The organism is Neobacillus phoenicis (assembly GCF_047302305.1).
GTDB lineage: Bacteria > Bacillota > Bacilli > Bacillales > Cytobacillaceae > Neobacillus.
Genome location: NZ_CP154847.1, coordinates 4,438,892 through 4,554,234 on the forward strand (window position 1 = coordinate 4,438,892; position 115,343 = coordinate 4,554,234).

At 37.2% G+C, this 115,343-nt stretch carries 118 protein-coding genes, 1 tRNA gene, 2 pseudogenes, 2 riboswitches and 1 other annotated feature (1 of these 124 cut by a window edge); of the genes and pseudogenes, 37 read left to right on the forward strand and 84 right to left on the reverse strand.

The window, feature by feature from the left end:
• A protein-coding gene (locus tag AA0X95_RS22730; RefSeq protein WP_413301887.1) for a S8 family serine peptidase crosses the window boundary here: on the reverse strand, nt 1-1,937 show its 5' portion. Its footprint begins 2,206 nt before the window's first position; the window shows 1,937 of its 4,143 coding nt (coding positions 1-1,937); it begins with the start codon at nt 1,935-1,937; its stop codon lies off the left edge, out of view.
• 417 nt (nt 1,938-2,354) lie between these two features.
• On the opposite strand from AA0X95_RS22730, the gene AA0X95_RS22735 reads away from it, so the two are divergent.
• From AA0X95_RS22735 to AA0X95_RS22750, 4 genes are all read left to right on the forward strand, one after another.
• A complete protein-coding gene (locus AA0X95_RS22735) occupies nt 2,355-3,575 on the forward strand; it encodes a helix-turn-helix domain-containing protein (protein ID WP_413301890.1) in 1,221 nt (406 codons plus the stop codon).
• Nucleotides 3,576-3,829: 254 nt separating this feature from the next.
• Nucleotides 3,830-5,314, forward strand: a complete 1,485-nt coding sequence (locus tag AA0X95_RS22740) for a spore germination protein (protein WP_413301892.1) — start codon at nt 3,830-3,832, stop codon at nt 5,312-5,314.
• Nucleotides 5,315-5,334: 20 nt separating this feature from the next.
• Entirely contained in the window at nt 5,335-6,420 is a 1,086-nt protein-coding gene (locus AA0X95_RS22745) for a GerAB/ArcD/ProY family transporter (protein ID WP_413301895.1), read from the forward strand.
• Nucleotides 6,413-7,495, forward strand: a complete 1,083-nt coding sequence (locus AA0X95_RS22750) for a Ger(x)C family spore germination protein (protein WP_413301898.1) — start codon at nt 6,413-6,415, stop codon at nt 7,493-7,495. The genes AA0X95_RS22745 and AA0X95_RS22750 overlap by 8 nt, the downstream gene beginning before the upstream one ends.
• A 74-nt stretch (nt 7,496-7,569) precedes the next feature.
• On the opposite strand, the gene AA0X95_RS22755 is transcribed toward AA0X95_RS22750, so the two are convergent.
• The 6 genes and pseudogenes from AA0X95_RS22755 to AA0X95_RS22780 form a co-directional block, all read right to left on the reverse strand.
• Nucleotides 7,570-8,688 (reverse strand): Ger(x)C family spore germination protein, encoded by a 1,119-nt coding sequence (locus tag AA0X95_RS22755; protein ID WP_413301901.1) that lies wholly within the window; start codon nt 8,686-8,688, stop codon nt 7,570-7,572.
• A complete protein-coding gene (locus AA0X95_RS22760; RefSeq protein WP_413301904.1) occupies nt 8,685-9,794 on the reverse strand; it encodes a GerAB/ArcD/ProY family transporter in 1,110 nt (369 codons plus the stop codon). The genes AA0X95_RS22755 and AA0X95_RS22760 overlap by 4 nt, the downstream gene beginning before the upstream one ends.
• Nucleotides 9,784-11,262, reverse strand: a complete 1,479-nt coding sequence (locus AA0X95_RS22765) for a spore germination protein (RefSeq protein ID WP_413301906.1) — start codon at nt 11,260-11,262, stop codon at nt 9,784-9,786. The genes AA0X95_RS22760 and AA0X95_RS22765 overlap by 11 nt, the downstream gene beginning before the upstream one ends.
• Nucleotides 11,263-11,378: 116 nt before the next feature.
• Nucleotides 11,379-11,754: pseudogene (locus AA0X95_RS22770) on the reverse strand (nucleoside recognition domain-containing protein); the annotation flags it as partial.
• A 287-nt stretch (nt 11,755-12,041) separates the two neighbouring features.
• On the reverse strand, nt 12,042-12,698 hold the full coding sequence (locus AA0X95_RS22775) for a potassium channel family protein (protein WP_413301909.1): 657 nt from the start codon (nt 12,696-12,698) through the stop codon (nt 12,042-12,044).
• A 221-nt stretch (nt 12,699-12,919) separates the two neighbouring features.
• Entirely contained in the window at nt 12,920-13,339 is a 420-nt protein-coding gene (locus AA0X95_RS22780; RefSeq protein ID WP_413301912.1) for a hypothetical protein, read from the reverse strand.
• 314 nt (nt 13,340-13,653) lie between these two features.
• A riboswitch (cyclic di-AMP (ydaO/yuaA leader) is annotated at nt 13,654-13,796 on the reverse strand.
• Nucleotides 13,797-14,023: 227 nt separating this feature from the next.
• Here AA0X95_RS22780 and AA0X95_RS22785 point away from each other — a divergent pair.
• Genes AA0X95_RS22785 through AA0X95_RS22795 form a run of 3 tightly spaced genes read left to right on the forward strand, consistent with a single transcriptional unit; the run spans nt 14,024 to nt 15,270 of the window.
• A complete protein-coding gene (locus AA0X95_RS22785) occupies nt 14,024-14,635 on the forward strand; it encodes a cation:proton antiporter (RefSeq protein ID WP_413301915.1) in 612 nt (203 codons plus the stop codon).
• An 8-nt stretch (nt 14,636-14,643) separates the two neighbouring features.
• A complete protein-coding gene (locus AA0X95_RS22790; protein WP_413301917.1) occupies nt 14,644-14,898 on the forward strand; it encodes a hypothetical protein in 255 nt (84 codons plus the stop codon).
• Nucleotides 14,899-14,910: 12 nt separating this feature from the next.
• On the forward strand, nt 14,911-15,270 hold the full coding sequence (locus AA0X95_RS22795; protein ID WP_413301920.1) for a cation:proton antiporter: 360 nt from the start codon (nt 14,911-14,913) through the stop codon (nt 15,268-15,270).
• A gap of 89 nt (nt 15,271-15,359) precedes the next feature.
• A riboswitch (cyclic di-AMP (ydaO/yuaA leader) is annotated at nt 15,360-15,509 on the forward strand.
• Between the two features lie 784 nt (nt 15,510-16,293).
• Here AA0X95_RS22795 and AA0X95_RS22800 read toward each other — a convergent pair.
• The 8 genes from AA0X95_RS22800 to AA0X95_RS22835 form a co-directional block, all read right to left on the reverse strand.
• Nucleotides 16,294-16,989, reverse strand: coding sequence for a response regulator (locus AA0X95_RS22800; RefSeq protein WP_413301923.1), 696 nt, complete (start codon nt 16,987-16,989; stop codon nt 16,294-16,296).
• On the reverse strand, nt 16,986-19,691 hold the full coding sequence (locus AA0X95_RS22805) for an ATP-binding protein (protein ID WP_413301926.1): 2,706 nt from the start codon (nt 19,689-19,691) through the stop codon (nt 16,986-16,988). Before AA0X95_RS22805 ends, AA0X95_RS22800 begins: the two co-directional genes overlap by 4 nt.
• A 286-nt stretch (nt 19,692-19,977) precedes the next feature.
• Entirely contained in the window at nt 19,978-22,314 is a 2,337-nt protein-coding gene (locus tag AA0X95_RS22810) for a universal stress protein (protein WP_413301929.1), read from the reverse strand.
• A gap of 265 nt (nt 22,315-22,579) precedes the next feature.
• Nucleotides 22,580-23,152, reverse strand: a complete 573-nt coding sequence (gene kdpC, locus AA0X95_RS22815; protein WP_413301932.1) for a potassium-transporting ATPase subunit KdpC — start codon at nt 23,150-23,152, stop codon at nt 22,580-22,582.
• Nucleotides 23,153-23,188: 36 nt separating this feature from the next.
• Nucleotides 23,189-25,219: a potassium-transporting ATPase subunit KdpB gene (kdpB, locus tag AA0X95_RS22820; RefSeq protein WP_413301935.1), complete on the reverse strand. Its 2,031-nt coding sequence runs from the start codon at nt 25,217-25,219 to the stop codon at nt 23,189-23,191.
• A 30-nt stretch (nt 25,220-25,249) separates the two neighbouring features.
• On the reverse strand, nt 25,250-26,917 hold the full coding sequence (gene kdpA, locus AA0X95_RS22825; protein ID WP_413301937.1) for a potassium-transporting ATPase subunit KdpA: 1,668 nt from the start codon (nt 26,915-26,917) through the stop codon (nt 25,250-25,252).
• A gap of 43 nt (nt 26,918-26,960) precedes the next feature.
• Complete coding sequence (gene kdpF, locus AA0X95_RS22830; RefSeq protein WP_413310179.1) at nt 26,961-27,041, reverse strand: K(+)-transporting ATPase subunit F; 81 nt, start codon at nt 27,039-27,041, stop codon at nt 26,961-26,963.
• 147 nt (nt 27,042-27,188) lie between these two features.
• Nucleotides 27,189-27,599, reverse strand: a complete 411-nt coding sequence (locus AA0X95_RS22835; protein WP_413301940.1) for a hypothetical protein — start codon at nt 27,597-27,599, stop codon at nt 27,189-27,191.
• 332 nt (nt 27,600-27,931) lie between these two features.
• Here AA0X95_RS22835 and AA0X95_RS22840 point away from each other — a divergent pair.
• Nucleotides 27,932-28,283 (forward strand): annotated as a pseudogene (locus AA0X95_RS22840) (DUF2294 domain-containing protein).
• A 192-nt stretch (nt 28,284-28,475) separates the two neighbouring features.
• Here the strand turns inward: AA0X95_RS22840 and AA0X95_RS22845 are convergent.
• From AA0X95_RS22845 to AA0X95_RS22860, 4 genes are all read right to left on the reverse strand, one after another.
• Entirely contained in the window at nt 28,476-28,643 is a 168-nt protein-coding gene (locus AA0X95_RS22845) for an MgtC/SapB family protein (protein WP_413301943.1), read from the reverse strand.
• A gap of 380 nt (nt 28,644-29,023) precedes the next feature.
• Entirely contained in the window at nt 29,024-30,259 is a 1,236-nt protein-coding gene (locus AA0X95_RS22850; RefSeq protein WP_413301946.1) for an aspartate kinase, read from the reverse strand.
• A 774-nt stretch (nt 30,260-31,033) separates the two neighbouring features.
• Entirely contained in the window at nt 31,034-31,177 is a 144-nt protein-coding gene (locus AA0X95_RS22855; protein ID WP_413301948.1) for a hypothetical protein, read from the reverse strand.
• A gap of 474 nt (nt 31,178-31,651) precedes the next feature.
• Nucleotides 31,652-31,990 (reverse strand): hypothetical protein, encoded by a 339-nt coding sequence (locus AA0X95_RS22860; protein WP_413301951.1) that lies wholly within the window; start codon nt 31,988-31,990, stop codon nt 31,652-31,654.
• A gap of 84 nt (nt 31,991-32,074) precedes the next feature.
• On the opposite strand from AA0X95_RS22860, the gene xerC reads away from it, so the two are divergent.
• Nucleotides 32,075-33,055, forward strand: coding sequence for a tyrosine recombinase XerC (xerC, locus tag AA0X95_RS22865; RefSeq protein WP_413301954.1), 981 nt, complete (start codon nt 32,075-32,077; stop codon nt 33,053-33,055).
• Between the two features lie 28 nt (nt 33,056-33,083).
• Nucleotides 33,084-33,245 carry a hypothetical protein gene (locus tag AA0X95_RS22870; protein WP_413310182.1) on the forward strand — a complete coding sequence of 54 codons (162 nt, stop codon included), beginning with the start codon at nt 33,084-33,086 and terminating at the stop codon, nt 33,243-33,245.
• 147 nt (nt 33,246-33,392) lie between these two features.
• Here AA0X95_RS22870 and AA0X95_RS22875 read toward each other — a convergent pair.
• Nucleotides 33,393-33,465 (reverse strand) — tRNA-Val (locus AA0X95_RS22875).
• 162 nt (nt 33,466-33,627) lie between these two features.
• Here AA0X95_RS22875 and AA0X95_RS22880 point away from each other — a divergent pair.
• From AA0X95_RS22880 to AA0X95_RS22900, 5 genes are all read left to right on the forward strand, one after another.
• Nucleotides 33,628-33,852, forward strand: a complete 225-nt coding sequence (locus tag AA0X95_RS22880; protein ID WP_413301957.1) for a hypothetical protein — start codon at nt 33,628-33,630, stop codon at nt 33,850-33,852.
• A 117-nt stretch (nt 33,853-33,969) separates the two neighbouring features.
• Nucleotides 33,970-34,692 carry an alpha/beta hydrolase gene (locus AA0X95_RS22885; RefSeq protein WP_413301960.1) on the forward strand — a complete coding sequence of 241 codons (723 nt, stop codon included), beginning with the start codon at nt 33,970-33,972 and terminating at the stop codon, nt 34,690-34,692.
• Nucleotides 34,693-34,823: 131 nt separating this feature from the next.
• A complete protein-coding gene (locus tag AA0X95_RS22890) occupies nt 34,824-35,345 on the forward strand; it encodes a YjcG family protein (protein WP_413301962.1) in 522 nt (173 codons plus the stop codon).
• On the forward strand, nt 35,342-35,764 hold the full coding sequence (locus AA0X95_RS22895; RefSeq protein WP_413301964.1) for a GNAT family N-acetyltransferase: 423 nt from the start codon (nt 35,342-35,344) through the stop codon (nt 35,762-35,764). Before AA0X95_RS22890 ends, AA0X95_RS22895 begins: the two co-directional genes overlap by 4 nt.
• A gap of 132 nt (nt 35,765-35,896) precedes the next feature.
• Nucleotides 35,897-38,194, forward strand: a complete 2,298-nt coding sequence (locus AA0X95_RS22900; protein ID WP_413310184.1) for a competence protein CoiA family protein — start codon at nt 35,897-35,899, stop codon at nt 38,192-38,194.
• 33 nt (nt 38,195-38,227) lie between these two features.
• Here AA0X95_RS22900 and AA0X95_RS22905 read toward each other — a convergent pair whose 3' ends face one another.
• From AA0X95_RS22905 to AA0X95_RS22940, 8 genes are all read right to left on the reverse strand, one after another.
• Nucleotides 38,228-38,482 carry a stage VI sporulation protein F gene (locus AA0X95_RS22905; protein WP_309865771.1) on the reverse strand — a complete coding sequence of 85 codons (255 nt, stop codon included), beginning with the start codon at nt 38,480-38,482 and terminating at the stop codon, nt 38,228-38,230.
• Between the two features lie 152 nt (nt 38,483-38,634).
• Nucleotides 38,635-38,769, reverse strand: coding sequence for a YjcZ family sporulation protein (locus tag AA0X95_RS22910; RefSeq protein WP_413301968.1), 135 nt, complete (start codon nt 38,767-38,769; stop codon nt 38,635-38,637).
• A gap of 105 nt (nt 38,770-38,874) precedes the next feature.
• Nucleotides 38,875-39,231: a stage V sporulation protein AE gene (spoVAE, locus tag AA0X95_RS22915; protein ID WP_308080507.1), complete on the reverse strand. Its 357-nt coding sequence runs from the start codon at nt 39,229-39,231 to the stop codon at nt 38,875-38,877.
• Between the two features lie 6 nt (nt 39,232-39,237).
• Entirely contained in the window at nt 39,238-40,263 is a 1,026-nt protein-coding gene (spoVAD, locus tag AA0X95_RS22920; protein WP_413301972.1) for a stage V sporulation protein AD, read from the reverse strand.
• Nucleotides 40,264-40,743 carry a stage V sporulation protein AC gene (gene spoVAC, locus AA0X95_RS22925; RefSeq protein ID WP_307289415.1) on the reverse strand — a complete coding sequence of 160 codons (480 nt, stop codon included), beginning with the start codon at nt 40,741-40,743 and terminating at the stop codon, nt 40,264-40,266.
• 15 nt (nt 40,744-40,758) lie between these two features.
• Nucleotides 40,759-41,226: a sporulation protein gene (locus AA0X95_RS22930; RefSeq protein WP_413301975.1), complete on the reverse strand. Its 468-nt coding sequence runs from the start codon at nt 41,224-41,226 to the stop codon at nt 40,759-40,761.
• A gap of 139 nt (nt 41,227-41,365) precedes the next feature.
• A complete protein-coding gene (locus AA0X95_RS22935) occupies nt 41,366-41,494 on the reverse strand; it encodes a hypothetical protein (RefSeq protein ID WP_413301978.1) in 129 nt (42 codons plus the stop codon).
• A 79-nt stretch (nt 41,495-41,573) separates the two neighbouring features.
• Nucleotides 41,574-41,930, reverse strand: coding sequence for a DUF1360 domain-containing protein (locus AA0X95_RS22940; RefSeq protein ID WP_413301980.1), 357 nt, complete (start codon nt 41,928-41,930; stop codon nt 41,574-41,576).
• Nucleotides 41,931-42,079: 149 nt separating this feature from the next.
• Here AA0X95_RS22940 and AA0X95_RS22945 point away from each other — a divergent pair, with 149 nt between their 5' ends.
• Complete coding sequence (locus tag AA0X95_RS22945) at nt 42,080-42,589, forward strand: CotY/CotZ family spore coat protein (RefSeq protein WP_413301983.1); 510 nt, start codon at nt 42,080-42,082, stop codon at nt 42,587-42,589.
• Between the two features lie 45 nt (nt 42,590-42,634).
• Here AA0X95_RS22945 and AA0X95_RS22950 read toward each other — a convergent pair whose 3' ends face one another.
• From AA0X95_RS22950 to AA0X95_RS22960, 3 genes are all read right to left on the reverse strand, one after another.
• Nucleotides 42,635-43,132, reverse strand: coding sequence for a CotO family spore coat protein (locus tag AA0X95_RS22950; RefSeq protein ID WP_413301986.1), 498 nt, complete (start codon nt 43,130-43,132; stop codon nt 42,635-42,637).
• Between the two features lie 119 nt (nt 43,133-43,251).
• Nucleotides 43,252-44,022 (reverse strand): enoyl-ACP reductase FabI, encoded by a 771-nt coding sequence (gene fabI / locus AA0X95_RS22955; protein WP_413301988.1) that lies wholly within the window; start codon nt 44,020-44,022, stop codon nt 43,252-43,254.
• A gap of 97 nt (nt 44,023-44,119) precedes the next feature.
• Complete coding sequence (locus AA0X95_RS22960) at nt 44,120-45,979, reverse strand: cation:proton antiporter (RefSeq protein ID WP_413301991.1); 1,860 nt, start codon at nt 45,977-45,979, stop codon at nt 44,120-44,122.
• Nucleotides 45,980-46,071: 92 nt separating this feature from the next.
• Between AA0X95_RS22960 and prpE the strand changes: the two genes are divergently transcribed.
• On the forward strand, nt 46,072-46,812 hold the full coding sequence (gene prpE, locus AA0X95_RS22965; protein WP_413310187.1) for a bis(5'-nucleosyl)-tetraphosphatase PrpE: 741 nt from the start codon (nt 46,072-46,074) through the stop codon (nt 46,810-46,812).
• Between the two features lie 20 nt (nt 46,813-46,832).
• Here the strand turns inward: prpE and AA0X95_RS22970 are convergent, their stop codons facing one another.
• Genes AA0X95_RS22970 through AA0X95_RS22985 form a run of 4 tightly spaced genes read right to left on the reverse strand, consistent with a single transcriptional unit; the run spans nt 46,833 to nt 49,609 of the window.
• Complete coding sequence (locus tag AA0X95_RS22970; protein WP_413301994.1) at nt 46,833-47,738, reverse strand: RluA family pseudouridine synthase; 906 nt, start codon at nt 47,736-47,738, stop codon at nt 46,833-46,835.
• Nucleotides 47,739-47,750: 12 nt separating this feature from the next.
• On the reverse strand, nt 47,751-48,545 hold the full coding sequence (locus AA0X95_RS22975) for an NAD kinase (RefSeq protein WP_413301997.1): 795 nt from the start codon (nt 48,543-48,545) through the stop codon (nt 47,751-47,753).
• Nucleotides 48,546-48,592: 47 nt separating this feature from the next.
• Complete coding sequence (locus AA0X95_RS22980) at nt 48,593-49,231, reverse strand: GTP pyrophosphokinase family protein (RefSeq protein WP_413301999.1); 639 nt, start codon at nt 49,229-49,231, stop codon at nt 48,593-48,595.
• 18 nt (nt 49,232-49,249) lie between these two features.
• On the reverse strand, nt 49,250-49,609 hold the full coding sequence (locus tag AA0X95_RS22985) for a hypothetical protein (RefSeq protein WP_413302001.1): 360 nt from the start codon (nt 49,607-49,609) through the stop codon (nt 49,250-49,252).
• Between the two features lie 118 nt (nt 49,610-49,727).
• Between AA0X95_RS22985 and AA0X95_RS22990 the strand changes: the two genes are divergently transcribed.
• From AA0X95_RS22990 to AA0X95_RS23005, 4 genes are all read left to right on the forward strand, one after another.
• Nucleotides 49,728-50,312 carry a CYTH domain-containing protein gene (locus tag AA0X95_RS22990; RefSeq protein WP_413302004.1) on the forward strand — a complete coding sequence of 195 codons (585 nt, stop codon included), beginning with the start codon at nt 49,728-49,730 and terminating at the stop codon, nt 50,310-50,312.
• A gap of 98 nt (nt 50,313-50,410) precedes the next feature.
• Nucleotides 50,411-50,821 (forward strand): globin, encoded by a 411-nt coding sequence (locus AA0X95_RS22995; RefSeq protein ID WP_308080523.1) that lies wholly within the window; start codon nt 50,411-50,413, stop codon nt 50,819-50,821.
• Complete coding sequence (locus tag AA0X95_RS23000; RefSeq protein WP_413302007.1) at nt 50,793-51,683, forward strand: ClpXP adapter SpxH family protein; 891 nt, start codon at nt 50,793-50,795, stop codon at nt 51,681-51,683. Before AA0X95_RS22995 ends, AA0X95_RS23000 begins: the two co-directional genes overlap by 29 nt.
• Nucleotides 51,684-52,036: 353 nt before the next feature.
• Nucleotides 52,037-52,210 (forward strand): hypothetical protein, encoded by a 174-nt coding sequence (locus AA0X95_RS23005; protein ID WP_413302010.1) that lies wholly within the window; start codon nt 52,037-52,039, stop codon nt 52,208-52,210.
• A 37-nt stretch (nt 52,211-52,247) separates the two neighbouring features.
• Here AA0X95_RS23005 and pepF read toward each other — a convergent pair whose 3' ends face one another.
• The 5 genes from pepF to spxA all read right to left on the reverse strand — a co-directional run bounded on the left by pepF (nt 52,248) and on the right by spxA (nt 58,733).
• Nucleotides 52,248-54,065: an oligoendopeptidase F gene (gene pepF, locus AA0X95_RS23010; RefSeq protein ID WP_413302013.1), complete on the reverse strand. Its 1,818-nt coding sequence runs from the start codon at nt 54,063-54,065 to the stop codon at nt 52,248-52,250.
• A 128-nt stretch (nt 54,066-54,193) separates the two neighbouring features.
• Nucleotides 54,194-55,399 (reverse strand): competence protein CoiA, encoded by a 1,206-nt coding sequence (locus AA0X95_RS23015; RefSeq protein WP_413302016.1) that lies wholly within the window; start codon nt 55,397-55,399, stop codon nt 54,194-54,196.
• 240 nt (nt 55,400-55,639) lie between these two features.
• Nucleotides 55,640-57,151 (reverse strand): cardiolipin synthase, encoded by a 1,512-nt coding sequence (cls, locus tag AA0X95_RS23020; protein WP_413310190.1) that lies wholly within the window; start codon nt 57,149-57,151, stop codon nt 55,640-55,642.
• Nucleotides 57,152-57,387: 236 nt separating this feature from the next.
• Nucleotides 57,388-58,059 carry an adaptor protein MecA gene (mecA, locus tag AA0X95_RS23025; protein ID WP_413310192.1) on the reverse strand — a complete coding sequence of 224 codons (672 nt, stop codon included), beginning with the start codon at nt 58,057-58,059 and terminating at the stop codon, nt 57,388-57,390.
• A gap of 278 nt (nt 58,060-58,337) precedes the next feature.
• Complete coding sequence (gene spxA / locus AA0X95_RS23030; RefSeq protein WP_309865821.1) at nt 58,338-58,733, reverse strand: transcriptional regulator SpxA; 396 nt, start codon at nt 58,731-58,733, stop codon at nt 58,338-58,340.
• A gap of 578 nt (nt 58,734-59,311) precedes the next feature.
• Here spxA and AA0X95_RS23035 point away from each other — a divergent pair.
• A complete protein-coding gene (locus AA0X95_RS23035) occupies nt 59,312-59,497 on the forward strand; it encodes a hypothetical protein (protein WP_335527067.1) in 186 nt (61 codons plus the stop codon).
• 42 nt (nt 59,498-59,539) lie between these two features.
• Here AA0X95_RS23035 and AA0X95_RS23040 read toward each other — a convergent pair whose 3' ends face one another.
• From AA0X95_RS23040 to AA0X95_RS23060, 5 genes are all read right to left on the reverse strand, one after another.
• Nucleotides 59,540-60,478 carry an ABC transporter ATP-binding protein gene (locus AA0X95_RS23040; protein WP_413302020.1) on the reverse strand — a complete coding sequence of 313 codons (939 nt, stop codon included), beginning with the start codon at nt 60,476-60,478 and terminating at the stop codon, nt 59,540-59,542.
• Nucleotides 60,479-61,573 carry an ABC transporter ATP-binding protein gene (locus tag AA0X95_RS23045; protein WP_413302023.1) on the reverse strand — a complete coding sequence of 365 codons (1,095 nt, stop codon included), beginning with the start codon at nt 61,571-61,573 and terminating at the stop codon, nt 60,479-60,481.
• Between the two features lie 16 nt (nt 61,574-61,589).
• The gene (gene opp3C, locus AA0X95_RS23050) at nt 61,590-62,618 is read right to left on the reverse strand and encodes an oligopeptide ABC transporter permease (protein WP_413302025.1); all 1,029 of its coding nucleotides are present in this window, start codon (nt 62,616-62,618) and stop codon (nt 61,590-61,592) included.
• Nucleotides 62,615-63,547 (reverse strand): oligopeptide ABC transporter permease, encoded by a 933-nt coding sequence (opp3b, locus tag AA0X95_RS23055; RefSeq protein WP_413302028.1) that lies wholly within the window; start codon nt 63,545-63,547, stop codon nt 62,615-62,617. The genes opp3C and opp3b overlap by 4 nt, the downstream gene beginning before the upstream one ends.
• Before the next feature lie 112 nt (nt 63,548-63,659).
• Nucleotides 63,660-65,345 carry a peptide ABC transporter substrate-binding protein gene (locus tag AA0X95_RS23060; protein ID WP_413302031.1) on the reverse strand — a complete coding sequence of 562 codons (1,686 nt, stop codon included), beginning with the start codon at nt 65,343-65,345 and terminating at the stop codon, nt 63,660-63,662.
• 221 nt (nt 65,346-65,566) lie between these two features.
• Here AA0X95_RS23060 and AA0X95_RS23065 point away from each other — a divergent pair, with 221 nt between their 5' ends.
• Together AA0X95_RS23065 and trpS are read left to right on the forward strand one after the other, a co-directional pair.
• Nucleotides 65,567-65,926: a DUF3899 domain-containing protein gene (locus AA0X95_RS23065; RefSeq protein WP_413302033.1), complete on the forward strand. Its 360-nt coding sequence runs from the start codon at nt 65,567-65,569 to the stop codon at nt 65,924-65,926.
• A gap of 51 nt (nt 65,927-65,977) precedes the next feature.
• Nucleotides 65,978-66,229, forward strand: a binding site (T-box leader).
• Nucleotides 66,230-66,276: 47 nt separating this feature from the next.
• Nucleotides 66,277-67,269 carry a tryptophan--tRNA ligase gene (gene trpS, locus AA0X95_RS23070; RefSeq protein ID WP_413310195.1) on the forward strand — a complete coding sequence of 331 codons (993 nt, stop codon included), beginning with the start codon at nt 66,277-66,279 and terminating at the stop codon, nt 67,267-67,269.
• A gap of 60 nt (nt 67,270-67,329) precedes the next feature.
• Here the strand turns inward: trpS and AA0X95_RS23075 are convergent, their stop codons facing one another.
• The 9 genes from AA0X95_RS23075 to AA0X95_RS23115 form a co-directional block, all read right to left on the reverse strand.
• On the reverse strand, nt 67,330-68,076 hold the full coding sequence (locus AA0X95_RS23075; RefSeq protein ID WP_413302036.1) for a YjbA family protein: 747 nt from the start codon (nt 68,074-68,076) through the stop codon (nt 67,330-67,332).
• 523 nt (nt 68,077-68,599) lie between these two features.
• Nucleotides 68,600-69,511 carry an oligopeptide ABC transporter permease gene (gene opp4C / locus AA0X95_RS23080; RefSeq protein ID WP_413302039.1) on the reverse strand — a complete coding sequence of 304 codons (912 nt, stop codon included), beginning with the start codon at nt 69,509-69,511 and terminating at the stop codon, nt 68,600-68,602.
• Between the two features lie 11 nt (nt 69,512-69,522).
• Nucleotides 69,523-70,488, reverse strand: coding sequence for an oligopeptide ABC transporter permease (gene opp4B, locus AA0X95_RS23085; protein WP_413302041.1), 966 nt, complete (start codon nt 70,486-70,488; stop codon nt 69,523-69,525).
• Between the two features lie 175 nt (nt 70,489-70,663).
• The gene (gene opp4A / locus AA0X95_RS23090) at nt 70,664-72,376 is read right to left on the reverse strand and encodes an oligopeptide ABC transporter substrate-binding protein (RefSeq protein ID WP_413302043.1); all 1,713 of its coding nucleotides are present in this window, start codon (nt 72,374-72,376) and stop codon (nt 70,664-70,666) included.
• A gap of 37 nt (nt 72,377-72,413) precedes the next feature.
• Nucleotides 72,414-73,418, reverse strand: a complete 1,005-nt coding sequence (locus AA0X95_RS23095; RefSeq protein WP_413302046.1) for an ABC transporter ATP-binding protein — start codon at nt 73,416-73,418, stop codon at nt 72,414-72,416.
• Nucleotides 73,415-74,440 carry an ABC transporter ATP-binding protein gene (locus AA0X95_RS23100; RefSeq protein WP_413302048.1) on the reverse strand — a complete coding sequence of 342 codons (1,026 nt, stop codon included), beginning with the start codon at nt 74,438-74,440 and terminating at the stop codon, nt 73,415-73,417. The genes AA0X95_RS23095 and AA0X95_RS23100 overlap by 4 nt, the downstream gene beginning before the upstream one ends.
• Before the next feature lie 166 nt (nt 74,441-74,606).
• On the reverse strand, nt 74,607-75,380 hold the full coding sequence (locus tag AA0X95_RS23105) for a DUF2268 domain-containing protein (protein WP_413302049.1): 774 nt from the start codon (nt 75,378-75,380) through the stop codon (nt 74,607-74,609).
• 135 nt (nt 75,381-75,515) lie between these two features.
• Complete coding sequence (gene fabF / locus AA0X95_RS23110) at nt 75,516-76,754, reverse strand: beta-ketoacyl-ACP synthase II (RefSeq protein WP_413302051.1); 1,239 nt, start codon at nt 76,752-76,754, stop codon at nt 75,516-75,518.
• A 108-nt stretch (nt 76,755-76,862) separates the two neighbouring features.
• Nucleotides 76,863-77,795 (reverse strand): beta-ketoacyl-ACP synthase III, encoded by a 933-nt coding sequence (locus tag AA0X95_RS23115; RefSeq protein WP_413302054.1) that lies wholly within the window; start codon nt 77,793-77,795, stop codon nt 76,863-76,865.
• 197 nt (nt 77,796-77,992) lie between these two features.
• Here AA0X95_RS23115 and AA0X95_RS23120 point away from each other — a divergent pair, with 197 nt between their 5' ends.
• On the forward strand, nt 77,993-78,235 hold the full coding sequence (locus AA0X95_RS23120) for a hypothetical protein (protein WP_413302057.1): 243 nt from the start codon (nt 77,993-77,995) through the stop codon (nt 78,233-78,235).
• A gap of 31 nt (nt 78,236-78,266) precedes the next feature.
• Here AA0X95_RS23120 and AA0X95_RS23125 read toward each other — a convergent pair whose 3' ends face one another.
• The 4 genes from AA0X95_RS23125 to AA0X95_RS23140 all read right to left on the reverse strand — a co-directional run bounded on the left by AA0X95_RS23125 (nt 78,267) and on the right by AA0X95_RS23140 (nt 81,221).
• Complete coding sequence (locus tag AA0X95_RS23125; protein ID WP_413302060.1) at nt 78,267-78,467, reverse strand: ComZ family protein; 201 nt, start codon at nt 78,465-78,467, stop codon at nt 78,267-78,269.
• Between the two features lie 21 nt (nt 78,468-78,488).
• On the reverse strand, nt 78,489-79,436 hold the full coding sequence (locus AA0X95_RS23130) for a BMP family ABC transporter substrate-binding protein (protein ID WP_413302063.1): 948 nt from the start codon (nt 79,434-79,436) through the stop codon (nt 78,489-78,491).
• 146 nt (nt 79,437-79,582) lie between these two features.
• A complete protein-coding gene (locus AA0X95_RS23135; protein ID WP_413302066.1) occupies nt 79,583-80,419 on the reverse strand; it encodes a hypothetical protein in 837 nt (278 codons plus the stop codon).
• Nucleotides 80,420-80,498: 79 nt separating this feature from the next.
• Nucleotides 80,499-81,221, reverse strand: coding sequence for a hydrolase (locus tag AA0X95_RS23140; protein ID WP_413302068.1), 723 nt, complete (start codon nt 81,219-81,221; stop codon nt 80,499-80,501).
• A gap of 171 nt (nt 81,222-81,392) precedes the next feature.
• On the opposite strand from AA0X95_RS23140, the gene AA0X95_RS23145 reads away from it, so the two are divergent.
• Nucleotides 81,393-81,575, forward strand: coding sequence for a YjzD family protein (locus AA0X95_RS23145; protein WP_413302070.1), 183 nt, complete (start codon nt 81,393-81,395; stop codon nt 81,573-81,575).
• Between the two features lie 83 nt (nt 81,576-81,658).
• Here the strand turns inward: AA0X95_RS23145 and clpB are convergent, their stop codons facing one another.
• Nucleotides 81,659-84,259 (reverse strand): ATP-dependent chaperone ClpB, encoded by a 2,601-nt coding sequence (clpB, locus tag AA0X95_RS23150; RefSeq protein ID WP_413302073.1) that lies wholly within the window; start codon nt 84,257-84,259, stop codon nt 81,659-81,661.
• Between the two features lie 120 nt (nt 84,260-84,379).
• Complete coding sequence (locus AA0X95_RS23155; RefSeq protein ID WP_413302076.1) at nt 84,380-84,559, reverse strand: YjzC family protein; 180 nt, start codon at nt 84,557-84,559, stop codon at nt 84,380-84,382.
• A 271-nt stretch (nt 84,560-84,830) separates the two neighbouring features.
• Here AA0X95_RS23155 and AA0X95_RS23160 point away from each other — a divergent pair, with 271 nt between their 5' ends.
• The gene (locus AA0X95_RS23160) at nt 84,831-85,523 is read left to right on the forward strand and encodes a Crp/Fnr family transcriptional regulator (protein WP_413302079.1); all 693 of its coding nucleotides are present in this window, start codon (nt 84,831-84,833) and stop codon (nt 85,521-85,523) included.
• A gap of 33 nt (nt 85,524-85,556) precedes the next feature.
• On the opposite strand, the gene mobB is transcribed toward AA0X95_RS23160, so the two are convergent.
• On the reverse strand, nt 85,557-86,099 hold the full coding sequence (gene mobB, locus AA0X95_RS23165) for a molybdopterin-guanine dinucleotide biosynthesis protein B (protein WP_413302081.1): 543 nt from the start codon (nt 86,097-86,099) through the stop codon (nt 85,557-85,559).
• Nucleotides 86,087-87,352, reverse strand: coding sequence for a gephyrin-like molybdotransferase Glp (gene glp / locus AA0X95_RS23170; RefSeq protein ID WP_413302083.1), 1,266 nt, complete (start codon nt 87,350-87,352; stop codon nt 86,087-86,089). The genes mobB and glp overlap by 13 nt, the downstream gene beginning before the upstream one ends.
• Nucleotides 87,353-87,591: 239 nt before the next feature.
• On the opposite strand from glp, the gene ric reads away from it, so the two are divergent.
• Nucleotides 87,592-88,287: an iron-sulfur cluster repair di-iron protein gene (gene ric / locus AA0X95_RS23175; protein WP_413302085.1), complete on the forward strand. Its 696-nt coding sequence runs from the start codon at nt 87,592-87,594 to the stop codon at nt 88,285-88,287.
• A gap of 110 nt (nt 88,288-88,397) precedes the next feature.
• Here the strand turns inward: ric and moaA are convergent, their stop codons facing one another.
• Nucleotides 88,398-89,414, reverse strand: coding sequence for a GTP 3',8-cyclase MoaA (gene moaA / locus AA0X95_RS23180; protein ID WP_413302087.1), 1,017 nt, complete (start codon nt 89,412-89,414; stop codon nt 88,398-88,400).
• A 311-nt stretch (nt 89,415-89,725) separates the two neighbouring features.
• Between moaA and AA0X95_RS23185 the strand changes: the two genes are divergently transcribed.
• The gene (locus tag AA0X95_RS23185) at nt 89,726-90,424 is read left to right on the forward strand and encodes a Crp/Fnr family transcriptional regulator (protein ID WP_413302090.1); all 699 of its coding nucleotides are present in this window, start codon (nt 89,726-89,728) and stop codon (nt 90,422-90,424) included.
• A 55-nt stretch (nt 90,425-90,479) separates the two neighbouring features.
• On the opposite strand, the gene AA0X95_RS23190 is transcribed toward AA0X95_RS23185, so the two are convergent.
• Together AA0X95_RS23190 and AA0X95_RS23195 are read right to left on the reverse strand one after the other, a co-directional pair.
• Nucleotides 90,480-91,607, reverse strand: a complete 1,128-nt coding sequence (locus tag AA0X95_RS23190; RefSeq protein ID WP_413302093.1) for a TIGR04053 family radical SAM/SPASM domain-containing protein — start codon at nt 91,605-91,607, stop codon at nt 90,480-90,482.
• Between the two features lie 205 nt (nt 91,608-91,812).
• Entirely contained in the window at nt 91,813-92,121 is a 309-nt protein-coding gene (locus AA0X95_RS23195; RefSeq protein WP_413302096.1) for a metal-sulfur cluster assembly factor, read from the reverse strand.
• Nucleotides 92,122-92,366: 245 nt separating this feature from the next.
• Here AA0X95_RS23195 and AA0X95_RS23200 point away from each other — a divergent pair, with 245 nt between their 5' ends.
• The 3 genes from AA0X95_RS23200 to AA0X95_RS23210 all read left to right on the forward strand — a co-directional run bounded on the left by AA0X95_RS23200 (nt 92,367) and on the right by AA0X95_RS23210 (nt 93,631).
• Nucleotides 92,367-93,182 carry a Cof-type HAD-IIB family hydrolase gene (locus AA0X95_RS23200; RefSeq protein ID WP_413302098.1) on the forward strand — a complete coding sequence of 272 codons (816 nt, stop codon included), beginning with the start codon at nt 92,367-92,369 and terminating at the stop codon, nt 93,180-93,182.
• A gap of 109 nt (nt 93,183-93,291) precedes the next feature.
• Nucleotides 93,292-93,444 (forward strand): hypothetical protein, encoded by a 153-nt coding sequence (locus tag AA0X95_RS23205; RefSeq protein WP_307289495.1) that lies wholly within the window; start codon nt 93,292-93,294, stop codon nt 93,442-93,444.
• Between the two features lies 1 nt (nt 93,445).
• Nucleotides 93,446-93,631 carry a DUF3813 domain-containing protein gene (locus tag AA0X95_RS23210; protein WP_309865881.1) on the forward strand — a complete coding sequence of 62 codons (186 nt, stop codon included), beginning with the start codon at nt 93,446-93,448 and terminating at the stop codon, nt 93,629-93,631.
• 24 nt (nt 93,632-93,655) lie between these two features.
• Here AA0X95_RS23210 and AA0X95_RS23215 read toward each other — a convergent pair whose 3' ends face one another.
• Both AA0X95_RS23215 and AA0X95_RS23220 read right to left on the reverse strand, forming a co-directional pair.
• On the reverse strand, nt 93,656-94,444 hold the full coding sequence (locus AA0X95_RS23215; protein ID WP_413302102.1) for a BsuPI-related putative proteinase inhibitor: 789 nt from the start codon (nt 94,442-94,444) through the stop codon (nt 93,656-93,658).
• Nucleotides 94,445-94,462: 18 nt separating this feature from the next.
• Complete coding sequence (locus AA0X95_RS23220) at nt 94,463-95,305, reverse strand: YitT family protein (RefSeq protein WP_413302105.1); 843 nt, start codon at nt 95,303-95,305, stop codon at nt 94,463-94,465.
• Between the two features lie 116 nt (nt 95,306-95,421).
• Here AA0X95_RS23220 and AA0X95_RS23225 point away from each other — a divergent pair, with 116 nt between their 5' ends.
• A complete protein-coding gene (locus AA0X95_RS23225; protein ID WP_413302107.1) occupies nt 95,422-96,279 on the forward strand; it encodes a DegV family protein in 858 nt (285 codons plus the stop codon).
• Between the two features lie 43 nt (nt 96,280-96,322).
• Here the strand turns inward: AA0X95_RS23225 and AA0X95_RS23230 are convergent, their stop codons facing one another.
• Together AA0X95_RS23230 and AA0X95_RS23235 are read right to left on the reverse strand one after the other, a co-directional pair.
• Complete coding sequence (locus AA0X95_RS23230) at nt 96,323-96,454, reverse strand: DUF3941 domain-containing protein (protein WP_081810752.1); 132 nt, start codon at nt 96,452-96,454, stop codon at nt 96,323-96,325.
• Between the two features lie 73 nt (nt 96,455-96,527).
• The gene (locus AA0X95_RS23235) at nt 96,528-97,391 is read right to left on the reverse strand and encodes a S1 RNA-binding domain-containing protein (protein ID WP_413302110.1); all 864 of its coding nucleotides are present in this window, start codon (nt 97,389-97,391) and stop codon (nt 96,528-96,530) included.
• Nucleotides 97,392-97,560: 169 nt separating this feature from the next.
• Between AA0X95_RS23235 and AA0X95_RS23240 the strand changes: the two genes are divergently transcribed.
• Both AA0X95_RS23240 and AA0X95_RS23245 read left to right on the forward strand, forming a co-directional pair.
• Nucleotides 97,561-98,052: a YajQ family cyclic di-GMP-binding protein gene (locus AA0X95_RS23240; protein WP_309865891.1), complete on the forward strand. Its 492-nt coding sequence runs from the start codon at nt 97,561-97,563 to the stop codon at nt 98,050-98,052.
• Between the two features lie 147 nt (nt 98,053-98,199).
• On the forward strand, nt 98,200-99,072 hold the full coding sequence (locus tag AA0X95_RS23245; RefSeq protein ID WP_413302113.1) for an SDR family oxidoreductase: 873 nt from the start codon (nt 98,200-98,202) through the stop codon (nt 99,070-99,072).
• Between the two features lie 35 nt (nt 99,073-99,107).
• Here AA0X95_RS23245 and AA0X95_RS23250 read toward each other — a convergent pair whose 3' ends face one another.
• Both AA0X95_RS23250 and asnB read right to left on the reverse strand, forming a co-directional pair.
• Nucleotides 99,108-100,505 carry an alpha-amylase family glycosyl hydrolase gene (locus tag AA0X95_RS23250; protein WP_413302116.1) on the reverse strand — a complete coding sequence of 466 codons (1,398 nt, stop codon included), beginning with the start codon at nt 100,503-100,505 and terminating at the stop codon, nt 99,108-99,110.
• A gap of 92 nt (nt 100,506-100,597) precedes the next feature.
• Nucleotides 100,598-102,445, reverse strand: coding sequence for an asparagine synthase (glutamine-hydrolyzing) (asnB, locus tag AA0X95_RS23255; protein WP_413302119.1), 1,848 nt, complete (start codon nt 102,443-102,445; stop codon nt 100,598-100,600).
• 268 nt (nt 102,446-102,713) lie between these two features.
• Between asnB and AA0X95_RS23260 the strand changes: the two genes are divergently transcribed.
• Nucleotides 102,714-103,277: a DUF2777 domain-containing protein gene (locus AA0X95_RS23260; protein ID WP_413310197.1), complete on the forward strand. Its 564-nt coding sequence runs from the start codon at nt 102,714-102,716 to the stop codon at nt 103,275-103,277.
• Between the two features lie 47 nt (nt 103,278-103,324).
• Here the strand turns inward: AA0X95_RS23260 and AA0X95_RS23265 are convergent, their stop codons facing one another.
• Complete coding sequence (locus tag AA0X95_RS23265) at nt 103,325-104,353, reverse strand: ThiF family adenylyltransferase (protein WP_413302122.1); 1,029 nt, start codon at nt 104,351-104,353, stop codon at nt 103,325-103,327.
• Between the two features lie 229 nt (nt 104,354-104,582).
• On the opposite strand from AA0X95_RS23265, the gene AA0X95_RS23270 reads away from it, so the two are divergent.
• Nucleotides 104,583-106,415 carry an aldehyde ferredoxin oxidoreductase family protein gene (locus AA0X95_RS23270; protein WP_413302124.1) on the forward strand — a complete coding sequence of 611 codons (1,833 nt, stop codon included), beginning with the start codon at nt 104,583-104,585 and terminating at the stop codon, nt 106,413-106,415.
• A 47-nt stretch (nt 106,416-106,462) separates the two neighbouring features.
• On the opposite strand, the gene AA0X95_RS23275 is transcribed toward AA0X95_RS23270, so the two are convergent.
• The 12 genes from AA0X95_RS23275 to AA0X95_RS23330 form a co-directional block, all read right to left on the reverse strand.
• Complete coding sequence (locus tag AA0X95_RS23275) at nt 106,463-106,735, reverse strand: hypothetical protein (RefSeq protein ID WP_413302126.1); 273 nt, start codon at nt 106,733-106,735, stop codon at nt 106,463-106,465.
• Nucleotide 106,736: 1 nt separating this feature from the next.
• Nucleotides 106,737-107,009 carry a ubiquitin-like small modifier protein 1 gene (locus AA0X95_RS23280; RefSeq protein WP_413302129.1) on the reverse strand — a complete coding sequence of 91 codons (273 nt, stop codon included), beginning with the start codon at nt 107,007-107,009 and terminating at the stop codon, nt 106,737-106,739.
• 76 nt (nt 107,010-107,085) lie between these two features.
• Nucleotides 107,086-107,445, reverse strand: a complete 360-nt coding sequence (locus tag AA0X95_RS23285; RefSeq protein ID WP_413302132.1) for a YisL family protein — start codon at nt 107,443-107,445, stop codon at nt 107,086-107,088.
• Nucleotides 107,446-107,545: 100 nt separating this feature from the next.
• Nucleotides 107,546-108,454 (reverse strand): fumarylacetoacetate hydrolase family protein, encoded by a 909-nt coding sequence (locus AA0X95_RS23290; RefSeq protein WP_413302135.1) that lies wholly within the window; start codon nt 108,452-108,454, stop codon nt 107,546-107,548.
• 105 nt (nt 108,455-108,559) lie between these two features.
• The gene (locus AA0X95_RS23295; RefSeq protein WP_413302137.1) at nt 108,560-109,483 is read right to left on the reverse strand and encodes a type II secretion system F family protein; all 924 of its coding nucleotides are present in this window, start codon (nt 109,481-109,483) and stop codon (nt 108,560-108,562) included.
• Nucleotides 109,484-109,486: 3 nt separating this feature from the next.
• Nucleotides 109,487-110,455 (reverse strand): type II secretion system F family protein, encoded by a 969-nt coding sequence (locus AA0X95_RS23300; protein WP_413302140.1) that lies wholly within the window; start codon nt 110,453-110,455, stop codon nt 109,487-109,489.
• Nucleotides 110,452-111,900, reverse strand: a complete 1,449-nt coding sequence (locus AA0X95_RS23305; RefSeq protein WP_413302143.1) for a CpaF family protein — start codon at nt 111,898-111,900, stop codon at nt 110,452-110,454. The genes AA0X95_RS23300 and AA0X95_RS23305 overlap by 4 nt, the downstream gene beginning before the upstream one ends.
• Nucleotides 111,901-111,913: 13 nt before the next feature.
• Complete coding sequence (locus AA0X95_RS23310; RefSeq protein WP_413302146.1) at nt 111,914-112,756, reverse strand: AAA family ATPase; 843 nt, start codon at nt 112,754-112,756, stop codon at nt 111,914-111,916.
• A gap of 16 nt (nt 112,757-112,772) precedes the next feature.
• Nucleotides 112,773-113,486, reverse strand: coding sequence for a Flp pilus assembly protein CpaB (gene cpaB / locus AA0X95_RS23315; RefSeq protein ID WP_413302149.1), 714 nt, complete (start codon nt 113,484-113,486; stop codon nt 112,773-112,775).
• A 10-nt stretch (nt 113,487-113,496) separates the two neighbouring features.
• The gene (locus AA0X95_RS23320; protein WP_413302152.1) at nt 113,497-114,414 is read right to left on the reverse strand and encodes a pilus assembly protein TadG-related protein; all 918 of its coding nucleotides are present in this window, start codon (nt 114,412-114,414) and stop codon (nt 113,497-113,499) included.
• Between the two features lie 9 nt (nt 114,415-114,423).
• A complete protein-coding gene (locus tag AA0X95_RS23325; protein ID WP_413302155.1) occupies nt 114,424-114,807 on the reverse strand; it encodes a TadE/TadG family type IV pilus assembly protein in 384 nt (127 codons plus the stop codon).
• Nucleotides 114,804-115,313 carry a prepilin peptidase gene (locus AA0X95_RS23330; RefSeq protein WP_413302158.1) on the reverse strand — a complete coding sequence of 170 codons (510 nt, stop codon included), beginning with the start codon at nt 115,311-115,313 and terminating at the stop codon, nt 114,804-114,806. Before AA0X95_RS23330 ends, AA0X95_RS23325 begins: the two co-directional genes overlap by 4 nt.
• Between the last annotated feature and the right edge of the window lie 30 nt (nt 115,314-115,343).

A 115,343-nucleotide genomic window follows, 5' to 3' on the forward strand; every position in this document is an offset into this window, starting at 1 on the left:
CCAACTTCATTCACATTGTACGTACGCCCATTTAAAGGGTCTGCCGTATTCATAAGCGCCGCTTTTACATCTGCCACTGTATAATTTGGATGTGATTGTAATAATAAGGCTGCAATTCCAGCTACATGTGGAGTGGCCATAGATGTACCACTCATACTTGCATAACTACTGGAATAATCAATACCATCTTCTGGGCTATTAATATATTCTGGAACTGTAGAGAAAGTAGACACCCCAGGTGCTACCACATCTGGCTTAATATCAAAGTTATTATTTACTGGTCCACGTGAGCTAAAATCGGCTAACACATCACCAGAGGTCATATTTGAATGTAAATCTGATATTTTAAGTTTAGTAGTTGGATCCGCTTTTAATTTATCTGAAAGTTTTACTCCATCACCTTGTAACATTTTAAATGTTGGGACATAGCCATGATTTTCACCCAAGAAATATGGAATTTCTCCATCCTCATTATTGTATATCAATACAGCTACAGCACCTTTATCATGAGCTCGTCGAATTTTTTCATCAAATGAAATAGTACCACGAGAAATTAATGCCACTTTCCCATTAATGTCTTTGTCAGTATAATCCTCTTCTGTACCAATTCCTACTTCAACAACATCATACTCTTTATCAATTAATTGTAGATAATCGTTACCAAGGCCATGCCCCATTAAAGTATTTTGAACAGAGATATCTGCTAAAATTGCTTTAACGGTTGGAATATCAGTCGGGACATCACTAGCACCCACAGTGATTGCTAGTGGAGAAGCACCTGGTGAACCTAACGAACCAGGATTTGGCCCTGCATTTCCTCCAGCTATAACTGGTATGACCCCTTTTAATGCTGCATTGTTGATGGCTACAGATGTAGCGTCTAAGGAATGATTATTACCATTACCTAATGATAGATTAATCACGTCCATTCCATCTTCTACCGCTCTTTCTATACCTGCTATAACGGATGAATCATATCCTGATCCATATTCTCCTAATACTCGATATGCATACAAGTCAACATTCGGAGCTACACCAGTCATGGCATATTCAACATCATTTTTAGGGTTAGATGCGATTGTTCCAGCAACATGAGTTCCGTGTTCTGTATAGTATGAACTACCATCTATCGTTTCAGGTTGACCAGATGCAAGCCACTCGGCTCTAGTTGTTTCCATTGGATCAGAATCATTAGAGACACAATCATAGCCGCCTTTATAAACATCTTTTAAATCAGGGTGATTATAGTCAATCCCTGTATCAAGTACCCCAACTTTTATCCCTTGTCCTTTTAAGCCCTCATTATGTAAACGATCAACTCCTATATGAGGGAGCGCTGGTGGAATTACTTTTCCAGTTGTTGGTTCTTGAGTAGTAGTCGATTCATTTATCGGTAAACTAACGACATTGTCTTTCCAAATCCTTTTAACTACACCAGTCTCAAGCAATGTATTAATTTCATTTGTAGGAATCGTCATAGCCATTCCATTAAATATGTTCTGATAAGTTTGTTTAATTTGGTATTTAATTGAATTTTCTTTTATATTTTTGTTTAACTCTTCCTTCTTCTTAAAAATTTCAGTTAATCGTTGTTTGAAATATTCTTGTTCCCCTTTTATCTTTTCTGCTTTATTTTTAGATGTAGCTTTTGTTTTTGATTGCTGAGCATTTTCGACCGGAGCTGTTTTGAACTCAACAATGACATTTGCGGTTTTATCTTTAAGTGACAATAAACTTGGATCAATAATGAACCCTTCTTGTGGGGTTAATCGTTTTATGGATTGTCGTTGCTCTTCTGATAGTCCTTTTAAAATCGATTCAACAGAATTTGATATAGCATACGTTTTTTGCTGAGGCATTAAATAAGAGGTTAATAAAGTTGAAGCCAATACACTTGTAGCGATAACATTAAAGAACTTATTTTTTCTAGTTTTCATGCGCCAAGCTCCTTTTAATTAATCTAGTAATTCCGATAATCTTTTTAATCTACGAATATACGAACAAAAAATACCAAAATTCATCTCATTCCTCCTTAAATAAAAATAGTGTAAAATAAAAGAAAGAATAATTAGAAAACTATTCTTCCTCATTATATTGGAGCTTTCTAGGTCAGTAAATTGGGGGAATTGTTATAGAAACAATACTATTAAGTACATCTGATCCCACTATTATTTTCATCAATTTTGTCGAATTACGAAGAAATAGCAGGTATATTGTATAATATAATCTAATTGATCAAGTAAAAAACGATAAATATTAAACTATGAGATCGTTCATCTTTTAGCTACTTGGGGGAATCATGCTTTACGATTAAACCGAATATTTTTAAGATTCTTTTAAAGGAGAAAAAGGATATGCTTGAGGGGAAAATCATAAGGTTTTATCGTGAGAAATATCAGATGACACAGGAACAATTAGGTAAAGGGATATGCTCTGGTACTCATATCAGCAAAATAGAGCGGTTACAAACAGAATATGCCCCGGAAATCCTCACCCTTTTGTCTGAGCGCCTTGGAATAAATATGGATAGTGAAGTCATGAAACTTAATAATATAAAACAACGCTTAGATTATTGGCACGATGTCATCGTTAAGCAACTATTTGACGAAATGGAACAGATTTATCTTGAACTGAAACAGGAAGACTTAATCCAAATCTCAAATTACATAAATTTTTATAAGTTACTTTGTGTTCGGTTTTTACTAATGAATCAATTAACAAATGAAGCATACGGCATAATCAAGGATATTCAAGAGAATGAACAAAAATTATCGACTTATGAATCGAATCTTTATAAACATGTTTTAGGAATCTATTATATAGCTAAACATGAATTTAATAAGGCACTTCAATCTCTTAAAGCCATCAAAGAAGAGGATTATCATAACCAAGAATATTATTATCATTTAGCTGCAGCATATCATTTCAATGAGTTACCAGTTATGGCCTATTTTTATGCCGACAAAGCCCGTCAATTTTTCAAATCTATCAACACCTATCTGCGAGTGATTGATGCTGAAATGCTCATGCTTATTCAAGTAAAAGATGATGGAGATTTTAATGATACAATCAAGGGCTTTAAAAACTTAATTCAGAGCTGCGATTCCTGTTATGCCCCTGATCGAAAAGCAAAAGTTTTACATAACTTAGCCTTTGAATATTATCGTAGAATGAATTACAAATTAGCAAGTAACTATTATTATGAGTCCATGATGTTAAAGGATAAAGAATCCAGTCCTTTTTTACTATCATTAGAGGGGTATATTCGCAGTTCATTTGACGGAAGCTTACTTTCAAAAAACGAATTATTTCTACTTGTTGAAGAAGGACTTCATACAGCAAAAAAAATTAATGATAAACTTTATATCAATTTATTTACCTTACTTTGTTACTTAATTCAAAATAATAAACAAGAGTACCATCAATATTTGTTTGATAACTCCTTGCCCATGTTTGAAGAATATGGTTTTGTGTATTTAATCAAGCGATCAAAAAAAGAATTATACAATTATTATTTTAAAATAAAGCAAACAAGAAATGCTCTAAAAATTGCCGATTCAATCATCAATAATTAAACATGAAAGGCATGTAAAAAAGATGCAGACCATCCCTAAAAGGTGATATCTGCTTCTTTTTTTACATTCAAAATTTATTAATATAATTGTTCCATGCCAATTAGTCTAAAGCTTCTTTGATTTTAATCAAAAGGCGTCTGGTTAGTACAAAAAGTTTGTTTTTTAAAGTGAAATTTTCAAAGGATAATATATGTTAATTTGCATAAAATTCCCCCTTCTACACATACTGATAAAAAATTAATTGAGGGATTACGATGAAGTTAAATAAAGGTGAAAAAGAACATACAGCAGGCTCTAATCAAAATTTGCTTGAACGATTATCCAAATCGAATGATTTCGTTCATGAGCATACTTCCTTCAGAGAAGAAGAGCCTTTTTGGATTTCGTATTATCGCACCCTCATTTCATCAGACATCTTACATAAAGATGTTCTGCCCTATTTACAGGAAAAGCTATCACTCGAACAATTAAAAAGTAAAATCCCTGTTCAAGAGATTATTATTTCTAACGATGCAGATGAAATCATCCAAAGCATTATGCATGGATCTTTAGCTATTCAAATTCATCAATTTGATGAAGAATGTTTATTAATTAATATTGCAAACACCAAATTTCGCGATGTAAGCGTTCCAATGATGGAATCATCAGCAGTTGGCCCGCAGGTTGGATTTATTGAAGAATTAGACACAAATATTAATCTTATCCGGAAAAGATTGCCCGTTCCGGAACTGCTCGTAAAGGAAATGAAGGTTGGAAAACTTTCCAAAACAAAAGTAGCAGTACTTTACATGGATGGAATTGCTGATCCAGAGAATGTAAACACAGTCGTCCAAAGAATAAAAGACATTCAATATGATCATATTCAAGACAGCTCATATATCGCGTCAATGATTGAGGACAATTCTAATTCTTTGTTTCCTCAATCGATTTCAACGGAAAGATCTGATCGTGTGGCTGCCGGATTGACTGAAGGAAAAATTATCATTGCAGTGGATGGCTCACCAAATCTCATCATTCTTCCCGTAACCTTTGTAGAATCTTTTATCGCAATGGAAGATTATAGTTATTCCTGGATTATTGGAAATTTCTTTCGTTTATTACGATTTACTGCTTTTTTTATTTCGACGTTCGTAAGCCCGATGTATGTAGCCATCATGACTTATCATTATGAATTGATACCGGCAAAGTTATTAGATACGCTTGTTGGCTCACGGTCTGCCGTCCCCTTTCCTCCATTCTTAGAGGCGCTTTTCTTAGAATTAATGATTGAAATGGTAAAAGAGGCAGGTATCCGGTTACCATTTAAAATTGGACAATCCCTTGGTGTTGTTGGTGGTATTGTGATCGGGCAGGCTGTTGTGGAAGCAGGATTAACAAGCAATGTTTTACTAATTTTAGTAGGATTAGGTACATTAGCTTCATACACCTCTCCTGTATATAAATTCAGTAATACCATTCGCTTTATTAAGTTTCCAGTTATTTTTCTTGCCCAATGGTTTGGTTTAGTTGGGGTATTTTTTTGTTATCATTTCACAACTGTCCATTTACTGCGGTTAACTTCGCTGGGACGTCCCTATATAGGAGAGTATCCATTACGAAAAACTTCGATTCAAGATTTATGGGTAAGGCTGCCTTTTTCCATGCAAAAAGATAACCCAATAAACTTGAGACCACAAAAGAAGAGAAAGTCCACTGGTACGGGAAAGAATTCAGAGCCATTGAACGATTTTTATGAATAAAGCGTAAAGGAGAATTCAAATTGCAAGCTAATATAAGGCATCAAGTTTCTCCTTATTTGATCTTCTTTATTATCTACAATTCACAAGTCGGGGTTGGCATTTTAGCATTCCAAAGAATCATTGCAGCGAAAGCGGGATACGATGCGTGGATCGGTGTATTAGCGGCAGGGTGTATAGTTCAAATTTTTATATGGATTATGTATAAACTGCTAGGAAAAGCCAATGGAGATATAATTGATGTTCATACAAATATTTTTGGAAATGGTCTAGGCAAATTTTTTAGCTTTATCATCATGCTTTATTACTGGTTAGCAAGCGTGTCAGTTTTACTGAGCTTCATAAAGATTATTCAAGTTTGGATGTTTCCTACTATACCATCGTGGGTGCTTTCTTTATTAATTCTAATATTAACGTATTACTGTATTTCTGGTGGATTCCGAGTTGTGGTCGGTATATCATTTATATCGTTCATTTTTCCGCAAGTATTGTTAATCGCCCTTTATATTTTCCCATTAAAAATTGCTCATTTTTCAAATTTGCTGCCTATAATGAATCATTCCTTTATGGAAATAGTGGATTCCATCAAAAGCTCGATGTATACATTAGCGGGATCTGAAACGTTATTGATGTACTATCCATTTATAAGGGATCCTAATGCTTCGAAAAAATTTGCGCATTTAGGTGAACTATTTACTACTTTACTATATACTATTTCTGCCATTGTTTCCTTTACCTATTATAGTGAAGATCAATTAAAAACGACGATTTGGCCTGAACTGACTCTGACTAAAATAATAAATCTTTCATTTTTGGAGCGATTTGAATACTTATATATATCCATGTATTTGATTATCGTTTCTTCATTAATCACTATTTTATTATGGTGCTCCAGCAGAGGATTTAAGAAGATATTTAATAAAAAACAAAAGTATATATTACTCATACTTAGTCTATTAAGTACAATCATGTGTCAACTAACAAATGATTCCTTTTTAGAGATTCTTGATAAATATGTCACTAAAATGAACTTATGGATATTTTACGGCTATATACCTATCCTTCTACTTGTTTTTACCTTTCTAAAAAGGGGTAATCAAAATGGTTAGAGTGTATACGGTTTGGTTGATACTTATTTTATTCTTATCAGGTTGTACTTTTCTACCTACAAACATTGTCAATGAAATCGATATGTCACAGGGGGTAGGGTATGATCTGGCAGGAAAAAAGGACCTAAAGGGAACGATTGTATTTCCCATTTTTAAAAGAGACAAAACTTCTTCTACAGAAGTTAGAACAGCTATAGGGAAATCCAGTAAAGAGATTCGTACGATCTTAAATAACGAAACTCGATATCCTTTGGTAAGTGGTCAGGTACGGATAGCTCTTTATGGAAAAAGACTGGCAGAAAAAGGGATTAATGATTTTGTAGATACCCTACAGCGTGATCCGTCTATTGGGAGCCTTGTTCAAATGGCAATTGTTGACGGTGATTCTAATGAATTATTTAAAATGAAGAAATATAAAAACGAGAATGTTTCCATTCATGTCCATGACCTTCTGGAACATAATATGGAATTTGGGCTACTGCCTCGAACTAATTTACATACCTTTTTATTTCAACAATTTCAAATAGGACAGGATCCTTATTTACCATTAATTAAAAAGGAAAAAGATAACATTAGGATCACTGGCATGGCACTTTTTAAATATGATCAATATGTTACATCTATTCCAATGGAAGATCTTTTCATATTTAAGACTTTAGTTGAAAAAAGCAGGAATACTATACACCAATTTATTCTAGAAAATAATGATAAGGTCGTTCTTGAAACTCTCGGTTCAAAGGTTAACTATAAAGTAAAAATTGTCCAAGGTAGACCAGAATTTACGATTCATCTCAAAATGAGACCAAGACTTCAAGAATTCGCTCCTTCAAAGAAACAAAGGATGACTGTTGATAAAAAAAAGATTCAAAAACAGGTTGAAAAGATTTTAGAAAAAAATGCGCTAAAACTCGTCACCCAATTTCAGAAAAATCATGTAGACCCGTTAGGTTTAGGAGCAAAATATAAGGAACATTTTCGTGGATTTAATGAAAAAAAATGGCAAATGTATTATCCCAACGTAAAAGTTCATGTAAATGCAGATGTAGAAATTCGCCAAACAGGAATTATTGATTAACGCTGCCATAAAAATGACCCATCCATCGAGGAAAGGTTCCACCACGATAGATGGGTTATGTTCTGGTATTATGATTAAAAAATAATCCCTCTTCTAACTGTTTCAACTTTGACGTTAATTTTAAACGGCATGTTCGGATATTCCTTTTCCCAATTTAATTTTTTCCACTCTTTATGATGATCAGCGATTAAATAGCGTCCAATTCCAAAGGCATCACAATTAGCACTTTTTAACGTATCTACCATTGCATTTGCTTCCTTCTCAATTCTTCGTGCTACTTTTTTATTGAGTTCCGACTCCTCTTTTTGCCCATATAATGACCCTTTTGGATATTCATTTATTTCGATTAACAGCTTGAGGTCTATGGTTGCTGCAGGCTTCCCTTTTACCATTTTTATATTCATCTTTCTTTTTGTTTTTAAAACGGAAAAAGAGACAAAGTTTTTTACATTATGATCTTCATTGGTTTCTAGACTTTCTGTTAGCTTAATATCCTTGCTCTTTTCTCCTTTAGCCATTAAGAATATAACGGGTTTGTTCCCTTTTAACGTTTTGCCGGTAAAGCTTCTCTTGTGGAATAAGGCAATTCCCGTTACTTTTACCGTGTCCTTATCCAATTTTTCCATATACGGAAGTGTAAAATCCTCTCCCTCGTCAAACATACTTGTTAGAATCGTTTGTTGATTTTCAACAGGAACAATGGTATGTTCTTCCGAACTTTTTATGAGATCAATCAAGGCTTCACTTATCAAATTTTCCTTTAATTTTTTCATTTTGATGATATTCGAAGCTTCGCCTTTCACTACGGCTACTTTTGACGCAAGTGAACTTCTGGGATCCCGAAAAAAAACATCGAAGTAAGGATAAAGGTCCTTTCTGGCGATTTTGTCCCCAATCAATAGAATCCGTAATTTATTTGGTTCATAAACACCCGGGATTTGTTTATCCACTTCTAATCTGGTTTCCCTTATTGTATTTGAAATTTCTTCAACTATGTAATTAATAGACTCACTTTGACCGCCAGAAATGATTTTGCTTGTCCGGATTGCTGTGGTAGATTTTACTTTGTTGTTTTTCGCTAAATCGATGCCAATACTTAAGACAAGAGAGCTATCTTTTAAAAGTTTCTCATCCCAGCATCCTGTCAGGACAAGCAAAATCATCAATATTAAAAAAGCTTTTTTTATCCTCATTGAGATTCCCCTTCATCCATGTCTTTCCTATGTAAAAGGATGGACGAAATGATAGCCAGTAACGGTATTCCTACTGAAAAAATGGCACTTAAAATAGTTATCAATTTAAACTGAGCAATAATGGATTCTCTCGAAACTGGAATGAATAGAACAAGAAAATAAACAAGAACTGTAAGGATGATTGTTGGAATGGTTCGTTTCTTTAAATGAAATAGCGTACAAAATCCGATATTTGTTAGATAAATATAGGAGACATAGCTGGTCATCATCATGACAATCCATAAGGAAACAATAATGAGATCCAGCCTCTCTATGACTCCAAAGATTGTGATCGATTTAAATAAATATAAAATTGGTTGTGGAATCAAAATCAATTCTTTTGAACTAAAAAATAAAATACAGGTTAACACCACATATATATAGGTGAATGTTATGAACACAATGGAAAGTATAGCGAACTTAACCTTACTTTTTATAGTACCCTTAACAAAAGGTAAAATGATTAATAAGCTGTCAAACCCTAAAAAAGAAGGAATGCTGCTTCGACTTCCTTTTAAAATATTGGGAAAGCTAACTTCATTAATCGGAAATAAGTATTTCCAATGTAGATATGGCAAAGACCCTAGGTTCATAAACATGAGAAAAATAATAATCCAAAAACTCAGCTGAAAAAATCGTGTGATAATTCTTAAGTTTTCTTTTCCTAAATACATTCCTAGCATAAATATAAGCAACAAAATCACTGAAAGAGGGGTAGAAGTTAGTATCCAACTACTGATGGTTTCCATGTATAGCCGGTTAATATTCATGCATATGAGGAAAAAATAAATAAGGTAACCGACAATGATGAACCTTCCTAGCCACTTTCCAAACATCACCAAACAAATTTCATAAATGGTTTTCCTTGGGAATCGCCGATGCAAATAAACATAGGTCAAAACCAAAAATAACGCGATAGAACCAGTTATTAAAATGGATATCCATGAGGCTTGCCGAGCATCTTTGTAAACCAAATTTGGAAATGATAAAATGCCTTCCCCTATAGTCGCCAATATAATGAAAAAGAACATCTGAAAGGAAGAAATACTCTCCTTCTTATTCTCCATCCTCAGTCCACCCCTTTTTCCCAGTGGATTGTTTTTGCTTAATTGGTTTTGCTGTACTTGGCCGTGTCTTCATTTTCCAGTATGGTACTCTTATTAACGTGTCTTTTAAATCTGACACACGAATGGGACCCAGTGGTGCGAAATATGGAGCACCGAAAGATTCTAATTTTACCAAGTGAATCATTAAAAACATAAACCCTACAACGATTCCGACTAACCCTAACAGCGATGCCGCAAAAATCATTGGAAAACTTAATAAACGAATCGAGGAGCTCATCTCATGGATAGGCACAGTAAAGGAAGAAATCGCCGTAATTGCAATGACAATGATCATGGTATTCGAAACAAGATTTGCCTCCACAACGGCAGTTCCAATGACTAAACCTCCTACAATGGCTACCGTTTGAGCCATGGAAGTAGGAAGCCGGATTGCAGCCTCTCTTAATAATTCCAGTGTAAGTTGCATAATCAGGGCTTCGATTACAGGAGGATATGGAACATATTCCAAACTTGATTTAATATTTGTCACTAATTCGTAGGGCAGCACCTCATAGTGAAAGGACACAATCGCAATATAAATGGAGGGTAAACTAATACTGATAAAAAAGCCTAATATTCGGATGATTCGTAAAAACGAACCTAAAATAAATCTTGAATTAAAATCATCCGGCGATTGATAAAAGGAAAAAAATGTAACGGGCATGATTGATGCCGCTGCGCTTCCCTCAACCAGGACTACAATTCGACCATCCAATAAGTTCGCGGCAACACGGTCAGGTCTTTCAGTTTCTAAAATTTGCGGGAATGGCGAGAATGAGTTATCCTCAATGAATTCTTCCAATTTTCCAGGTGTAAGATTATTCTCAAGTTTAATTAATGAAATGCGTTTTTTTACCATATTTATCACTTCTGGGTTTGCGATATTTTCCAAATAAAGAATCGATATATTCGTGGTTATTTGCCCTTCACCAACGCAAAGCAGTTCACTCTTTAAATATGGTGTCCTAATACGATTCCGAAGAATATTAATATTTTTATTTAAACTTTCAACAAATCCGTCATGAGAACCATTTACAATTTTTTCTGAATCAGGTTCCATTAAGGAACGGGATTCAAACAATCCGGCATCCAGCAGGTAAGCGGTCATCGAGTTTTCTTCAAAAATTGCGACCTTACCAGCCATAATTCCGGAATATATTTTCTTAAAATCATCTGTTGCATGAATGTCCGCTATAGGTAATTCAAGGAGGGAGTCACGAAAATCTAACTTATTAATTTCATTTACAACTCTACCGTTAACGATATCCTTATTCGTAATCGAGTCAATATACGCAATCCCGATCTTTCGACCCTTTATCTCGAAAACTCTCGTCTTAAAATCATGGATATTAGAAAAGGTATTTTTTAACGTTTGAATATTCAATTGAAAATCTGAATGAATTGTATCTGTTAAAGTATCCTCTGACATCCTTATCCTCCACATAATAGGTAGTTATAGGTTTCTTCATTTACCTATGACCTATTCGTTCAAACTTCTAATAATCAAAAAAAGACACCACTTTTATAAAGTGATGTCTTCAAAATTTAAACCCATCCAAAAAATCTCACCGTTTGAGTTATGATTAGTGGGACAAGAATGGCAAATAACTGTTGGGATAAGAAACGCTAGGAAAGTCCATTTCTTACTCTTTGTTTCTTTATAAATATTAAGCAAAGTCGTACCGCACGGATAATGCAGCAATGAAAATAACATCATGTTTAATGCTGTTAGCCACTTCCAGCCATGAGCTAGAAAGATTTTCTTCTAGTCTACAAAGCTATCAACATCAGTTAAGGAACCAGTTGATAAATACACCATCAACAGGATTGGCAGAACAATCTCATTTGCTGGCAGCCCCAAAATAAAGGACATCAAAATATATCCATCCTGGCCAAACAATAGAGAAATTAAAGGCGACAATTAAAACATCCTGGGCAAAAAAAAGGCTAAAACCCTTGATAAATCAATGATTTTAGCCTCTCAACATGTATGACCTGTGAGGGGTTCGAACCCCCGACCTCAAGCCTGTCAAGGTAGAGGAGAGTACCAGCTAAAATAAGACTGCCAAACCCTATAACAAGAATTTGGGCAGGATGTAATTTAATTAGATTACCTTTTCGTTTAAAGGCACCCACCTTTTATCCCCCTTTTTTAAGGTTTTCCACTAACCTTTTCAAAATTGCTTTATGGTTTTGATATTAGTTTAATTAACTGATATTGGAGAATTTCTGCAAGTCTTCATTTTCTCCAATTACAATCAAGATGTCATCCGATTTTAGCGGGGTTTCCGGATTCGGCAAGATATCAATTTTATTTTTATTTTTTATGCCGATGACGGTTATATTATAATTTGCCCTCATATTGATTTCACGGAGGTTTTGTCCATTCATACTTGCAGGTACTTTAATTTCTTCAATACTATAGTCATCTGCCAGTTCAATGAAATTTAAAACGTTTGGAGATGACATTAACTGATGTGCAAGCCTTTCTCCCATGTCTTTCTCAGGATATATCACACGATCAGCTCCTACTTTATCCAAAACTTGTCCATGACTTTTATTTATAGCCTTTGCCACAACATGCTTAACTCCTAATTCTTTAAGTAGGAGAACGGATAAAATGCTTGCTTGAAGATCATCTCCAATAGCTACAATGACAGTATCAAAATTTCGTATCCCTATATCTTTTAGGGTAGATACATCGGTCGCATCCCCTATAACTGCATGTGTGACGGAGTTCTGATTATCCTCAATGTTTTCTTCCTTTTTATCAATAGCTAGTACTTCATTTCCTTCTTTAAATAAGGCGGCGGCAACACTTGAGCCAAACCTGCCCATTCCAATGACTGCATATTGTTTTTGCATCTTAAAACCTCCTGCTGTATCTCCTAAAACTAATTAATGTAATCCAATAAAAAATACCACTCTATAAGTTGGTTCCAGTTTGTATATGTACATTCTAAATTTTATTCCTTGACTTATCTTTAAAATCTGCTGTCATTCACAAATTAGCCAAGGAAAATTATAGGTGTCTCGTGTAAATATTTTTTATTCAATTATTCAAAAAAAGCCACCCACAGGTGGTTTTAATATTCCTGATCCATTTCTTTAAAACCATTTTCATCATTGATCATAATTGGTAGGCACTGTGTAATACCTTTAGAGTTGGCTAAAACAATCCTTATTATTAAAGTATAAAGAACAGATCCCCTATCTTTTCGAAAACTCTCAGGGATATAAAATGTAAAAGGAATGGTTTCTGATTTATCAGGTAAACTAGAATAAGAAAATAAAACGGTATGGCTATTAATCGTTTCTTCTTCATGAGAATTAGGATCTTTTTTAATTAAATCAATATCATACCTTTTCACTTTATTTTTAATAAGACCACCCTTAAGCTCAATGAAACCGTTTATATTGGTATCAACCCCATAAACTTTTTTGTCAAGCTGGATAGTTGCTTTTGGTACAACTAGATTCATTTTCATCATATAGCCATTCAACATCCGTATCATCACCCGTTTTGTATTTATTCACAAAAAAATAGACCAATAGTTACTTTTCCCCAAGATGGAACAAAACCTTATTCCCGGCATAGATCTGAATAAACAAACAGCCAAAAAATGTTCTTCCATTACATAGGCGAAAAAGTAACATTGGTCTACTTAACATCTAGCCAGCAACTTTTCTCTCTTAGTGTTCCGTCCCCCATGTATCTTCTCAAAAATAGGCACAAAAAAAGACCTACTCTATCTTCAAGCTGCTTCTATGCTTCAATTTGTCCAATGAAACAAAAAAGCCCTTTGAATAGGCGGTCACAGACCTCCTTCGCTTTAGCCGACGAAGTTAGCTGACGGGTAGGATGGCGAAAGAGAATATTCTCATCCTTTCTACAGTAATAGAATTAACCCCCAAAAATTGGTTCCTCCGTTCCCAAATGTCGAGATTAGGCCGAACTATTTAATTAGATGCTCAATATGTGGTCATTTTAGCTCCATTTGAAAAAGCTGTAAAGAGGTATATTTTATTAAATAACCTCTCATTTGCTCATTTTACTAATAAAATTCAACATTTCCTTTAAATTACTCATGATTTTGATATTCGTTCAATTTTAATTAAATGTATTCATAGATGAACTGCATAAGGAACGACCTATAATCATGAAAAACAAAAGAGAACGGAGAGATCACATGGAAGCCAATGTAATGCATTTTGTTCAACGTGAACTAAACATGATCACCATGGTTTTTCTTTTTGGATTAATCGCTATTAAACTTTCCGAAAAAATAAAAATACCCGACGTAGCCCTGTTTATGATTGTAGGGATTTTAATTGGACCCTCCGTCTTCAATATCATTACAGTTCCAAATGACTCTGTTTCCTACCAATTTATCATTGTATTGGGTTCAATATTAATTCTGTTTGAAGGAGGCATTGCAATACACTTTTCAGTACTTAAAAAAGTTTGGGTTACGATTTCTCTTCTATCTATATTAGGAGTGATCATTACGGCTGCCGTTGTGGCTGTTACCGCTTTCTATTTATTAGATATATCTATTCTTTACGCCCTTCTTATAGCTTCGGTTATTTCATCCACAGATCCGGCCACTTTGATGCCGGTATTTAAACAAATAGCCATTCAAGAGAAGGTAAGACGAACAGTTGAAAGTGTGTCTGCATTTAACGATGCAACAGGATCTATTTTAACATTTACCTTACTTGGGGTTATAATAGGACATACTGAATTATCCATATCTTCAAGCATATGGAGTTTTTTTGAGAAGCCGGTGGTGGAATATTAGTTGGAGCAGTGATTGGTTTTATCGGTATTCTGTTAACCTCAGAACACCGCTTTGGCTTTTTAAAAAAATACAGCATTGTGGTCAGCTTGCTTGTATCCATAAGCTCTTATTTAGCAGCAGGATTTATTCAAGCCAGCGGCTTTATGGCTACATTCACTGCAGGACTTATCTCAGGAAACCCACAACTTTTTAGGTTACATATTGCAAAAGAAACAAATTCAACGGTTTTTGCCTTTTCCAGTCACCTAACCTTAATTATTTGAACGCTTATTTTTATGTTGCTAGGAACCCAGGTAGATTTTCGGATCTTAGGTCAGTATTGGATACAAGGAATTTTGGTTGTGCTTGTTTTTATGTTTATTGCTAGACCACTTGCGGTCCTTCTTTGTACTTTACCAGACCGGAAGGCAAAATGGAAAATGAATGAAATTTTGTTTATGTTCTGGGTTCGGGAAACAGGAGTTATTCCTGCCGCTCTGTCAGGGATGATTGTGGCAGCAAAAGTTGATTACGCTAACCAAATTGCTTCCGTAACGTTTATTGCCATTTTAGTCACCATACTGATTCAAGCAAGTACAACTGGTTATGTAGCCAAAAAGTTGAGGATTACTATAGAACCTGTAGAAGGCACTTGAAATAATTACATCTAAACAGGGTGTGGTTTCACCTGCTTTTTGGGGTTTGGACGTAAGATACCGTTTAGTAAAAGATAGAAATAATAAATATTTTTTGATTGCTTAATCTCCTTGATGGAGAGCGGGGGAACCAATTGCTGCTGTAAATACACCGCATGGGGTGAATCTGAAATTTTGAGTAGGGGCTACCCTCATGCCCGAATCCTTCAGCTAACCTCGTAAGCCTTTGAAGAGGAGCAACTAATTTTGTCGTGTCGTTTATACGGATTGTTTAACTGTATACAACCACTGGTAGAGTTTCTCTTCTAGTGTTTTTTGTTTTGAAATAATACTTTATCATGGGTTCTCCATTGGAATTTCAAATTTGATGTACAAATTAGGAAATTGTGAGTTGGCAGCTATTTGTTTTGTTAACCACCAAAACATACCTGTTTAGCAAACTAATAACGATACACTTACAATTGGGGGAAATATGGATGGCTTTTTCTAAAAAGAAATTCGAAGCCGAGATTAGTTCGGCCTTTATAAAATTTCATAGGGAATTATTATGACGAGGTCCACAGGAAACGAAAAAGAACTCGCTCATTTTGGTGGACTTGATTTACATGAAAGCAATCAAGATGATGATTAATAATACAAACGGTCTCGACTTCGCAAAAAAAAGCAGGTGAATATTATGTTACAAACGTATTGAGTCAATTAATTTGATGCTTTTGTTGTTTTAGGGATAGGCTTCTCAATCTGTTGATCTAAGCGCTAAGAGGGAATAAGCGATTGTTCTTTTGAAGAATCGCCTCAATTAGTAGAAGTTGAATGTAGCCCAAGATTAATACCTATTGGGTAAATTATGTTAATACGTGATTGTAATGTAAAAGCCGATTTTTCTAAGTATTAATGGAAAAATCGGCTTTATTTCAGTAAGTATAAAAATTAGTTCCATTTGAAAGGTCCACACTGTAAATGAATTAATTAGTATTTAAACACTGAATAAACTAAAACAAAAGAAGTAAATTAAGGCAAACATTAGGTATTTGTCATAAATCGATAACCAATTCCTGATTCTGTAATGATAAAGTTAGGCCTTGCAGGATCAGTTTCAATCTTTTTTCTCAAATGCCCGATATATACTCGCAAATAATGACTATCCGTATTATATTGATTGCCACCCCAAACCTGCTGAAGCAATTGTTTATGAGTCATAACACGCCCAGCGTTAGTCGCAAGTATTTTCAAAAGTTCATATTCCGTTGGGGTCAGTTTAATTTTCACGCCATCTAATTCAACAGTTCGCCCAGTCAAATCAATAACAAGCCTTCCAAAATCCAAGATAGGTTCATCTTGTGATTTGGTATTATGTCTTAATGCAACTCGAATCCGAGCAACGAGTTCACCCATTCCAAATGGTTTCGTCACATAATCATCCGCTCCGCTATCTAGTGCAGTAATCTTATCTTCTTCCCGGTCCTTTGCCGTCAGAACAATAATCGGTAATTGGGTCCATTCGCGAATGCGGTGAAGAACTTCCATACCTGGGATATCAGGTAATCCTAAATCCAATACTATAAGATCGGGGCGAACCATTGTCGTTTTAAGAATCCCTTCTTCCCCTGATGATGCCGCTACAATTTCAAACCCCTGGGCATGCAACGTAACACGTAGTAACTTTTGAATCTGGGGTTCATCATCGATAACCAGTATTTTTACTCCAGAACTAGTCAAGTGGTTTCAACACCTTTTTCTTGTAGATTTTCATTTCGCAATAATGGAGGATCAATCAAGGGAATAGAAACCGTAATGACAGTTCCAGTTGGACTGTTTTCTGTCGCTCGAATGGTACCCCCATGTGCTTCAATAATCCCTTTACAGATGGCTAGGCCAAGTCCTGTGCCAGGAATATTTCTCGTAGATTCCACTCGGTAAAATTTACCAAAAATACGCCCTAATTCATGCGGGGGAATTCCTACTCCTTCATCTTTAATGGCAATTTCAATCACATTTTTGTTTTTCTTTGCAGAGAGCACAATTTCGCTTCGATCGGGTGAATACTTAATAGCATTGCTTAATACATTAACTAAAACTTGCTCTAAAAGTACGTCATCCACTTTGATTGGAGGAATGGATTCATCGATCGCCAATCGGATAACACGATTTTGAAGTGAGTCTTTTACCTGAGTTAAGGCAACCCCTACAATGTCTTCAAGGTCACACCAATGCTTTCGTAAGCGTAACATCCCACTCTCAATACGAACCATTCCTAACAAATTCGTAACTAGGCGATTCATTCGCATGGCTCCCTCACGAATGGTCGATAGGAGTTCGTGGCGATCATTAGGACTAAACACCGCGTCCCCATCTATCAGAGCCGTCACGGAGCCAATAATTGTAGCGAGAGGAGTACGTAATTCGTGAGAGATTGAATCAAGAAGAGCGGTTCGTAACCTTTCGGATTCAGCTGTTAAATGGGCAACCTTCGCTTCCTCTTGGAGTTTTATTCGGGCAATTGCCACTGCAGAAAGGCTTGTGAGGGCTTCAATTAACTGCATTCGGTCAGAAGTTACGACCAAATCGTGATTTTTTAAATCGACAGCCAACACACCATGAATTTGGTCTTCTGTTTTCAGAGGGAAATATAAGTCAGGTGAGTCATATAATGTTTGTGTTCCCTTACCTGCTATCTCTCCGTTTCGATATACCCACTTTACTATGACCATACTTGTTTCTCGCTGGCCCCAGTTCAAATCTCCACTCGAATATTCTGTTAAACGCAATTCACCTGTTTCCGAAGGCAAATATATCGATACTTGGGCACCGATGGTTTCAGATATTTGCCGAACCATACTTTTAAGTGCAGCACTCAAATCAGTAACTGCCGTCATTTGACGACTTAACGCATACAACGTTGAAGTAATTGTTTCCCGCTGTCTTACCTCATGCAATTGGTGCCTTAATCTGGATGCCAGACTTGCCGTAAGGGTTGCAACCACCAAAAACACAGTGAAAGAAATCAAATAACGTAAATCGGACACCGTTAAACTATATACTGGAGGAACGAAAAAATAATCGAAAGCAAGAACCCCAATCCCAGCAGCATAGAATGAAGGTCCAATCCCCCAACGAACTGACCCAAATAGTACGGGAAACAAGTAAAGAAGCGCAATGTTTACTAAATCAAATGATAGTCCAAATATTCTTAAAAGTATCGTAAGCAAAGCTACAGATGCTGTAATGATAAAATATGGACTCCATTTCAAATTCTCTCTTGAAACAGGAATATGCCTTTTGTCGTGACGGGTCTCAACCTTACCCGGTATGATATGCACACTAATTTCATGACTATTTCGAATGACTTGATTTACAACAGAACCATGCATCCACTCCCAAATACGAGAATACCTTGGCTTGCCAATCACAATTTGTTTTACATTCTGGATGCGAGCTAGCTCCAAGATCTCTTCAGCCACACTGTTTCCGGTTATAGTCATTACAGTGGCACCAAGTTCTTCTGCAAATTGAAGATTACTTGAAAGTGCTATACGTTCTTGCTCACTCTTTGGAAGCCTACGAGGTGTTTCAACATAAACAGCGATCCACTCCGCTTTAAGGCTGGTCGCCATTTGTCGAGCCATTCGAATGAGCTGTTTCGAAAAAGGGCTGGCACTAACACAGACCATAACTTTTTCCGAAACTGGCCATGGACCAGGGATTTTATTGGAATGCATGTATTCATCTAACTGCTGATCAACCTGCCCCGCAGCATAGCGAAGTACCATTTCTCGAAGTGCAATGATATTTCCAAGACGAAAGAACTTACGGGCATCTATGTTTTTTGGAATGGTCCGGATTTTTCCTTCTTGGAATCTCCGTAAGATCTCATCTGAGGGACTGTCCACCAAACGAATTTGGCTTGCATGTTCGAGGAATTTATCTGGTACAGTTTCATTCACTTCAATACCGATAATTTTAGAAACAATGTCTTTTAAACTTTCTACTTCGTAAATATTTAAAGTAGTATAGACATCGATTCCAGCCATCAGAATCGCTTCCACATCCCGATAACGTTTTGCACGCGGTGAACCGGGCGCATTGGAATGTGCCAATTCATCAATGAGTACAATTTGTGGGTGGCGATTTAAAATTTCTTCAACATCCATTTCAAAAAAATGGAGTTCCTCATCTTGAATAAGGCGAGGTTTTATAATAGGTAACTCTTTTATTCTCTCCTTCTTCTCGTAACGATCGTATTCCTCCAACCAACCAATCAAAACATCTTGTCCCTCTTTCTGCTTAATACAAGCAGCATCTAACATTGCATAAGTCTTACCAACCCCACTTGATGCACCTATAAAAACAGTTAGTTCACCGTACTTTTTTTCTGTGGATCGATTCATTCCTACGCTACTTTCCCATTGTTTCTTATCCATCGTTTACCACCTCCTCTATCTTTTAAATTGAACTCATTTGTATTGTCACAGTTTAAGGAAAATCACTTTAAAAAGTTAACCTAATTCAAAATCTCATAAAATCCTAAACATTGATATTTTAGGTTATGAGCATTAAATATCCCTTCCCGCAACATATATATATTTCTTGATCAGTATTCATCTTATCATAGTCCCTCGAATTTGCTACGACATATAAATTACAAAGACACGATTCACTCGATTACTTTCCATTTCAAAATCCAAACCTTTTTTCTATTCTTTCTATCTATGATGGATTTGATATTTGGTCAGCTACAATTAATACATCCAAATGGCGTACTTCCCTTAACAACCGTTCCGTAACAGAACCTTTTTTTATTTCCTCCCAGCGGGTACGGGCAGATTGCCCAATAATCACTTGTGTTGCCTTTTTTTCATTCATTTCACTTACCAATTTTCTAAAGATATTCCGCCTATCTGATGTCTCATACATTTCAAATGTACCCCCAAGGCGTACTGTCAGTTGTTGAATTTTTTTTGAGGTTTCCTGCTCTTCTACTGTTAATGGATGGTCTTTCACATAAGCAACATACCAAATTGCTTTTAAACGGTAAGCAATACGAAATCCTCGGCGAACAAGCCTCTCGCTATCAGGACGCAAATTCGTACAAACAAAAATGACTTCTTGCTTTCTCCAAGGTCCCCTTAACGTACGTTTTCTTTCCCAAGCCTCAAGTCGTTCATCTACATCATCGGCTACTTCTCTTAAGGCCAACTCTCGGAGAGCGATAAGATTTCCGGTCTTGAAAAAGTTATTCAGTGACTGCTCAACTTTTTCCGGAGCATAAATTTGCCCTTCCCTCATTCGATCTCTTAATGCCTTTGGCGAGATATCAATTAATTCCACTTCATCTGCTGCACGAAGAATATGATCTGGCACGGTTTCCCGTACCCTGACCCCTGTTATTTGTTCTACACTGTCATTTAGACTTTCTAAATGTTGAATATTCATAGTAGAGATCACGGAGATTCCTGCATCCAAAATTTCTTCAACATCTTCAAAACGTTTATGATACTTGCTGCCTGGGACATTTGTATGGGCTAACTCATCGACTAGCACAACCTCAGGATTACGATTTATAATCGATTCCGTATCCATTTCTTCAAGTGTGGTCCCTTTATATGAGATCTTTTTTCGAGGAATTATTTCTAATGCACCAATTTGTTCGATTGTCTCCTTACGACCATGTGTTTCCAGTAATCCAATGACAATGTCAATCCCCTTCTGCTTCAGTTCATTTGCTTCTCTTAACATTGTGTAGGTTTTACCAACTCCAGGTGCTGCACCAATATATACTTTTAGAGTACCCCGGTTAATCTTGTTAATTTCGTTTGCCAGCTCTTTAAGGGTAAGGCGGCGATAAGGATTCAACTCTTCTTTCTTCATTTGTTTTGTAGGTATAACACGTTCTCCATCCTTTTCGGCACGGTCGGCTACGATAAAAACATCTATATTTCTCGTTTTCCGAAGTATTTTATTGATAATCGATCCGTAGACAATTTCCTCCCAACGTGATCGCTTCGATTGCCCCATTACAATCCGAGTCACATTGTGTCCCGTAGCATATCGAACGATTTGGTCAGCAACCGAATCTTGTTCTAGCGGTAATTCTTCAAACTCACCGCCGACTTTTTCCACCAGTTTTATAATGGAACGCTTAAATGTTTGTTCATCATTAGTTAAATTTTTATTAGAAAAACAAACAACAAGCAGGTCCCCGCCCAATCTTTTCGCAATTTGCTGCCCACGCCTTACCAGGATCGATCCATTCCAATGGTATTGCACAGTTACTAATATTTTTTCGGAAGCTCCGGAAGGACCAATCATCCCATGCTTTTCTCTATATTCATCTAGGGCTTCATTTACCTCCCCTGCTAAAAAGCGAAGCGCAAGTTCACGGAGGACAGCAAGGTTATTCCGTTGAAAAAGGTTATTTCTCCCTCGCTTTTCCTCATGCTGAAACTTGATATCCCCTTCCTGGAGCCTGTTAAGAATTACTTCCGGAGTTACATCCAATAGCTTTACTTCATCGGCAAGTGCCAAGGTATTCTCTGGGACTCTATGGTTCACTTTTACCCTTCCACCCGTTAATTTGTCTGCTATTCCCTTGACGTCTTCTAACTCATAGATGTTAACAGTTGTAATCACACTTATTTTCATGTTTAGTAGATAGTTAATATCATCTAAACGAGTGGGTCTCGGGGCATCGGGTCGATTTTGATGTGCTAACGCATCAACCAAAACGACCTCTGGATTTCGGGCAATGATGGCATCAACATCGAGATCGTATTTTTCCACTCCATTGGCCACCCATTTAATTGAAGGAATCGTCTCTAAGCAACCAATTTGCTCAATTGTTCTCGGGCGGTTAGAAGGACTGACAATTCCAATGACAACGTCTATGCCTCGTTTTTTTAGAGTGTTCCCTTCTAGTAACATATGATAGGTTTTGCCCGTACCACTTACAGCACCCAGAATAATTTTAAGATGCCCTTTTCTTATTTTTTGTATAGATTGCAGGATTTCCTCAGGTGTCTTTCTGCGGTACTGTTCTTCACTCATGAATGTTCCCTCCTTAAGTTAAACTAGAGCCTGATCTTTCATCAACTTCAAATCAATTCCAAATATAACTAACTTAAAAAAAACAAGTATGCATTCCCTTGTTTTTGTCCTCTCCTCTTGTTTTTTGCTCTTATCTAATTCGTCTTTAATCTTCTCCCCAAAACGCAATAGAAAAATGGTTTAGATGACCGTGTCTTAGACTTTTACAGTCGTCCATCAAAATGAGAAAAAAAGGGAGAGCGGAAGCCCCCCACTTTTAGGTTCATCACTTTAATAGTTCCTTTAAATCGATATTAAGCTTTAAGACATTGACTCTGGGTTCACCGAATAATCCAAGTTCTTTTCCTTCTGTATTTTTCTTTACTAAGGCTTCTAATTTATCCTTGTCTATCCCAGTCAACTTCTGTATACGAGGGATTTGTGCCATCGCAGCCTCTGGACTAATATCTGGGTCTAAGCCCGAGCCTGAGTTTGTTACAAGATCGATTGGTAGCTGATTCACAGGAACATCCGGATTTTCTTTTTTCCATTTCTCTACAGCCTTTGTCGTACGTTTTATCATATCAGGATTGGAAGGGGCATAATTATTCGTTCCAGATCCTGCAGCACCATAATCAATACTGGATACTCTTCCTTCGAAAAGTGTCGGATCATTAAATTTTTGCCCAATCAGTGCTGATCCTATAACTTTCCCCTGTGAATCATAAATAAGACTTCCATTTGCTTTTTCAGGAGCTGCTGCCTGGGCAATCCCTGTAATCAAAAGATGATAACCTAATCCGCATATAACCATTAGCGAAAGAGTTAATATGATGTTTTTGAATATAGTTGTCAACATAATTCTTCTTCCTTCCCTTTAACCTTTATTTGGGAACTAAATAAATAGATTTACAAAAATATCAATCAACTTAATTCCAATAAACGGAACCACTACACCACCTAAACCATAGACAAATAGATTTCGGCGAAGCAATTCTGAAGAACCCATTGGCTTATAGGCTACCCCTTTCATAGCCAGAGGTATTAACATCGGAATGATGATGGCATTGAATATCAATGCTGAAAGAATAGCTGACATCGGTGAACCAAGATGCATGATGTTCAGCACTTTTAATTCAGGAATAGCTAACATAAACATCGCAGGAATAATGGCAAAATACTTGGCAACATCATTCGCAATACTAAATGTAGTTAAAGCCCCACGGGTCATTAACAATTGCTTGCCAATCGATACCACTTCGATAATCTTGGTTGGATCCGAATCAAGATCCACCATGTTTGCTGCTTCTTTCGCAGCACTCGTACCACTATTCATTGCTAAACCTACATCCGCTTGTGCAAGGGCAGGAGCATCGTTTGTTCCATCCCCCGTCATCGCAACCAATTTTCCTTCTGCTTGCTCTTTACGGATGGCAGAAATTTTATCTTCTGGCTTTGCCTCCGCGATAAAATCATCGACACCGGCTTCTATTGCAATGGTAGCCGCGGTTAAAGGATTATCCCCTGTACACATAATCGTTTTTATGCCCATTTTGCGAAGATGTTCAAATCGCTCTTTCATTCCAGGTTTTACGGTATCTTTAAGATAGATAAGTCCATAAATGATTTGATCGACCGCAACTGCAAGCGGAGTTCCCCCCTCAGAAGCAATTCGATTCGATTTTTCCTCTAAATCGTTAGGAATCTGACCGCCTTGATCTTCCACCCACTTCTTAATAGAATCAACGGCACCTTTTCGAACTTTACATCCGTTTTTTAAATCAATCCCGCTCATCCTCGTCTCTGCTCTGAATTCGATAAAATCACAACCGTCAGCCAAAGAATCGTTATAAGTAAAGTTAAGCTTTTTCATTAACTCCAGTACGGAACGGCCTTCTGGAGTCTCATCCTGAACCGAACTAACTGCTGCCCAAGATGAGATCTCCTTTGGACTATGATTGCCAACAGGAACAAATTCACTCGCCATCCGGTTTCCAAAAGTAATCGTACCTGTTTTATCTAGAATAATCGTATTAATGTCACCTGACGCTTCTACTGCTTTACCAGACATAGCAATGACGTTAAATTGGGTTACGCGGTCCATACCAGCAATACCGATCGCTGATAATAAGCCGCCAATCGTTGTCGGGATGAGACATACTAAAAGAGCAATTAACACCGGTACCTCTAGATTAATATGCAAATATTTCGCAAAAAATGGTAGAGTTACAACAACAATCAAGAAGATTAACGTTAAACTTGTTAGTACTGTGTTCAAAGCGATTTCATTTGGAGTCTTTTGTCTTTTCGCTCCTTCTACAAGTGAAATCATTCGGTCAAGGAATGATTCTCCAGGGTCGCTTGTGATCCTTACTTTGATTTCATCACTAACTACACGGGTACCTCCCGTTACAGAAGAAAAATCCCCGCCTGCTTCCTTAATAACCGGAGCAGACTCACCAGTGATGGCAGATTCATCGACAGAGGCAATCCCTTGGATGACTTCCCCATCTCCTGGTATCAATTCTCCTTGAGAAACAATGACGATATCTCCTTTGCGGAGATCTGTCGAAGACACTTTTACAATAGACCCATTAACGATTTTGTTTGCAATACTATCCTTTTTGGTATTCTTTAATGAGTCGGCTTGTGCTTTCCCACGTCCTTCTGCTAAGGCTTCAGCAAAGTTTGCAAATAAAACAGTAAATAAGAGAATAATAGACACAGTTGCATTAAACCATGGGGAAACTGCGCCACCTAATGCACCAGGAAAAAGAGTGAAAAGAACAGTAATCAGAAAACCAACTTCAACAACAAACATAATCGGGTTTCGGATCATGACCTTCGGATTTAATTTGATAAAGGATTCTATCATCGCTTGTTTAACAATATCAGAATTTAAGATTGTTTTTTTCTTATTACTCATGGTTTTACTCCTCCATAGGAAATTCCACTATTATTTTAAAGTCAGCTGCTCGGCGATTGGTCCTAACACAAGACCTGGGAAGAACGTTAATGCGCCAATTAGAATAACTGTCCCAATAAATACCCCACCAAACAAAGCATTATCTGTACGGAATGTTCCTACCGTCTCTGGAACAGGCTTTTTCGCTGCCAAAGATCCAGCAACCGCTAGTAATGTGACAAATGAAATATATCTTCCCAGGAACATCACAATACCCGTTGAAATATTCCAGAATGGAGTATTATCTCCTAAGCCCTCAAATCCCGATCCATTATTTGCAGCTGATGAGGTATATTCATACATAGCCTGCGTCAATCCATGAAAACTTGGATTTGAGATCGTTTCAGGATGCAATACTACTGCAATGGCTGTCGGAATTAAAATTAATATTGGATGTACCAATAGAGTGACAGCAATCAAAATCATCTCTTTACCTTCAATCTTTTTCCCTAAGAACTCTGGTGTCCGTCCTACCATGAGTCCGCATAAAAAGACTCCAATCATTGCGTACATTAAAACATTCAGGAAGCCTGCACCAACACCGCCGAAAATCGTATTAAGCATCATATTGGATATTGTTACCAATCCGCCAAATGGTGTAAGTGTGTCATGCATCGTATTGACTGCCCCGGTCTCAGACGCGGTTGTGACTACAGAATAAAGTGCTGAAGCAGCTACGCCAAATCGTACTTCCTTCCCTTCCATGCTGCCCTGGTTATGCTGGATGCCTAAAGCGTTCAACACAGGGTTTCCATGATATTCAGAGTTCAGAGATACGCCTAACATGATGAGGAACATCATAAACATAGAAATAAACAACACTCGGCCTTGTTTGGCATTCCCCACAATTTTTCCATAAGCAAACGGAGTAGCTGTACCAATTAATAACATAAGCAATATTTGAATTAAGTTACTGATGGCATCTGGATTTTCAAAAGGATGCGCTGAGTTTACCCCAAAAAAGCCGCCCCCATTATTTCCTAATTCTTTAATTGCTAAAAATGATGCCACTGGACCTCTGGCAATTTGCTGGGTTGCACCCGTAATCGTTTTTGCCGTTGCGGTTGGTTCTAACGTTTGCGGTACTCCCAAGAAAAGAAAAGCTAATGCTGAGATAAAAGATATTGGAATAAGTACTCGGAATATCGAACGAATTAAGTCTACATAAAAATTCCCTAATGGTTTGCCGGCCAATCCACGAATAAAAGCAATGATAACAGCTAGTGCGGTGGCTGGCGCTGTAAACATCATTAATCCAATCGCTACCATTTGGGATAAATACGATAACCCGCTCTCCCCACTGTAATGCTGTAAGTTGGTGTTTGTCATAAAGCTTATGGCTGTATTAAACGATAAAGTTTGCTCCATTGCCTTGATTCCACTCGGATTTAAAGGCAAAACTCCTTGAATGCGGAAAAACAAGTAAACTAGTAAAATCATCACCGTATTGGAACAAATGACGGCGATTGCGTACTGCTTCCAATTTTGATCTTTTGTTTTGATCCCGGAAATTCGAAAAATCAACTTCTCAAAGCCAAAAATCCGGTTCAATTTGGTGTTGTTATAATCAAATGCTGCTGCTAAATATACTCCCATTGGTTTGGCAAGCAATAGAACCAGGAGTAAGGTAATCCCAACGGATAACAATGCGGTAGTCAATGTATTTCCCTCCACTTGAAATCAAGTTTAATATTTTTTTGAATTAAAATTTTTCAGGATTAATCAGTACATATCCTAAATAAATAAAAAGTGCAGTTGTTACGATACCTAAAAACACAATCATTATTTGCCACTTCCTTTCTGTGTTACAGAGTCTGCCCAACTAACAAGTCCTAACATAAGAGCTCCTAAACCTAAGATGGCAACAACCATTAAAATATCCAGCATTTGGATCACCCCTTTATTAATTTATAGAAATTGTCTTTGCTTTTTAACTGATTATCGATTCCTTATTAATTAACCAATGGTATTGGTTTTTTTCAGATTGGCTGGTAATCACGAAATCAGCTAATTGCCTGTAAATTCTTGAGTAGCGTGTAGTATGGGTGATAACCATAATTTCACATGTACCTAATTCGTTGAAGAAATTTACTTTTTCAATTCCTTCTGATAGCTTATCTGGAAAAATATAGACCATATCGAAAGTCAGTAAGTCTAATTTTTTCTTTTCAAATTGGATTAATGAAGCAGGTATTAAACCGTCTACCCATTTCCCATTCCCCTCGAACCTTACATAATAAGCGAGTTCATCTGACTGATTCGGTACGATCCTCATATTGCTTAGGCTTATAATTATAGAAATAAACGGTTCTCCTTTGCCAACCACCAATATATTTTTCATGTTTTTCCCCCCTTATAGAAAGACGTGAGCTCATTGGCATAGATAAATTCTACTTCGGTTTCGCGTAAAAATAGGGTAAAAATTTCCCGCAAAGGTGTAAAAAAAATATAAAAATTATTGGGGGAAAATTTCTTATATTTCTCATTTTCTATATCTAGGAACAAATAATAGACCAATTCTTACTCGTCCCCCAGTATCAATGCCAACGATAACCAAATAGAAATATCTCAAAATAGATATACTATTAAGGTGTTTCGTTACATTAATCAATAATTGGAGAAAAAATACTCATGGCCTATTTCATACCCAGCAAGCTTATTTCTTTATTAAGGATGGTTTATTTCAAAAAGAAACCTGAGGCGGAGATTAGTTCAGCCTTTATAAAATTTCAAAGAGAATTACTTTGCAGGGGTCCTCAAGAGGCAAAAACATTTATTGTCAAAAATATGGTCATTACCAGATTCCAAGGTGTATTAACAAATGTGGAAATGCATCTGGTAAAACATGATACAGTAGGAATTTGGTAAAAAATGTGACTAGTCCTTCACGAAACATATAACCATGAATTTGAAAAAATTGTAGAAAATTAAACCCATTGTACTGTCCTGTCATAGTGATATAAACACGAAAATGGGCGAGAGAATAGAAGTATTTATTGTGGATAAAAATTTAGAAAAGTTCTAGAGGAAAAGTTGCGAATATAAAAAATTCATACTATTACTAAAATAAAAAGCCAAGGACTCTAACATTGGCTTTATACTTTGAATTCATTTTTCTATACAAAATTCTTTAAAGAGATATTTTTGTAGGATAAGCCTGTTTGTGATCTTTTTGATGTTTATGTTATCAATCCACTTTGCAAGTGGTCGGAGTAAACTATTTATGGCAACATGCTCCAATTAAAACAAAAAGACATACTTCATTCGAAACTAAAATATTTGTCCGTAAACCCGCGATACAATTATGCCATTGTCGTTCTATTCCAATTAGGATTCCTAAAGACACTGCTGTAAACATCCTTAAAATAATATCGTATTCTATCATTTTAATATTTCTCCCATATTGATAAAAATGGTCAATTCTTCTTTTTTCCTTTTTTCAATCTTTATATCTTTCGAGCAAACTTAAAATAAAGATTAGCAAAATAAGTGTAGCAAATCCAACGGAATCATAAAATGTCCCCACCACGATTCCCCCCAATTTTCAAGTATGAGGATTAGAATTTGCAGATGCTATAAAAGAACTATATAAACTCTCCATAAAAATAGGACCTAATCCTTTACAATCATCTAATTTCAAATTAGGTCTCTCGCTTCCTAATATAACGAAACAAAGAAAAATTACACAGCATTCTTTTGGATTTATAAACATTAAAAGTTTTATTGCTATCTAATGCACAGCACATCAAATTTATCATTTTATAGTTAATGAACAATAACTAATTCTGCCGTATCCAGACCAAACGAACTATGAAGAGATCTAACAGCTGTTACCATCCTATCGGCAGGGACTAGACATGAAACCACATTTTCCGAAGAACTTATCATATTTGGAGAGACATTTGAGCAGGCAAGTGCAGTTAGCATTTTTGGGACGATATCCGTAGCAGAGATCAAACCTTCACCAACAATTGAAACTATACCTAATCCTGTCTCTACATAAGCCTCATCAAAGGCAATACTTTCTTTCAGTGACTCTAATAACTTTAATGTCAGCTTTGCATCCTCCTTTGATACAACGAAAGAAATATTCGTTTTCGGTAAATCCTTGGAGCTTAGATAGAAAAAATCAATAGGAATTCGGGATTGCATCAATGAGGAAAATAAAGCATACATTCGATCTGCTTCATTAAGAAAATTGGTAATTATTATTGACACCACATCCTCTGTATGGGGAATGCCGCATACGTGACCGTCTTTTTCCATTCCCAAATTCCCTTGTATATAAGTCCCTTCAACATTGGAATAACTGGATCGCACCGTTAATCTTACTTTATATTTCTTCGCATACTTCACGGCACGCGGATGTAAAACACCTGCCCCTAATTTTGCCATTTCCAACATCTCGTCAAAAGAGATACTTTTTATTTTCCTAGCTGTAGGTACAATACGCGGGTCAGCAGAATACACTCCATCTACATCTGTATAGATTTCACATAAGTCAGCATTGAGGCTGGATGCCAACGCTACCGCTGTCGTATCGGATCCTCCGCGTCCCAACGTAGTAATTTCCCCATTTTCTGTAACTCCTTGGAAACCAGCGACAATTACAATCTTTCCCATATGAATATGGGACAGGATTTTAAAGGTGTCAATTTCTTTAATTCTTGCTTTGGAGTGTTCCGGTTCTGTTAATATTCCAGCCTGCCATCCTGTTAACGAGACAGCAGAATACCCCTTACTTTGTAATGCCATGGATAGTAAAGCGATCGATACCTGTTCTCCCGTTGATAAAAGCATATCCATTTCCCGCTCAGGTACTTCATCCCAGATTTCTCTTGCCATATCCACTAGGACATCTGTTGTTTTTCCCATTGCCGATACAACAACAACGACATCTTTTCCTTTTTGCTTTGCGGCAATAATTTTATCAGCAGCCTTTAAAATTCTCTCTATAGTTCCTACCGAAGTGCCTCCGAATTTTTGTACGATCATTCCCATTTTTACCAACCTCTCTTCTTCCGGCTTATTCCAGTAATCTTAGCCATTTTCCTAAACTCAAACTTAATTTTATTGAAAGAAATCTTCTGGTAAAATCCATCAGGTTTTACAAAAAATAGACCTAGATTTCTTTCTCCCCGTATTTGCAGACATGCAAAATCATAATCGTTCTGTGGAGAATAGAACTATTCCCAAGCTGCATTATGATTTGCAACACCAAAATAATATAGGAGAAAAATTCATCAGGTCTACTTAACGCCTAGCGAAGATTTTGCCTCACTTTGCGTTCTGTCTTCCAAATTCCTTTTTCTAATTCATTGGCAGAATAAAGAGACATAAGTTTCTCTTATTTATTTATTTTTTTCTACTTTTCAATTTTTCTAGCAAAATTAAGTAAAAGAATACTATAAAAGGTGTAGCAAAACCAAGGTAATCAAAGAATTTTTCAAACATAATAAATTCCTCCAAATTCAATACTACACAAGACCGGTTTTTTATGATTGAATATAAACCCATCGATGTTAGATAAAAATGCAAACAAATAAAGAACCGTTGGGATTCCTGATTCAACTTTGAAAAAAAAGGTACTCATTGGTCTACTATTTCAGAACATATACTTTCAATATCATGTGTTAAATTTTCACATGATTTATATTAATTTTGCCAAATCACTATGAGCCCTTCCTCTCTCACAGCACTTGTGGCTCCGACGACCACTCCAGGTTGATTTGGTTTTAGAATTAGATTTATAGATTTATATTTTTTTAATCTGGTTTATTTCGTTTCTCCCATAATATTTCTTATCTTACGCCAGATTTTACGAAAAAAAGTTGAACAACCAAAGATGATAAAGCCAATTATTCCAATGCCTGTGCAAATCATAACCTTCCAAATTAGAGCCTCTTGAATTATTGACATTCTGATACCTCCACAAGAATTTTTTCATCTTTAGAAATTCTTTAAGTTGAACTAGTGTTAATTTTTATTCATATTGAATTGTTTATCTTGGATATTCTGATTCTACTTCGATTCCGCGTCAAAATAGGGTAAAAATTTCGCGCAAAGGTGTAAAAAAGTTATAAAAATCCAAGGGATGAAATTTCATTGTGTTCTCATTTTTTTATAATCTAGGAACAAAAAATAGACCAATGCTTACCCTTCTTCCATTGATTGCATACAAACCCATCGTTCATCCATCTATAAAAGGTGAAGTAGATGAACAAACATGTGGATATATGACTCAAATCATGGAAAGAAGGGACTCATTGGTCTACCTATGTCCAAGCCAATTCCGTCTAACATCATGCGCCAAGATAATGGTCCATTCCAGAACTAATTGAGGTAAAGTTATTATTACCTTTTTAACAACTAAAAAAAAATAGGTACTGTTTTTTAGCACCTATTACCTTCATATTCTTTAATAATTTTATAAAATGTATTTTTCTTTAGTTCCATTTGATTCATAAAATCGACAGCCGTTATTTCGTTCCCTTTCCATGATTCATATTTTGTTTTTAAAATTGCTTTTTGTTTCTCATTTAATAAGTCTAGGTTCATTTTCGGTCTACCTAAATGTTTTCCTTTTGCTTTTGCCGATTCAATCCCTTCCCGTTGCCATTTAATAATATCCTCTCTTTCTTTTTCCGCAACAAATGAAAGAACCTGCAATATTAAATCAGAAATAAATGTCCCCAGCGTATCCTTGTGCAGTGTTGTATCCAGCAATTGCATATTAATCACCCTTAGAAACTTGTAGTGAGCGATTAAAGAAACGCCGTACAAGAGAAAGAAATACTAAATAAAGGGGAGATAATAATGGCACATATAGAAGAACGGGGTAAAAATTCGTATCGTTTGATTGTTCCACTCGGTTTTGATACAGAAGGAAAGCGTATTAGAAAAACAAAAACCGTAAAATGCAAAAATAAAACAGAAGCAGAAAAAGAACTGGCAAAGTTCGTTGTTGAAATTGAAACTGGAGAATACATAGCTCCACAGAAAATGACGTTTTCCACATTTGTCGAGGAATGGAAGGAAAAATATGCCCGAAAACATAATATCCCAAAAACATTGGAAAATTACATGTCATACCTGGAACAAAGGATTATTCCCACTTTTGGTCATATACGTGTAGACCAAATTAACACTTTTCAAATTCTCAATTTTTTAGAGAGCCTTTCTAAAAATGGCGTTCGTTCTGACGGAAAGGAAGGTGGGCTATCTTCAGCAACCATACAGTTTTATCATCGGATACTAAAAAATATTTTCAGTCGTTGCGTAGAATGGAAGGTTATAAAGGAAAACCCTGTAGCAAATGTAAAGAAGCCAAAAGCGGAATTCAAAAAAGCGCATGTTTTTACAGAGGAACAGGTCCATCAATTAATGGAACACTTATCTAATGAAGATATTAAGTGGAGGATGATTGTAACTCTGGCAATCACCACAGGAATGCGTAAAGGAGAAATTCTTGGATTAGAATGGAAGCACATTGATTTGGAAAAAGGAAAAATTTACGTTCAACAAGCGCTATCCCATACAAAAGAGGATGGTTATATTTTTAAAGAACCAAAAACAAAAAATTCAAATCGTACAATTTCATTATCGAACAGCGTTGTACAACAAATTAAAAAATATAAAGCATATAAACTTCGAGAAAGATTACGAATGGGTATAGAAAGTGATGTACAATTTCTATTATTTTCATCACCAGAGGGCAACCCGATGTATCCATCCAGTATTACGACCTGGTGGAGAAAAAGATTGAAAATATGGTTTACCTCATATTACCTTTCATGAGCTTAGGCATACCTCAGCAACACTGCTGATTAACCAAGGCGTTCACATGAAGACCATTAGCGCCAGATTAGGGCATTCTAAAATAGGTACAACTATGGACCTGTATGGTCATGCTCTGGAAAGTGCAGACGAAGCTGCTGCAAACCAATTCGATCAATTTTTTTCGAAAAATAAAAAGGAACAAGCTTAATAATCTGTTCTAGTTACTTATTTATGATTTAGACTTTTTAATTTTGCCACCAACTTGCCACCAATTCATCTGTACTATTTCAAACTAAATTTTCTGTTATATAGGAAAAACCTTGATAACACAACGGTTACCAAGGCTCTGTATTAATGACCTGTGAGGGGTTCGAACCCCCGACCTCAACCCTGTCAAGGTTGCGCTCTCCCAACTGAGCTAACAGATCGCTTATTAAACTACATATCTAATTATAATAATATTCTAGCAAAAGTCAATAATTAATTTCCAATATATAACCCCAGAAAACAAGAACATTAGTTCTTGTTTTTATTGAATAAAGAACTAATGTTCGGTTATAATAATATTATAAAAGAAAGGAGTGATTTAAATGGATGGGCTTTTTATTCGTTCAATTGAAGAAAACATGCCATTGGAAATGATTTACCTTGCTGATAATCAAGAAATTTCACAACGAAAACTAATTGTGAAGGAAATTAATGATGATTATATCCGCGGGTACTGTTTGCTTCGGAAACAGATGCGCACCTTTAAACGGGAAAACATCTTATCCCTAATGCCCGAATCACAACCGAAAAAGCGATATCTTCATTAATTCCTCTTTACCTCTTAACAGCAGCTTACCAATCCCTTTATTCCCCCTTGTGAAAGCATTTCCAGTCGAGTTATGGTAAAATTCTAATGTATCTACTGAATATGGGGGTTTTATCACATGGAATTTCCTAAAGGCACGATTAAAGAACTTACCTTTCATAGCAAAGAGCTTGGAGAGGACATCCTGCTCCTTGTTTACCTTCCAGCAAACTTCTCACCACTCTATAAATACTCTCTGCTGATTACCCAGGATGGCCGTGATTATTTTCAACTTGGCAGACTTGGCCGATTAGCAGATGAGTTTCTTTATAATAGAGAAATTGAAAATTTAATTATTGTGGGGATACCCTATAAAGATGTTGCTGACCGCCGCAGAAAATATCATCCAAATGGTGATCAAAATGAGAAATACATTCGCTTCCTAGCACACGAATTAGTACCATTTCTTGATACGGAGTTTCCAACCTATCAAATGGGTACAACCCGAGCACTTATTGGTGATTCTCTTGGGGCCACCGTCTCTTTAATGACAGCCATTCAATATCCACATACTTTTGGAAAGGTACTTTTGCAATCACCCTATGTGAATCATAAGGTCTTAGGATTAATAAAAGATTTTACAGATACTCAGCTACTAGAGATTTATCATGTAATTGGAATCCAAGAAACGGAAGTACCAACCACAGATGGACAAGTTAAGAACTTTTTACGCCCTAACAGGGAACTATCAAAAATAATTTCAGAAAAATCCATTACATACTTCTATGAAGAATTTAATGGTGATCATACGTGGACCTATTGGCAGCCAGATTTAAGACGGGCACTGAAAATGTTTTTCTAACACATATTAGCAAAAGTTTGAGTATTTTCTATTATTTAATATAGTTTGAAAATTTGATATAATAACAAGAAGGCTTTTATGAGTATTAATCTTCTATTAAAATAATTATTTAATAACGGAGGTATAAACGTATGAAATTTGGAGTTGTTATCTTTCCATCAAAAAAGCTTCAAGACTTAGTGAATTCTTACCGTAAACGTTATGATCCACACTATTCACTTATTCCTCCACACTTAACATTAAAAAATTCCTTTGAAGCAACAGAAGAGGATGCAAAGGATGTAGCAAATAAGCTACTGCAAATCGCTCAAAATACCCATCCTTTTTCATTAAAAACTTCAAAGATCAGTTCTTTTCAACCTGTAAATAATGTGATTTATTTTAAAGTTGATCCGACAGAAGAACTTACCAATCTGCATTCCGAAATCAATCAAACTTTTAGCGATTCACCGTTAGAGTATGCCTTTGTCCCTCATATTACGATTGGTCAAAAACTCTCTAATGATGAACACTCCGATGTCTTTGGATCACTCAGAATGACAAAAATTGATCACGAAGAAACCATTGACCGATTCCACCTTCTCTATCAATTAGAAAACGGTTCTTGGACCGTATATGAAACATTTCGTCTTGGAAAGGAACAGGAAAAGTGAAGCTTAAAGTAGTTGAAAATAAAAATGAACTGGAAGATGCATTTTCCATTCGAAAGACTGTTTTTGTTGAAGAACAAAACGTTCCTCTTGAAGAGGAAATTGATCAATTCGAAGATGAGGCTGTTCATTTTGTCCTCTATAAGGATGATGCGCCAATCGGTGCAGGTCGATTCCGTGTGGTTGATGGATATGGAAAAGTAGAACGAATTTGTGTATTAAAGGAAGCAAGAAAGACGGGTGCTGGTAATGCCGTCATGAATGGCATTGAGGAGCATGCCCGTGAACAAGGGCTACATAAGTTAAAACTTAATGCCCAAACTCAAGCCATCCCTTTTTATTCACGTCTTGGCTACGAGGGTGTCTCTGAAGAATTCCTCGATGCAGGCATTCCTCATAAAACCATGATGAAAGAAATGTAACATACGAACCACTTGCCGGAGAAAACGGCAAGTGTTTTTTTATATAATGGTTAATATATGAAACACTTTCCGTCTCTAGCAGGTTTTGTTATGATAGAACAGTCGTATTTATCGAAATTGAGGTTTTACTATATGAAAACTGCTATCTACCAAAATCAAACCATTGAACTTGAGCAACTGGCCCGGGAACAATATCAAAAGATATTCCTTGCTGGTAAAAATGGAGAGCTCCTATGTCCTGCTTGCAAGGAAAAGGTGCAGCTGTTTTTAGGGATTCAAGATTATCCACATTTTTTTCACGCGCATGCTCCTAAGAAAGATTGTTCAGAACCAAGTTCTCCTGTAACCCAAATCGATGACACACCAAACTATATTGAACGAAACGGCTTTAAAATACCGCAAGGAAGAACCATTACGGAGGCCCCCAAAGATGTTGAACTTTTCAAGTCTGCAAAACATATAGAATATCAAATTCCATTTAAAGCAGCAGAGACCAAGCCAAAAATTGAACGCCCGTCATACCTTCAGCAACTCGAAGGCACAGGAGTGGTCCTAGATGATAATCAGGCGGCGGCTGTTATGGAAACGGAAGGCTCATTGCTAGTCTTAGCTGGTGCCGGTAGTGGGAAAACCCGGGTGTTAACCGCCAGGACAGCCTATATGTTGGAAGTAAACCAAGCGGATCCTCGCTCAATTATGCTTGTTACCTTTACATCAAAAGCAGCTGCGGAAATGAAGCATCGTTTGCTCTCTTATCCAGAAATAAACCGCGAGAAGATTAACTTACTAGTTACAGGAACCTTTCACAGCATCTTTTACCGGATCCTTATGTTTCATGATTCTGTGAATTGGTCGGCTAATAAACTATTAAAAAAAGAATGGCAGCGGGATAAAATTTTGAAGGAAGCCGGTAAAGAGCTTGATTTATCGGAGAAAGAATTTGCTTATGATCTAGCTCTTCAGCAAATTGGACTTTGGAAAAACTCCCTACTCCTGCCTAATGAAGTTCAACCTTCCACAGAGTGGGAAGAGAAAGTTGTCTTTTTATATACAAAATATGAAGAGTTCAAACAAAGAGAAGGTTTATTTGACTTTGATGACATGCTGATCGGCTGTTATCAGCTTCTCAAAACATCTCCCGCACTTCTTCAACAATATCAAGATCGTTTTCACTATTTTTTAATCGATGAGTTTCAGGATATTAATAAAGTGCAATACGAGCTGGTTAAGCTTTTATCCAGAAAAAACAAAAATGTCTGTGCAGTCGGTGATGATGACCAGGCGATCTATAGCTTCAGGGGCAGTGACCCTAGCTATTTACTTGAGTTTGAGAAAGACTTTCCATACGCCAAATTGGTCACTCTAGACCAAAATTATCGTTCCTCCCATGAGATTGTTTCGGCTGCCAATCAAATGATTTCAGCCAATAAATTAAGACGAATGAAGAAAATGAAGGCCCAGTTCTCAGGGGGAATACTGCCGAAGTTATTTTACCCCTATGATGAAGAAGAAGAAGCAACCATGATTGTGACTGACATTCAAGAGAAAATCGCAGCAGGAGCGAATCCTTCCGATTTTGCGATACTTTATCGTACCAATGCTGGTTCTAGAGCTGTTTTTGAACGATTAGCGAACTCAAACCTTCCATTTAAAATTGATTTGGACGCAGATTCTTTTTACGACCGCTATATTGTAAGAAGCACCCTTTCCTTTTTAAGAGTGAGTTTAAATGAAGATGACCCCCAATCCATTGCTGACATCTTACCTTTTCTGTTTTTAAAACAGTCTGTTCTTAAAGAAATAAAAGCACAAAGCATCCTAAAAGACTGTAGTTTTCTTGAGTCCCTTTCACACTTGAAAACAACACATGCTTTTCAAGAGAAAAAATTAAAAAAAGCAGTGACACTCATTCGTGGATTAAAACACTTGTCTCCTATTCGAGCACTTGAACAGATTGAAAAGGATATTGGTTTTCTAGATTTTCTCAAGAAACGTGGAAATGAATCCAGTAAGCTGGAAAAAGGCTCTGATGACCTGAAGGACCTTAAAGTAGCGGCAAGAAGCTTTGAAACCATTGAAACATTATTAGTACATGCGGAACATATGTCGGCCATGAATAAGGAAATTAAAAACTTAAGTAAGCATTTTACCGATGCCATTAGCCTGAGCACGATCCACCGGGCGAAAGGACTGGAGTATCAAACTGTCTATATGCTTGGTGCTGTCGATGGCAGTCTCCCGCATGATTATGCACTCGAAACATATAGAAACGGTGATTTCTCAGCTTTAGAGGAAGAACGAAGATTGTTTTATGTAGCCATGACCCGTGCACAGCAACAGCTGTTTATTTCCGTCCCCCAGCATAGAAGGGGGAAAAAAGCGTACCAATCACGGTTTTTAACACCCCTTAACAGAAAGAAGAGAGGCTGACCTTTTTAATGTAAGTCAGCCTCTCTTCTCTTTTTATTTTTTATTCATCATTTTGGTGATTGTATTGAAGTCAAGTTGCTTACCATCATTCACAATTGATTTGACAATTTGATCTTCCATGTCCTTACTTACCGGTTTATTGGCAATTTTAGAAACTCTTTGAATCACATGACGTACAGTTTTTTCATCTTTAAAATTCGCATTTTGCAAGGAATTAGCAAGGTCGAAAATATCCTTCATATTTACGCCTGTTTTGTTTTCTATATTTTTAAAGAAACCGTTATCCATCGAAAATTCACACTCCTTCATAAACTACTTTATTGTATGAAGGAGTGATAAAATGGTGAATAAAATAGGAAAAGCTCACAATTAAAAAGGTCAAGAAAGGGTCGGCCATTTTATGGGACCAACCCTTTCCTTCAGTTCAAGCTCAATCTTCCTTAATAGAAGCTTGCACCAACAATGATTAAAAGGATGAACAATACGACGATTAAAACAAAAGTTGAACCATAGCCGTAGCCACCGCCGTAGCCGTAGCCGCCACCGCAGCCCCAGCCGCCATATCCAAAGCCCATAGACTGTCACCTCCCTTTGTTATCTCACTAATAACATATGAAAGTACATATAAAAGTGTATAGGCATGACAGACTAAACAAGAAAATCAAGTAAAATTGTGTTATTTACCCTTTTGGTTTAAAAATAAGTGCGCCGATAAATCCAAATATAATGGCAGCCGAGATCCCTGAGCTTGTCACCTGGAACATCCCCGTTAATACCCCAATAATTCCATGTGCCTTGGCATCCTGTAAGGCTCCATGGACGAGGGCGTTCCCAAAGCTGGTAATCGGAATGGTTGCCCCTGCCCCGGCAAAGTCAACCAATGGCTCATACAACCCGAAACCATCTAGAACTGCTCCGGCGACAACGAGTAAACTTAAGGTATGACCTGGAGTCAGTTTCGCTACATCAAATAATAGTTGTCCAATGACACAGATGATTCCACCCACTACAAAGGCCCAGAAAAACATCGCTAACACAAAGGCTCACCCCATCTCTCCATTCATTTCTATTGCCACAGCGTGTGCAATACACGGAATTGATTCATTCTGCTGGAAACTTAACGGTGACAATAAAGCCCCTGTTGCAACAACTAAAATTCTTCTATACTGCCCTTTTTTCATTTGGTTTAATAAGTGACCGTATAAAACGGTTGCTGAGCACCCTGCACCGCTCCCCCCAGCTTGCGCCGGTTGGTCTTCCTTGTAAATCAATAAACCACAATCCTGGAATTGTCTTCGCTCCAATTTAAGACCACTTTTATTTAATAATTCAAAGGCAGTATCATGCCCTATTCTTCCAAGGTCCCCGGTAACAATTAAATCATAATAGGATGGGTCCAATTCTAAGTCACGAAAATGTGCCATGATGGTATCTGCAGCAGCCGGCGCCATTGCCCCACCCATATTAAATGGATCGGTTAAGCCCATATCAATAACTTTCCCGATGGTGGCTGCAGTTGTCACAGGTTCGAACCGTTCAGGTTCATTAGGCTGTACAAGTGCTACCCCTGCACCCGTAATGGTCCATTGCGCGGTCGGTGGTTTTTGACCACCATATTCAGTGGGATACCGAAACTGTTTCTCTACTGCCGCGTTATGGCTTGATGCACCCGTTAGGACGTATTTAGCCCCCTGGTAGTTCACCACGAAAGAAGACAGTGCTAAGCCTTCCATAGAGGTCGAGCACGCTCCAAATAGTCCAAAGTAGGGAATCTGCATCGTACGTGCCGCAAAACTCGTAGGTGTGATTTGATTAATCAAATCTCCTGCAAATAAAAATTGGACTTGTTCTTTTTGAACCTTTCCTTTATCCAAGGCAACCTTAATCGCTTCTTCTAGTAATAATCGATGTGCCTTTTCATAGGATTCTTTTCCCATCCATAAGTCTTCATACAATAAATCAAAATCATTAGCCAATTTTCCATTTGCTTCAAATGGTCCACCCGTTACTCCAGTTCCTGTGATCATTGGGCGGTTTGCGAACACCCATGATTGATGCCCTTTTAACAATTACAATACCCCCCACATTACGAGTAACGTTTTAATTAATGCAACTACAAAAGCGGAAAAAACTCCGAAGAGAATGACCGATCCAGCCAATTTGAACATATTTCCACCAACTCCAAGAACAAACCCTTCTGTTCGGTGTTCAATAGCAGCCGAGATGACCGCATTACCAAAGCCAGTCACCGGCACAGCACTTCCAGCTCCTGCAAACTGCCCCAATCGATCGTAAACGCCAAAACCAGTTAATAGCATTGAAAAAAAGACCATGGTAGCGACTGTTGGGTTTCCAACGCTCTGTTCAGTAAAATTGAAAAAGTAGATATAAAAATAACTAACAGCCTGACCCACAACACAAATGAGCCCACCTACAAAAAATGCTTTTATGCAATTCTTTAAGACAGGTCTCTTTATTTCATGTTTCTGCTGTAGTTGTTGATAGTTTCGCTGCTGAAGCGTTGTGTTTTTTTGTTTGTTACTAGGCATGGTAATCTCCCCTTCTTACTTCATATCTTCTGTCATTTTTACAATTTCCTTAAAGCGTTTTTCAGCTTTTTGGTCAGAGAAATCAGGTTGTTTAATATGTTCCTTTAGTCTCACAGCTTCCAAAAATATCTTATAATCGCTTGAAACGGTAAAGTTTTCTTTTGGGTATTTTTCCTCCAGCATTTTATTTACATTTTTTTCAATCGCTTTCATTCGAAAGCGGTGTAAATGCTTTACTTTATAGACGACTAACGTATCTTTTTTCCCTTTAATTACAGCTACATCGTAAAGCTCAGGAAGAGAACTAACATCCTTTTTTATTTCTCCCACACGATCTCCATGCTTCTTATTTGTAATACTAACCGGGTTAGGATTGGTTGTTTTCATTAGTGCTAGCTGGCTATCCTTGACCGGCTCATTACCACTACAAGCGGACAGTAAAATTAGACAGATGAATAGTATGAATCGATAACTAGTGATCATTTGATTCCCTTTCCTTATTCCAATATTTATAATTAGTTTTTTCGACAAAGCCTGAAATTATGACAAAATCAACTTTATTTTTACTTACCCTTTTGATTAGAAATAAAAAAAACTGCCAGATGAACTAGCAGTTTTTTCATTACATTGAAGTTTTTTTTCCACAGCCACAGCCTTTTTTCTTAATCTTATTGGACGGTTTAAATGTTTGTGTTGATTGGGTTGTTTGTGTTGATTGGGGTATTTGTGTACTTTTCTTATTCTTGTTCATCTATCTCTCTCCCTTTGTCGGAAAAATTTCTACTAAGATAGAATATGAATAACAAGTATGTCTTGTCTCAGCGAAACAATTAATTTCTGACAAATTGCTGAACAAATAGTTCTATAATGGATGCAAACCCGGCTATCGCCAATATAAGAGTAACGGGCTCCGATACAACAGGGAAAAAATAATTGAACCCTATTATGAAGGCTGCTGCCCATATTCCTGTACACCAATAACAGCTTATTAGTTCACCCATAAATTTCTTTATCCCTGTTCTTTTCGTAATATAATAAATCTCTATCTCCCCATCCTCATTCTTCTCACTTACTTCATCAAAAAAGGGCTGACGAATAAATTCAGTTATCTTATCAAATACAAGTAATCGTGTTAACCGAAAGCTTGCCAAAGAAAAGACTAAAAAGCTGAGAAACGTTATTTTCATGGTTATTCACCCTTTCCCTTCAAAACCCTGCGAAAATTCATCATTATCCGCCTAATTTAGCTAAAACAGGCTATTGTCCGTAACCCAAAACCGCTCTGTTAAATATGTTAGTAGTGTAAGATATATCACGAATAAGGAGGAAAAAATTAATGGGTTGTGGAAGAAATCATCATGACAATGATAGTGCAAACTGTGTTTGCCAAGTAGTTCGCGCCATTAAAGACATCCAAGATAATGCTGTAGAAGAAGAGTGTGCAGAATGTACCAGCTGTTTTACTGAACCACTAGGTACGTTAGTATCACCATCTAGGAGAGATCCAGTTGATACTCGTGTATTTGTGTTAAGTACAGCAGATGGTTCACCATTCCATGCGTTCTTTAGCAATGAAAATAATGCTTGTGTGTCCATCTACTTCCGAGTAGAAGATGTATTCGATAACTGCTGTGCAACACTTCGTGTTTTAGTACCAGGCAAACGCGATGGCGGAAACTTCTGTCCAGTAAATTTAGTTTCTGGCGGAGATAAATGCTGTATTGACCTTACAAAAGTTTGCCAGGTTGAACGCTTCCGTGCAAGCAACGACTGTATTACAGTTGATTTAAGTTGCTTCTGTGCAGTACAATGTATCGCTGACGTTAACCTTGGAATCTGTAACTAAGAAATCAGAAATGTTTAGCCAGTCGGATACGGCTGGCTTTTTTAATTATCTTTTTATACCAATCATAATTACGTCCTTTAACTCCAATAAAGGAATATCTATCGTTGATTGGTCATGAAATTGAATAGTGACCTGATCGTCATCATAGGCAGTTAAGTACCCGGTATAATTCTCTTCTTTGGTATAAAAGACACATGGCACTGGCGGTAACACTTTAGGAAAATTAATTAAATAGTCCAATCGTTCTTTAATATCCAATTCTTTAAAGGGCTTTACCCTTTTAAATGATGGTTTAGGTTTTTGCTGTTGAAGGTTGTCTGAGGATGGAGGAGTGGCTTCTTTTTTTGTTTCGACTTCTTGCACGAATTCTTTTTTAGCAAGAGATACTTTCTTCTTACTTTCTGTTTCAATCGGTTTCTCTTCCTCCAGGTCCTCTTGATCCCCTTTACTAATATAAATTTCTTGCATGTTTGTGTTAGAAGGAGTCCTTGAAAATGGCTGATAAACATATAAAAGCGGTCCATTATTCTTCTTAGTTGACATGCACAGTACCTCCTATTACGTAATTCTACACTTTATATGTATGCGAAAAGCCTACACGCGTTCATGGTATCTAGGTAAAAGTACAGAAAAAAGCCCGCTTAAGCAGCGGGCTTTTTATCTTATAGAATATGGAATCCAGAATCAACGTGAATGTTTTCCCCGGTTATTCCTCTAGCAAGGTCACTAAATAGGAATAGTGCTGTATCTCCAACTTCTTCAGGAGTTGTTGTTCTGCGTAAAGGTGCTTTTTCTTCAATTTCTCTTAAGATCGAGTTAAAATCACTTACTCCCTTAGCGGAAAGTGTACGAATCGGACCAGCTGAAATTGAATTGACACGAATGTTATCTTTACCAAGGTCTGCTGCTAAGTAACGGACACTTGCATCCAACGAAGCTTTCGCAACTCCCATTACATTATAGTTCGGTATAGCTCTCTCGCCACCAAGGTACGTCAATGTTACAATGCTACCGCCTTCTGCCATTATTCCTCTTGCCTCTTTGGCAACAGCTGTTAATGAATACGCACTAATATTGTGAGCAAGTAAGAAGCCCTCTCTTGTTGTATTCATATATTCCCCTTGAAGCTCTTCTTTGTTAGCAAAAGCAATACAGTGGGCAACACCTTGAATAGTGCCAACCGCTTCCTTGATCTCAGCAAAGCATTTTGCTACATCTTCATCTCTAGTTACGTCGCACGGAAGTACAAGTGTCCCTTCTGCTTCTAAAGAGTTTGCTAATTCACGAACACTGCTTTCTAATCTTTCTCCCGCATACGTAAAGATTAATCTTGCGCCTGCATTGTGAAGGGAGCGGGCAATTCCCCATGCAATACTACGTTTGTTGGCAACACCCATTATCACATATGTTTTTCCAGCTAATGAAAGATTCATAACGAAAATTCCTCCTACAATAATTACGAGTTATTAGTACTTGGTACTAATTTTACACTAATTTGTCACAAATGAAAAGTATACATATTTTTTAAGGCTAACATGTTTCACAGAATTCAAGTTCCCTTTTTAACTCAGCGACATATTCCTTGGATCCAGTAACAATTAAGCGATCATGCATCTGCAACTCCGTATCACCGTGTGGAACGATTGAATCTTTCCCTCTGAAAATACGTACAAAAATAATATCACCCGTAAACGGAAACCTTCGGAGCAGCATACCATCAAAATGATTATTCATCATAACAATTTCGTATAACCCTGTTTCTTGGTTAGTTAAAATATTAATTAAAGTTGGTGACTCAATCATAGCCCGTAGCAAAGCTTTTGATGACATAAAAGCTGAGAATACCTCAACATCATGATCTCTTAAGTTTTGCTCTAAATCAGGACTTTCAATTCGTGCAATTACCCTTGGAACGCCTTTTTCTTTAGCTGCAATTGAAAGAGTAGAGTTCAACTCCTCATCTCCTGTTGAAATAACCAAAATCTCTGATTGATACACTTTCGTATTTTCAATCGTTTTCATCGAATAGTCAGGAAGCTCTACAATTTCGAACAGTGAGTCAGCAATTTGTTTGTCGGATTTATCCATTTTCGTATGATACAGTACAGGGTCATAAAGGCCAGATTTTAATTCCCGAGATACAGGCAAAGTGACCTGGTTCGCACCAAGGAAAGATACGCTGACTTTTTTACCCCCGGCCACTTCTTTAGGAAACAGCTTTTTAAATACAATGGGTGTAAAAATGGACGTAATCACGGCCACCAGGATTAATGTTCCTTTCATTTGCTCCGTAATAACTCCGATTCTTTCTCCAATCGTTGCTGCAGCGATAACAAGCGATAGGGTCGATGTGAGTAAAAACCCAGATGCAATAACCGTTTTTGTATCATACCAAAATTTTAGAAAGTAGACGGGAACAAGCTTTGATAACAACAGTCCGATTAAAAGAAGTGGAATTAATAACAAAAGCTTCTTTTCACTAAAAAGTGACCAAACATCAAGATTCACCCCAACCATAACAAAAAAGATGGGAATTAAAAATCCATAGCCAAAGGAATCCAGTTTATGTACCAACTCCTGATTTGGCGATAACAACGAGACGAGTACACCAGCGAGAAACGCCCCAAGTATATTTTCAGCACCAACTGTTTCCGATAATCCTACTAAGACGATAATAAGTGTAAACACAGCTCTGGTACCAATCTGAACGGTCCCTGTAGATAAGCTCTCAATGATGGAGCGGTTTTTAAATCTTTTACCGACGAAATAAAAAATGACTCCTGCCGCAAATAAAATTAAAAGAAGCCATGTGTTCCCGTGCCCCGCCTCATAAAGTGAGACAAAAATAGCCAGTAAGATCATCGTGACCAGATCGGCAATCACGGCTACAAGTAAAATAATTTGGCCAATGACTGTTTTCATGAGATGTGCTTCCTTAAGGGTTGGCACCACAACTCCTAGGGAAATGGTTGAAATGATTAGTGTCATCAAGAAGGCATTATCAATAAAATCAGCCAATACAAACAGATACGATAATCCGAGTGAAAAGATAAAAATACCCGCAAAAATAGCCATTGCCACTACAAATGTATTGGGTTCCATTTTACCGTTTGGAAGTCGGTCCTTTTTTTTACTCCCCGTGAAAGCAGTAAAATCTATTTCCAGTCCACTTAAAAACATTAGGAAAATAAATCCGAGAGTAGAGAGTGTAGACAACCACATATCCTCATGAACCACATTAAAACCGCTTTTTCCAATAATTAATCCCACAATAATTTCAGCTACCACTACTGGAATAAAATTCATTTTAAAGCGATGTAGGAATATGGGTGTTAAAAATGCCATGGTGACAACGATGAGCAAAGAAATTACTGAAACATGCTGTTCCATTCTTGTTCCTCCTCTCGAATCCTTTTTAGTATAAGGATTCTTTTATAAAAATGAACATTTTCACAAAATATAATCATTAGGGGGTGTTTCCTATAAAAATCGATATTATTGGTGATATTCATGGATGTTTACATGAGTTTAAAAATCTTACCTTAGAACTAGGATACAATTGGGACAACGGTCTTCCTATTCATCCAAATGGAAGAGTACTTGGATTTGTTGGTGATTTAACGGATCGAGGACCTGAATCATTAAAAGTTATTGAAATGGTTTGGCAGCTCGTCATTAAACAACGTAAGGCCTTCTATACACCTGGAAACCATTGTAATAAATTGTACCGATTCTTTTTAGGGAATAAAGTACAGATTGCCCACGGCCTTGAAACAACGGTTGCAGAATATGAATCATTATATAAGAAAGAGCAAGAGTCCATTCGTAAAAAATTTATAGAACTGTACGAAAAGGCTCCTCTTTACTTAGTATTAGACAAACAAAAACTTGTAATCGCTCACGCAGGAATTAAACAGGAATTTATCGGACAAACCCATGCAAAAGTAAAAAAATTCGTCCTCTATGGTGATATTACGGGTGAAAAACATCCTGACGGCTCACCCGTGAGAAAGGATTGGGCAAAAAGTTATCATGGTGATACTTGTATTGTATACGGACATACTCCCGTTCGAGAGCCGCGAATAATCAACAATACATATAACATCGATACCGGGGCTGTTTTTGGCGGAAAACTAACTGGATTAAGGTATCCTGAAATGGAACTTGTTTCTGTTCCTTCTACTATGCCATACATTGAAGAAAAGTTTAAATATTTTGATTAAAAATTAAATGAGGCTGACTTCTATATGTCAGCCTCATTAATAATTACAAATAAATCGTGTGGAAGTGGTGCTAAGAAAGACATTTCTGTTCCCAAGATAGGATGTCTAAACTGGATTCCTTTACAGTGAAGAGCTTGCCGACTAAGTAAAAAGGTATCTCCTCCATATAAATCATCACCAAGTAAGGGATGACCAATAAAGGACATGTGCACCCTAATTTGATGGGTCCGTCCCGTTTCTAGGTTCAGTTTCACATGGGTAAAAGTTGGAAACCTCTTAATTACCTGAAAATGTGTACAGGCGTATTGTCCGTCAGCACGGACCTCTCTTTCAATAATACTATCATCTTTTCGTCCGATGGGCTCCTTAATCGTTCCGCCCTCAGACAACATTACTCCACCTGCAAGTGCTTCATAGGTCCGCTTCACTAAACCGTTCTGCTGCATCATGCTAAAAAGATGATGAACATGTCGATGTTTAGCCACTAAAACGATCCCAGAAGTATCTCTATCCAGACGAGTGACTATATGCGATGTGGCCTGAAGCCCCATCTGCTGATAATAGCCTACTAATGCATTGGCAAGACTTCCCTCGGGGTGCTCCCTAGATGGAATCGTATTCATCGCTGCCGGCTTATTCACAATAAGTAAAAACTCGTCTTCGAACAGTATATCCAAGTGAATCGCTTCACCCTTAGCCCCTTCACTAGGGCTTTCTGGAGGAAAGAAGATCTGTAATTCATCGCCTGTCCTCAACTTATAACGGACATTTACTTCTTCTCTATTTACCTGAATACTTCCGCCCTTAAACTTAATATCCGTTAAGGCCGTTCGAGAAATCTCTTCCTCTTTAAGAAAATCCTTAATGAGCATTCCGGTATGGTCATCATCAATGAACCACTTTAATTGAAAACGAGAATCCATCATTCTCCCTCCGGCTTAATCAGAAATAAATGAATCATGCACTCTTTTCCAGAAAGGAAACGGCCGGAAGCGAGCAAAACGGATTTTTTCGTCAGGTACTCTGAATTGAATGGATTTGACATCCTTGTGCAAAAGCGTTAAATGATCAACAGTTATTTGGAAATCGGATCGATTGACAGGTTTTAGCATACAGGTATGGTGTGCTGGCAGAATTAATGGCGAGCCAACTGTTCTAAAAACCTTATTATTTATGGATGCCATTTCTGCCACTTGAATAGCAGAGATAGACGGATGAATGATGGCTCCACCAAGTGCCTTATTATAAGCCGTACTGCCAGAAGGGGTAGAAACACACAAACCGTCCCCTCTGAACCGTTCAAAATGCTGACCACGAATTTCCACATCCATTACAAGTGTGCCCTCCACACTTTTAACAGTAGATTCGTTTAACGCTAAATATCTTGATTCTTTACCAGCATGAGTATAACGAATAATTACTTCAAGTAGAGGATATTCCACTACTTGATATGGCGTTTTAGCGATAGCAATGACCAGCTTTTCAATTTCATCAGGGATCCAGTCTGCATAGAAACCAAGATGCCCTGTATGAATTCCGACGAATGCCGTTTTATTTAGACGACTACTGTACCGATGGAAAGCGTAAAGCAGCGTACCGTCCCCCCCAATGGAGACAACGATATCGGGTTGGTCTTCATCGTACGTTAGATCAAAATCAAGTAGATACGTTCTCATCTTGTGCATCAAAATATTGGATTTTTGATCTCCTTTTGATGTAATGGCAAATTTCATATTATTTTGCTCCTTGTATGAATGGGATTCAAAAGGCGGTTGGTGTATTAGTTTTTTTCTTCTTGTTTTAATTCTTTTTTCCTTGAGAAGAAAGCCTGTGCTTCTTGGATTTCCCCACGAATTAAGGACATTTCCTCATCCAATCGGAAGGCAGCTTCTGCTGCTCGCTGAAGTCTCATCTTGATATCACTAGGAAAAATCCCTTTATATTTATAGTTTAACGTATGTTCAATGGTTGCCCAAAAGTTCATTGCTAGTGTTCTGATTTGGATCTCAGCTAAAATTTTCTTTTCCCCATGAATCGTTTGAACAGGATAGCAAATCACAACATGATAGGAACGATATCCGCTTGTTTTTTTATGTGAGATATAGTCCCTTTCTTCGACAATTTCAAAGTCATTCCTATTTCTTAACAAATCAACTACCGTATGAATATCATCGACAAACTGACACATTATGCGCATTCCCGCAATATCCTGCATTTCTTCTTCTAGACGTTCAAGCGGAATTCCTTTTTGGTTGGCCTTATCTAGGATACTCGCAATTGGTTTGACTCTTCCTGTAACAAATTCGATAGGTGAATGAGTAGAATCCAGATCAAATTGACCTCTCATTCCCTTTAGTTTTATTTTCAGTTCTGCCACCGCTTGTTTATATGGCGCTAAAAATAGGTCCCAATGCTTCATGATTCCACCCTCAATCAACTAAAATAAACTCTCTACTTTCGTAACCATTTCGCTGCCATAGTTACTGTTCCCTTTAATATTATTAATGACGTAATCTAATTCATCATGAAAATTAATCAATTCTATTTGTTGTTCAGTTGTAGTAAGCAATACCGGCATCTTTTCTACAAGAGCTTGCTTTAAAGAAGGCCAGATTTGTTCTGGTAAAACAATGTATGTATAATCTTCTTGTTGCTCCATTAAATAAATAAAAGAATAATGATCAGAATCCACAAGAATCTGTTCACCTGGGACCAATCCATTAATGGGTTCATTTGTTTCCAATATAAGCTTTTCTTCTGTTATGATTGCCTTTAGTATTGTAATTTTTTTTTTCATTGTTCGACCTCCATTTTTCACCCTCTTATTTTAGCATAATTCGTTCATTTCTCCCAAGGATTGCAGTCGAGGTTGAAGAGTTGTTAAAAATTGATCGATGAATCGAAAGGAATCAGCTATGTCACAAAACATTGAGATTGAATTCAAAAATATGCTCACTGAATTAGAATATAAAAGACTTTTGAATGAACTTGAAATAGATCACACACAAATCTTTTCTCAGGAAAATCATTACTTTGATACGCCCAGTTTCTCCTTAAAGGAAGCAGGCTCAGCACTAAGAATTCGAAAAAAGAAACATCATTTTGAAATGACTTTAAAACAACCAGCCTCAGTCGGTCTTTTAGAAACCAATCAAATCCTTACAGAAGAAGAAGTAACTATGGCACTTCAATCCGGAAAGCTGCCACCGGGTGTTATTCAACAATTAATTGAAGCAAATGGAATACCGTTTTCTAACATTGAATATTTTGGTCATCTCTTTACTAATAGAGTAGAAATTCCCTATATGAAAGGATTATTAGTCCTTGATCATAGTTCATATCTAAACAAAGAGGATTATGAACTGGAGTATGAAGTGGAAGACTACAATGAAGGTCAGCTTATTTTCCAGGAATTCCTGTCTTTCCATAAGATTCCAGAAAGGAAAACGGTGAATAAAATTCGTCGTTTTTATATGCAAAAGTATCAAATGAATGAGTAGTGCGAATTTAAAATTCTTTTTTTAAAGCAATAAATTTGTGCTATGAAAACGGCATTGATAAAATTAAAAATACAAAAGGGTAAAAAGGAGTTGTCAACATGAATGAGAAAAAGCTAACACCATATGAGGCTATTGGTGAAGGTACACTACACCAATTAATTGACACATTTTACGGCCTTGTTGCACAACATCCTGATCTTGCACCGATTTTCCCAAATGAATTCACCGAAATTGCTAGAAAGCAAAAGCAATTTTTAACTCAATATTTAGGTGGACCAGCCCTCTATACGGAAGAACATGGGCATCCAATGATGCGAGCACGCCATTTGCCCTTCCCAGTCACACCAAAAAGGGCTAAAGCTTGGTTAGCTTGTATGACAAAAGCAATGGATGAAGTTGGATTACATGGTCCGATAAGAGATGATTTTTACTCCAGGCTTTATCTTACTGCTCAACACATGATAAACACGCCAGACGGCGATGAGATTTCAGGTGAAAATCGTGAGTAATTCAAATTCGAATGGTCCCAAGCAACGATGTGGTGGAATTGAAAAAAAGCCAATCGAAATCTATATGTTTATTGATCCGTTATGTCCCGAATGCTGGGCTATTGAACCTATACTGAAAAAACTGAAAATTGAATACGGTCGATATTTTTCAATTAAGCATGTATTAAGTGGGCGGTTGGCCGATTTAAATTTGAGTAAAAAGAAGAACTACGAAACCATTGCAGATTTATGGGAAAAGACTGCAAGCCGTTCAGGCATGTCGTGTGATGGCACCCTATGGTTGGAGAATCCGGTCGATACCCCATTTACCGTATCCATTGCCATAAAAGCAGCTGAGTTACAAGGAAGACGAGCAGGAATACGTTTTTTTCGAAGAATTCAGGAGATGTTATTTTTAGAAAAACAAAATATATCAAATTTGGAAGTTTTAAAGGATTGTGCAAAGTCATCAGGCCTAGATGTAGAAGAATTTCTAAGTGACATTCATTCCGAAAGTGCTGCTAAGGCCTTTCAATGTGACCTTAAAATCACTTCAGAAATGGATGTAACAGAAATTCCAACTTTGGTTTTCTTTAATGAAAATGCAGAGGATGAAGGGATTAAAATTACAGGAACATATCCTTACGAGGTCTATGTGCAGATTTTAGAGGAAATGCTTTCTGAAAAGCCTGTATTATCCCCTCCGCCTCCTTTAGAATCGTTTATGAAGTTTTTTAAGTTTGTAGCATCCAAGGAAATTGCGGTAGTGTATAATATGTCCGTTTCACAGATTGAAAAGGAAATGAAAAAGCTGCTTCTTAAACAGGTTGTTGAGCAAATACCAGCTAAGTACGGAACCTTTTGGAGGTATATAGAAGACTAAGACAAGTGCAGGCTACCATCCAGCACTTGTTGTTTTTTTGTATAAATAAAAACGACAAGTGCAGGCTACCATCCAGCACTTGTTGCTTTTTTGTATAAATAAAAATGCCTTGCAGTTTCCGCCTGCAAGGCATTTTTCTATATAATACGAACAAAGGGGATGGGAGAAATTTTTCACGGTCAAACAAAGGGGTATATGTTTGTAGTGATCAACTTCACGCATTAAATATACCATGCATTCAAGGACAGTGACAATAAGATTGTGTATTATTTCACATAATTGTCAATAAATCATAATTTCACGAAATGGACAATAGACATATAACAAGAAACCATTAAAGGTGGGCTATCCCTGTGACTAAAATTCCGGTTATTGTTATGATTATTTTTGCCTTAGGAGCGTTTTTTCTTCATTTATTAGCTTTACTCAATGTTTTCCCTCTCCTACTCAGTACGCCTATTCTATTCTTTGCTATCTTAATTATCGTTCACTACATTAATGATCGAAAAAGATTTAGAGGATTTTAAAAGGATGCTGCTATACAAAGCAACATCCTTTTTCATTTTATGATAGTAATTTTTCTAACTCATTTAGTTTTTCTTCGAATACTTTACATGCATTTTTAACTGGTTCTTCACTTGTCATATCAACTCCAGCTTTCTTTAACACTTCAATTGGATAATCGGAGCTTCCGGCACTTAGGAAATCGATATAACGTTTGACAGCAGGCTCTCCCTCTTCTAAGATTTGTTTGCTGAGCGCAGTTGCCGCACTGAAACCAGTTGCATATTGATAGACATAATAATTGTAATAGAAATGTGGAATTCTTGCCCACTCCAAGCCAATTTCCTCGTCAATGACGATATCTTCTTCACCAAAATATTTCTTATTCAAAGCGTAATAGCTTTCAGTTAATGCATCAGCCGTTAATGCCTCATTGTTTTGTGCTTTTTGGTGGATTAGATGTTCGAATTCAGCAAACATAGTTTGTCTGAATACCGTACCTCTAAATCCTTCTAAGTAGTGATTTAGAAGATAAATCCGTTTTTGCTCGTCATCAATAGTCTTTAATAAATAATCGTTAAGTAAAGCTTCATTACAGGTTGAAGCAACCTCTGCAACAAAAATAGAATAGTTTCCATACGGATACGGTTGTGATTTACGTGTATAATAGCTATGCACCGAATGACCGAATTCATGTGCAAGGGTAAATAAATTATTTACGTTGTCCTGCCAGTTCATTAAGATGTATGGATGTGTCCCATAAGCACCAGAAGAATAAGCACCGCTCCTCTTTCCTTTATTCTCATGAACATCTACCCAGCGGCTTTCAAATCCTGTCTTCAGGATTTCTCCGTACTCCTCACCTAATGGAGCTAATCCCTTAATAATTATATCCTTTGCTTCTTCATACTTAATTTCCATTTTTACATCTTTCACGAGTGGTGTATAAAGATCATACATATGAAGTTCATTTAATCCTAAGACTTTTTTCCGCAGCTTCACATAACGATGCAATAAATGCAGATTTTCACTAACTGTATTTACCAGATTCTCGTACACACTTTCTGGAATATTGTTAGCTGCAAGTGCTGCATGTCTGGCTGAATCATATTTTCTGATTCGCGCGTTGAAATTGTCCTTTTTTACATTGCCGCTTAATGTACTAGAAAAAGTATTTTTAAAACTTCCATACGTCTTATACACGGCTTTAAATGCATCACGTCTTACACGCTGGTCCCCACTTTCCAAGAATCGAATATAACGACCATGGGTAATTTCAACTTCTTCCCCATTTTCATCTTTAATAGAAGGGAATTGTATGTCTGCATTATTAAGCATGCCAAAAGTATTACTTGAAGCATTCATTACCTCACTTGCTTCAGCTAATAATGCTTCTTGTTCAGCAGTTAGGACATGTGACCGCTGCAGATTAATCTCGGCAATGGCGTGTTCATAAAGCTTTAGCTCAGGTTTCTCATTTAAGAAACTTGCAACCTTCTCTTCCTCGATGGACAGTATTTCAGGAACAATAAATGCAAGCTGACTTCCTGCCTGGGAATATAGATTTTTCATTCGATCATCTAAGCCCTGATAGAAGGAATTTGTCGTATCCTGATCGTAGCGCATATGTGAATATGTATAAAGCTTTCCAATCCGTTCTAATAACTTGTCTTGGAATTGAAGAGCATTATAGAGAGTCTCTGCGCTTTCACCTAATTTTCCTTCATATTCTTTAATTCCAGAAATTTGATTTTTGACGTCTTGAAATTCTTTCTCCCAGTCCTGATCACTAGCAAAAATATCCTCTAATTTCCAAGTATCCTCTACACCGATTTCACTTCGTGCCGGCAGCGATTTTACAGCAGTTTCATTTGACATCTTCCATCCTCCATTCAAATGTAGAATTGCGAAAAGGTTTCACTCCTAGTTATATTCTCCAAATTCTTCTAATTTCCTTTACAAAGGTTAGAAAAGAACTACCATACTCACTATATTATGCCCATCTACTAGTTTTCATTTATTATTTTACAAAGTGAACCATGTTTTTGGTTAAACCGAATCATGTTTTCTTCTCTTTCCCTATTAGAGTGAGGAATCCATATTTTCTGTTTCACTTGAAAACAATTTTCTCCCTTTTTAGAAAGGACACCAAGATCAATTAAGTAGAGGAGATATTCAATAACAGCAAGCAAAGGATTCAGGTGGCTTAACTGCGGTAAGTGTCTGATTACCACATCATGTCTGTTCACTCTCTTATTTAAATGCTGCTTCATTTCTTGCATGGTAATTAAATCACCAGGGTTTTTATTGGATAGTAAATCTAGATATAGATAGGTCTGCCAAATAACGGGAGATGTTTGAATGAGTATGGAGTGAGGAACTGGGAGGCCAATTTCCGGTGGGAGTAAAAATGGATTGAGATGATTATTGTAGATTTCAAGAAGGAATCTTTTTTTACCTTGATCAGAATAACGTGTCATATTTTGAATGATCCTATCCATTTCTGTTTTCCACTCTGGCATGTATATCCTTTTTTGAGGTTTTGGGGACAGTAATCCAGTTATTTCTAACCTATCAGGTATGTAAAAGGAATGTTGAGTAAAGGCATTTTTTATCGAGAAGGGTGTAATGGATTCCACTAGATGAAAGTGTTGCTTTTCGGGGCAATAAGATGGAATAAATAAGGTACCTTGTAAAGAGGATCGTAAAAATAAATATTGAAAGTTAGATAAAGTATCGATGTTTCTCCGCTTTAGTTGCAAATGACTGCTTGCAATAATCCATAATGGTATGTACTCATTCTCAATATAAGTTTTCGTTCTCTTACTAAAAATTTCTTCCGGTATCGGTGAGCATTGATATTCTAACGCGTATTTCTTACCGTTGAATGTAAACAGAATGTCTGGACGCTGCTGGATTTCCTTGTCAAAGTACTCTAAAATGGCAGGTATATTTTGTTTAATAAGCCACTGATACAGCTGTCGTTTACCATTCAAGTGATAGATGGTTTCATGATCATAAAATTCCCGGCAAGTTCCTCCACTTTTGTGTGCAAAATGAAAAATTCGATGATCGCCTAATTTTAACAAAACACCTTCCCCACAAATGGGGCAGAAAAAGTCTTCCTTACTTCGAAGGGATAAAAGGCGCTCCTTCTTATAGTCATTGCCAAGACAGAGTTTTTTACCATTTTTTGTTATAGCCGTTAACAATCAAACATCTCCTCCTTTTTTCGTATATAATTCGCCATATTTTGCAAGAAATCCTTTATAAAAAAAGAAAAAACCCGTCAAAATTGACGAGTTAATAAGAAAAGCGCAAGCGCCTTGATCAGCCCCGACAGGCAAATGTTCTTCGGCAAGAAAAGTCCGTCTTTTGACTTTTATTGCCGAAGGTTATTTGACCCGAGGGGCTAGGCGGTGGAACTGGACAATTCTCGAAGTCGCGCTCGATTATAAAAGTGGAGATAACAGCCTTGCCGTTGACTCTAAAATCCGCAAACCAAAATGCCGTTTCTGAAATGTGAGTAGTTCAAGCTCCCTTGCATATTTGAGATCATTTAAATATTCCATAACGAGTTTCTCCGTACTATTCGTTCGGAATAAAAATGCATTTACCTCAAAATTCAAATGGAAACTACGCATATCCATGTTCGATGTGCCAATCGACGCAAGTTCATCGTCGACAATCACAATCTTACTATGCATGAATCCTCTTTCATATTCATACACCTTAACTCCTGCTTCCAATAATTCAGGAAAATAAGACCTTGAGGCATGAAAAACAATTCGTTTGTCAGGACGGTTGGGAACCAGCAACCTGACATCCACACCACTTAAAGCTGCTACTTTAATTGCCGAAAAAATATCTTCATCCGGAATAAAATACGGTGATGCAATCCAAACATTTTTCTTAGCTGATGTAATCATAGCGAAAAAAATATTTTTTATCACACTCCATTCATTATCAGGACCGCCAGCAATCAATTGAACCCCACCATGACTTTTATAATCAAGTTGTGGTGATAAATATTCCGCTGTTAAAAAACTGTGATTAGTCATGTAATACCAGTCTTGTAAAAAAATGAGTTGGAGGGTCCGAACAGCTTCTCCCTTTAACATCAAATGTGTATCCCGCCAGAACCCGATTTCTTTGTCTCGTCCCAAGTATTCATCACCAATATTTAATCCACCAACAAAGCCAATCGTTCCATCAATGACGATAATTTTTCTGTGATTACGGAAATTAAATTTATTATTTAAAAATGGTAATCTTACTGGCCCAAATGGAACCGTTTCAATGCCAGCTCCACGTAAATCATTAATGTATGCCTTTGATAACTTCCAGGAACCAACTGCATCAAAAAGGAATCTTACTTTAACACCTTGATTTGCCTTTTCAATTAAGATATCCTTTATTTCCTGGCCAATATGGTCATGTCGAACAATATAATATTCTAGATGAATATGATGTCTTGCCCTTTTCAACTCTTCAATAATACTCTGGAAAGTCTCTTCTCCGTTGGTGAGGACTTTTGTAGAAGTATCAAAAGAGATGGGGCTGTTCCCAAGCTTATGAGCAAGTGTAAATAATCTTCCTTGGTGCTCCCCAAGTAATCGGCGCTTCTCTTCACTTCTTGGATCGTCATCCCCTTCTACCGTTAGAAAAGCCTGCTTATCTAAGAAATATTTCTTCCTAAACATTCTCTCCTTTCGATAATTCCGCCCAAATAATAGGTAAAAGAAAAAACCAATTAGTGGAAAACTACCTAATACCACTAACCATGTGATGGTTTGCGTAGGATGACGGTTTTCCAAGAAAATAACGAACCCAATAAAAATGACCGAAAACGTTATGAAAATACTTAGAAATCCAAATACTCCACCTTGTAATTGGTCCCGAAAGAAAAACCATAGTACGGATAATACGGCTACAAACACTATAACCCTTACTGTGTTTTTCAGAATACTCACCTGCCAAAATATTCCTTATTTAATCATGATAAGAAAAGCGGAAGCGCCTTGGTCAGCACCGACAGGCAAATGTTCTTCGTCAATAAAAGTCCGCCTTTGGACTTTTATTGACGAAGGTTATTTGACCCGAGGGGCTAGGCGCTGGTGCTGCACAATTCTCGAAGTCGAGTTTTATACTTTCCTATTATGTAAAAAAACCGATTTCATTATTGAAATCGGTATGCGTCCTAACCAAAATGTTTTCGTAACTCAGCAAAGACATTTTCACTGATTATTTCTTTCCCATATTCTTGTACACGATGAATAGTTATTTGAGTTTCATATCCGTATTCGAGTAAGATACTTAGAATATCATCAATTTCATCTTCTTCAAACACATCTTCAGGAAATTCTGTATATAAATAGTATTTACCTTCAAAATGATAAAGCTTAGTCACTAAATCATCTAACCCTGGACGGCTTGAAAGCATAATAATATCTTCAAAATCTTTAAAAACGAGAAGAAATTCTAAAATTTCTTCCTCTAAGAGGATTTCTTCTTCCTCAAACTGCGCCGGATTAAAATGCTGGTCTAAAAGTTCTTCAATTTTTTCATCCACTGGAATATCTTTCATTTTATCACTAGGAAGTGGGAGCTCGAACTTTTGCCCATCTTTAGAAAGCTGTGCTTTAGTAACCAGAACCTCTAATCCCTTCTCAAGAGCTTGAACCTGAATCCAAAGCGGACCTTCAACTACAAACTCCTCTTCGCCATGCACTTCATCCATCATTTCCCAAAAGAGTTCTTCACTTCGTTCACGATTGTACCATATTTCTTCACGGTCAAATCCTCTTTCCTCAATATCTCCATAGGAAATGTAAAATTTAACAGTATTTTCGTTAATACGTTCAATCTCCACCATAACCTCTCCCTTCCGTTTACCAAATTGAAGGGACAAAATACCCCCAAGCAGATAATCCATCCTATTTGCCTTCTTAAAAAAGGAAATATTCTTGTACTTTCATTTTATGACAAAAGCACTAATATGGGAAATAAAAAAGGTGAAAAACTAAAAAACCATTAGAATGCCTATCGGTTATTATTATGATAGTTTATTTATTGTAGCAAAATGCCTTAAAAACCACAAATTTTTTGACTGCATAGCAAAAAGACCTTCAAACATGAAGGTCCTTTGATTTAATTAACCATCCGCTGCGCTTCCCTTAGTTGGAATGTACGCACTTTTCTTGGAAGAAATCGTCTAATTTCATCTTCGTTATAGCCAACCTGTAACCGTTTTTCATCAATAATAATAGGTCGACGTAACAGGCCTGGATTTTCTTTAATTAATCCAAACAAATCCTGAAGAGGCATTGAATCTAAATTAACATTCAATTTTTGAAAAGTCTTTGATCTAGTGGAAATAATTTCGTCTGTTCCATCTTCCGTCATACGAAGAATTGCTTTAATCTCCTCCATGGATAGTGGCTCAGAGAATATATTTCTTTCCGTGTATGGAATCTCATGCTCTTCTAACCATGATTTTGCTTTACGACATGATGTACAACTTGGTGAAGTGTATAGCGTTACCATCCTTCTTCACACTCCTCTATTATTTACGGATGTAATACTTTTAGTGATATATAAAAAAAAACTATTTTTAACATAAATTTTATAAATGTAATACAGTTGTAATTAAAATAATTATAAATAAGGAATTTCTATCGTTATTATACACCACTGATACTAAAAAAGGTATCCCTTTTTCCAATTATTATAGAAAGGCAAGAAAACCAGCACTCATATTATATTAGACGAATGATGGGAAGAAAAGTTTCAATAAATTAACGAATTCTCCATTAATTTTACCCAATCATTTTATTTTCTACCTAATAATGTTCGTTTATATTGTCCGGTTTTTTGTGGGTTTTATGAAGAATGTGGAATTTATTTCTTTGCTAAACAATTTTTGTACGGTATTAATTATTTTATAAGGATTTTATTCTCAATTAAAAAGCAGAAATGAAAACGCATACATTTTTCACTAAAACTTTGCCGGGTTTTAGCATTTACTCTTTCAATAAAGCATAAGTTCTTTTAAAATAAAATATAGGGGATATTTACAAAGGTTGATGAATATTTCGATTAGCAATAATGGAGGGATTTTGATCATGGCTGGTTACATAACAGATTTAACACTAGTTGCTTTATTAATTGTGGGAATCACTGCGTTAATGGGTGTTATTACAAACGGTATTGGTGAAAAAGTGTTTGGTGGCAAAAACCGTAGTGAATATGTAGATGAAAGTTCAAAATACCAAACAGGCTGGAAGGCTGTTGGGGGAAAAAGAAAATAAATATAAGGAAAAAACGATCTCCAAAAGCGAGATCGTTTTTTTTTAATGCTTCGATTGTGCCTTGTATTGTTTGAACTCTTTTTCCGAGCATAAAACAAAATGACCTGGGGTAACTTCTCTAAATTCAATTGCTTCGTTATCATCGTAATTATGAGAAGCAGGATCATATGATTTACGTTTTCTAGTTCGCTCACTAATCGGATCTGGAGCTGGAATTGCCGATAATAATGACTGAGTATAGGGATGAAGAGGATTTTTATAAAGCTCTTCTGCCGGTGCAAGCTCAACCATTTTTCCAAAGTACATAACACCAATACGATCACTGATGTATTTAACCATGGAAAGGTCATGTGCAATGAAAAGATAAGTTAATCCCTTTTCTTTTTGCAATTTTTTCATTAAGTTAACAACCTGTGCTTGGATAGAAACATCCAAAGCGGAAATCGGCTCATCGGCAATAATGAATTCAGGTTGTACCGCTAATGCACGTGCAATACCGATCCGTTGGCGTTGCCCACCACTAAATTCATGTGGATAGCGGTTAGCATGCTCTCTATTCAAACCAACAGTTTCTAATAGCTTATAAACCTGCTCAATACGGTCTTCCTTAGATTTTGCCAAACCATGAATATCAATTCCTTCGGCAATAACATCCGCAATCTTCAATCTAGGATTTAGAGATGCATATGGATCTTGGAAAATCATTTGCATTTTACGGTTAAAGTCCTTTAATTGCTTTTTAGACTTTTTCCCGTGAACGTCAACACCGTCATATAAGACTTCTCCACCTGTGGCATCGTATAGGCGGATAATCGTGCGCCCAGTTGTGGACTTACCACAACCGGACTCACCGACTAGTCCCATAACTTCACCTTTATAGATATCAAAAGAAACGTTATCAACGGCTTTTACTTCGTTCGCTTTACCTTCATTAAAATACTGTTTTAAATTTTTAATTTCAAGTAATTTATCTTGAGCCATTTAGTTTCCCTCCTTTTTTCCAGGGAATTGCCCAGTGGTTACTTTTTCTAATGTAGCCACACCTGCGTTACCAACATATTGGTTCTGACGTCTCTTAACAGCTTCAGGTGGTTCAACCTTTGGTGCATCCGGGTGTAATAACCACGTAGCTGCATAGTGTGTATCAGATACTTTAAAAAATGGTGGTTCTTGCTCTAAGTCAATCTTCATTACAAATGGGTTACGTGGTGCGAAAGCATCACCCTTTGGTGGATCTAATAAATCAGGCGGTGTTCCCGGAATAGAGAATAATTCCTCATCATGTGTATCCATGTCAGGCATAGAACTAATTAATCCCCAAGTATATGGATGTTGTGGATTGTAGAAGATTTCATCTGCTGTTCCAATTTCTACAATTTTCCCACCATACATAACAGCTACACGGTCTGCTACATTAGCAACAACACCAAGGTCATGTGTAATGAAAATGATTGATGTATCAATCTTCTTTTGTAAATCTTTCATTAATTCTAAAATTTGTGCTTGGATTGTAACATCCAATGCAGTTGTTGGTTCGTCCGCAATAAGAACCTTAGGATTACAAGCTAAGGCGATTGCAATAACAACCCTTTGTCTCATACCACCAGAGAATTGGTGTGGATATTGATTCACACGAATTTCAGGTTTAGGAATACCTACAAGCTTTAATAGATCAATTGCTCTTTCTTTTGCAGCATGTTTGCTCATATTTTGATGCTTGATAAGCGGTTCCATTATTTGGTTACCAATTTTCATAGTTGGATTTAAAGAAGTCATTGGATCCTGGAAAATCATTGAAATATCTTTCCCACGGATTTTTTGCATTTCTTTATCTTTTAGTTTTGTTAGATCTTTTCCGTCAAAAAGTATTTCACCACTTTTTATCTCTGAATTGTGTTCAGGAAGTAGACGCATAATTGACTTAGTTGTTACTGATTTTCCAGAACCTGATTCACCCACGATTGCAAGCGTTTCACCTTTTAATAAATCAAAGCTAACACCACGAATCGCTTGAACTTCACCAGAAAAAGTATGGAATGAGATATTTAAATCTTTAACTTGTAAAATTTTTTCCATTCAGTTCACCCGCCTTTTAATCACGCATTTTTGGATCAAGAGCATCACGTAATCCATCAGCTACTAAGTTAAAGCATACCATAATCAATGCAATCATAATGGAAGGAATAATCATTTGATATGGGAAAGCAATCATTGATTTATATCCCTCGTTTACCAATGTTCCTAAAGATGCATTTGGCTCTTGAAGACCTAGTCCAATGAAGCTTAAGAACGCTTCAAAGAAAATCGCATTTGGAATAGAGAACATGGTGTTAATGATAATGACACCAAACATATTTGGAATCATGTGTTTGAAAATAATTGAGCTATCAGAAGCTCCTAGTGTTTTTGCAGCCAAAACAAATTCCTGACCCTTAAACTTTAGTACTTGTGCACGAACTACACGAGCCATACTAGTCCATCCAGTTATTGTTAAGGCAATGATAATTGGAATAATACCAGGCTTAAGAACAAGAATCATTAATACAACGACAATTAGGTTAGGGATACCAACTATAACCTCAATTACCCGTTGCATGAATCCATCGACTTTTCCACCTAAATAACCAGAAACCGCCCCATAGGTAACACCAATCAACATATCAATTAACGCAGCCATAAAGGCGATGAAAAGGGAAACCTGTGTACCTTTCCATACACGCGCAAAAAGATCACGGCCTAAATTGTCTGTACCAAACCAATAATAGGCATCGACTTTACGGACTTCATATGCGTTATATTCTGTACCATCTCTGCGTGATAATGTTCCATCAAACGGTAGCCAATGGACATTTTCTAAACCTTGAATACGCGGTGGAAGGTTATTATGTTTAGTTGTTTGTGTGTCGTATGAATAAGGTGTAATAAGAGGTCCTATAAAAGCCATTAACAGTAAAATGACAAGGACAACTAAACTGACAACTGCACCTCTATTTTTACGAACACGCAACCAAGCATCCTGCCAGAAACTTAAGCTTGGCTTAGCAATCTTCTCACTTTTAGATGGGTCTATATGAGCAGGAGCAAACATATCTTTTGAGATGATTATTTCTTTATTGCTCATTTAGCTTTCCCCCCCGAAATACGAATACGTGGGTCGATTATTCCGTAAAGAATATCAACTACTAAAATAATGACTACGAATAAAACTGCAAATAAAATATTTGTTCCCATAATAACTGGATAATCGTTTACACTAATTGATTTAACAAACTGTTCACCCAATCCAGGAATACCAAAGATTCTTTCAATAACTAGTGAACCAGTCATTAATCCTACAGCCAATGGTCCCAAAACAGTAACAACTGGGATTAACGCATTTCTGAGAGCATGCTTCACACTGATTTGCCAATAGCTGGCACCTTTTGCCTTAGCAAGTGTAATATAGTCAGACCCTAGTACTTCAATCATTTCTGTACGCATAAAACGTGCAGCGATTGAAATTGGGAACATGGCTAACGCAATCGTTGGAAGGATGGTATATTCCGGACCTCTCCAAAACATTACTGGGAGCCACCCTAGTTTAACTGCAACGTAATACTGAAGCAGTCCAGCAAAAATAAAGGATGGAACCGACTTACCTACTACTGCAATGAAAGTTGAACCATAATCAAGCCAGGTATTTTGCTTTAAAGCAGAAACGACACCTAGCAGAATTCCAAAGAATGCACCAAAAAGCATAGCTTCCAATCCTAATGTTGCGGATGGTCCAATACGATTAGCGAGAAGTTCTGTTACAGGGGTATTATCAAATTGAAAGGAAATACCAAGATCACCTTTTACCATAGCACCTAAATAACTTAAATACTGAACAGGCACGGGGTCATTTAACCCATATTTTTCTAGCAAAAGGTCTTGCTGGAATTGTGAGAGTTTTTCAAAGTTATTAAATGGGCTTCCTGGAATAAGTTTCATGAGGAAAAAAGTAACTGATGCTACAATGAAAAGTGTAATTAACATATAAATCACACGTTGCAAGAGATATTTTGCCATGCCTACACCTCCTAATTGATGAAATCTTCAACATTTTTCGACAATTCTCATACAGGTAAAAAGAGAGTATATTGATGAAATATACTCTCTTCCTATTTGATTAGTATAGTTACTATTTTGTGATTTTAATCCACTGGTAACTATAGTCAGCACCAAATGCATGGTGAGCGAAACCTTTAACTTTAGGGTTGATCAATAGGTTTACAGAACGTTGGTAAAGTGGTGCAATTGCTGCATCATCTTCTAACAAGATTTTTTCTGCATCTTGTAATGCTTTCCAGCGCTCTTGTCCTTGTAACTCTTCACTAGCAGCTTTGATTAACTTATCAAATTCTGGATTTGAGTAATCCATGTGTTGTTGCTCTCCACCAGTGATCCAAAGATCCATATATGTCATTGGGTCAGCATAGTCTGGTCCCCAACCACCCATTAATAAATCGTATTCGAATTTATTTTCACGAGCGATACGGATTTTGAAAGGTACGCTTTCGATAGTAAGCTTTAATCCAGGAAGATTTTTCTCTAACTGGTCTTTAATGAATGCATCAGTAGTTTTTGCTGTTTCAGTATCTTGACCAACATAAGTGAACTTCACTTCTTTAACACCTAGTTCAGCTAAACCTTTATCCCAGTACTTCTTAGCTTCTTCTTTATTTGCCTTAGACCATTGGCCAGCAGTATCACGGAAATCTTTTCCATTTTCGTCAAAAGCGAAGCCTTTTGGTACTAAGAAATCAGCAACGATTGAACCGTTTGCTAATACATCGTCAACTAATGCTTTTTTGTCTACAGACAATGCAATAGCTTTACGGATGTTTTTGTTTTTCAAAGCAGGATTCTTTTCGTTCATTTTTAACCACCAGATTGATGGCTCTTGGTAACGTAATAATTCATCAGATCCTTCGTATTGTGAAAGGATTGCAGCTTGTGCAAGCTTTGGTGTAATGTCAGTTTCACCAGCAGTAAATGCGTTTGCAGATGCTTGTGGATCTTTTGACACGTTGAAGTTGATCTTTGTTAAAGTAACGTCTTTAGCATTTGTATAAGTTTCGTTCTTTTCTAATACCCACTCAGTTGCAGTTGGGCCATCCCACTTAGTCATTTTGAAAGGACCATTGTAAAGTAAGTGAGCAGCATCCTTCGCATAGTCAGCGCCTTGTGCTTCAACAAACTTTTGGTTTTGTGGGTAGAACAATTGGAAAGTGATATAAGACTCAATGTAAGGTAATGCTCTTACAAGAGTAATTTCTAAAGTATAATCGTCTAAAGCTTTGATACCAAGATCTTCAAGCTTTGCTTTACCTTCAGAAATCTCAGTAGCGTTTTTGATTTTGCCCATCATGAAGTATGGACCATAAGGTGAAGCAGTATCTGGATTGATTGCACGTTGCCATGAATATACGAAATCATGAGCAGTTACAGGGTCACCATTTGACCATTTTGCATCTTGTCTTAATTTGATTGTTAAAACTGTTTTATCGTCGTTGTATGTTGGCATACCATCAGCTACTCCAGGAATAACCTTTTGGTCTGCATCTAAACGATATAAACCTTCGTTAGTAGCGTTTAACATTGTAAAACCTAATACATCTTCTGCCATTACACTGTCCATAGTAGGAATCTCAGCAGATTCTAATACATTAAGAACTTGCTCATCCGCTAATTTCTCTTCAGTGCCAGCAGTATTTTTGCCTTCATTCTTGGTCGTTTCTTTTTTATCACCGCCTGAACATGCTGCTAGGAACATGCTAAGTACTAGTGACAAAACTAAAAGTAGTGAAAGTTTTGATTTCTTCACTTGTAGACCTCCCTTTTCTATTATTCTGAAAAATTACTACATTCTCTATTATACATATTTTGAATTAATTGTACATTATTTTTTAAAATTTAATTTACAGATTAGATACAATTTTTACGTAATCATTACAAATAGCTATGATATAATTTAGACTTATACAGATTTTTATGTATAATAATCGATAGTTTCCCTTATTAAATCAATGATTTGGAGGTAATAAAATGAATCCTAGATTTAAGAAGAAAATTGTGGTTCTTGGACTAACCCAATTGTTAATAGTAATAATTTCCATCATTTTCAATAAAGAAATTTCCTTACTCAGCTATATCAATATATCTTTTTATATTTCCGCCATTCTTCTCCTAACATCGTTACTACTATATACAATACATTCTGGTTTTTACGATGTTATAGGCAAATCCTTTAATCTTGCCTTTACTAGAGGAGAGAATAAGAGGAAATTCGAGGAAATCCCAGCACTATCTGAATTGATTACGATTGATCAGAAACCCCTCCTTTTCTACGGATTAGTCAATGGATTACTCATGTTGGTAGCCCTTTGCCTATATTATTATTTGTAGACTTGAAACTAATTATGTTCTTCCTTTATAATTAGCATAATCAAATAAAATATGTTAGCGATGATAAAGATTAGTACGTATTTTCAATCGGTTAAGAGAGTTTGTGGCTGGTGTAAACAAACGCGAAAAAATACGGAATGGACTTTTGAGCTTCTACCTGAACCTTTTATTTAGGAAAATAGAAGTAGTAGGGATAGACGTGATCCTTACGTTAGTAGGACTCCAAAAGGCGACCAGCTATTTTGGAACTGAGTGACTCATATGAGTAATTTAGGGTGGTACCGCGAACCATTCGTCCCTATAGTAGTAGGGATGAATGGTTTTTTTTATATAACTTTTTAGGAGGATTCATAATGAAAACGATTTTTTCTGGTATTCAGCCCAGTGGTACAATTACACTTGGGAACTATATAGGGGCAATGATGCAGTTTGTTGAATTGCAACATGAATATAATTGCTACTTTTGTATCGTTGACCAACATGCGATAACAGTTCCCCAAGACCCTGTAACACTTCGTAAAAATATTCGAAGCTTAGCTGCGCTTTATATTGCTGTAGGGATTGATCCAAACAAGGCCTCTTTATTTATCCAATCAGAAGTACCTGCACACGCTCAAGCAGGATGGATGATGCAGTGTGTCTCTTATATTGGAGAATTGGAAAGAATGACACAATTTAAAGACAAATCAACAGGTAAAGAAGCTGTTTCAGCTAGTCTATTGACCTACCCGCCGCTAATGGCTGCAGATATTTTATTGTATAACACTGATCTTGTTCCAGTCGGAGAAGACCAGAAGCAACATATGGAATTAACACGTGACTTGGCAGAAAGATTTAACAAAAAGTATAATGATATCCTTACTGTACCCGAAATCAGTATTCCTAAGGTTGGTGCTCGAATTATGTCTCTCCAAGAGCCTACCAAAAAGATGAGTAAATCAGACCCAAATCAAAAGTCCTTTATTACTCCTTTAGATGACCCTAAACAGATCATTAAAAAAATAAAGAGCGCTGTGACGGATTCAGACGGAATTGTGAAATTTGATAAAGAAAATAAACCGGGTGTTTCCAATCTGCTATCCATTTATTCAATCTTGGCTAAGAAACCTATTGCCGAAATTGAGGAAATGTATATTGGCAAGGGATATGGAGATTTTAAAGGCGATTTAGCTGATGTGGTAGTTAATGTCTTTAAGCCAATTCAAGAGAAATATTATAACTTAATGGAATCAAGCGAACTGGATGATATTTTAGATCGTGGAGCTGAAAAGGCAAACATTGTGGCAAACAAGACCCTTAAAAAGATGGAAAACGCCATGGGTCTTGGCAGAAAGAGAAAATAACATAAAGTAAAAAAACAAAAGCCTGAGCCCAAAAGGATTTATTCCTTTTGGATCAGGCTTTTAGTTTACTTTAGGACCATGCTCCATTTCCCAAAGCTTCTCAAAAAATGGCTGTCCCTTAATTAAATTTTCACAAAAGGTTTCATGCCGTTTAGACCAACCGTACTTTGCTTCCTCGAATAGCTGTTCCCATGCTTCCTCAAAATTCAACTCTTGAATAGTCGAATATTTCTCAGGACACCATTCTGTAAACCAATACCTGACCTCTGCCTCATTATTTGATGAAAGCAACTGATCAAGAGCCATGAATAATAGTTGTTTTAACTGACGTTCTTTTCTTGTCAATCCTCTCATCAGTTCTGGTTCAGGTGAAAGAATATGAAAATCCTTTGTTTTCGGTTGTCCATAAAAATGATATTTTTTTGCTTCATGCTGACTAATCATTTCATAAACAAGCTGTTCCTGTCTTGGAATTAGTCTGCTTTTTCGAATAGGGATGGTATAGCCAATTGTATCTACTGCTAAAATCCCAGTCCCGTCGGTGACAACGAAACAATAATCAAGCTGGACTCTTTCATGGTTTTTTCTTAAGTATGCTTTCTGATAAATGTCATCTAGGAGCTGTTGAGGTAATTCTGATAAATCATTCTCGATGTAGTTAAATAGAATCGGCTCGATTTTTAAAAGTGGCACTTGGTCCAACAATTCCACTCCATCATCCTTACGCCATTCATGAAAGTGGCATACATTATAACCGTTTTCTTCCCCTTCAAACCAATTTACCCAAACATCATGAAGATACAACATTTTACAACCCCTCACTTCAAAAACTGTTTGTCAATCAGTATGGGCAGACCTTAGTTAAATTATTCCTTTATATATATTTTGCACCAGCTGTATTTATTAAATTATATATACTTGTCCTATTAATTTATCTTATGTATATGGTGAGTCTCCTGCAATTATGTTAGGAAATATATTGCTACATAACTTGGGATTATAAACTGCTTCTATGCGACTTTCTTCTCTTTCTTTCAGACAGTTTGTGCTCTTAGACTCCTTCTATGCGACCTTCTTCTCTTTATTTCAGCCAGATAGGGTTCATAGACTCCTTCTATGCGACCTTCTTCTCTTTCTTTCAGACAGATAGGGTTCATAGACTCCTTCTATACGACCTTCTTCTCTTTCCTTCAGCCAGATTGGGCTCATAGACGCCTTCTATGCGACCTTCTTCTCTTTCTTTCAGACAGTCTGGGCTCATAGACTTCTCCTATTGCCCTTCTTCTCCGTCCTATAACAAAAAAAATCTACCATGTCATAATGGTAGATTTTATCGTCTTGATTTTGGATTAAAGGCGTCTTTTAAGCCTTCACCGATAAAGTTGATCGATAATATAGTAGCGGTAATCGTTAAGGCAGGAGGCACCCAAATCCATAGTTTAAATTGGAGTACATCTGGTTCATTTGCTGAATTCAACATATTTCCCCAGCTTGGAATTTCTTGAGGAACACCAAAGCCTAAAAAGCTTAAGCCTGTTTCCGCAACAATCATTGTAGCAAATGTAATGGTCGCTTGTACAATAATAGTTGATAAAATGTTCGGTAATAGGTGTTTTACGATAATCTTTGCAGGAGAACAGCCAATTGATATTGCGGCTATAATGTATTCATTTTCTTTTTCAGCAAGAATCTTACTTCGAACTATCCTTGCAATTCCACCCCAGCTTAAAATGCTTATGGTTCCAATTAAAACCCACAACCCATTTACCTTTCCAAAAAGAATGGCATTTAAAACAATAACAAATACTATAAAAGGAAAGTTTAAGATAAAGTCAGTAAATCTCATTAATATACTATCTACTGCACCACCAAAATAGCCTGAAATCGAACCAATAATGGTCCCAAGGAATATGACAAATAGTGTACAGCTAAGGCCTACTAATAATGAAATTCGTCCACCATATAGTAACCTGGTAAATACATCTCTACCTGCCTTGTCTGTTCCTAGCCAATGTTTACTCGATGGCTCTAAAGACATCTGACCAATATTAATCCTGCCTACGTCTGCTGTGGTAATATACGGTGCAAGAAAAGAAACTATTGCCACAATGACTAGGAATACAAAGCTAATCATAGCCAGTTTGTTCTTTAAAAACTTTTTTCTAGCGATTGCCCACGGTGATAAACTTTTTTTCGGGGGTTCTGTACTAATATTAGGATTTTTCTGAGTTACAATTTCCATTTTTTCTCCCCCTAATCTAGCCTAATTCTCGGATCCACAACACCGTACAGTATGTCAGCTACAAGGTTGCCAACTAGTGTTAAGAAAGAGAATAACATTGTCAACGTCATTAAAACTGGATAATCCCTGGTACCAACAGATTGTAAGAATAGTTGTCCAAGACCTGGATAAGTAAAAATCGTTTCAGTGATAATCGCACCACTGATAATTGCAACTAAATCAAAACCTAAAAAAGTAATAAGTGGAATAATTGAGTTTCTTAAGATATGAACATTATAAATTTTTCTCTCAGGCGTTCCCTTTGCTCGTGCAGTACGAACAAAATCTTTTCGGCTATTATCGATTATATCGTTACGTAAAAATTGTGTATAGCTTGCCGTACTCAACAGTCCTAGGACTACTGCAGGAAGAAATACATGATGTAGGCGGCTTAACCAATATTCCAGTGTTCCATCGGTAACACCAATATCAACTGAGCCGTTTGATGGAAACCAACCTAATGTAAATGAAAAAAGGAAAATAGCAAAAACCCCGGCGATAAAAGATGGTATTGATAGTCCTAAATAATTTAATCCACCAATTAAATTATCCCCTAATGTATAGGGCTTTCTCCCAGCGTAAGAACCCATAAAAAAAGCAAGAATGTATGTGATTAATATAGAAGTAAAACCTAGTAGTAATGTATTAGGTATACGTTCTCCGATTACTTCTGCTGCAGGTATTTTAAAACGAGCTGACTTACCAAAATCCCCTTGAACAAAATCTCCAATCCAACGTCCATATTGCTGTGGTAACGGGTCATTATAACCCAGTTTTTCCCGCATATCGGCAATATATTGTGGGTCGGTATTCCTTGGGTCGATTTCCCCGCTTAGGGAATCTCCTGGCATCAATTTTGCCAAGGAAAAGACAACGATCGAAATGAGGAATAACATCGGAATCATGCCCAGAATTCTACGAAATGCATACTTCAGCATGTGCATTCTCCTTGTCTTTAAACTATGTTATATACATGTTGTATGTATCCAAAGTGTTCAAATGGGAGAGGGAAATTGGAAGCTGAATACTTCCTCCCTCATCCCATTGAACTCCTGGACTATTTCAATCCTATTAAGCAATTAACATAGTTTTTTGCATGTTAATCTTGTGTAATTATTGTTTAATCCACCATTCATTTGGACGGTTGTTACCAGAAACGTCGAACTTCACACCGTTCACGCGTTTGTTTATTGCCATTGTTTCTTCAAGCTCAGCAATTGGTAATACAGGAAGTTCCTTCATGAATAGTTTTTGCCATTGTACATAAAGGTCTTTACGCTTATCGTTATCAGTTCCTACTACACTAATATCAAGTGCTTGGTCTAATAACTTATCACTATCAGCATTTACCCAACGAGGGTAGTTCCAAAGTGATTTTGTTCCCCAAAGTGGAGTTGGATCTGGATCAGCACCTGTTGACCAGCCTCCGAAGAATACTTCCATTGATTTATCTGCTTTTTCAAGCATGTCATAGTATAGGTTAGCATCAGTCATAGTTAACTTAGTTTTTAAACCTACTTCTTCCCAATATTGAGTTAACGCTTTTGCACGTGATTCGAATGTTGGATTTGAAGTTGCATAGTGACTGAAGTTTACAACAAATTTCTTACCGTTTGGATCTTCACGGAAGCCATCGCCATCAACATCTTTGTATCCAGCTTCGTCTAATAATTCTTTTGCTTTCTTTGGATCATATTTGTATTGCTCTAAATCTTTATTGTCTGCTGCAATCCAGTGATTTGTTGGAATTGGACGGTTAACTGGTTTACCAACGCCAAAGAAGAATGCCTTAACCCACTCTTCGCGATTAATTGCATAGTACATTGCTTCACGTAGTTTTTTCTCTTGGTATTTTGGCTCGTTCATAACGTTTTTCTCGCCATCCCAAGTACCTAATCTGAAACCAACATAATAGTAGCTTACACCTGGGTAAGTAATTGTATTTACATTATCAAGTGCTCTTACTTGGTCGATAATGCTTGGGTGGAATGATGTCATATCAAGTGTACCGTTTTTAAGTTCACCAACAGAAAGTGATGGATCAATTACTTTTACAACAACTTTTTCAATGTGTGGTTTTCCACCAAAGTAGTCATCAAAGCGTTCCATTTCTACTGATTCACCAGGAACAACCTTAGTCACTTTAAATGGTCCTAAGCCTACTGGCTTTGTACGTACTTGTTCAGATCCCATCATGTCTTTAACTGCAATCCCTTTAAACGCAGTACGGTTCATAGGGTATGTCCAAAGGTTATCCAAGTTGTTTACACGGGCTTTATCAAATGTAATTTGGATATGGTAATCATCAATTACTTTAATACCTTCAATTTTATCTGTTTTTCCATCATGGAAATCTTGTGCACCTACGATATTTCTAACGTTATCAAAACGTGGACCTTCATAGTCTTTGTCAGCAACAGTGTATAAAGAGAATTCCCAGTCTTTTACTGATAATTCGTCACCATTGTGCCATTTAACGCCTTTTTTAATTTCAAAATCGAATACTTTATTGTCTTCTGTTTTCCAAGAAGCAATATGTGGCTGTGCCTTTAATTGTGCATCGTAATCAATTAGGTTTTCATCAAAGAAATCAATAACATATGCATCAGTTGTTGTTCCATAGAATGAATAGTTAAATTTGCCTTCTGGAGCTGAGTCAAGCGCGTATACTAACGTACCGCCATCCTGAGGTTTTTCTGCTGTTTCACCAGACTTACCTTCGTTTTCGTTTTTCTTTGTACTTGTTTTGTCACTGCTACACGCCGCCAAGAACGCTGATAGAACTAGCATTAATGCAGCAAGCATAAGCATACTTTTCTTCTTCATTGTTTTCCCCCCTAGAGAAATTTTATTTTTTCCTTTTTTAATAAAGGTGGCAAGCTACTCGATGAGAAGGCTTCACCTCCTTTAATATTGGTTTACTTTTGGAACATTCCTCCATTGCCATTGGGCAACGCGGATGGAATGGACATCCTGACGGTGGATTGATTGGGCTTGGTACATCGCCTTTTAGGATAATTCTCTCCTTTTTCACCCTTGGATCAGGGGATGGAATAGCCGATATTAAAGCCTGTGTGTATGGATGTAGTGGTTGTGCATAAAGGCTGTCCTTATCTGCAATCTCAACCATATTACCTAAATACATAACACCAATCCTATCGCTCATATGCTTCACAACACTTAAGTCATGGGCAATAAAGAGAAAGGTTAAATCGAATTCCTTTTGCAGGTCTTTTAAAAGATTTAAAACTTGCGATTGGACAGATACATCAAGTGCAGAAACAGGTTCATCCGCAATAATTAGTTTTGGCCTAAGGGCAAGGGCACGAGCGATACCAATTCTTTGCCGCTGACCGCCTGAAAATTCATGTGCATATTTATAATAAGCATCCTGTGGCAAACCTACTTTTGTTAATAAATCCATCACTTCTTGTTTTAATTCCTCTTTGCTTTTTCTTGAGAAATTATAAATAGGTTCTGCAATAATATCCCCGACCATTTGCATCGGATTCAACGAAGCATAAGGATCCTGAAACACCATTTGCATATCTTTCCGAATTTCTCTGAGGGACTTCCCAGATATATTCGTTATATTTTTTCCGTCAAATAGGATTTTGCCATCGGTGGGTTTTAACAATCGTAAAATCGTCCGCCCCGCAGTAGACTTACCACAGCCGGATTCACCAACTAGTCCAAGTGTTTCCCCTCTTTTAATTTCAAAAGAGATATTATCAACCGCTTTCACATTTCCAACTGTTCGTTTAAAAAAACCCCCTTTAACAGGATAATAGGTTTTTAGATTCTGAATTTCTAATAGGTTCTCTGAATGAGAGCCCTCCCGGTTCTTATGTACAGTTATGGTACTCATTTACTCACCCCTTGTCTTGGTTTACTAGTTTCATAAAGAAGGCAGGCAACTTCATGATGCTCCTCTGCTTCTGCTAGTTCAGGGGTAATAGTAAAACATTCAGGCATAGCTTTTGGACATCGATTGGCAAACCGGCAGCCCACTTTTGGCATATTAATGAGTGAAGGTACAATTCCTTGGATTGTGCTTAATCTTTCTTCCGTTTCCTCCATTTTTGGAATTGCTCCCAAAAGTAATGTAGTATAAGGATGTTTAGGATTATGAAAGAGTGTGTCTACATCCGTTCGTTCTACAATTTTCCCAGCATACATGACAATAACTTCATCACACATTTCCGCTACTACACCTAAATCATGTGTAATCAAAATAACGGACATATCATTTACTGATTGGATATCTTTTAATAGCTCCAAGATTTGTGCCTGCACCGTAACATCAAGCGCAGTAGTTGGCTCATCGGCAATTAATAGCTTAGGCTGGCAGGCAATGGCTATGGCAATCATGACCCTTTGTCTCATTCCACCTGACAATTGATGGGGATATTCGTCCACAATTTTTTCAGGTCGAGAGATCCCTACACTCTTTAAAAGTGCTATTGATTTTTGACGGGCCTCTTGTTTTGAAATTTTCATATGATTGAAAAGAACTTCTTGTAGTTGATAGCCAATTGTAAATACTGGATTTAAAGAGGTCATTGGCTCTTGGAAAATCATTGAAACGTCTTTTCCGCGAATTTTATTTATTTGTGATTCATTCATTTTCTCGAGATTTACACCATCGAAAATGATTTCACCAGATTTTACTTTTCCAATTCCTTTTGGAAGAAGCTGCATAATTGATAAACTCATAACAGATTTTCCACAGCCTGATTCACCCACAACACCAACAATTTGTCGAGGTTTAACAGTAAAAGAAACATTATCTACTGCGTTATAATCAGTACCCTCAATATCAAAGGCTGTCTCTAAATTTTTCACTTCGAGCAATGGTGCCTCTTTGAGTAACGGTTTTTTTATGCTCATAGTACACCTTCTTACTTTTTAAATTATTCTGTAAATTCTCTATATTCTAATAAAATTCTATTACTGAATTGTTACAATTGCAAGACTTTTTTACAATATTGATAATTTTCAATCTTGCAAAATTAAAAAAAGCCTGATTTAATAGGCTTTTTCAAGTTCAACTATTTTAGTCTTCAACATATTTGTAAGCTGGTATTTCAAAAGATAGTATTGTAGAATAATTATGATTTTTATAATATTTATTAATAATGTTATATCCAACAGCATACCCTAGTAATTTAGGTACTCTTCCCCCTCCGAATAATAGTTCGTCATGAACTCTTTCATTCTTTTTTATTTCTAATTGTTCTTTTAAAAATTTCTTCCAAAAATATGATATCTCTTTTTCAGTATACATACTGCACCAATCTGCCAAGTATTCCGCTCCGCATTGCCTAAATACTGTATATTCAGCTAAACCTTCTATTACCAATGAGTCTAAGAGTGTATAATCCTCCATTTTTTTGTTCATCTTACGGAGCCTGCATACATGATGATATTCATGGACGAACAATGCTTCGATTTCTTTTGCATCATCATGGGAGGAAAGAAATAAAAACATTTTATCAGGAAAGGAAACTCCTCCCTTCTTCCTGTCTGTTCTAATAAAAAGACTTCTAGATTGAGCTAGCGGAAAGAGAAATACAGGTATGTCCGGACCACTCCATTTAGCTTTATATTGACCCAGTAGACGTTCCACCTGATCCCATACTTTCTGTTCATTCATTTTGTGCAGGAAATCCTTTGAAGATCTCGAGGGCTGGTACATCCCAAAGTTTGATAATAGGTTGTAAATTTGTTTTGCTGTTTTCCCCTTGAAATACGGCTGAAGTTTTTCACATATTTTTATGGCATTATCAAAATCGTCCAACAGCCAGCTGTCTGTTCGTATTACTCCCATAATTCCCCACCTCCAATGAGCCCAATAGTCACTTTTATCCATTTTATGAATAAAAATATAAGAGGTTCTTAATACTTGTAGGAATTAAGGATGTAAAAAATCGACCAGACATATTGTCTGGTCGACCTACGGTTTTTATTCATATTTTTTAAACACGATGGTTGCGTTATGTCCACCGAAACCAAGAGAGTTGCTCATTGCAGCCTTGATTTCTTTTGAACGTGCCTTATTAACTACATAATCCAAATCACATTCAGGATCTGGAGTTTCATAATTAATGGTTGGTGGGAGTATGCTATCTCTCATCGCTAATACGGTAAAGATCGCTTCCACTCCACCAGCTGCACCTAATAGATGACCGGTCATTGATTTTGTTGAACTCATTGCAAGTTTATAGGCATGCTCACCGAAAACTTCTTTTACTGCTAATGTTTCAAATTTATCATTATATTCAGTACTTGTACCATGGGCATTAACATAATCTATATCTTGAGGTTGTAATCCACCATCATTAATGGCCATCTTCATTGCACGAGCACCGCCTTCACCACCAGGTGCAGGGGCAGTGATATGATAGGCATCACCTGTTGCTCCATAACCGACGATTTCGGCATAGATTTTAGCTCCTCGTGCAAGGGCATGTTCTAGCTCTTCCAAAATAATGATTCCGGCCCCTTCGCCCATGACAAAACCATCACGGTTTTTATCAAAAGGTCTGCTAGCCGTTGCTGGATCTGGATTTGTAGAGAGTGCTGTGTTTGCACAGAACCCAGCAACAGACATTTTTGTGATTGGTGCTTCAGCGCCGCCTGTTACCATAACATCCGCATCACCGCGTTGAATAACTTTAAATGCATCTCCAATGGAATTCGTTCCAGTTGCACATGCTGTAACTGTACATGAATTAAATCCTCTTGCACCTAGGGTAATTGACACCTGGCCAGTTGCCATATCAGGAATTAACATTGGAACAAAAAATGGACTTACTCGCTTATAACCCCTTTTTTGGAAGGTTTCATATTGTTGTTCGAATGTTTCCATTCCTCCAATACCAGACCCGATCCACACACCAACACGTTCTGAATTCTCTTCATTAATAGTTAGGTCGGCGTCCTTAACTGCCATTAATGCACTCGCTACGGCATATTGCGTAAAACGGTCCATTTTTCGAGCTTCTTTTCTATCCATAAACAATTCTGGATTAAAGTCTTTTAACTCCGCAGCCACCTTTGCTGGGTATTCGTCTGCATTGACTCTTGTCAATGGACCAATACCTGATTTCCCCTCAACAATACCCTTCCATGTTGTTTCAACATCGTTACCAAGCGGCGTCACCGCTCCAACGCCTGTTACTACAACCCTACGCTTTTCCATTTGTACATCTCCTTTTCAACTAGCTTTTCCCTTTTTGTTATAGTAAGTGTTATTTTGAAGTAATTCAACTTTCTATAAAAATCCATAAGTAACTTTACAAGTAATTCTTTATTTTCCCCAGCGAATTGCAATGGCTCCCCATGTCAAGCCACCACCAAAGCCTACCATGACGATGACATCATCATCTTTAATTTTCCCTGCCTCCAATTCCTCTACAATAGAAATAGGAATAGATGCAGCTGATGTATTTCCATATTTATGAACGGTTTTAGACATTTTTTCAACAGGTAGTTCTAATCTTTGTCTGGATGCTTCCATGATTCGAATATTTGCTTGATGTGGTATTAAGAAATCAACATCCTCTTTCGTTAAACCTGCCTTCTCCAGAACATTCAAGCTGCTTTCTCCCATTTGTCTAACAGCAAACTTAAATACTTCTCTACCATTCATAATGATGTATTCGTCTTGGTATAAGTGCTTTGCTCCTGTACCGTCAGCGCCTAGCTCAAAAGATAAAATTCCGCGATTCTCTGAAACTGGGCCCAAAATAGCAGCCCCGGCGCCATCTCCAAAAAGAACCGCAGTATTTCGATCATTCCAGTCAGTAATTTTTGAAAGTTTTTCAACACCAACGACTAGAACATATTTATATACTTCAGTTTCGATAAACTGCTTTGCAGTAACCATCCCATACATAAAACCAGCACATGCTGCACTAATATCCATTGCAGCAGCCTTCGTTGCACCTAGTTTCTCTTGAATCCGACAAGCAACTGAAGGGAATGGTGTATCAGGTGTTACCGTAGCGACCAAAATTAAATCGATTTCCTCTGCAGTAATACCAGCATGTTTCATCGCCTCTTGAGCTGCTGCTAACGCCATATCTGATGTATTCACATCATCCGCAGCAATTCTTCGTTCTTCAATTCCTGTTCTGGTACGAATCCATTCATCAGAGGTATCCATCATTTTCTCTAAATCCTGATTAGTGACTATCTTCTCTGGTAAATACCTACCAATTCCGACAATACCAGCTCTCACACATTCCAACTCCTTTTTATTTAACTAACTCTTTATCCAAAAATTAATATCAATTATTATGACTTGGTACTAATTTTATCAAATAGACCCCATTTTAAGCAACTGTTTCTTCTTCTATATTCTCCGCTAATGTACATTCCTTTTATTTGTTTGGTCATATTCTAAAATAAATAGGAAATAAAAAGGAGGATGCAAGTATGGAAGAACGGAAGCACGATGAGCGAAAAGAGTCAGACCGTTTTACTAGTTTAATGTTTGGCCCCGGTAGACAACAACCTAGTCGGGACCATCAGACACAGGAATCTCCTCGTCAGCAGTCTACGATTGATTATGAAGAACTAATGAACAATATTGATACATTAATGGAATCTATGAAGGGATTTAAACCCTTATTTCAAAAAGTATATCCATATATCGAACAATTATGGAAAAAAAAATAAGGCTGACTCATAAAGGGTCAGCCTTTCAGCATTATGATTGTTTCAATTCATTTAGAGCACTTTCTCTTCCTAATTCATATGCCTCTTCCATTACTTTAGTAAATAGGTTCATAAATGGTTGGATTAATTCCATCGATAATTCTACCCCAGCCTGATCCAATTGTTCTTTTGCCTCTGGTAAATACTTCATCGCGATTTGCATAAATTGTAATGTGTGATCTTGATTGTTCATTATGTACTCCTTTTAAAAATATTATTTAGGCAATTTGCCTGTTTCCTTGTAATCATCAATGTGCTTGTTCATTTTCTGGATGAACTCTTTCTTAACTAAAGGGCTGTACTTTCCAAGTGAGATGACGTTATCTTGAAAGTCAAAGGAAAGATTTCCTGATTCTAGTTCACCTTTATTGTATTGATCTGCCACTTTTTCATATAACTTATCAACCTGTTGAATCGTACTTGTTAAAACGGTGGATTCTCCCAAGTCAGACTGGTCTGATACGTAGCCGATTACATAAAGACCTTGTTCCTTCACTCTTTCAATAACCGGAACGTTATAACCATCCCCTGCAGGGTACACCACATCAACACCATTTGCTAACATACGATCAACTAATTGGAGCGCCTTAGTTTCATCATCCCAATTTCCGACATATTCTATGCTCACATGGGTTTGATTATTTTCAGCTAGAGCTCCCTGGTAAAACCCTTCAATTTCTGGTTGCCACTCATATGCGGCCAACACTCCCACTTTATGTTGTTTAGACATATGGGCAGCAACCATCCCTCCAAAAAAGCCCATTGCATGCGCTTTAAAGTTAAGGCTAGTTGTATTTGAATTCTTTGCATCTCCATTAAAGCTGACAAAATGAATCTTGGGATAGTCTTTAGAGATTTTATTAAAGTACTCAGCGTATTCTGCTCCATGACCAAAAATTAAGTTAACCCCTTTTTGGTCAAATTCTTCAACCGCACGTTTAACTACGGCCTCCGAATTCATCCCTTCTTTATAAAATACATCAACGTTAAATTTTGATTGTATTTTTAACATACCTTTAAATCCCTTTGTTCCCCATACTTGATCATTTACCGTCTCAGGAACTAGCAAGCCTACCTTTTGCAATTTTCCTGTAGACTTTGTTTCCCCGCAAGCTCCAAGTAAAAGAAGACATAAAAGAATGACTCCGAAACGCTTTAGCATTCCATGCAACTCCTTAATACATCGGCCATATCTACAACGAATTCTTTTATCTTTCTCATATTGTGAACATTATGCTATGTGAAAGGACCGTTTTTCCCTTAATTCTACTCTTTGTACTATAAAATGAAAAGACACATTTTTCCTTTTTATAAATTACCCTGATATAAACGACGAACATGCTCTACTTGCTGGGTTATAGAATCAGCGATTGGAGTAATGTGTCGAACAGGTACAGTTACCATTTGGTTTTCAATTTTTACTGGCTCTGATACGTCCTGTATAGAAAGGCTTTCATCAATTTGAAGGTACGAAGCGCACTTAGACCAGTATTCTTTTTTGCCACTTTGTAACACATATTTACCTGACTTCTCTGATGCTACCAGTTCAAAGATAGATTCTACTGCATCACAAACAAAAAGAATATCCTTTGTCCATTCTCGATCACCTTTTTGTATTTCTATCCTTTGTATTTTTGAAAGGATGGATTGTTGAAAAAGGAATGTCTCTGGCTGCCAAGGGCCATAGATGGCCGGCAGATAAAAAACATGCATGCTTTCAGCTATACGACTAATCTGTTCTAAAAAACTCCCTAATTGTCTTTCATTACTTGAACCTAGCTCTTGAATTGGGAGCAAACAAACGATTTCGATATTTTTATTATTTTTCTCAATATAGTTCACGATCGGTTTCATAACGCTTTTCTTTAAGAAGCGGGTTTCTTTATTCATCATGTATAGGTCATAGATTGAAAAGACAAGTACGGTTTTTGACTTTTCCAGTTCTCTCTCCTTTTCCCACTTAGAGAAGGATTGCTCGCTAAAGTTTGCATTTCGACCTACCTCGAGTCTTTTCTCCTCATAGAATGGAATTTCGTCTTTATCCTCAAAAGTAATGCCCACCACTTCGATCCCCTGGTTTAAAAGGGTTTGGCTTGTATGAAAGCTTACAAAATCATATATACCAAATATAATAGCCTTGTCCATTAACGCTTCCTCCCCAATTATCCTTATTGAATCCTATGCTTCTTAATAAGGAATTATTTCTTTTGGGGAGAAGCGAGTATTAAAGGACATTTTCATGACTGTTGAAAAACTTAATGATTATTTTTCCTAGCTGCGGTTTTTTTTCAGGAAGAATAAAAGTGGGATTAATTTCAAAAGTGCTGGTCATCTGCTGGTACAATTTTGACTGGGAATATGATTTCCCGCCTGATAAAATTTGAATGATTTTTATTGGACAGTTCTCTTCAAGATGAATAGAGTCTTCTAGACTATTAATCTTACCTTCCACTTCTTTCTGGTCCAAATGATATGCGGCAGCTAATTCTCTCATCAGTTTTTTATAAAAGAACTTATGCTCTTTTTCGAGTTCAAGATGATGCTTTAAGGATAGGATTGGATTAAGCAGGATAATCGATCGAATACTGTCTTTCATTTTTTCCATTAATCGAAGAGCCACAAGTGCACCCATTCCTTCTGCCAAGATATGAACTTTATTGTTAATGATCTCGTTACGGATTACATGGTGATATAACCTTTGAGCAAGCTCGACAGCACTTTCGCTCCCCCAGTTTCGCCCATAAAGATTTGAGGAAAAAATGGTGTACCCTTTTTCTTTTAGTTCATTGATAATAGCTAGCTTTCCTTCATTTTGTGTCCAGAAGCATTTATTTTCATCCACAAAATGCCTTTCATCTCCAATAATTAAGATCCCAAATCCTGTGGGCTTTTCAGGGTAATGAATGATGTTCCATTGGGTATCCATAAGAAAATTTCGATGTTCCATTGATAAATCTCCTTTTACATATTTCCTCAAGGTATTGTATGCTATTTCACAAAAGATGAAAGGGAGTTTGCCCATTTTTACCTGAAAAACAAAAAGCTGATTTTTCTATATTTTTTTGATTCTGTATGGTAATATAAATGATGATGTAAAATAAGTATGAGGTGAATAATTGTGCAATATTTTTGGACATTTTTCTGGTCATTTCTTTTAGTACAGATGCTTACATATGTTATTAGCTCTATGTCAGGAGTAAGTTTTGACTTTGCTACTGGTTCTATTGCTGCAGTTGTCGTTACGATTCTAATTTTCGTTGTTTCTGCAGTTATTCCAAATGAACCAGTTGAGAAACACTAATAAGCAAACCGTCCGTTTGGGAATGTAAAAAAAGAGGCTGACTCCTTAAACTTTAGAGTCAGTCTCTTTTTACTTTTTAGCCATTAAAGCTCACGAACCTTTAAACTTACTTCCCCATTTTCAATGACAATTTCCACTGATGAATGTTCATGTACATGCCCAGCTATTATTTCACGAGCGAGTTTCGTTTCAATATTCCTTTGTATATACCGTTTTAATGGTCTTGCACCATATATAGGATCAAAACCATTCTCAGCAATAAATTCTTTTGCATCCTCTCGAATCGAAATTTCAATATGCTGCTGCCTTACCCTCTTTTGGAGTTCCTTCATCATTTTGACCACAATATTTTTAATTTCTCCTAATGACAGAGGTTTAAAAAGAATGGTTTCATCAATTCTATTTAAAAATTCAGGACGGAAATGCGCTCTTAGTTGGTTCATCACATTGTTTCTTGTATCCTCCGAAATACCCATTTCATTATCTCTTCGGTCCAGTAAAAAATGTGATCCAATATTGGAGGTCATAATAATCACTGTATTCTTAAAGTCCACTACCCGGCCTTGTGAATCAGTTATTCGTCCATCATCTAGTGCTTGCAAGAGAATATTGAATACCTCTGGATGAGCCTTTTCAATTTCGTCCATCAAGATCACGGAATAAGGTCGCCTTCTCACAGCTTCTGTCAATTGTCCGCCTTCTTCATACCCTATATAGCCAGGAGGTGCACCGATTAAACGTGAAACTGCATGTTTCTCCATGTATTCCGACATATCAATACGGATAATATGTTCCTCGCTGTCAAATAACGATTCAGCCAATGCCTTTGCAAGTTCTGTTTTTCCTACACCTGTAGGACCTAAAAATAAGAACGATCCAATTGGTCGATTAGGGTCTTTAATTCCCGCCCGTGCTCTAAGTACAGCATCAGCCACTAAGTTGACTGCTTCTGCTTGTCCAATGACTCTTTCATGTAATATAGACTCCAATTTTAACAGCTTTTCTCTTTCTCCCTCAACCAGTTTAGAAAGTGGAATCCCTGTCCATCTGGATACTATATTTGAAATTTCTTCCCCCGTTACCTCTTCACGAAGCAGACGATCATCTTTTACGATGGCTTGCTCTAACTCTTTCAGTTCTTTTTCTGCTAAGGGAATTTGTCCATGGCGAAGCTCGGCTGCACGGTTTAAATCATATTGATCTTCTGCCTGTTGGAGCTCCCTCCTAAGTTTTTCAAGTTGTTCCCTTTTCTCCTGTAATTTCTGAATACCTTGCTTTTCTTGAAGCCACTTTGCTTTCTTTGTATTCGCTTGCTCTTTTAAGTCGGCCAATTCCTTTTGAAGTGTTTCCAGTCTAACTTTACTGCCTTCATCACTTTCTTTTCTTAATGCCGCTTCCTCGATTTCCAATTGCATAACCCGCCGTGTGACCTCATCAAGTTCGGTAGGCATTGAATCAATTTCCGTTCGAATTAAGGCACAGGCTTCGTCTACAAGGTCAATAGCCTTATCTGGTAAAAACCGATCTGTAATATACCGATCTGACAACGTCGCAGCAGCTACAAGTGCATGATCATGGATTTTCACCCCATGGTGAACTTCGAACCTTTCCTTTAAACCTCTTAAAATGGAAATCGTATCTTCAACATTTGGTTCTTGCACGAGAACCTGCTGGAATCTCCGTTCAAGTGCTGGATCCTTTTCGATATATTTTCGGTGTTCATCAAGGGTAGTGGCACCTATACAATGAAGTTCCCCTCGAGCAAGCATTGGTTTTAACATATTACCTGCATCCATTGCCCCTTCGGTCTTGCCTGCCCCTACAATAGTATGAATTTCATCTATAAAAAGCAGGATTCGCCCTTCGCTTTTTTTGATTTCATTTAACACAGCTTTTAACCTTTCTTCAAATTCCCCCCTAAATTTAGCACCGGCAATTAGCGCACTCATATCTAAAGAAAAGATTGTTTTGTCTTTTAGACCTTCCGGTACATCCTTTCGGACAATGCGCTGGGCTAACCCTTCAACTATAGCTGTTTTACCTACCCCTGGTTCGCCAATTAAAACAGGATTATTTTTTGTTTTTCTCGATAAAATCCTGATGACATTACGAATTTCTGTGTCCCTTCCGATTACTGGATCTAGTTTCCCTGCTCTGACCTCAGCAACTAGGTCTCTTCCATATTTCTTTAGTGCATCATATCCTGCTTCCGGATTTTGCGAAGTCACTCTCTGGTTCCCCCTTATCTCTTTTATCGCCTTTAATACAGTACCTGGCTCTTCTCCTAATGATTGTAGAATTTTTTTCATTTCAGAATCATTTGCATAGCATGCTGCCAACATTATGTGTTCAACCGATATATACTCATCACCAAATTTAGCTGCAAATTCTTCAGCTCTAACGATCAACTTTTGCAGCTTTGCTGTTATATATAATTTCCCTTGTTCAACGCCACTTCCAGTGACCTGAGGTTTTTTAGATATTGACTCTCTCCATTTTCTTTGAACCTTCTCAACGGACAAACCGGTCCTTTCAAGGATAGATACAATGAGACTATCCTCCTGATCCATTAACGCCAAGAATAAATGGGGTTCATCCACCTCTTGATGATTATTTTTAACAGCTAAAGATTGTGCATCCATTAATCCTTTTTGTAAACGTTCTGTCATTCGGTTTAAGTCCATACATCTCACTCCTTTATTTGACCATTTTTGACCTTAATATAATTATAAAACATTTCTCTAAAAGAAGTAAAATTTTCCGCAATAGAAAAGCCACCCGTTTGGATGACTTTTCATGATACATTAAGGTTTTCTTTGGTAGGTCCATACACGTTCATCATTGGACGTTTCTGGAAAACGGTCTCCAGCTTTAAGCTTTATTTTTTTGGGGTTGTTGACAGTGCTTCCTGTGTCGCCCACCTCAATGTAAATTCCATTATTCGGTGCTTTTTTTCCTGATTTAAACTGGTGATTTTGTCCCATTTTCTTCCCTCCTTGTCGTCTACAGTTTTATTATTTCCTTTTCGTTAAAGGCCATTAAAGGAATTTACTGCAAGTTTTCACAAAGTTCGACATTATTTCCTAAGAAATATTATGAAAGCTTTTTAAAATATGACGATTGTATGAATTTATTGTACATTTATTGCTAAATATTCTTTGTTAACAATATAATTATAGTAAAAATATCCTTATATAATTTGACTGTGCTTTTATTATGAAACGGTTATTTGAACCTTTAAAGGTGGTTATTTGTATGCAGTCAGTAAAAGAAATACCCGTAACACTCTCCCATCTCTTTGATACGGTTCACCATATTAGAAAGATCGAAAAAGGTACCTTTCTTTTTCAAGAAGGATCAAACGCAGATGAATTATATATTGTTCGAAGTGGAATCCTGCAAATTAGTAAAATTATTCCTGACGGTAGAGAATTAACTCTAAGAATGTGCTCAAATGGCGAACTTGTAGGGGAGTTAAATTTATTCTCTCCAACTTCAAAATTTTTATTAAGTGCACGTGTAGTTGAAAGTGGAGAAGTAGCTGTTATTAAGAAAGAAACACTTGAGGAAAAGCTCTCACAAGATCTTCCACTTTCCTTTGAGTTTATCCAATGGATGAGTCAACAATATCGGAAAACCCAAACTAAATTTCGAGATTTAGTACTTCACGGAAAAAAAGGAGCATTGTATTCAACCTTAATTCGAATAAGTAATAGTTATGGTATAAAAACAAATAAAGGAATCTTAGTGGAACTTCCTTTAACAAATCAAGAATTAGCTAATTTCTGTGGGACCTCTCGTGAAGTGGTAAATCGGCTTCTTAGTGATTTAAGAAGAACAAATATGATTTCAATTGATAAAGGAATAATTACTATTCATGATATAGATTATTTAAAAAGGGAAATCGATTGCGAGGATTGTCCTATTGAAATATGTAAGGTGGATTAAGCAAGATTATATTGTACAAAAAAAACGGTCCACTCAGACCGATTTTTTTTGTACCTTTTCCTGAATATATTGGATAGTCCACCGAATAGCCATTTCCTCGCTGATTAAAAAGGATGGACCAGCCCACTTTTCTTTCACCAGTTCCTTTATTTCATTATTCCAAGAAATCACCGCTAATATATTGTTCACTTTTCCGATTAGTTGAAGGTCTGAGGTTTCTCTTACTACTAATAGCTTGGGATAATGCTCTTGCTTATATCCTTCAACTAGTATGACATCTGGCTTAAAGAATTTCATAAGCTCTACTTGATCATCAAGATTGCAAACGATGGCTTCTGCTTGAAGAAGTAGCCTTCCTCCTCCTTCTACAATGGAAGCAAGTGCACCCGAGATTAGATGTTTGCCTGTATCCTTTGACATAGGTGCATCGGGCTTACCGCCATGTCCATGATGCTTAATGGTTACTGTCTGTAAGTGATCTTTTTTTAATTGTTCCAGCAACTTTAATGTAAAAGTAGTTTTGCCACTATTTTGAAACCCTACAATTTGAAAAACAACAGGATTTACCAAGGCCACTCACTACCTGATTGATCCTCCAATAAAAGGACTTCTACTTCACAGCCTGCTGTAAAACCTCTTGTTCCACCTGGCAGAATCATTAATGAATTGGCGCCAGCTAAGCTCATAATAATGTTAGATTTGTCAAGACCGCTCGGTGTAGATTTTAGTCTGCCTTCTTCTATGAATGTTGAACTTCGTACAAACCTTGTAAATGGATTGGCTTTAGGAAAGTCTACTTCAAGTACAGCCAATTCTTTCCGCAAATGCGGTTTTTCCGAAAATAACATTCTCCGAAGGATTGGGCGCGCAAACAGTTCAAATCCAACGTAACAGGCTGAAGGATTACCAGAAAGCCCAAATAAAATCTTATCTTTATATCGAGCAACCGTAGTTACACTCCCCGGCCGCATAGCCACCTTATTAAACAACACTTCTGCTCCTAGTTTTTCATAAATAGCCGGAAGGTAATCAAAATCTCCTACAGATACTCCTCCAGTTGTTATAAGAACGTCTACTTTATCTAATGCATCCTTAACTGCATCAAAGCAGGTATCAAATTCATCGGGCAATTTACCAAAGTATTGGACAATTCCACCTGCTCTTTCAATCTGTGCACAAATCATGTGTGAATTACTATTACGAATTTTCCCAGGAACTAATTCTTCATACACTTCTAATAACTCTGTACCCGTCGCAAATAGACCAACAACTGGCTTTTTAGCTACTGGTACATTTTGATAACCGAAAGTCGCAAGCATGGCTTGAATCCCCGGGTTGATGAGTGTCCCTTTTTTAACAAGGACTTCGCCTTGTTTCGCATCTTCCCCTATGAAGGAAACATTATCCCCCTTCTTAAATGGACGCTTAATAGCCATGAATGGAATTCCATTCTTTTCATAATCCTTCGCTAACTCAAACATAACAACTGCATCGGTTCCCTCAGGCATCATAGCCCCGGTCATAATTCGAACAGCCTGATTTTGACCAACAACTTTGGTTGAAACCATCCCGGCTCCAATATGATCTACTACTTCAAATTCTAGAGGATTGGATTGAGAAGCCTGAATCGTATCAATAGATCTAACAGCAAAGCCATCATATGGCGCCCTGTCAAAATGAGGCACATCACTGGTTGCAATTAAATCTTCCGATAAAAAACGGCCATAGCTATCATTTATGGATATGTGCTCCGTCGCACCATGTAATTGGAATTCCATGATCTTTTTAACCGCTTCTCCTATTGGGATAGGGTTTCTTCTTTCTAACATCCTTCTCACTCCTGCCTAAAACGGGTAGTTTAAATTTATGTACAATATATGAACTACTATACATTATAAGCCTATAGAAACCTTGCTAATATATCAAATATCACAAATTGGATAAATCTTACCTTAAAAAAACAAAAAATCATATTGAATGTGTGATTTAGGTCACCTAGTTTCCACTCTAATTCCATTATGCTTATATCAAGAAAACAAACAGATTCAAATTTTAAGGAGGATTTTTTATGACTTTCCCATTTACATCTAATTCATTAGTTAAAGATATTGTAAACGAATTACCAAAAACAAGTGATGTGTTTAAGAAAAACCGTATTGATTTCTGCTGTGGTGGAAATATTCCGTTGTCTGAAGCAGCCGCCCAAAATGGCCTCAATACCGATCATTTACTTACAGAATTAAAGGAAGTATTCACAAAATATGAAAACGAAGAGAAAAATGTAGAGGTTTGGACTGATTCCGATTCTAATACAATTATTGACCACGTCATCACTAATTATCACCGTGTTTCTGATGAAGAACTAACTATGCTAAGTCCTTATGTAACAAAGGTCTCTCGCGTACATGGTGATAATCACCCAGAACTTTTAAAGGTGTATGAGCTTTTTTATGAATTTAAAAAGGAATTGATTGAGCATATGAAAAAGGAAGAAGCTGTAGTCTTCCCATTAATTAAGCAACTTGCGGATGGCACAGTGGAAAACCGTGAAGAAGCCATCCAAATGATTGTTGAACTTGAAAAAGAACATGATCATGCAGGTGAAATTCTGAGAGAAATCCGGGCAGTGACATCTGATTATACGCTTCCATTAGATGCTTGTGGTACGTACCGCTTAGTCTATGCTCGTTTGGAAGCACTAGAGGGACTAACCTTCATGCATGTACACTTAGAAAATAATATCTTATTCCCACGCTACCTATAATTATCTAAGAGGCTGTCTCAGACAGATGTCGAGACAGCCTCTTTTTTGTACAATGAAAAACCCTCTTATTTACTAAGAGAGTTTTTCATTTCTTTAATATAGTTGGAAGACTATCCTCCAATATAAGACATCTCAATCTTTTTGCGGTTCTTCGTTGTCTCCGCCGTTCTTTCATCCGAATATCGATCTTCCCGCCCATTCCAAATAGCCGTTACTCTATTACGGATTTCTTCATCACTAGCACCATTACGCATGAAATTTCGAATATCATGGCCATTCCCATTGAATAGGCATGTAAATATTTGACCATTGGCTGAAAGTCGTGAACGTGTGCAGCTGGAACAAAATGATTCAGAAACGGATGTAATGAATCCTACGTTACCGTTCGTATCCTTATAACGATAAAGCTTGGCTACTTCCCCGAAATATGCGGGGTCAACTGCCTCTAGCTCAAAATGCTCTTTTAGTAAATAGTACATTTCCTTCTTGGTAACAACGTCGTCCATTTTCCACCCATTTGTAGAGCCTACATCCATAAACTCAATATAACGTAATTCCAATCCATTGTTTTTGCAGTATTCTGCCATTGGAATAATCTCTGAATCGTTCAGTCCCTTTTTAACTACCATGTTGATTTTGACACCTAGACCTGCTTGTTTAGCTGCTTCAATCCCTTCTAAAACCGGGCCAGTCCCAACACCTCGTCCATTTATTTCGCCGAACAACTCATCATTCAAGGTATCAAGACTAACATTGACCCTTTTTAAACCAGCCTTTTTTAAGTCCATCGCTAATTTTGGAAGCAGGACGCCGTTTGTAGTCAACCCGATGTCACTTAACCCTTCAATAGCTGATAACTTTTCAACAAGTATAGGCATATCTCTTCGGAGAAGTGGTTCTCCGCCTGTTAAACGGATTTTTTCAACACCTAAGCTAACAAAAATCTTAGCAAGACGTTCAATTTCCTCGTAGGTAAGCAACGCTGTCTTAGGAAGAAATTCAAAATCGGGCCCAAATTGATCTGCTGGCATACAGTATTGGCAGCGAAAATTACAACGGTCAATGACGGATATTCTTAAATCACGTAATGGTCTGTTAAATTTATCTTTTATAATGGTTTTTTCCATTCGGTATCAACTCCATTTAAGGAAGCAATTTACTTATAAGTGTAGCAGTCTTTTGGATTGAAAGCTGTTACTTTATTCACTATAAATATACTTTTAATATAATTCTTATCTTAACAGATGTTTAATGATGAAGAAATGATTGTTTTTGGAAATATCCGAGCCTGACATCGTTTAGAAAAAAAATCTGCATGAGTTTTCACTATATTGTCATTGTTTACCCCAATTTATTGCTTAATCATGGGATAGAATGATACTAATGAATCCTTAATAAAAATTGACAGGTATAAAAATATGTTCTTGAGGTGAAACGGATGACAACTACAATGAAACCTACTCATTCCATAGAGATAAAAGAATTACTTCGATTTGCTGATCGGAAATTTAGAAGTGAAAGAGGAAGCTTCTTATTTCAGGAAGGGATGAAAGCAGATGAACTTTACATTATCATCTCCGGAAAAGTTCAAATCAGCAAAATAACAACAGATGGACGTGAACTATCTTTAAGAATTTGCGGTGCAAATGATATTTGTGGTGAATTGACACTCTTTACAGATAATCCAAGGTACTTATTAAGTGCGAAGGTACTTGAAGAAGGAGAAATTGTAGCCATAAAAAAAGAAGTGATTGAAAGTGAAATTTTTCAAAATAGTAAGTTGGCTTTTGAATTTATGAAGTGGATGAGCGATCACTTCCGAAAAACACAAACAAAATTTCGTGATCTTGTATTAAATGGAAAACGCGGCGCGCTCTTTTCAACATTAATTCGTATGTCTAATAGCTACGGTATTCAGAAAGATAATGTAATCTTAATTGACCTACCTCTAACTAATCAAGAGCTCGCCAATTTCTGTGGGACTTCTCGAGAAAGTACCAATCGGATCCTTAGTGACTTAAAGAAAGATAATATTATTTCTATAAAGCGTGGTAAAATATCTATTTTAGATCTTCAATATTTAAAAGACGAAATCGGCTGCGAAAATTGTTCTGCCGTATATTGCAATATTGAATAGCTGTTATTGATTCAAGAGGCTGACTTTTATGGTCAGCCTCTTTATATTCACCCTATTATTTTTGAACCTGTTTTTCTCTTAATGCTTTTGGAATATATACACAGAACGGCTCACTTTCAAGATAATCCCCCGTCATAGCATAGGCCCTTGACCTTGAACCACCACATACATGGCGGAATTCACAAACCCCACATTTTCCTTTATATAAATCAGGATTCCGTAGTGATTTGAAAATAGGTGACTCACGGTAAATTTCTGCTAATGGCTGCTCCCTTACATTCCCTGCTTTAACTGGTAAAAGTCCACTTGGGTAGACATCGCCAATATGCGATATGAAGACAAAACCATTTCCATCATTTACGCCTTTTGGTGCTCGACCTAAACCATCAATGGAGCCTGTTAAGCCCTGCTCTGTTAAAGCACTTAAATAATCTATTTCTGCTGCTTGTTCCTTAGCCTCACGCATCTTTTGTTGAATAACCACCCGACGATAATGCTGTGCTGCTGTAGTTTTTATATCAAAAGAAACGCGTTTACTTAAATCATAAAGCCATCTGAACACTCTCTCATGTTCAACTGGAGAGATCATATCTGATTCTTGGCCTCTTCCTGTTGGCACCAAGAAGAATACACTCCATAAAACACAGTTTAGCTCTTCAACCATTTTTGCCATTTCATCAAGATAATCTATATTATAGCGAGATATTACGGTGTTGATTTGAATAGGGATCTCCAACTCATGAAGATATTTAATTCTTTCCATCGTAAGATCGAAGGAACCAGCCGTTCCGCGAAAATGGTCATGTACCTCTGCTGTTGGCCCATCAATACTAAATGCCCAGCGAGACAGCCCGACATCTTTTGCTTTTTCAATGGCTTCTTTCGTAACGTTAGGAGTAGCACTTGGCGTCATTGAGACACGTACGCCTTTTTCCACTGCATATTTAGCAATGTCAAAAACATCCTCCCTCATTAAGGGATCTCCCCCCGTAAAGACGAGCATTGGATTATTCATTTCATATATTTGATCAATTAACTGTTTGCCTTCCTCAAAGGAAAGCTCACGAGGATCTCTTCTATATTGTGCTTCGGCACGACAGTGCAAACATTTTAACTGACATGCACGTGTAAGTTCCCAAATAACGATAAATGGATCTTTATTAAAATCTCGGCTAAAAGCCATATGAAACGCCCCCTAAAACGGCTATTTCAACTCAAACAGCCTTAATACTCTGTATTATAAAGGTGTTTATAGTCGAAAAAAGTGAACTATCTCACAGACTTAAAGATATATATGGACGTTTTGTGAATGAGAAAAGAAAAAAACAGCAGATCTCAATTCCACTGTTTTTCGAAGGTGATTATATAGTTACTTTTATGCATTACTCTTAACGGATGCCTAAAGCAATTTTCGCATAGCGTGACATCATTTCTTTATTCCAAGGCGGATTCCAAACAATATTTACTTCTACATCCTTGACTTCAGGAATATCTGCAAGTGCTCTTTTTACTTGATCAACGATGGTTCCAGCCAAAGGGCAGCCCATTGAAGTTAAGGTCATATCTATTGTGACCTTTCCCTCATCATCCATTTCTGTTTTATATACTAATCCTAAATTAACGATGTCTAAACCCAGTTCTGGGTCAATAACTAACTCGAGTGCACCCATAATATTCTCTCTTAAATCCTCATTCATTTCCTTCCGCTCCTTTAAATGGTACGATTTATAACAGTATTTACTTATTTATAAAAAGTATATCGGTTTTCACCCAATCTTGGTGTGAAATTTTTTACAGTTTGGATATATAATTGTTAACATAGTAAATATAGAAATAACCAGTCCATTGTTTTTAAAACTTATTAAATGTAGTGTATCATGCAGTTCATTTTTTTACTAAAAGTATGCACTTTTTTAACAATTCATAATATAAAGGAGTCCATATGGCAGAGAGACATTTAATCGCATTAGATTTAGATGGAACATTACTTAAAGATGATAAAACTATCTCTTTAAAAACGAAGGAAATTATAAGTAAAGCAAGGGACGAAGGTCATATCGTTATGATTGCAACTGGCCGCCCTTTTCGTTCAAGTGAAATGTATTATCGTGAGTTAAATTTGGACACGCCCATTGTTAATTTTAACGGAGCATTTATGCATCATCCTAGGAATCCTAATTGGGGATTTTATCATGAACCGCTTGATGTTAAGGTCGCAAAAGACATTGTCGAAGCTTGCAGAAGCTTCCATTTCCATAACATCATTGCAGAAGTAATTGATGACGTTTATTTTCACTATCATGATGAAAAGCTTTTAGACATTTTTAGCTTCGGTAATCCAAAGATAACTACGGGTGACCTTGCTGAGTACTTACAAGATTCCCCTACCAGTATGTTAATCCATACAGAAGAAGATCAATTAAAAACGATTAGACAGCACTTATCCGATGTTCATGCAGAAGTGATTGATCACCGCAGTTGGGCAGCGCCATGGCATGTTATTGAAATAATTAAAATCGGATTAAATAAGGCAGTAGGGCTGAAGAAGGCTTCAGAGTACTTTGGTATTCCTGCAGAAAGAATCATTGCCTTCGGAGACGAGGATAATGATCTTGAAATGCTTGAATATGCTGGCCGTGGTATTGCAATGGGTAATGCCATCGATCAAGTAAAAAACATTGCCAATGATGTCACCCTAAGTAACGAAGACGATGGAGTCGGTCAATATTTGGCAGATTTGTTAAATTTAAAATTATAATTTACAAACGCCATTGTTTTCCTAAATGAACAGTCTCCTATTTGAGCATACTATTTTTGAGGCAGCGGTGCTGTTTCAATCAAAGCTTGAGCATATTGGAGGGATTCGAATGGGTAAACGTAACAAATCAAAACGCTTTGTCCAGCAAGGAGTGGATACTGTCAGCAAACATGATGAACGTATCCCTTATCACATGACCTACGCTGAAGCAGAAGCTCAGAAAATGGCCAATGTGCATGAATCCTCGCTTGGAGGAATATAACATGGGAAACCAATTGTTCCAGGAAGCACGGAGATTTGTTGAAATGGCGAAATCCGCCAACCCAGCTGAGTATGATTCTGCTGTAGCAAAAGCAAAGAATGCTCTAAGTTCTGCTTATGCAAACTCGACAGTTGCAGAACAGGCACAGCTCCAACAAATGCAACAAGAGCTTGAACAGATCAGATAGCTGCACAAAAAAACAGAGACACCTTTAATCGGTGTCTCTGTTTTTTTCATGATGAAATTGTTCAAGTATCGCAGGATAGAAATGTGTGGATTTTCCGTCCTGGCTCTTTTCATAAAGGTTTAACAACAAGGAACCACTGGCAGGAAGCTTTTCATTCGGAAGATGGACCTCTAGCTTAAAAGGTCTCCACTCCCCCTTATCAGAAGAAACTAAAAGCTTTGTTTCAGGGATAAATTCCGTATGGCCATCTTCAACTGAATAATATAATTCACGGTTACTTACATTTGCCTCTCCAGTGACAACATAATTTCCTTTGGTGCCTGACACCTTTACCTGACGAAAGACATTGTTTTCTTCTGGAATATAGAATTTTTGAATATTGCTTAGTTTGGTTCGATTTGTGATGGGTTGGTCATTTATCCTAATAGGACGGAATGTGGTATGAACCGTATACTCACCAGGAGGAACGCGGCCACCCTTAAATTGATAATTCCATTTTTCCACTCGTCTAAAGGTTTGATGCGGCTCTATAGTAACCGTCTGAAATGCCTGCAAAAAATATCGCCCTTTTGAATAGACATATACCTCCTTACCTGATTGGTCTGCAATCGTTATTTCAACCAATTGAGAAGTTGGAAATTCGAAGTGAAGCGGTATTTCCCCAGTGTTTTCTACGACTATTTCAAAATCTACCCTTTCTGATCCCGCAGTCGGAATGACATAAAAACGATAATCCAGTTCGTTCACCCCGTTTATAACTGTTTTTTGCAAAGTTGGGAAAAGTAATGTAATAACACAAAGTAGTATTCGCATGTTGGTCTCCTTTTTCCTTTATTCTCTCCGAAAAAAACCATATACTCCTGTGGTCTGGATAATATTTGTAAAGGCATTTGGATCTACTTCTTTGATAATTCGTTCTAAATCATAAAGCTCATACCGAGTAATAACGATCATTAGCAGATCCCTTGTTTCATTTGAAAACGCTCCTTTTGCTGGGATCATTGTGATTCCCCTAACTAATGACCCATGGATAGCCTTCTTCAACTCTTCTGCTTTTTTTGTTATAATCATCGCCGTGAGTTTCGCATGTCTTGTATGAATGGCATCAATGACTCTTGTTGAGGTATATAAAGTAACTAGCGTATACAGGGCTTTTTCCCACCCGAAGAGGAAGCCCGCCGTTACAATGATGATCCCATTTAAGACAAACATGTACGGACCCACCGGCTTATCCTTCATTCGTGATAAAACCATTGCGATGATATCCACACCACCTGTTGATGCTCCCCACTTTAAAGTAATCCCTACACCTACTGCTAAAATAACCCCACCAAATACGGCGTTAAGTAAAATATCCTGGGATACTTGTTTAATAGGTACGATGGTTAAAAAAAAGGAGGACATTAGCACACTTAAAAAGCTGTAAACAGTAAATGATTTTCCTACTTTTCTCCATCCTAGAATGGCTACTGGGATATTTAATAAAAGCAATAAAATACCCATGGAGATATGAATAGGTGTATAATCACTTAGCACCTTAGAAAGTAATTGAGCGATTCCTGTAAATCCGCTTGAATAAACATTAGCCGGAATAAGAAATAAATTCATTGCCAGTGCATTTAATAATGCACCCGCGATTACAATAACTATTTTTTTCGATTCTTGCCAAAGCAATGAGAGTCCCCCTTTATTCTTTTTGTTTGTCAACCATTTTAAAATTACATAATTGTATTTTTTAGGCGAAACCGATAAACTGAAACTAAAATAACGCTTGAAAGCAGGTGAGCTTCATGCAGGTAAAAATACTAGCAGATAGCGCATGCGATTTACCTAAAAGTTTTTATGAGGAAAATAATGTCACACTTCTCCCATTAAAGGTCCATTTAAATGGAGAAGAATACGAAGATGTTAAAAATATTGATCCAAAAACGGTCTATGACGCAATCAGAAATGGTTCTACACCTAAAACATCTCAAACCTCTCCCCTTTTGTTTGAAGAAGTTTTCACACAAATGGCTGAAAGAAATGAAGATGGAATATACATAGCCTTTTCTTCTGAGCTATCAGGAACTTATTCAACCGCTGTTATGATTCTTGACCAAGTGAAGGAAAAATATCCAAACTTTAATTTAACCATCGTTGATACTAAATGTGCATCCCTTGGGATTGGACTAATTGTCAAAGAAGCAGCCAAGCTAGCGATGAACAATGCAAGCAAAGAGGATATTTTAAACGATGTGCGTTTTAGAAGTCAGCATATGGAGCATCTCTTCACCGTTGAGGATTTAGATTATTTAGCAAAGGGCGGCCGAGTATCTAAGGCATCAGCCTTCCTTGGCGGACTATTAAATATTAAACCGATTTTAAATGTTGAGGATGGCAAGCTCATTCCAATCGAAAAAATTAGAGGTAAAAAGAAAGTACTACGTCGCATTATTGAAATCATGAATGAACGTGGATCCAATATGGGGGAACAAACCATTGGCATTAGTCATGCGGATAATGAGGATTTGGCTCAAGAAATGCGAGAATTGATCGAGGAAGAGTTTCGTCCAAAAGAGGTTTATATCACTAGCATTGGTTCAGCTATAGGTGCACATACAGGTGCAGGAACCATATCTATTTTCTTTTTAAACCAACTATCATAAATAAGTAAAAAAACCAGAGCAATTTTCTGCTCTGGTTTTTAACTTATTTATGGTCAGTCTTTTTAGAATATTGATTTTTACCTGCCTGGCGATTTTTTTCGCGCATCATATTTTTCTCATGTCTCAATGCGTTATTATCTTGTGCTTTTTTATCATTATCAGATGTGTGTGGCATGTAATTACTCCTTTCGTAATTCCTTTGTCAGTCATTATTGTCTGTCATTACGAAATAGAGTATGTAATCTGAGTTAATCTTTTTTTACATACGTCCAGCTACCTTCTTGATATACCTTACCGTCTTTCATTAGTTTGCCGAGTGCCCGTTTAAATGCACCCTTGCTTAAGTTGAAACGGTCTTGGATATCCTCAGGCGTACTTTTATCATTATAAGGCATAGCTCCGTTTCTGCCGAGGAGGTAATCATAAATTCGATCTGCATCATTATCCTGAGATTCTTCTTTCCTCGCAAGTAAGGACACATTCACCGTGCCATCTTCCTTCACATCGATGATCCGTCCCTCCACTTTTTCGCCTAAACGAGGCTCTTGTGGTCTTTGTGATTCATGAATAAATCCTTTAAATCCTTCTAACGTATAAATCCAGCTGCCAACCTTAGCAGTCCGGTATATATGCCCCTGAACATTTTTATTGAACTGTTCTCTAGTTGCTTTTACAGAAATGGATTCAATAACCTGGTCAGTGGCAAGCTTTGCATAAAGGAGATTATTGCTGCTTACTTTTATTGTGATATAAACTAAATCGCCAACTTTTGGCCAGACAGACTTATGGACTGGCAGATCATCTATACCAAGCAAAAGGTCCTTTGGAAGTCCAATATTTAAAAAGACACCTATTCTCGGGTTCGTATCTGTTACCTTAACCCAACCATAGCGGCCGACAGCTATATCAGGGATGGTTGTTGAAGCAGAGACTCGGCCTTCTGAATCCACATATAAAAAAACTTCTACTTCATCCCCTTCTTCTAATTCCTGATTAGCCTGATTTATATGCAGTAACACATCTTCATTTCCGTCGGTTAAAAAATAGCCAAATGCTGCTCTTCTTGCAACAGTTAAGGTGGTTGTTTGGCCAATTAGTTCATTTATTGACATATTAACGTTCCTTTCCTTCGAAGCGTTTTAATTTCATTTAAGTTTTGTAGCTCATGCTGCTTTTTTTATAAAGTTGTTTGAACTGCTATATTTTACTATAATGTACCCATAAAGGGAAACTCTAGCAGGTATTGTTTCTACATACAATAAAATACATGGAGGTTTGTTTATGTCTAAAGATAGCTCATTTGATATTGTATCCAAAGTTGATTTTTCTGAAGTCACCAATGCCATCACCCAAACAATGAAAGAAATAAGTACACGTTATGATTTCAAAGGGAGTAAGAGTGAAGTGAGTCTGGACAAGGAAGAACTTGTCCTCATTTCTGATGATGAGTATAAACTGGATCAATTAAAGGATGTATTACTTGGAAAATTGATTAAACGCGGAATCCCCGTTAGAAACCTTGATTACGGGAAGATAGAAAAAGCATCGGGTGGGACCGTGCGTCAAAGAGCCAAGCTTGTCCAAGGAATTGATAAAGAAAATGCAAAAAAAATTAATACCATCATTAAAAACAGTGGTGTAAAAGTAAAAAGTCAGGTACAAGACGACCAAGTACGTGTCAGTGGCAAAAACCGTGATGATTTACAAAAAATCATTTCCTTGGTACGTGAAGCAGATCTTACTGTAGATGTACAGTTTATAAACTATAGGTAGTGAATATAACACAAATGTTTAATTTTGTTATAAGTAGTGTAAATAAGACGAAAAGGATCCCATCCTTCTCGTCTTTTTAATTTTGGTTCATAATTTCTCTATTTGTCCAAAGAATAACAAGATAAATCAATCATGGAGGTAATACAAATGAGTAATAAACCAAATCAACAAAAACAGACCTTTCCCCCACAACATCAGAACCATCAACCAGGAATAGAAAGTGAAATGAATCCACGACCGAAGTTTGCCGATCCAAATTATAAAGCAGGAGGCAAATTAGCAGGAAAAACTGCGATTATTACTGGTGGCGACAGTGGCATCGGCAAAGCAGTGGCTATTTATTTTGCTAAAGAAGGTGCAAATGTTACGATCGCATATTTAAATGAACACCAGGACGCAGAAGAAACAAAGCAGCTGATTGAGGCTGAGGGACGCCGTTGTCTCCTTTTTTCTGGCGATATTGGGGAAGAAGACCATTGTAAAGAGATCGTTAATCAAACAATAGAGCAATTTGGTAAACTCGATATTTTGGTGAACAACGCAGCCGAACAGCATCCACAGCAAAGCCTACTAAATATTACTGCGGCCCAACTTGAAAAAACTTTTCGAACCAATATTTTTTCCTGCTTTTATATGACAAAAATGGCCCTACCTTATCTTAAAAAAGGAGCCTCCATCATCAATACAGCGTCTATCACTGCCTACGAGGGAAATGAACAATTATTGGATTATTCGGCTACCAAAGGTGCCATTGTATCCTTTACTCGTTCCTTGGCTAAATCACTAGCCCCCCAAGGAATACGTGTAAATGGAGTTGCCCCTGGACCGATATGGACACCGCTCATACCATCTACCTTCCCTGCTGATCAAGTTGCCACTTTCGGCTCCAATACCTTGATGGAAAGAGCGGGACAGCCCTTTGAACTGGCACCAAGCTATGTATTCCTAGCCTCAGATGACTCTTCATTTGTAAGTGGCCAAATGATTCATGTAAACGGCGGAAAAGTAGTAAATGGCTAATATAAAAAAACGCATTGGGGTTCTGCCCAATGCGTTTACTCTGCTTTTTTTGTTTTCCTTCTTTTTATGATGAAGAAGAGGAAAATGGAAACGAGGATGTAAACGATAATCATGGATACGATCAACGGAATATTGGCTCCGCTCTTTTCAGTTAATACATAAACCTCTGAATTATCCCGGTCAAGTATAAGGATGTACTGATTGTCTCGGCTACGGACAATGTCCCCCCCAAGTAAACCCCTAAGTTCTTTACCGCTTTCCACCTGTTCCTTAGTTAAAATGACTTTTTGTGATTTGCTTGTATTATTGATTGCAACTATAGATGTTTCGCCTTTATACGTTCGTTTATAAACGATCATTCCCTTTTTCTCATAAAGCATGTCCATGTTGCCTCTAGTTAATGATGGGAGTTGATTTCTTAATTCACCTATTTTCGTTATATAATCAATAAGGTCCTTATCCGCTCGAAAATTCATCTGCCTGCGGTTATCCGGAATTTCCCCACCAATTAGAGCAATCTCTGTCCCATAATAAATGAAGGGGATTCCAGGCGTAGTATATAAATAAGTCAATGCTGTTTTCCAACGTGAACCAGGAAATTGTCTCTTTTCAACAATGTCAGTAGTAAACCGCGTTGTATACTCATTATCCATAAATGATGCTCGTGTAAAGGATGGTTGTCCTTTGTCAGCATCTACATAAAGCGGGCTGAGGGATTCATCAGTAGTGGCAAACGCTTTTCTTATATTTGCAAGATTGGAGTAATCTAACAGACTGTCAATTCCAGCTTGTTCGTATTCCTTTTGATCAGCAGTAGTACCTTGGGAAAGTACACCAAGCAAGAAAAAATTCTTTTTCGTATTTTTGATTTGTTTTGAAAAATCATTCCAAAAACTTAATTTTGTTTGGTTCACTTCTGGTAAACTAAATCCATCAATATTGGTCTTGTTAATCCACCATTTTGCAGCATCAATTAAGTAAGCCTCGTCAACAGAATGGTTTGTAGCTTCGTTGGTTGTAACAAAATCAATAACTACCTTCATTTTCCGCTTATGCGCTTCTTTTACAAGCTCCTGAAATTTCTTTATAGTACCAAAGTGCTCGTCCGTCTTGTAGTAGTCAGTTACTGAGTAGCCATGGTACCCATTTTTCGTATTATCAAAGATAGGGGTTAAACGTATGGCCGTAAATCCCATATCATGTATGTAATCTAGTCGATCAATAATCCCTTGAAAATCACCGCCATGATAGGCTAACGGGTCTTTAGCATTTACATCCACATCATTGGTTATATCTCCATTGTTGAATCGATCAATCATAATGGAATAAAATGATTCATCCTGCCATAATCTGTTTTCTTTTTTTACAGCGGCCTGTGCAGGTAACGAAGAAAATAATAAGAAAGTAATTAACATGAGTATCGTTTTTTTCATATATTTTTACCTAACCTCCCTATATAAGGGAAGAGGCTCTCCTCTTCCCTACACTATTTTAATCCAACGTGGTCTTTATTCCAAATGTAAAGTTAATTTACTATGTTAATATTGTAATCCTTAAACCATGTATGAAGCTGCACAAGGTAGGCCAATAATTGTGGACCTGTCATCAACTGACCAAACCATGGCTCCTGAAAGGATTTACCTCCCGAACGTACAATCCCTTCTAACTGGTCTTTTTGGAAGAATTCATGTAGAACGGAAGATTTATCTTGGAGGATTTTTTCCATCCATTTCTGAATGGCCATTGTATATTCAGGATTGTGTGTCTTTGGATAAGGACTTTTCTTTCGGTAAAGGACCTCCTCAGGAATAATTCCTTCAAATGCTTTTCTGAGAATGCCTTTTTCCCTGCCGCGATACATTTTTAAATCCCAAGGGATATTCCAAACATACTCGACGAGGCGATGATCAGCAAAAGGAACCCTAACCTCTAGACTAGCCCCCATACTCATCCGATCTTTGCGATCAAGGAGTGTTGTCATAAACCAAGTCATATTAATATAAAATAATTCTCTTCTCTTTGATTCTTCTAAACTTTCACCATCTAGTTTAGGTGTTTCAGCAATCGCCTGTTTATATTGCTCCAAGCAATATTCATCTAACTTTAGTCTTTTCTGCCACTCAGGCTGCAGTAGTGCTTGCCGCTCATGGACAGATCGCATCCATGGGAAACCCGGTCGCTCTAAGTCCTGTTGACGATGGAACCATGGGTACCCCCCAAAAATTTCATCCGCACATTCTCCTGATAAACTAACAACAAAATCATTTTTGATTTCTTTGCAGAACCAAAGTAATGAGGAGTCGACGTCTGCCATTCCCGGAAGGTCTTTCACGTGAGTCGCTTCTAATAAATCATTTACTAATTGTGCTTGAGTTATTGTCTTATTATTATGCTTGGTGCCAAAATGATCGGTCATCATTTGAATGAATTTCCCATCCGCTTCCGGCTGGAATTCATTCGAAGAGAAGTATTGGTCATTACCCTCGTAATCAATTGAATAAGTATGAAGCTGCCCTTTTCCTTGATCCTCAAACCCCTTTGCAGCAATAGCGGTTATAATACTTGAATCAAGACCGCCTGATAAAAAAGTACACAACGGCACATCTGATACTAATTGTCTTGTGACGGCATCGGTAACCAAATAACGGACTTTTTCAGCGGTTTCCTCTGCATTTTCCTTATGTTCGGCACTCTTTACATTCCAATAACGCCATATTTTTAACCCATTCCTGGAAAAGGTTAAAGCATGTGCCGGTCTCAACTCTTTAATGCCTTTAAATATACCCGATCCTGGTGATCTTGACGGCCCTGCACCAAAGACCTCTGCCAGTCCTTCATGGTCAATTTCTGTTTTAATTTCAGGATGGGCGAGTAGCGCTTTAATCTCTGAAGCAAAAACAATTCCTTTTTTATGTTCTTTATAGAATAACGGTTTTACCCCTAAACGATCTCGTCCAATAAACAGTAGTTCCCTTTTTGAGTCCCAAACGGCAAAGGCGTATATCCCATTTAAATAATTTACGCACTCTTCTGCCCATTCTATATAGGCTGTTAACAGTACTTCTGTATCAGAATGACCATTAAAGGAATATCCTTTAGTATGGAGTATTTTGCGGATATCTTCAGTATTGTATAATTCCCCATTGTAACAAATGGTGTAATTAAAACCGTCTTTTTGTTTTGTCATTGGCTGTCTTCCCCCCTCAGGGTCGACAACAATTAATCGTTTATGCCCAAATCCAACATGCGTATCATACCAGATGTTAGTTTCATCAGGTCCTCTTCTTTCTAATGTATTGACCATTTTCTTAAGGGTTTCGGTTTCGTTCTTAATTGCTTTGTCAAAATCTATCCACCCCGAGATTCCGCACATTTATTTCACTTCCCTACTTTCAGATTATTAACCTTGATTACATGGTTCATTGTATTCAGCCCATGTTCATTGGTTAATTGTCCTACAAAAACGGAAGGGCTCTTCTCAAAAAGACAATTATCAAGACTATATGAAACCATTACTCCCTGGGCTTATTCTTGTGAGATTAGCTAACAAGGTTAAAAAATTTTTTTGAAATAAACAAGTTATAAAAAGACACAAAGATGTCTACAAAGAAGAATGAACGTAAATGGCATGGAGGTTAATGATGAATCGACAACAACGACTAAAGCTATACGATATCCAGCATCGGGCCTTTAACGAAGGAACTGTGGAACAAATTAATAATCAATGGATCTTTTTCGACGAGGAAACAGATGAAGCTACAATGTTAGAAGATTTTATTCATCAAGAAGTAGAGATTTTTCGCCTCAATCGTTGGAGGAAAGGTATTTTAAACGAACCAGGGAAGATCAAGTGCGGGAAGGAAGTTATATTATTTCGTGACCACGATTTAATAAGAATAAGAAAGCATTTAGTGTACTCACTTGAGAGACTTTTGGATGGAGTTAATGATGATGCCTTTTTTCAATTTATCACAACTTTAAACTCATTGAATTTCTCTATTTACGATTGTATTTATTGTTATAACCATTTATCTTTCTTGTCGGATGAACACCGGAAAGATGGTGTAAACTTCTTAGTATTCGATAATCAAGAGCAGATTTGTAACGTGCAGCATCATTTTTGCTACTTCGAAAAGGTCAATGACCGGTTTGAATTCACCTTAAATACCGGAAAACGGTTAATCATTGAAAAAATTATTTCTTAATAAAAAGGCTTGGTGCATTCCAGGCCTTTTTTATTATGGTATGAGTGTTAGCTTCCAATATATTTTGCGTAGAGTAATTTTGCTCGTACGATATCATTTGTTCCATGTATGAGGACACGTCCATCTTTGAAAATCACAATTGATAGATCTTCCTCCGGTGAAAACCTAAGCAAAAAGTCGTTACCAGACACTTTACCACTTCCCCTTAAATGCTCCGCAACCTTTTTCAATTCCAGCTCACGCTTATCTCTTGGATTAATTTGAACGGTATCTCGACCACAAAGCGTGGTATAGGCCACCTGATGTTCTGAAGTTCGGTCAAGAAAATCAAACTTCTTTTTTACACAACAAGGGCAAGCAGGGTTTCTTCCGTTGGATATATCCATTTGCATGGATATTAGATCCCAAATGTCAATTTGTTCCAAGTTAGGAGTAGTTTTTGCCCCTACTAATAGTTTGATTGTTTCCATTGCCTGAAAAGAACCAATGATATCCGTTAACGGGGACAACACGCCGACCGTATCACAGGTTTCACCTGTTGCTGTTGGAACATGGGGGAAAAGACATCGATAACAAGGTGTCTCCCCTGGTTTAATGACCGTAAACATTCCTCTAGAGCTTACAGCCCCCCCATGAACCCATGGAATTCCGTACTTTACTGATACATCATTAATTAAGAAGCGTGTGGTAAAATTGTCCGTCCCGTCCACAATGACATCAAATCCATTTAATAATTCTTCGGCATTATCAAGATTTATATCGGTGATGACCGCTTCCACTGTGACGGTTGAATTTATTTTATTTAGTCTGTTTTTTGCTGCAGCAGCTTTTGGTAAATTTAGTTTGGCATCCTCTTCATCAAATAGAGTTTGCCTCTGCAAATTCGATAATTCAACGAGGTCTCTATCTATAAGCCTAATGAGGCCAACACCTGACCGAACAAGATGATTTGCAATGACCGTACCAAGTGCACCCACACCTACAATTGCTACTCGACTCTTTAATAGCTTTAGTTGTCCTGCTTCACCAATTTCTTTAAAAAGTATTTGTCTGGAATACCGTTCTAAATCACTCATAATATTCCTCATTTCCTTATTAACTTGTTTACTATGAAAACAATATGTTTTTACTATTATCTTACCAAATTATTTTCTCTGCACCATTGAAAAATTTTAATTTTAAAAAAACTTAAAAGAAGTTATAATAAAATTGGATATATATCTAAATTTTGGAGAAATCTCTTATCTTACTATCTAATATGATAAGAGATTAGTAAATAATTTTATTGAAAGAGGGGGAAAAACTTTGAATCTAGGTGGTTTTAAGAACAAAGAAGTGTTAGTTGACTTAACCAATGGAACTGTTGATTACAGACCTATTAACGAAGAAGATGCGATTAAGTACATAGGTGGCCGTGGCCTAGGAGTTAAGTATGTACTTGATAACGGACCAGAAGTGGAACCGCTTTCCGAAGAGAACATCTTATGTTTTATGACAGGCCCGGTGACTGGTTCACGCTCTTCCATGAGTGGACGTCTTTGTGTTGTTACGAAATCTCCACTTACAGGAACAGTAACTGATTCACATATCGGCGGATGGACTGCTGCACGTTTGAAGTGGGCAGGAGTCGATAATCTTATCTTCTCAGGAAAAAGCGATAAGCCAGTATACCTCTATATTGAAGAAGGAAAAGCTGAGCTTCGCGATGCTTCTAACTTATGGGGAACAAGCACTAGAGAATTTATTAAAGCAATGAAAGATCAGTATGGTGAAGATGACCTTAGTGTTATGACCATTGGTCAAGCGGGTGAAAACACTGTTCGCTTTGCTTCATTTATCAATGAACATGACCGTTCAGCAGGACGTGGTGGTACAGCTGCTGTTGCAGGCTATAAAAAATTAAAGGCTATTGTCATTAAAGCAGCGCAAAAAGGAAATATGCCACAGCCTAAATTAGACAGTGAGTATAAAGAAGCGAACAAAAAAGCTGTAAAAGCAATTCTAGATGGCGGATTAACTGCACCTAATAAGGGCGGACTTTCTGTTTACGGAACCAACGTATTAACGAATCTTATTAATGAGGTAGGAGCTCTTCCAACTAAGAACTCTCAATTAACACACTGGGATGAAGCAGAAAAACACAGTGGTGAGTATGTAAACACACATTTACGTGTTGCCAACAATACCTGTCATGCCTGCCCAGTCGGTTGTAAAATTGAAGTAGAAGTAAAAGATGGTAAGTATAAGACACGCGTAGAGAGTATTGAATTTGAATCTGCTTGGTCACTTGGCTCTAACTGTCTATTAAGTGATGCAGAAGCGATTTCATATATGATTGACCGATGTAACGAGTATGGTCTCGATACCATTGAGCTTGGCCATTGCTTCTCTGTTACTATGGAAGCTTTCGAGAAAGGTATCATTTCAGAGGAGTTAATCTGGGGAGATGCTGATTCCATGATCGAATTAACGAAGAAAATTGCTTTCCGTGAAGGATTTGGCGGTATTCTTGCCGAAGGTCCTGCACGCGCTACTGCATCTTGGGGAGCTCCTGAACTATCTATGTCTGTTAAGGGCCAATCTATCCCTGCATATGACCCACGCGGAATTCAAGGGATTGGATTAGGATATGCAACTAGTAATCGCGGTGCCTGTCACCTCCGTGGCTATACTGTAGCAAGTGAAATTGCTGGGATTCCGGAACCAACCGACCGCCTAAAACCAGAAGGTAAAGGTGAACTATTAAAGATATTCCAAGATATGCTTGCTTTCTCTGATTCTATGAACATCTGTAAGTTCTCTTCATTCTCTGAAAATGCAGAGCATTATGCTGAGCAGTATAGTGCTATGACTGGCGTTTCTCTGACAGCCGAGGATGTCATGAAGGCTGGAGAAAGAATTTACAACCTTGAGCGCCATTATAATAACCTAGCAGGTTTTAATAAGCGGGAAGATGATTTCCTTCCAAAACGCTTTACAGAAGAACCAGCATCGGGTAATAGTGCCGGACATGTAAGCCGTATGGATATCATGCTTGAAGAATATTATCAAGTCCGCGGCTGGAAAGATGGCGTAGCAACAGAAGAAAAGCTTCGCGAATTAGGGATTATTGGACCTGAGGTAACTCCAACAATCTAGCATTAAAAAAAGAGGAAGACTCCAAATTTTGAGTCTTCCTCTTTTTTTTAACCACCAATTCTAGTAGTTTTATAGCGGTAATTTTTAATAAGCTCTTCAAGTTCACTATCGTTCGGTGCAATAAATCGAATCTGGACTGAATTGACTTTAAATACAGAGGTGAAGGCAATTTCTTCTTCGGATAAAATTTGCCCACTCCATTCATCAGCTTTATAAGTGTAAGGAAACGTGTCAGTTACTAGAGTTGCTCCAAGTTCTTCAAAATACATGCCAAGGTGTTCCCGGTTAATTCCGCGAAACTCTAATTCTTTCATTTCCATATTAACCACCTGCAACGGGCGGAAAGAGGGCAAATTGATCCTTTTCATCTACTTTCGTCTGAAGGTCATCAAGATGGATGATATTTTTGCCATTCACATATACATGAACGAATGGAAGGAGTGTTTTCTCAGAAGTAAATATTTCATCTTGTAGCTCTGGGAACATTTCGACCATCTTATCCAAAACATCTATGACTCGATCACCATCTGGCTGTACTTCTACAGTTACCCCACCACATATTTGCCGAAGATTAGCAAAAACCTTTACAATCATTCAATTTCTCCCCTCTCTCTAGTAAAGGGGACAGTCCCCCACTGCGCTAAAGCGCTGGGGGACTGTCCCTCTTTTTTTAAGGATGTAAAAATGACATAGGCAGTTTTACAAAGCCTAGATATAAAACAAGTAGGAAAGCAACAATAAACTGGATCCAGAAAACTGATGTATTTCTGTTATTTTTTACACGTCCAAGAATCATTTCAAATAATCCAATCACCCATAGTCCTACAACTGCTTTTAAGATATACCAGACATCAATTGTATGAACCATGAAAAGAAGTCCTAGACCTGAAGCAATAATAAGTATGTATAATACTCGTAAAATCATTTGTACAATTTTTGCGCCTTTAGCATTTCCACCTTTAAGTAAGGAAAGTGCAACAAAAAATAAAATTAGGGCTAAAACCCAAGCTGTAATATGACCGTGAATCATTTAATGGCCTCCTTAAGAGTGTTATTAGAGACTATCATACCATAGGCAATTCAAAAATACGAAGATTAGTATGTCTAAATAGTAACAAACTTAGATACCTTTATTTTTCTATCGTATTTGTTAATGTCCCAATACTTTCTACAAAAATTTCCATCTGATCTCCCGGCTTTAAAAATCTCGGAGGGTTATATCCTTTCCCTACCCCTGCTGGAGTTCCAGTTGCAATAATATCTCCCGGTTCAAGTGTCATGCCAGCTGAAAGAACAGAGATTATTTCTTCAATTGGAAATATAAACTTCTCCGTGTTAGAGCTTTGTCTTACTTCACCATTTACTCTTGTCTCAATATGTAGGTGGTTAGGATTTTCAATTAAGCTTTTATGCACAATCCAAGGTCCCATTGGACAAGTAGTATCTAAACTCTTCCCTATGAAAAATTGCTTATGCTTAGCTTGAAGGTCTCTAGCAGTCACATCATTAATAATGGTATAGCCAAAAACATAATCAAGCGCTTCTTCTTTTTGGATTCCTCTTCCCTTTTTCCCAATAATGACAGCTAGTTCTCCTTCATAATCAAGTTGATCCGTTACTGCTTGATGATTTAATACGGTTGCATCCGGCCCAGTAACAGTAGTAGGGGCCTTCGTAAATACCATAACATGTTCTGGTATATCGTCAGCACTTCCCAATTCAAGCGCATGTTCAACGTAATTCTTTCCTACACAAAAGATATTCTTGCTTGGCCTTGGTATAGGAGCGAGCAAGGTGACTTCTCCGATAGGAAGATAATAGGTTTCAGTTTTCCCACTAGTTTCTACCCAATCCAGCAGGTTTTGAACTTGATCAATAAAAGTGTCGCCTAGTGCAATACACTCTTGCATAGTATCAGAAAATGCCTTATTACCAGTCCTTGCTTCCTCTGTTGTATTTAATAATAAGACCTTTTTATTCTCAGCATCTACTACCCCAACAAAGTTTTCATGATTTTGTTGAACTGTTACAAATCTCATAATTATCACCTCAAAATAAATTCATTACTATTATCATAATAGAATAAACAGAACAATCTAACAAATTAGTTGCACAATAAACCACTTGCTGCATCAGCAAAGGGTTTATCCATTTTTAAAAGTTTCAATAACTTGAATAACTGCAGGGCCCAACAATACGATAAATAAACTAGGAAAAATAAAAAGAACTAAAGGAAAGAGCATTTTTATTGGAGCCTTCATTGCTTCTTCTTCGGCCCGCTGTTTTCGCTGTTCTCTCACTTCATTAGCAATAACTCTCAACACTTGAACCATCCCAATTCCAAGCTTTTCCGCCTGAAGAACACTGCCAATGAATGCTTTTATTTCATCTACATCCAGTCTTTCTTTGATCCCCGACAAAGCCTCTCTTCGAGTTTTACCCAGACGAATTTCCTCCAAACAGCGATGTAACTCCATAGCTAGAGGACCTTCCTTTTTTGCCACTACTTTAGTGATCGCTGCATCAAACCCCAGTCCTGCTTCTAGACTAACTGTCAGAAGGTCTAATATATCTGGAAACTCTCTTAGTGCCATATGGTTCCTTACCTTTGTTTTTTGCTTTAAATAGAAATGGGGGACGAAAAAACCAACAAGGATTCCAAAAATAATAAAGACTATAACTATACCTTTTCCAGCATCTAATATAGCACCGTAACCAAAAAAGATAAGTGGAAGGACAATAATGGAAATCATCTGAATTAATCGGAAATCAACAGCCGTCATGCCAAAGGGACTACCTGCCATTTGGACCTTCTTATCAATTTTGGCTTCTTTTTCCCCTGGCATTCTCTTTTTAAAACTCTTTTTAAATTCTATAAATAAAGGCATAATAAATCGTTTATAAAAGGACAGATGTGTTTCTTCATCAACCTCAGGTATCTTCTCTTGTTCATTATTTAATATAAAGAAATTTAGCCGTTCTTGAACTGACTCCTTTTTTTGGTTTTTTAGATTAAAAATACCATAGATACCTAAAGTGACAGTTAAAAATAGTGAAAGGTAAATCATCTCCTACACCTCGATGGTAGTGATTTTTTTAATTAAAACAAAACCGATAATACCTGAAATTACACCTGCTCCAACCATTGCCATTCCAATAGGATTATGAAAAAGTCCTCCAATATAATCGGGCTGGATTAAGTAAAGAAGAAAACCAAGAATGACTGGTAATAAGGCAATGACATAGCCTGACAAACGCCCCTGGGCTGTAAGAGTTGTAATTTGTCTCTGAATTTTTGTTCGGTCCCGAATTGTTTCGATAATCTTATCAAGTACTGTAGCAAGATTCCCCCCAACCTGCCGCTGGATTAAGATTGCCTGAATCATCAAATCTAAATCCTCACTTGGCATTCGTTCGTACAGATCTTTGAGAGCATCTTCAATCCCTTTACCAAATTGCATTTCCTTAATAACATAATCAATTTCTTCTTTAATAGGGGCCGCCGCTTCTTCTGCCACCGACTTCAAAGCCTGTGGAAAGCTAAAGCCTGCTCTCAAACTTCCCACGATGGTAGTAATCATGTCTGCAAGTCCTTCATTGAACTTTGTAATCCGTTCCTTTTGTTTCTTCTGAAGATACCATTTGGGGAGCAGGAAACCAATGACACCACCAAAAGGGAGAAATAACCAGTTATCCGTTAATAGGTAGAATACTCCACCCATAAACGCCGTTGAAATCCATTGGAAGAGAATATATTCTTCAGGTTTTAACGGCAAACCTGCTTGGGCTATTTTTAATTCAAGCCGATTGTTCTTTTCTTTCGTTAGAACCTTCTTCTGAACTCTTTCTTTCATCACTTTTATAAAAGAGAGTTGTTTGCCATCCACTTTTTCTCTGCTTAACTTTTCTTCTTCCTCAATGGATAGGTAATGCTGCATTCGACTTTGTAATTTATTTTCCGACCGAAAAAACAACTTAAAAATAAATAGAAAGAATAAAGTGGATGAGAGTAAAAAGAAAAGTAAGAGCAGGGGCATCATTTTCTCCACTCCTCTTGATGATCAATAAATACTGATGCTGGGATATGAATACCAGAAGCCTCCAGCTTCTCATAAAATTTCGGCCTTACTCCCGTTGGGACCAGCCTGCCTATAATTTTACCCTCAGAGCTCAAGCCTTCTTGTTGAAAGGTAAAAATATCTTGAAGAACAATAATATCGCCTTCCATCCCTTGTACTTCTGTTATATTAGTAATTTTTCTCGAACCATCTTTTAAACGAGATTGTTGGATAATTACGTCAATGGCACCTGCTATTTGTTCTCTAATTGCTTTAATAGGCAGGTCCACACCAGCTAATAGAACCATTGTTTCTAGCCTAGAAATCATATCCCTTGGGCTGTTTGAGTGGCCAGTAGCTAGTGACCCATCATGCCCTGTATTCATGGCTTGGAGCATATCAAGGGCCTCTCCCCCTCGGACCTCACCAATAATGACTCTGTCAGGTCTCATCCTTAATGAGTTCCTAACAAGGTCTCGAATGGAAATCGCACCCTTTCCTTCAATGTTAGGTGGTCGGGATTCTAATGATACAACATGCTCTTGCCCTAATTGTATTTCGGCAGCATCCTCAATGGTGACGATTCTCTCATCCTCGGGGATAAAATTGGACAAGACATTTAATGTTGTTGTTTTCCCTGAACCTGTTCCACCACTTACAAACATATTTAATCTTGCTTTTACGCATGCATCAAGGAAAATAGCCATTTCCTCTGTAACGGTTCCAAAATTGATTAAATCCTCAATTTGATAAGGATCCTTTGAAAATTTACGTATGGTAATGGTTGGTCCATTTAAGGCCAAAGGAGGAATGATCGCGTTCACACGAGATCCATCTGGAAGCCTTGCGTCCACCATTGGTGAGCTTTCATCAATTCTTCGACCGAGTGGAGCAACAATTTTTTCAATAACGCTCATCACATGTTCATTATCACGAAATTGTACCGGTGTTAGAACTAGCTTTCCTTTCCGCTCACAATACACTTGATTTGGTCCATTTACCATAACTTCGGATACGTCCTCATCCAAAAGAAGCGGATTAATCGGACCAAAGCCTGTTAAATCATTTATTAGTTCATTAACGACTTTTTTTCTATCGATCTGACCACGGAAATCCTCATCCTCTTTAATAATGTCTACAGCCATACCATCTAGTTGCGGGATGATTTCGTCAATTTCCTGTTCTTTTAGCTCATGTAATATTTTTTTATGGAGTACATTCTTTAGTTCCTGGTTTTTGTCAAGTTGACGAACCTTTACTGTTTCTCTTTTACTTTCTTTTTTAGTCTCTTTGGATTTTTGTTCCCTAATGACCTGCCTAACTTCTAACATGGGTGAAGGAGTAGGACTTTCAAAAATGGTATCAACTTTTTTGGGTTCTGTAACGAATTGATTGTTCTTTTCTTGGATTCGATTTAATAACCCCATTCAATCAACCCCCTTACGATCGTTTCTTGGAAAACCATTTAGAAATAGAATGATTTTTTTTCAATTTAGGAGTAATCACTCTAGTCCCGCTGGATAAGGATTCTGCCATTTTAAATATGCCTTTTGCCACTTCTGATTTCGCATGTTTAACGACAAAAGGAACACCCAGATTAATGGATTGCGAACAAATCTGAAAATCATTAGGAATATAAATTGGATCCTCTGCAGCCAATATTTTTGCAGCATCCGTGGCATTTATGACACTTTCCATATTTGCTCTATTAATGATGATTCGAACCCTTTCTTTAAGTCCTAGAATTTCGAGTGTTTCTAAAAATAGTTTTGTATTTTTTAAAGAAGCCATCTCCAAGTTTGTGACAACTAAGATTTGATGGGCTCTTTCAATAAAACGTATTGATGGCTCGTTTAAGCCCACTGGTGTATCGACCACAACATAATCATGACCAGCCAGTAGAAGATCTACAATTTTATTAGCAGCTTCATTCGTAACTAAGTCAGCAAATTCCGGTCTCTCTGGCGCAGATAAAACGTTCACTCCGCTGTCATGCACGGCCAAATAATTGGTCAGGCTGTGTTCATCAATTGAACTTATTCCTTCTAAAACTTCCTTTATAGTAAGTGAAAATTTTAAATCCATTGCTAGGTTTACATCACCGAATTGAAAATCTCCATCCAAAACAGCGACAGAGGCATTCTTCTTCTTTAATGCTACAGCTAAATTTACGGTGAGTGTGGTACGACCAATCCCGCCTTTCGCACTGCAAACAGCAATCATCTTACCACGCTGTGGATCCATATTTTGTTGTGCTGTTTGCATATTATCCTGGCCTGTCATGAATCGTCACCTTCCATTACATATTGTTTTGACTTGTAATTGTTTCTTTTGTTCCTTCATCCATAATTGGGCGCTTATTTAGAATCAAGTGAATCTTTCCTTCTTCCGATGCTTTCACAAGCTTAAGTGCATCTTCAGGTTTTAGTTCTAATGTTACGGAACTGTATTCTGTATAAGGTTCCTTTTTCTGTTCAGGTGTCTGCATTTTTCTTCCTACAGCTAAAACCCTTGCTTTTTCAAGCAATAATTCTGATTGTGTAATAGGGTTACCAGTAGCATCTTTAGTTACTTTTGTAAAGATCACATCCACCTCATCCTCAGGCTCAATTAAATTGGAAACAGACTGGTTAATGTTCACTCCTACTGTCACGGCTCGATATCCTTCCATGACTTTCCTTGATACGTAAACCCCTTCTTCTTTCTCCGATCCAAGTCGGTGAGATAGTATGGTCTCCCCTTTTTCAATCATCGTTAATGCTAGTTTTCCTTCTGCTTCCGACACAGATTTTATCGTTTGTGGAAGTACATCTTTTGCCGATTTTTGTACCACTTCTAATTTTTCGTCCGTAATTTTTTCATTTTTATCTATTTTTTCTTTTGCCACTACCACTCCAACCGTTGCAACGGTTGAAACCTTTTGTGTACCCATTTGTTTCGTATTTTGAAAAAACAAAAATGTTGTGATCATTCCCATCACAAGTGAGAGAATTAATACCATTTTCGGCTTCAATTTGCTTCACCTACTCCGTTAATCGTATGCTGTATGCTCCTCTGTCCTTCGCACCTTCATCAAACGTCCCTGCTCCAGCCCTTTTTATGAAAACTCCACTTATTGAAGTATCTTTCGAACTCATTGGATCCGTAATATAGAAATAGGCAAAACCTGTGACTTTTACCTGTTTTAATTGATTACTAGAATAGTTGTAAGGTTTATAAACCGGGACAAGTATTATTCTTGAACAGCTACGTAAACTATAATCGCCGGGTGGCTGTGTACAACCATTTACTCGTTCTTGAATTACATCTCTTGTTTTACCAGCAATATTCCCTGTTTGCGTATCAATAATATCGCCAATCTTTAGTTCCTCTTGGTAGCCGTACCGCAAATTTTGTTCATAGGTTTTTGCTCCTGGTCCACTAAGTGCCAAGATGCCAAAATTCCCTGATGAAACTCCTGAAGAATCAACTTTCAATTGGTAAGTTTTGTTATATTCCAGAATCACACTCTCGTCGATCCCTAATGGAGCGGCACCTACTGCTTTTCCAATTGCTCCCAAACCTGCCGTAGCTCTGGCTGTAACGTCTGTTTTATCAAGACCAAATATTTTCATAAACGTTAGGTTTACTGTTTTCGTTAAGTGTATGGTAACTTTACTCCCCATGTTAATATCTAGATTTGATAACGTACTAGAAGATTTATGAGAGTCTAAAATGTATTGAACTGTACTAGTGACCTTTTGTTCCGTATTCGGCAGCTCCTGTGCACCTGAAAGAACGGCTGCATTTGCAACCTTTTGTAACTTCGCTTTTTCCATATACATTAGGCTTCCATCTATCGCCAGACCTGCCATGGATAGAATTGTCATTAGCGAAATTGCACCCAGGATGAGGACATTCCCTTTTTCATCCTTTAGGAATCTAATAAAAAATTTTCGCATTTTTATCCCTCACTCTACGCGAATCGTTGAACTTGTTTCGATGGCAAAATTAGAGGGGAAGAACTTAGAAATCAAAGGTGTCAAAAAGTTCATCGGATACGTTAGCTTTACTGTTACATAGTCTCCCGAACGCCTGACTGTATCCGCTGGAGTAATATTCACCTGTAATTTTGTCTGGTCCCCTAAATGCACGTATTGGTGGGCGAAAGTTGAAATATCAGCATCCTTCTTACCTAGACCACCTAGCCTAACCGTTTCCTGCGCAGCCATTTGCAAGTGCGCATAGGAATAAATCACTCTACCGAAATCTAAGATTCCTACCAGAATCAATAGAAAAATAGGAATAATTAGCGCTGTTTCCACCAAAGATTGGCCACGCTCATCCTTTTTCATAAAGAAATGACTCCAGGAAAGTAAGCTTGAAAGATGGCCCCTGCAGCGATGGCTACCCCGTAAGGAAGAGTGGTTTTGACCGAATCATTCTCCTCGAGTAAGGAAAGTCTCATCCCATGCCGCAGACCATGCATTAGGTACAATATTTTCTTTAAAAATCCTTTACGATAAAAAATAAATAGGATGGCCATAATCCCTCCTGCCAATGCCATGTATATTGATGCCATTAATACAAAACTGATACCTTTTAAACCGCCAATTACTGCAAGGAGTTTTACATCTCCCGCCCCCATTCCTCCAAGGAGATAAGGGATTAATAAAATCCACAAACCAACTACCGTACCAAGGAGCGCCTCTGCTAAGCCATGCCACCCACCGGTAATGGCGTGAACAATCCATGCTATTATCAAAAAGGGAAATAAGACCTTATTATATATTTTTCGTTCCTTTAAGTCGGTAATTACACATATGATTAAGAGAATAATTAATAAATAGGTACTCCACACATAAACTCCTCTCCTTTCCTTATAGAAGTT

Excerpts from the sequence above, each read along its gene's own strand:
- AA0X95_RS22735 (WP_413301890.1), top strand. The coding sequence starts at position 2,355 with ATGCTTGAGGGGAAAATCATAAGGTTTTATCGTGAGAAATATCAGATG.
- AA0X95_RS22740 (WP_413301892.1), top strand. The coding sequence starts at position 3,830 with ATGAAGTTAAATAAAGGTGAAAAAGAACATACAGCAGGCTCTAATCAA.
- AA0X95_RS22750 (WP_413301898.1), top strand. The coding sequence starts at position 6,413 with ATGGTTAGAGTGTATACGGTTTGGTTGATACTTATTTTATTCTTATCA.
- AA0X95_RS22755 (WP_413301901.1), bottom strand. The coding sequence starts at position 8,688 with ATGAGGATAAAAAAAGCTTTTTTAATATTGATGATTTTGCTTGTCCTG.
- AA0X95_RS22760 (WP_413301904.1), bottom strand. The coding sequence starts at position 9,794 with ATGGAGAATAAGAAGGAGAGTATTTCTTCCTTTCAGATGTTCTTTTTC.
- AA0X95_RS22765 (WP_413301906.1), bottom strand. The coding sequence starts at position 11,262 with ATGTCAGAGGATACTTTAACAGATACAATTCATTCAGATTTTCAATTG.
- AA0X95_RS22775 (WP_413301909.1), bottom strand. The coding sequence starts at position 12,698 with ATGCAAAAACAATATGCAGTCATTGGAATGGGCAGGTTTGGCTCAAGT.
- AA0X95_RS22780 (WP_413301912.1), bottom strand. The coding sequence starts at position 13,339 with ATGTTGAATGGCTATATGATGAAAATGAATCTAGTTGTACCAAAAGCA.
- AA0X95_RS22785 (WP_413301915.1), top strand. The coding sequence starts at position 14,024 with ATGGAAGCCAATGTAATGCATTTTGTTCAACGTGAACTAAACATGATC.
- AA0X95_RS22795 (WP_413301920.1), top strand. The coding sequence starts at position 14,911 with ATGTTGCTAGGAACCCAGGTAGATTTTCGGATCTTAGGTCAGTATTGG.
- AA0X95_RS22805 (WP_413301926.1), bottom strand. The coding sequence starts at position 19,691 with ATGGATAAGAAACAATGGGAAAGTAGCGTAGGAATGAATCGATCCACA.
- AA0X95_RS22810 (WP_413301929.1), bottom strand. The coding sequence starts at position 22,314 with ATGAGTGAAGAACAGTACCGCAGAAAGACACCTGAGGAAATCCTGCAA.
- kdpC (WP_413301932.1), bottom strand. The coding sequence starts at position 23,152 with ATGTTGACAACTATATTCAAAAACATCATATTAACTCTTTCGCTAATG.
- kdpB (WP_413301935.1), bottom strand. The coding sequence starts at position 25,219 with ATGAGTAATAAGAAAAAAACAATCTTAAATTCTGATATTGTTAAACAA.
- kdpF (WP_413310179.1), bottom strand. The coding sequence starts at position 27,041 with ATGATTGTGTTTTTAGGTATCGTAACAACTGCACTTTTTATTTATTTA.
- AA0X95_RS22835 (WP_413301940.1), bottom strand. The coding sequence starts at position 27,599 with ATGAAAAATATATTGGTGGTTGGCAAAGGAGAACCGTTTATTTCTATA.
- AA0X95_RS22845 (WP_413301943.1), bottom strand. The coding sequence starts at position 28,643 with ATGATAGAATACGATATTATTTTAAGGATGTTTACAGCAGTGTCTTTA.
- AA0X95_RS22850 (WP_413301946.1), bottom strand. The coding sequence starts at position 30,259 with ATGGGAATGATCGTACAAAAATTCGGAGGCACTTCGGTAGGAACTATA.
- AA0X95_RS22855 (WP_413301948.1), bottom strand. The coding sequence starts at position 31,177 with ATGTCAATAATTCAAGAGGCTCTAATTTGGAAGGTTATGATTTGCACA.
- AA0X95_RS22860 (WP_413301951.1), bottom strand. The coding sequence starts at position 31,990 with ATGCAATTGCTGGATACAACACTGCACAAGGATACGCTGGGGACATTT.
- xerC (WP_413301954.1), top strand. The coding sequence starts at position 32,075 with ATGGCACATATAGAAGAACGGGGTAAAAATTCGTATCGTTTGATTGTT.
- AA0X95_RS22880 (WP_413301957.1), top strand. The coding sequence starts at position 33,628 with ATGGATGGGCTTTTTATTCGTTCAATTGAAGAAAACATGCCATTGGAA.
- AA0X95_RS22885 (WP_413301960.1), top strand. The coding sequence starts at position 33,970 with ATGGAATTTCCTAAAGGCACGATTAAAGAACTTACCTTTCATAGCAAA.
- AA0X95_RS22890 (WP_413301962.1), top strand. The coding sequence starts at position 34,824 with ATGAAATTTGGAGTTGTTATCTTTCCATCAAAAAAGCTTCAAGACTTA.
- AA0X95_RS22900 (WP_413310184.1), top strand. The coding sequence starts at position 35,897 with ATGAAAACTGCTATCTACCAAAATCAAACCATTGAACTTGAGCAACTG.
- AA0X95_RS22905 (WP_309865771.1), bottom strand. The coding sequence starts at position 38,482 with ATGGATAACGGTTTCTTTAAAAATATAGAAAACAAAACAGGCGTAAAT.
- AA0X95_RS22910 (WP_413301968.1), bottom strand. The coding sequence starts at position 38,769 with ATGGGCTTTGGATATGGCGGCTGGGGCTGCGGTGGCGGCTACGGCTAC.
- spoVAC (WP_307289415.1), bottom strand. The coding sequence starts at position 40,743 with ATGCCTAGTAACAAACAAAAAAACACAACGCTTCAGCAGCGAAACTAT.
- AA0X95_RS22930 (WP_413301975.1), bottom strand. The coding sequence starts at position 41,226 with ATGATCACTAGTTATCGATTCATACTATTCATCTGTCTAATTTTACTG.
- AA0X95_RS22935 (WP_413301978.1), bottom strand. The coding sequence starts at position 41,494 with ATGAACAAGAATAAGAAAAGTACACAAATACCCCAATCAACACAAACA.
- AA0X95_RS22940 (WP_413301980.1), bottom strand. The coding sequence starts at position 41,930 with ATGAAAATAACGTTTCTCAGCTTTTTAGTCTTTTCTTTGGCAAGCTTT.
- AA0X95_RS22945 (WP_413301983.1), top strand. The coding sequence starts at position 42,080 with ATGGGTTGTGGAAGAAATCATCATGACAATGATAGTGCAAACTGTGTT.
- AA0X95_RS22950 (WP_413301986.1), bottom strand. The coding sequence starts at position 43,132 with ATGTCAACTAAGAAGAATAATGGACCGCTTTTATATGTTTATCAGCCA.
- fabI (WP_413301988.1), bottom strand. The coding sequence starts at position 44,022 with ATGAATCTTTCATTAGCTGGAAAAACATATGTGATAATGGGTGTTGCC.
- AA0X95_RS22960 (WP_413301991.1), bottom strand. The coding sequence starts at position 45,979 with ATGGAACAGCATGTTTCAGTAATTTCTTTGCTCATCGTTGTCACCATG.
- AA0X95_RS22970 (WP_413301994.1), bottom strand. The coding sequence starts at position 47,738 with ATGATGGATTCTCGTTTTCAATTAAAGTGGTTCATTGATGATGACCAT.
- AA0X95_RS22975 (WP_413301997.1), bottom strand. The coding sequence starts at position 48,545 with ATGAAATTTGCCATTACATCAAAAGGAGATCAAAAATCCAATATTTTG.
- AA0X95_RS22980 (WP_413301999.1), bottom strand. The coding sequence starts at position 49,231 with ATGAAGCATTGGGACCTATTTTTAGCGCCATATAAACAAGCGGTGGCA.
- AA0X95_RS22985 (WP_413302001.1), bottom strand. The coding sequence starts at position 49,609 with ATGAAAAAAAAAATTACAATACTAAAGGCAATCATAACAGAAGAAAAG.
- AA0X95_RS22990 (WP_413302004.1), top strand. The coding sequence starts at position 49,728 with ATGTCACAAAACATTGAGATTGAATTCAAAAATATGCTCACTGAATTA.
- AA0X95_RS22995 (WP_308080523.1), top strand. The coding sequence starts at position 50,411 with ATGAATGAGAAAAAGCTAACACCATATGAGGCTATTGGTGAAGGTACA.
- AA0X95_RS23000 (WP_413302007.1), top strand. The coding sequence starts at position 50,793 with ATGAGATTTCAGGTGAAAATCGTGAGTAATTCAAATTCGAATGGTCCC.
- pepF (WP_413302013.1), bottom strand. The coding sequence starts at position 54,065 with ATGTCAAATGAAACTGCTGTAAAATCGCTGCCGGCACGAAGTGAAATC.
- spxA (WP_309865821.1), bottom strand. The coding sequence starts at position 58,733 with ATGGTAACGCTATACACTTCACCAAGTTGTACATCATGTCGTAAAGCA.
- AA0X95_RS23035 (WP_335527067.1), top strand. The coding sequence starts at position 59,312 with ATGGCTGGTTACATAACAGATTTAACACTAGTTGCTTTATTAATTGTG.
- AA0X95_RS23040 (WP_413302020.1), bottom strand. The coding sequence starts at position 60,478 with ATGGCTCAAGATAAATTACTTGAAATTAAAAATTTAAAACAGTATTTT.
- AA0X95_RS23045 (WP_413302023.1), bottom strand. The coding sequence starts at position 61,573 with ATGGAAAAAATTTTACAAGTTAAAGATTTAAATATCTCATTCCATACT.
- opp3C (WP_413302025.1), bottom strand. The coding sequence starts at position 62,618 with ATGAGCAATAAAGAAATAATCATCTCAAAAGATATGTTTGCTCCTGCT.
- opp3b (WP_413302028.1), bottom strand. The coding sequence starts at position 63,547 with ATGGCAAAATATCTCTTGCAACGTGTGATTTATATGTTAATTACACTT.
- AA0X95_RS23065 (WP_413302033.1), top strand. The coding sequence starts at position 65,567 with ATGAATCCTAGATTTAAGAAGAAAATTGTGGTTCTTGGACTAACCCAA.
- AA0X95_RS23075 (WP_413302036.1), bottom strand. The coding sequence starts at position 68,076 with ATGTTGTATCTTCATGATGTTTGGGTAAATTGGTTTGAAGGGGAAGAA.
- opp4C (WP_413302039.1), bottom strand. The coding sequence starts at position 69,511 with ATGGAAATTGTAACTCAGAAAAATCCTAATATTAGTACAGAACCCCCG.
- opp4B (WP_413302041.1), bottom strand. The coding sequence starts at position 70,488 with ATGCTGAAGTATGCATTTCGTAGAATTCTGGGCATGATTCCGATGTTA.
- opp4A (WP_413302043.1), bottom strand. The coding sequence starts at position 72,376 with ATGAAGAAGAAAAGTATGCTTATGCTTGCTGCATTAATGCTAGTTCTA.
- AA0X95_RS23095 (WP_413302046.1), bottom strand. The coding sequence starts at position 73,418 with ATGAGTACCATAACTGTACATAAGAACCGGGAGGGCTCTCATTCAGAG.
- AA0X95_RS23100 (WP_413302048.1), bottom strand. The coding sequence starts at position 74,440 with ATGAGCATAAAAAAACCGTTACTCAAAGAGGCACCATTGCTCGAAGTG.
- AA0X95_RS23105 (WP_413302049.1), bottom strand. The coding sequence starts at position 75,380 with ATGGGAGTAATACGAACAGACAGCTGGCTGTTGGACGATTTTGATAAT.
- fabF (WP_413302051.1), bottom strand. The coding sequence starts at position 76,754 with ATGGAAAAGCGTAGGGTTGTAGTAACAGGCGTTGGAGCGGTGACGCCG.
- AA0X95_RS23120 (WP_413302057.1), top strand. The coding sequence starts at position 77,993 with ATGGAAGAACGGAAGCACGATGAGCGAAAAGAGTCAGACCGTTTTACT.
- AA0X95_RS23125 (WP_413302060.1), bottom strand. The coding sequence starts at position 78,467 with ATGAACAATCAAGATCACACATTACAATTTATGCAAATCGCGATGAAG.
- AA0X95_RS23130 (WP_413302063.1), bottom strand. The coding sequence starts at position 79,436 with ATGCTAAAGCGTTTCGGAGTCATTCTTTTATGTCTTCTTTTACTTGGA.
- AA0X95_RS23135 (WP_413302066.1), bottom strand. The coding sequence starts at position 80,419 with ATGGACAAGGCTATTATATTTGGTATATATGATTTTGTAAGCTTTCAT.
- AA0X95_RS23140 (WP_413302068.1), bottom strand. The coding sequence starts at position 81,221 with ATGGAACATCGAAATTTTCTTATGGATACCCAATGGAACATCATTCAT.
- clpB (WP_413302073.1), bottom strand. The coding sequence starts at position 84,259 with ATGGACTTAAACCGAATGACAGAACGTTTACAAAAAGGATTAATGGAT.
- AA0X95_RS23155 (WP_413302076.1), bottom strand. The coding sequence starts at position 84,559 with ATGGGACAAAATCACCAGTTTAAATCAGGAAAAAAAGCACCGAATAAT.
- AA0X95_RS23160 (WP_413302079.1), top strand. The coding sequence starts at position 84,831 with ATGCAGTCAGTAAAAGAAATACCCGTAACACTCTCCCATCTCTTTGAT.
- glp (WP_413302083.1), bottom strand. The coding sequence starts at position 87,352 with ATGTTAGAAAGAAGAAACCCTATCCCAATAGGAGAAGCGGTTAAAAAG.
- ric (WP_413302085.1), top strand. The coding sequence starts at position 87,592 with ATGACTTTCCCATTTACATCTAATTCATTAGTTAAAGATATTGTAAAC.
- moaA (WP_413302087.1), bottom strand. The coding sequence starts at position 89,414 with ATGGAAAAAACCATTATAAAAGATAAATTTAACAGACCATTACGTGAT.
- AA0X95_RS23185 (WP_413302090.1), top strand. The coding sequence starts at position 89,726 with ATGACAACTACAATGAAACCTACTCATTCCATAGAGATAAAAGAATTA.
- AA0X95_RS23190 (WP_413302093.1), bottom strand. The coding sequence starts at position 91,607 with ATGGCTTTTAGCCGAGATTTTAATAAAGATCCATTTATCGTTATTTGG.
- AA0X95_RS23195 (WP_413302096.1), bottom strand. The coding sequence starts at position 92,121 with ATGAATGAGGATTTAAGAGAGAATATTATGGGTGCACTCGAGTTAGTT.
- AA0X95_RS23200 (WP_413302098.1), top strand. The coding sequence starts at position 92,367 with ATGGCAGAGAGACATTTAATCGCATTAGATTTAGATGGAACATTACTT.
- AA0X95_RS23205 (WP_307289495.1), top strand. The coding sequence starts at position 93,292 with ATGGGTAAACGTAACAAATCAAAACGCTTTGTCCAGCAAGGAGTGGAT.
- AA0X95_RS23210 (WP_309865881.1), top strand. The coding sequence starts at position 93,446 with ATGGGAAACCAATTGTTCCAGGAAGCACGGAGATTTGTTGAAATGGCG.
- AA0X95_RS23215 (WP_413302102.1), bottom strand. The coding sequence starts at position 94,444 with ATGCGAATACTACTTTGTGTTATTACATTACTTTTCCCAACTTTGCAA.
- AA0X95_RS23225 (WP_413302107.1), top strand. The coding sequence starts at position 95,422 with ATGCAGGTAAAAATACTAGCAGATAGCGCATGCGATTTACCTAAAAGT.
- AA0X95_RS23230 (WP_081810752.1), bottom strand. The coding sequence starts at position 96,454 with ATGCCACACACATCTGATAATGATAAAAAAGCACAAGATAATAACGCA.
- AA0X95_RS23235 (WP_413302110.1), bottom strand. The coding sequence starts at position 97,391 with ATGTCAATAAATGAACTAATTGGCCAAACAACCACCTTAACTGTTGCA.
- AA0X95_RS23240 (WP_309865891.1), top strand. The coding sequence starts at position 97,561 with ATGTCTAAAGATAGCTCATTTGATATTGTATCCAAAGTTGATTTTTCT.
- AA0X95_RS23245 (WP_413302113.1), top strand. The coding sequence starts at position 98,200 with ATGAGTAATAAACCAAATCAACAAAAACAGACCTTTCCCCCACAACAT.
- AA0X95_RS23250 (WP_413302116.1), bottom strand. The coding sequence starts at position 100,505 with ATGAAAAAAACGATACTCATGTTAATTACTTTCTTATTATTTTCTTCG.
- asnB (WP_413302119.1), bottom strand. The coding sequence starts at position 102,445 with ATGTGCGGAATCTCGGGGTGGATAGATTTTGACAAAGCAATTAAGAAC.
- AA0X95_RS23260 (WP_413310197.1), top strand. The coding sequence starts at position 102,714 with ATGAATCGACAACAACGACTAAAGCTATACGATATCCAGCATCGGGCC.
- AA0X95_RS23265 (WP_413302122.1), bottom strand. The coding sequence starts at position 104,353 with ATGAGTGATTTAGAACGGTATTCCAGACAAATACTTTTTAAAGAAATT.
- AA0X95_RS23275 (WP_413302126.1), bottom strand. The coding sequence starts at position 106,735 with ATGGAAATGAAAGAATTAGAGTTTCGCGGAATTAACCGGGAACACCTT.
- AA0X95_RS23280 (WP_413302129.1), bottom strand. The coding sequence starts at position 107,009 with ATGATTGTAAAGGTTTTTGCTAATCTTCGGCAAATATGTGGTGGGGTA.
- AA0X95_RS23285 (WP_413302132.1), bottom strand. The coding sequence starts at position 107,445 with ATGATTCACGGTCATATTACAGCTTGGGTTTTAGCCCTAATTTTATTT.
- AA0X95_RS23290 (WP_413302135.1), bottom strand. The coding sequence starts at position 108,454 with ATGAGATTTGTAACAGTTCAACAAAATCATGAAAACTTTGTTGGGGTA.
- AA0X95_RS23295 (WP_413302137.1), bottom strand. The coding sequence starts at position 109,483 with ATGATTTACCTTTCACTATTTTTAACTGTCACTTTAGGTATCTATGGT.
- AA0X95_RS23300 (WP_413302140.1), bottom strand. The coding sequence starts at position 110,455 with ATGATGCCCCTGCTCTTACTTTTCTTTTTACTCTCATCCACTTTATTC.
- AA0X95_RS23305 (WP_413302143.1), bottom strand. The coding sequence starts at position 111,900 with ATGGGGTTATTAAATCGAATCCAAGAAAAGAACAATCAATTCGTTACA.
- AA0X95_RS23310 (WP_413302146.1), bottom strand. The coding sequence starts at position 112,756 with ATGACAGGCCAGGATAATATGCAAACAGCACAACAAAATATGGATCCA.
- AA0X95_RS23320 (WP_413302152.1), bottom strand. The coding sequence starts at position 114,414 with ATGCGAAAATTTTTTATTAGATTCCTAAAGGATGAAAAAGGGAATGTC.
- AA0X95_RS23325 (WP_413302155.1), bottom strand. The coding sequence starts at position 114,807 with ATGAAAAAGGATGAGCGTGGCCAATCTTTGGTGGAAACAGCGCTAATT.